Source organism: Angelakisella massiliensis (genome assembly GCF_900104675.1).
GTDB lineage: Bacteria > Bacillota > Clostridia > Oscillospirales > Ruminococcaceae > Angelakisella > Angelakisella massiliensis.
Window position 1 is genome coordinate 5,001 of record NZ_LT629945.1, and the last position, 115,343, is coordinate 120,343.

General features: G+C 54.1%; 95 protein-coding genes, 2 tRNA genes and 1 riboswitch (1 of these 98 only partly in view). Of the genes, 43 read left to right on the plus strand and 54 right to left on the minus strand.

What is annotated here, in order from left to right:
- Nucleotides 1-304: 304 nt before the first annotated feature.
- From BQ5383_RS05230 to BQ5383_RS05245, 4 genes are all read right to left on the minus strand, one after another.
- Complete coding sequence (locus tag BQ5383_RS05230; protein ID WP_071430022.1) at nucleotides 305-1,351, minus strand: P1 family peptidase; 1,047 nt, start codon at nucleotides 1,349-1,351, stop codon at nucleotides 305-307.
- A complete protein-coding gene (locus BQ5383_RS05235; RefSeq protein WP_071434887.1) occupies nucleotides 1,351-1,977 on the minus strand; it encodes a YdcF family protein in 627 nt (208 codons plus the stop codon). Before BQ5383_RS05235 ends, BQ5383_RS05230 begins: the two co-directional genes overlap by 1 nt.
- A gap of 568 nt (nucleotides 1,978-2,545) precedes the next feature.
- Entirely contained in the window at nucleotides 2,546-4,048 is a 1,503-nt protein-coding gene (locus BQ5383_RS21505) for a hypothetical protein (RefSeq protein ID WP_235821948.1), read from the minus strand.
- A 140-nt stretch (nucleotides 4,049-4,188) separates the two neighbouring features.
- Nucleotides 4,189-4,815: a hypothetical protein gene (locus BQ5383_RS05245; protein WP_071430024.1), complete on the minus strand. Its 627-nt coding sequence runs from the start codon at nucleotides 4,813-4,815 to the stop codon at nucleotides 4,189-4,191.
- A 293-nt stretch (nucleotides 4,816-5,108) separates the two neighbouring features.
- On the opposite strand from BQ5383_RS05245, the gene BQ5383_RS05250 reads away from it, so the two are divergent.
- Together BQ5383_RS05250 and BQ5383_RS05255 are read left to right on the plus strand one after the other, a co-directional pair.
- Nucleotides 5,109-5,378, plus strand: coding sequence for an ACT domain-containing protein (locus tag BQ5383_RS05250; protein ID WP_071430027.1), 270 nt, complete (start codon nucleotides 5,109-5,111; stop codon nucleotides 5,376-5,378).
- 19 nt (nucleotides 5,379-5,397) lie between these two features.
- On the plus strand, nucleotides 5,398-6,753 hold the full coding sequence (locus tag BQ5383_RS05255; RefSeq protein WP_071430029.1) for a PFL family protein: 1,356 nt from the start codon (nucleotides 5,398-5,400) through the stop codon (nucleotides 6,751-6,753).
- Nucleotides 6,754-6,922: 169 nt separating this feature from the next.
- Here BQ5383_RS05255 and BQ5383_RS05260 read toward each other — a convergent pair whose 3' ends face one another.
- Nucleotides 6,923-8,224 carry a 2-hydroxycarboxylate transporter family protein gene (locus BQ5383_RS05260; RefSeq protein WP_071430031.1) on the minus strand — a complete coding sequence of 434 codons (1,302 nt, stop codon included), beginning with the start codon at nucleotides 8,222-8,224 and terminating at the stop codon, nucleotides 6,923-6,925.
- A gap of 53 nt (nucleotides 8,225-8,277) precedes the next feature.
- A complete protein-coding gene (locus tag BQ5383_RS05265; RefSeq protein ID WP_071430033.1) occupies nucleotides 8,278-9,465 on the minus strand; it encodes a mandelate racemase/muconate lactonizing enzyme family protein in 1,188 nt (395 codons plus the stop codon).
- Nucleotides 9,466-9,709: 244 nt separating this feature from the next.
- On the opposite strand from BQ5383_RS05265, the gene BQ5383_RS05270 reads away from it, so the two are divergent.
- The 3 genes from BQ5383_RS05270 (at nucleotide 9,710) to BQ5383_RS05280 (ending at nucleotide 11,569) form a co-directional block, all read left to right on the plus strand.
- Nucleotides 9,710-10,480, plus strand: a complete 771-nt coding sequence (locus tag BQ5383_RS05270) for a FadR/GntR family transcriptional regulator (protein ID WP_071430035.1) — start codon at nucleotides 9,710-9,712, stop codon at nucleotides 10,478-10,480.
- Nucleotides 10,481-10,596: 116 nt separating this feature from the next.
- Entirely contained in the window at nucleotides 10,597-10,974 is a 378-nt protein-coding gene (locus tag BQ5383_RS05275) for a PadR family transcriptional regulator (protein WP_071430037.1), read from the plus strand.
- Complete coding sequence (locus BQ5383_RS05280) at nucleotides 10,961-11,569, plus strand: permease prefix domain 1-containing protein (protein ID WP_071430039.1); 609 nt, start codon at nucleotides 10,961-10,963, stop codon at nucleotides 11,567-11,569. Before BQ5383_RS05275 ends, BQ5383_RS05280 begins: the two co-directional genes overlap by 14 nt.
- Nucleotides 11,570-11,610: 41 nt before the next feature.
- On the opposite strand, the gene BQ5383_RS05285 is transcribed toward BQ5383_RS05280, so the two are convergent.
- The 4 genes from BQ5383_RS05285 to BQ5383_RS05305 form a co-directional block, all read right to left on the minus strand.
- Nucleotides 11,611-12,237, minus strand: a complete 627-nt coding sequence (locus tag BQ5383_RS05285) for a helix-turn-helix transcriptional regulator (RefSeq protein ID WP_071430041.1) — start codon at nucleotides 12,235-12,237, stop codon at nucleotides 11,611-11,613.
- A gap of 384 nt (nucleotides 12,238-12,621) precedes the next feature.
- Complete coding sequence (locus tag BQ5383_RS05290; RefSeq protein WP_071430044.1) at nucleotides 12,622-14,256, minus strand: protein-tyrosine phosphatase family protein; 1,635 nt, start codon at nucleotides 14,254-14,256, stop codon at nucleotides 12,622-12,624.
- A complete protein-coding gene (locus BQ5383_RS05295) occupies nucleotides 14,253-14,810 on the minus strand; it encodes an RNA polymerase sigma factor (RefSeq protein ID WP_071430046.1) in 558 nt (185 codons plus the stop codon). The genes BQ5383_RS05290 and BQ5383_RS05295 overlap by 4 nt, the downstream gene beginning before the upstream one ends.
- A gap of 280 nt (nucleotides 14,811-15,090) precedes the next feature.
- On the minus strand, nucleotides 15,091-16,068 hold the full coding sequence (locus BQ5383_RS05305; protein ID WP_071430051.1) for a hypothetical protein: 978 nt from the start codon (nucleotides 16,066-16,068) through the stop codon (nucleotides 15,091-15,093).
- Between the two features lie 355 nt (nucleotides 16,069-16,423).
- Here BQ5383_RS05305 and BQ5383_RS05310 point away from each other — a divergent pair, with 355 nt between their 5' ends.
- Nucleotides 16,424-17,392, plus strand: coding sequence for a hypothetical protein (locus BQ5383_RS05310; protein ID WP_071430053.1), 969 nt, complete (start codon nucleotides 16,424-16,426; stop codon nucleotides 17,390-17,392).
- Between the two features lie 379 nt (nucleotides 17,393-17,771).
- Nucleotides 17,772-18,806 carry a hypothetical protein gene (locus BQ5383_RS05315; protein WP_071430055.1) on the plus strand — a complete coding sequence of 345 codons (1,035 nt, stop codon included), beginning with the start codon at nucleotides 17,772-17,774 and terminating at the stop codon, nucleotides 18,804-18,806.
- Nucleotides 18,807-18,994: 188 nt separating this feature from the next.
- Here BQ5383_RS05315 and BQ5383_RS05320 read toward each other — a convergent pair whose 3' ends face one another.
- The 4 genes from BQ5383_RS05320 to BQ5383_RS05335 all read right to left on the minus strand — a co-directional run bounded on the left by BQ5383_RS05320 (nucleotide 18,995) and on the right by BQ5383_RS05335 (nucleotide 24,219).
- Nucleotides 18,995-21,247, minus strand: a complete 2,253-nt coding sequence (locus BQ5383_RS05320) for a hypothetical protein (protein WP_139193359.1) — start codon at nucleotides 21,245-21,247, stop codon at nucleotides 18,995-18,997.
- Nucleotides 21,222-22,118: an ABC transporter ATP-binding protein gene (locus BQ5383_RS05325; protein ID WP_071430059.1), complete on the minus strand. Its 897-nt coding sequence runs from the start codon at nucleotides 22,116-22,118 to the stop codon at nucleotides 21,222-21,224. The genes BQ5383_RS05320 and BQ5383_RS05325 overlap by 26 nt, the downstream gene beginning before the upstream one ends.
- Nucleotides 22,115-22,501, minus strand: coding sequence for a GntR family transcriptional regulator (locus BQ5383_RS05330; protein WP_071430061.1), 387 nt, complete (start codon nucleotides 22,499-22,501; stop codon nucleotides 22,115-22,117). The genes BQ5383_RS05325 and BQ5383_RS05330 overlap by 4 nt, the downstream gene beginning before the upstream one ends.
- Nucleotides 22,502-22,662: 161 nt before the next feature.
- Nucleotides 22,663-24,219, minus strand: a complete 1,557-nt coding sequence (locus BQ5383_RS05335) for a PTS transporter subunit IIC (RefSeq protein WP_071430063.1) — start codon at nucleotides 24,217-24,219, stop codon at nucleotides 22,663-22,665.
- A gap of 672 nt (nucleotides 24,220-24,891) precedes the next feature.
- Here BQ5383_RS05335 and BQ5383_RS05345 point away from each other — a divergent pair.
- The 8 genes from BQ5383_RS05345 to hemL all read left to right on the plus strand — a co-directional run bounded on the left by BQ5383_RS05345 (nucleotide 24,892) and on the right by hemL (nucleotide 33,794).
- On the plus strand, nucleotides 24,892-25,806 hold the full coding sequence (locus BQ5383_RS05345; RefSeq protein ID WP_071430067.1) for a S66 peptidase family protein: 915 nt from the start codon (nucleotides 24,892-24,894) through the stop codon (nucleotides 25,804-25,806).
- Between the two features lie 15 nt (nucleotides 25,807-25,821).
- Nucleotides 25,822-26,607 carry a serine hydrolase gene (locus BQ5383_RS05350; RefSeq protein ID WP_071430069.1) on the plus strand — a complete coding sequence of 262 codons (786 nt, stop codon included), beginning with the start codon at nucleotides 25,822-25,824 and terminating at the stop codon, nucleotides 26,605-26,607.
- Nucleotides 26,608-26,609: 2 nt separating this feature from the next.
- A complete protein-coding gene (locus tag BQ5383_RS05355) occupies nucleotides 26,610-27,431 on the plus strand; it encodes a C40 family peptidase (protein ID WP_083389844.1) in 822 nt (273 codons plus the stop codon).
- A gap of 77 nt (nucleotides 27,432-27,508) precedes the next feature.
- Nucleotides 27,509-27,654: riboswitch (adenosylcobalamin (AdoCbl) riboswitch) on the plus strand.
- An 80-nt stretch (nucleotides 27,655-27,734) separates the two neighbouring features.
- A complete protein-coding gene (locus BQ5383_RS05360; protein WP_071430070.1) occupies nucleotides 27,735-29,198 on the plus strand; it encodes an NAD(P)-dependent oxidoreductase in 1,464 nt (487 codons plus the stop codon).
- Nucleotides 29,182-30,075 carry a hydroxymethylbilane synthase gene (gene hemC, locus BQ5383_RS05365; RefSeq protein WP_071430072.1) on the plus strand — a complete coding sequence of 298 codons (894 nt, stop codon included), beginning with the start codon at nucleotides 29,182-29,184 and terminating at the stop codon, nucleotides 30,073-30,075. The genes BQ5383_RS05360 and hemC overlap by 17 nt, the downstream gene beginning before the upstream one ends.
- Nucleotides 30,068-31,537: a uroporphyrinogen-III C-methyltransferase gene (cobA, locus tag BQ5383_RS05370; RefSeq protein WP_071430074.1), complete on the plus strand. Its 1,470-nt coding sequence runs from the start codon at nucleotides 30,068-30,070 to the stop codon at nucleotides 31,535-31,537. Before hemC ends, cobA begins: the two co-directional genes overlap by 8 nt.
- The gene (gene hemB / locus BQ5383_RS05375) at nucleotides 31,537-32,520 is read left to right on the plus strand and encodes a porphobilinogen synthase (RefSeq protein WP_071430076.1); all 984 of its coding nucleotides are present in this window, start codon (nucleotides 31,537-31,539) and stop codon (nucleotides 32,518-32,520) included. The genes cobA and hemB overlap by 1 nt, the downstream gene beginning before the upstream one ends.
- A complete protein-coding gene (gene hemL, locus BQ5383_RS05380; RefSeq protein ID WP_071430078.1) occupies nucleotides 32,520-33,794 on the plus strand; it encodes a glutamate-1-semialdehyde 2,1-aminomutase in 1,275 nt (424 codons plus the stop codon). The genes hemB and hemL overlap by 1 nt, the downstream gene beginning before the upstream one ends.
- A 646-nt stretch (nucleotides 33,795-34,440) precedes the next feature.
- Here hemL and BQ5383_RS05385 read toward each other — a convergent pair.
- On the minus strand, nucleotides 34,441-35,700 hold the full coding sequence (locus tag BQ5383_RS05385) for a hypothetical protein (protein ID WP_071430080.1): 1,260 nt from the start codon (nucleotides 35,698-35,700) through the stop codon (nucleotides 34,441-34,443).
- Nucleotides 35,701-35,920: 220 nt separating this feature from the next.
- Between BQ5383_RS05385 and BQ5383_RS05390 the strand changes: the two genes are divergently transcribed.
- Nucleotides 35,921-37,675 (plus strand): peptidoglycan-binding protein, encoded by a 1,755-nt coding sequence (locus BQ5383_RS05390; protein WP_083389846.1) that lies wholly within the window; start codon nucleotides 35,921-35,923, stop codon nucleotides 37,673-37,675.
- A gap of 195 nt (nucleotides 37,676-37,870) precedes the next feature.
- Here the strand turns inward: BQ5383_RS05390 and BQ5383_RS05395 are convergent, their stop codons facing one another.
- Complete coding sequence (locus tag BQ5383_RS05395; protein WP_071430082.1) at nucleotides 37,871-38,791, minus strand: LCP family glycopolymer transferase; 921 nt, start codon at nucleotides 38,789-38,791, stop codon at nucleotides 37,871-37,873.
- A 367-nt stretch (nucleotides 38,792-39,158) separates the two neighbouring features.
- On the opposite strand from BQ5383_RS05395, the gene BQ5383_RS05405 reads away from it, so the two are divergent.
- The 4 genes from BQ5383_RS05405 to der all read left to right on the plus strand — a co-directional run bounded on the left by BQ5383_RS05405 (nucleotide 39,159) and on the right by der (nucleotide 42,839).
- Entirely contained in the window at nucleotides 39,159-39,662 is a 504-nt protein-coding gene (locus tag BQ5383_RS05405; protein ID WP_071430086.1) for a YceD family protein, read from the plus strand.
- Nucleotides 39,663-39,691: 29 nt separating this feature from the next.
- On the plus strand, nucleotides 39,692-39,877 hold the full coding sequence (gene rpmF / locus BQ5383_RS05410; protein ID WP_071430088.1) for a 50S ribosomal protein L32: 186 nt from the start codon (nucleotides 39,692-39,694) through the stop codon (nucleotides 39,875-39,877).
- An 81-nt stretch (nucleotides 39,878-39,958) separates the two neighbouring features.
- Nucleotides 39,959-41,263 carry a DUF512 domain-containing protein gene (locus BQ5383_RS05415; protein ID WP_083389848.1) on the plus strand — a complete coding sequence of 435 codons (1,305 nt, stop codon included), beginning with the start codon at nucleotides 39,959-39,961 and terminating at the stop codon, nucleotides 41,261-41,263.
- A gap of 256 nt (nucleotides 41,264-41,519) precedes the next feature.
- Complete coding sequence (gene der / locus BQ5383_RS05420) at nucleotides 41,520-42,839, plus strand: ribosome biogenesis GTPase Der (protein ID WP_071430092.1); 1,320 nt, start codon at nucleotides 41,520-41,522, stop codon at nucleotides 42,837-42,839.
- Between the two features lie 499 nt (nucleotides 42,840-43,338).
- Here the strand turns inward: der and BQ5383_RS05425 are convergent, their stop codons facing one another.
- Nucleotides 43,339-44,571, minus strand: a complete 1,233-nt coding sequence (locus BQ5383_RS05425) for an alanyl-tRNA editing protein (protein WP_071430094.1) — start codon at nucleotides 44,569-44,571, stop codon at nucleotides 43,339-43,341.
- Nucleotides 44,564-45,142, minus strand: coding sequence for an HD domain-containing protein (locus BQ5383_RS05430; protein WP_071430097.1), 579 nt, complete (start codon nucleotides 45,140-45,142; stop codon nucleotides 44,564-44,566). The genes BQ5383_RS05425 and BQ5383_RS05430 overlap by 8 nt, the downstream gene beginning before the upstream one ends.
- Before the next feature lie 636 nt (nucleotides 45,143-45,778).
- On the opposite strand from BQ5383_RS05430, the gene abc-f reads away from it, so the two are divergent.
- The 3 genes from abc-f (at nucleotide 45,779) to BQ5383_RS05455 (ending at nucleotide 49,236) form a co-directional block, all read left to right on the plus strand.
- Complete coding sequence (gene abc-f / locus BQ5383_RS05445) at nucleotides 45,779-47,296, plus strand: ribosomal protection-like ABC-F family protein (RefSeq protein WP_071430103.1); 1,518 nt, start codon at nucleotides 45,779-45,781, stop codon at nucleotides 47,294-47,296.
- 101 nt (nucleotides 47,297-47,397) lie between these two features.
- Complete coding sequence (locus BQ5383_RS05450; RefSeq protein WP_071430105.1) at nucleotides 47,398-48,711, plus strand: MATE family efflux transporter; 1,314 nt, start codon at nucleotides 47,398-47,400, stop codon at nucleotides 48,709-48,711.
- 144 nt (nucleotides 48,712-48,855) lie between these two features.
- Nucleotides 48,856-49,236 carry a desulfoferrodoxin family protein gene (locus BQ5383_RS05455; protein ID WP_071430107.1) on the plus strand — a complete coding sequence of 127 codons (381 nt, stop codon included), beginning with the start codon at nucleotides 48,856-48,858 and terminating at the stop codon, nucleotides 49,234-49,236.
- 623 nt (nucleotides 49,237-49,859) lie between these two features.
- On the opposite strand, the gene BQ5383_RS05460 is transcribed toward BQ5383_RS05455, so the two are convergent.
- A complete protein-coding gene (locus tag BQ5383_RS05460; RefSeq protein ID WP_071430109.1) occupies nucleotides 49,860-50,801 on the minus strand; it encodes a class B sortase in 942 nt (313 codons plus the stop codon).
- A gap of 28 nt (nucleotides 50,802-50,829) precedes the next feature.
- Nucleotides 50,830-52,575: a pyruvate kinase gene (gene pyk / locus BQ5383_RS05465; RefSeq protein ID WP_071430111.1), complete on the minus strand. Its 1,746-nt coding sequence runs from the start codon at nucleotides 52,573-52,575 to the stop codon at nucleotides 50,830-50,832.
- A 314-nt stretch (nucleotides 52,576-52,889) separates the two neighbouring features.
- Between pyk and BQ5383_RS05470 the strand changes: the two genes are divergently transcribed.
- The 4 genes from BQ5383_RS05470 to BQ5383_RS05485 all read left to right on the plus strand — a co-directional run bounded on the left by BQ5383_RS05470 (nucleotide 52,890) and on the right by BQ5383_RS05485 (nucleotide 56,460).
- Complete coding sequence (locus tag BQ5383_RS05470) at nucleotides 52,890-53,792, plus strand: LppX_LprAFG lipoprotein (protein ID WP_071430113.1); 903 nt, start codon at nucleotides 52,890-52,892, stop codon at nucleotides 53,790-53,792.
- Nucleotides 53,793-53,810: 18 nt separating this feature from the next.
- Nucleotides 53,811-54,833, plus strand: coding sequence for a hypothetical protein (locus BQ5383_RS05475; protein WP_071430115.1), 1,023 nt, complete (start codon nucleotides 53,811-53,813; stop codon nucleotides 54,831-54,833).
- A 168-nt stretch (nucleotides 54,834-55,001) separates the two neighbouring features.
- Nucleotides 55,002-56,000: a hypothetical protein gene (locus BQ5383_RS05480; RefSeq protein WP_071430117.1), complete on the plus strand. Its 999-nt coding sequence runs from the start codon at nucleotides 55,002-55,004 to the stop codon at nucleotides 55,998-56,000.
- Between the two features lie 76 nt (nucleotides 56,001-56,076).
- Complete coding sequence (locus BQ5383_RS05485) at nucleotides 56,077-56,460, plus strand: GNAT family N-acetyltransferase (RefSeq protein WP_071430119.1); 384 nt, start codon at nucleotides 56,077-56,079, stop codon at nucleotides 56,458-56,460.
- Between the two features lie 293 nt (nucleotides 56,461-56,753).
- On the opposite strand, the gene BQ5383_RS05490 is transcribed toward BQ5383_RS05485, so the two are convergent.
- Both BQ5383_RS05490 and BQ5383_RS05495 read right to left on the minus strand, forming a co-directional pair.
- A complete protein-coding gene (locus BQ5383_RS05490; protein ID WP_083390092.1) occupies nucleotides 56,754-58,310 on the minus strand; it encodes a gamma-glutamyltransferase family protein in 1,557 nt (518 codons plus the stop codon).
- 225 nt (nucleotides 58,311-58,535) lie between these two features.
- Nucleotides 58,536-59,723 (minus strand): acetate/propionate family kinase, encoded by a 1,188-nt coding sequence (locus BQ5383_RS05495; protein ID WP_071430123.1) that lies wholly within the window; start codon nucleotides 59,721-59,723, stop codon nucleotides 58,536-58,538.
- 216 nt (nucleotides 59,724-59,939) lie between these two features.
- Between BQ5383_RS05495 and BQ5383_RS05500 the strand changes: the two genes are divergently transcribed.
- From BQ5383_RS05500 to BQ5383_RS05510, 3 genes are all read left to right on the plus strand, one after another.
- Nucleotides 59,940-61,133, plus strand: a complete 1,194-nt coding sequence (locus BQ5383_RS05500) for a tRNA(Met) cytidine acetate ligase (RefSeq protein WP_071430125.1) — start codon at nucleotides 59,940-59,942, stop codon at nucleotides 61,131-61,133.
- 89 nt (nucleotides 61,134-61,222) lie between these two features.
- Complete coding sequence (locus BQ5383_RS05505; RefSeq protein ID WP_071430127.1) at nucleotides 61,223-62,335, plus strand: iron-containing alcohol dehydrogenase; 1,113 nt, start codon at nucleotides 61,223-61,225, stop codon at nucleotides 62,333-62,335.
- Between the two features lie 392 nt (nucleotides 62,336-62,727).
- Entirely contained in the window at nucleotides 62,728-63,261 is a 534-nt protein-coding gene (locus BQ5383_RS05510) for an inorganic diphosphatase (protein ID WP_071430129.1), read from the plus strand.
- Between the two features lie 141 nt (nucleotides 63,262-63,402).
- Here BQ5383_RS05510 and BQ5383_RS05515 read toward each other — a convergent pair whose 3' ends face one another.
- Nucleotides 63,403-63,903, minus strand: coding sequence for an amidase domain-containing protein (locus BQ5383_RS05515; protein WP_071430131.1), 501 nt, complete (start codon nucleotides 63,901-63,903; stop codon nucleotides 63,403-63,405).
- A 351-nt stretch (nucleotides 63,904-64,254) separates the two neighbouring features.
- Here BQ5383_RS05515 and BQ5383_RS05525 point away from each other — a divergent pair, with 351 nt between their 5' ends.
- Complete coding sequence (locus BQ5383_RS05525) at nucleotides 64,255-64,869, plus strand: GNAT family N-acetyltransferase (protein ID WP_139193362.1); 615 nt, start codon at nucleotides 64,255-64,257, stop codon at nucleotides 64,867-64,869.
- A 298-nt stretch (nucleotides 64,870-65,167) separates the two neighbouring features.
- Here BQ5383_RS05525 and BQ5383_RS05530 read toward each other — a convergent pair whose 3' ends face one another.
- Nucleotides 65,168-65,425, minus strand: a complete 258-nt coding sequence (locus tag BQ5383_RS05530) for a helix-turn-helix domain-containing protein (protein WP_071430137.1) — start codon at nucleotides 65,423-65,425, stop codon at nucleotides 65,168-65,170.
- Between the two features lie 154 nt (nucleotides 65,426-65,579).
- Between BQ5383_RS05530 and BQ5383_RS05535 the strand changes: the two genes are divergently transcribed.
- On the plus strand, nucleotides 65,580-66,023 hold the full coding sequence (locus tag BQ5383_RS05535) for a hypothetical protein (protein ID WP_071430139.1): 444 nt from the start codon (nucleotides 65,580-65,582) through the stop codon (nucleotides 66,021-66,023).
- Here BQ5383_RS05535 and BQ5383_RS05540 read toward each other — a convergent pair.
- The 3 genes from BQ5383_RS05540 to BQ5383_RS05550 all read right to left on the minus strand — a co-directional run bounded on the left by BQ5383_RS05540 (nucleotide 66,012) and on the right by BQ5383_RS05550 (nucleotide 66,598).
- A tRNA-Pro gene (locus tag BQ5383_RS05540) sits at nucleotides 66,012-66,088 on the minus strand. The genes BQ5383_RS05535 and BQ5383_RS05540 overlap by 12 nt on opposite strands.
- Before the next feature lie 59 nt (nucleotides 66,089-66,147).
- Nucleotides 66,148-66,221: transfer RNA gene (locus BQ5383_RS05545), tRNA-Gln, on the minus strand.
- A gap of 41 nt (nucleotides 66,222-66,262) precedes the next feature.
- A complete protein-coding gene (locus BQ5383_RS05550) occupies nucleotides 66,263-66,598 on the minus strand; it encodes a hypothetical protein (RefSeq protein WP_139193363.1) in 336 nt (111 codons plus the stop codon).
- A gap of 65 nt (nucleotides 66,599-66,663) precedes the next feature.
- On the opposite strand from BQ5383_RS05550, the gene BQ5383_RS05555 reads away from it, so the two are divergent.
- A complete protein-coding gene (locus tag BQ5383_RS05555; RefSeq protein ID WP_071430143.1) occupies nucleotides 66,664-66,963 on the plus strand; it encodes a hypothetical protein in 300 nt (99 codons plus the stop codon).
- Nucleotides 66,964-67,005: 42 nt separating this feature from the next.
- Here the strand turns inward: BQ5383_RS05555 and BQ5383_RS05560 are convergent, their stop codons facing one another.
- Complete coding sequence (locus BQ5383_RS05560; RefSeq protein WP_071430146.1) at nucleotides 67,006-67,716, minus strand: YesL family protein; 711 nt, start codon at nucleotides 67,714-67,716, stop codon at nucleotides 67,006-67,008.
- Between the two features lie 353 nt (nucleotides 67,717-68,069).
- Between BQ5383_RS05560 and glpK the strand changes: the two genes are divergently transcribed.
- On the plus strand, nucleotides 68,070-69,563 hold the full coding sequence (gene glpK, locus BQ5383_RS05565; protein WP_071430148.1) for a glycerol kinase GlpK: 1,494 nt from the start codon (nucleotides 68,070-68,072) through the stop codon (nucleotides 69,561-69,563).
- A gap of 165 nt (nucleotides 69,564-69,728) precedes the next feature.
- Complete coding sequence (locus tag BQ5383_RS05570; protein ID WP_071430150.1) at nucleotides 69,729-70,775, plus strand: TRM11 family SAM-dependent methyltransferase; 1,047 nt, start codon at nucleotides 69,729-69,731, stop codon at nucleotides 70,773-70,775.
- A gap of 124 nt (nucleotides 70,776-70,899) precedes the next feature.
- On the opposite strand, the gene BQ5383_RS05575 is transcribed toward BQ5383_RS05570, so the two are convergent.
- The 14 genes from BQ5383_RS05575 to BQ5383_RS05630 all read right to left on the minus strand — a co-directional run bounded on the left by BQ5383_RS05575 (nucleotide 70,900) and on the right by BQ5383_RS05630 (nucleotide 83,489).
- Nucleotides 70,900-71,556, minus strand: coding sequence for a class I SAM-dependent methyltransferase (locus BQ5383_RS05575; RefSeq protein ID WP_338061411.1), 657 nt, complete (start codon nucleotides 71,554-71,556; stop codon nucleotides 70,900-70,902).
- Nucleotides 71,557-71,612: 56 nt separating this feature from the next.
- On the minus strand, nucleotides 71,613-71,843 hold the full coding sequence (locus BQ5383_RS05580; protein WP_071430154.1) for a hypothetical protein: 231 nt from the start codon (nucleotides 71,841-71,843) through the stop codon (nucleotides 71,613-71,615).
- A 144-nt stretch (nucleotides 71,844-71,987) separates the two neighbouring features.
- Nucleotides 71,988-72,152 (minus strand): hypothetical protein, encoded by a 165-nt coding sequence (locus tag BQ5383_RS21035; protein ID WP_172724590.1) that lies wholly within the window; start codon nucleotides 72,150-72,152, stop codon nucleotides 71,988-71,990.
- Between the two features lie 90 nt (nucleotides 72,153-72,242).
- Nucleotides 72,243-72,404 (minus strand): hypothetical protein, encoded by a 162-nt coding sequence (locus tag BQ5383_RS21040; protein ID WP_172724591.1) that lies wholly within the window; start codon nucleotides 72,402-72,404, stop codon nucleotides 72,243-72,245.
- 9 nt (nucleotides 72,405-72,413) lie between these two features.
- On the minus strand, nucleotides 72,414-72,893 hold the full coding sequence (gene ybaK, locus BQ5383_RS05585; protein ID WP_071430156.1) for a Cys-tRNA(Pro) deacylase: 480 nt from the start codon (nucleotides 72,891-72,893) through the stop codon (nucleotides 72,414-72,416).
- A gap of 173 nt (nucleotides 72,894-73,066) precedes the next feature.
- Nucleotides 73,067-73,588: a citrate lyase holo-[acyl-carrier protein] synthase gene (locus tag BQ5383_RS05590; protein ID WP_071430158.1), complete on the minus strand. Its 522-nt coding sequence runs from the start codon at nucleotides 73,586-73,588 to the stop codon at nucleotides 73,067-73,069.
- A gap of 12 nt (nucleotides 73,589-73,600) precedes the next feature.
- Nucleotides 73,601-74,461 (minus strand): triphosphoribosyl-dephospho-CoA synthase CitG, encoded by an 861-nt coding sequence (gene citG / locus BQ5383_RS05595; protein WP_207646806.1) that lies wholly within the window; start codon nucleotides 74,459-74,461, stop codon nucleotides 73,601-73,603.
- Nucleotides 74,462-74,590: 129 nt separating this feature from the next.
- Nucleotides 74,591-76,117, minus strand: a complete 1,527-nt coding sequence (locus BQ5383_RS05600; RefSeq protein WP_071430160.1) for a tripartite tricarboxylate transporter permease — start codon at nucleotides 76,115-76,117, stop codon at nucleotides 74,591-74,593.
- 20 nt (nucleotides 76,118-76,137) lie between these two features.
- Nucleotides 76,138-76,665, minus strand: a complete 528-nt coding sequence (locus BQ5383_RS05605; protein WP_071430162.1) for a tripartite tricarboxylate transporter TctB family protein — start codon at nucleotides 76,663-76,665, stop codon at nucleotides 76,138-76,140.
- 188 nt (nucleotides 76,666-76,853) lie between these two features.
- The gene (locus tag BQ5383_RS05610) at nucleotides 76,854-77,876 is read right to left on the minus strand and encodes a tripartite tricarboxylate transporter substrate binding protein (RefSeq protein ID WP_071430164.1); all 1,023 of its coding nucleotides are present in this window, start codon (nucleotides 77,874-77,876) and stop codon (nucleotides 76,854-76,856) included.
- A gap of 83 nt (nucleotides 77,877-77,959) precedes the next feature.
- Nucleotides 77,960-79,507: a citrate lyase subunit alpha gene (gene citF / locus BQ5383_RS05615; RefSeq protein WP_071430166.1), complete on the minus strand. Its 1,548-nt coding sequence runs from the start codon at nucleotides 79,505-79,507 to the stop codon at nucleotides 77,960-77,962.
- 14 nt (nucleotides 79,508-79,521) lie between these two features.
- A complete protein-coding gene (gene citE, locus BQ5383_RS05620; protein ID WP_071430168.1) occupies nucleotides 79,522-80,418 on the minus strand; it encodes a citrate (pro-3S)-lyase subunit beta in 897 nt (298 codons plus the stop codon).
- Nucleotides 80,419-80,421: 3 nt separating this feature from the next.
- Nucleotides 80,422-80,709: a citrate lyase acyl carrier protein gene (gene citD / locus BQ5383_RS05625; protein WP_071430170.1), complete on the minus strand. Its 288-nt coding sequence runs from the start codon at nucleotides 80,707-80,709 to the stop codon at nucleotides 80,422-80,424.
- A 494-nt stretch (nucleotides 80,710-81,203) separates the two neighbouring features.
- Complete coding sequence (locus BQ5383_RS05630) at nucleotides 81,204-83,489, minus strand: hydratase (RefSeq protein WP_071430172.1); 2,286 nt, start codon at nucleotides 83,487-83,489, stop codon at nucleotides 81,204-81,206.
- Nucleotides 83,490-83,650: 161 nt separating this feature from the next.
- On the opposite strand from BQ5383_RS05630, the gene BQ5383_RS05635 reads away from it, so the two are divergent.
- Nucleotides 83,651-84,646 carry a LysR family transcriptional regulator gene (locus tag BQ5383_RS05635; protein WP_071430174.1) on the plus strand — a complete coding sequence of 332 codons (996 nt, stop codon included), beginning with the start codon at nucleotides 83,651-83,653 and terminating at the stop codon, nucleotides 84,644-84,646.
- Between the two features lie 256 nt (nucleotides 84,647-84,902).
- Here the strand turns inward: BQ5383_RS05635 and thrS are convergent, their stop codons facing one another.
- Nucleotides 84,903-86,807 carry a threonine--tRNA ligase gene (thrS, locus tag BQ5383_RS05640; protein WP_071430176.1) on the minus strand — a complete coding sequence of 635 codons (1,905 nt, stop codon included), beginning with the start codon at nucleotides 86,805-86,807 and terminating at the stop codon, nucleotides 84,903-84,905.
- Between the two features lie 798 nt (nucleotides 86,808-87,605).
- On the opposite strand from thrS, the gene rny reads away from it, so the two are divergent.
- The 5 genes from rny (at nucleotide 87,606) to BQ5383_RS05660 (ending at nucleotide 91,817) form a co-directional block, all read left to right on the plus strand.
- On the plus strand, nucleotides 87,606-89,165 hold the full coding sequence (gene rny, locus BQ5383_RS05645; protein WP_071430178.1) for a ribonuclease Y: 1,560 nt from the start codon (nucleotides 87,606-87,608) through the stop codon (nucleotides 89,163-89,165).
- A gap of 39 nt (nucleotides 89,166-89,204) precedes the next feature.
- Nucleotides 89,205-89,336, plus strand: coding sequence for a hypothetical protein (locus BQ5383_RS21760; protein ID WP_268874629.1), 132 nt, complete (start codon nucleotides 89,205-89,207; stop codon nucleotides 89,334-89,336).
- Nucleotides 89,337-90,077: 741 nt separating this feature from the next.
- On the plus strand, nucleotides 90,078-90,419 hold the full coding sequence (locus BQ5383_RS05650; RefSeq protein WP_071430180.1) for a PadR family transcriptional regulator: 342 nt from the start codon (nucleotides 90,078-90,080) through the stop codon (nucleotides 90,417-90,419).
- Nucleotides 90,412-91,065: a DUF1700 domain-containing protein gene (locus BQ5383_RS05655; protein WP_071430182.1), complete on the plus strand. Its 654-nt coding sequence runs from the start codon at nucleotides 90,412-90,414 to the stop codon at nucleotides 91,063-91,065. Before BQ5383_RS05650 ends, BQ5383_RS05655 begins: the two co-directional genes overlap by 8 nt.
- Nucleotides 91,062-91,817, plus strand: coding sequence for a DUF4097 family beta strand repeat-containing protein (locus tag BQ5383_RS05660; protein WP_071430184.1), 756 nt, complete (start codon nucleotides 91,062-91,064; stop codon nucleotides 91,815-91,817). The genes BQ5383_RS05655 and BQ5383_RS05660 overlap by 4 nt, the downstream gene beginning before the upstream one ends.
- Before the next feature lie 117 nt (nucleotides 91,818-91,934).
- Here the strand turns inward: BQ5383_RS05660 and BQ5383_RS20640 are convergent, their stop codons facing one another.
- The 8 genes from BQ5383_RS20640 to rpoB all read right to left on the minus strand — a co-directional run bounded on the left by BQ5383_RS20640 (nucleotide 91,935) and on the right by rpoB (nucleotide 105,702).
- Nucleotides 91,935-92,132 carry a hypothetical protein gene (locus tag BQ5383_RS20640; RefSeq protein WP_139193364.1) on the minus strand — a complete coding sequence of 66 codons (198 nt, stop codon included), beginning with the start codon at nucleotides 92,130-92,132 and terminating at the stop codon, nucleotides 91,935-91,937.
- A gap of 26 nt (nucleotides 92,133-92,158) precedes the next feature.
- Entirely contained in the window at nucleotides 92,159-93,025 is an 867-nt protein-coding gene (locus tag BQ5383_RS05665; RefSeq protein WP_071430186.1) for an NAD(P)-dependent oxidoreductase, read from the minus strand.
- Between the two features lie 459 nt (nucleotides 93,026-93,484).
- A complete protein-coding gene (tuf, locus tag BQ5383_RS05670) occupies nucleotides 93,485-94,687 on the minus strand; it encodes an elongation factor Tu (RefSeq protein ID WP_071430188.1) in 1,203 nt (400 codons plus the stop codon).
- A 106-nt stretch (nucleotides 94,688-94,793) separates the two neighbouring features.
- Entirely contained in the window at nucleotides 94,794-96,917 is a 2,124-nt protein-coding gene (fusA, locus tag BQ5383_RS05675; protein ID WP_076944451.1) for an elongation factor G, read from the minus strand.
- Between the two features lie 88 nt (nucleotides 96,918-97,005).
- Nucleotides 97,006-97,476 (minus strand): 30S ribosomal protein S7, encoded by a 471-nt coding sequence (gene rpsG / locus BQ5383_RS05680; protein ID WP_071430192.1) that lies wholly within the window; start codon nucleotides 97,474-97,476, stop codon nucleotides 97,006-97,008.
- A gap of 130 nt (nucleotides 97,477-97,606) precedes the next feature.
- On the minus strand, nucleotides 97,607-98,035 hold the full coding sequence (rpsL, locus tag BQ5383_RS05685; RefSeq protein WP_071430194.1) for a 30S ribosomal protein S12: 429 nt from the start codon (nucleotides 98,033-98,035) through the stop codon (nucleotides 97,607-97,609).
- 243 nt (nucleotides 98,036-98,278) lie between these two features.
- A complete protein-coding gene (gene rpoC / locus BQ5383_RS05690; protein WP_071430196.1) occupies nucleotides 98,279-101,911 on the minus strand; it encodes a DNA-directed RNA polymerase subunit beta' in 3,633 nt (1,210 codons plus the stop codon).
- 17 nt (nucleotides 101,912-101,928) lie between these two features.
- Nucleotides 101,929-105,702, minus strand: coding sequence for a DNA-directed RNA polymerase subunit beta (rpoB, locus tag BQ5383_RS05695; protein ID WP_071430198.1), 3,774 nt, complete (start codon nucleotides 105,700-105,702; stop codon nucleotides 101,929-101,931).
- Between the two features lie 536 nt (nucleotides 105,703-106,238).
- Here rpoB and BQ5383_RS05700 point away from each other — a divergent pair.
- Entirely contained in the window at nucleotides 106,239-107,207 is a 969-nt protein-coding gene (locus BQ5383_RS05700) for a S1 RNA-binding domain-containing protein (RefSeq protein ID WP_071430200.1), read from the plus strand.
- A 623-nt stretch (nucleotides 107,208-107,830) separates the two neighbouring features.
- Here BQ5383_RS05700 and clpB read toward each other — a convergent pair.
- A complete protein-coding gene (clpB, locus tag BQ5383_RS05705; protein ID WP_071430202.1) occupies nucleotides 107,831-110,446 on the minus strand; it encodes an ATP-dependent chaperone ClpB in 2,616 nt (871 codons plus the stop codon).
- Between the two features lie 578 nt (nucleotides 110,447-111,024).
- On the minus strand, nucleotides 111,025-112,296 hold the full coding sequence (locus tag BQ5383_RS05710) for a nickel-dependent lactate racemase family protein (RefSeq protein WP_071430204.1): 1,272 nt from the start codon (nucleotides 112,294-112,296) through the stop codon (nucleotides 111,025-111,027).
- Nucleotides 112,297-112,553: 257 nt separating this feature from the next.
- Between BQ5383_RS05710 and BQ5383_RS05715 the strand changes: the two genes are divergently transcribed.
- Nucleotides 112,554-113,093, plus strand: a complete 540-nt coding sequence (locus tag BQ5383_RS05715; RefSeq protein WP_235821949.1) for a winged helix-turn-helix domain-containing protein — start codon at nucleotides 112,554-112,556, stop codon at nucleotides 113,091-113,093.
- A gap of 815 nt (nucleotides 113,094-113,908) precedes the next feature.
- Here BQ5383_RS05715 and BQ5383_RS05720 read toward each other — a convergent pair.
- On the minus strand, nucleotides 113,909-115,343 hold the 3' portion of the coding sequence (locus BQ5383_RS05720; protein WP_071430208.1) for a glycogen/starch/alpha-glucan phosphorylase. It continues 902 nt past the right edge of the window; only the last 1,435 of its 2,337 coding nucleotides appear in the window; its start codon lies off the right edge, out of view; the stop codon is at nucleotides 113,909-113,911.

Sequence of the window (115,343 nt, forward strand, 5' to 3'; positions counted from 1 at the left end):
TAAAACTTCAAAAATCATTTACAAGGGTTTCGCTTGTAAGCTAAATGTTGTTCAATTTTCAAGGTGCCAGCGCTGTTTTCGCTCGGTTTTTTTGTTTTTCGCTACCCGCTCGAGACAGCTTAGTTATAATACCATGCCCTAAAGGAAATGTCAACACCTTTTTTCAAGTTTTTTTGATTTTTTCTGAAAAAAGTTTTTCGACCCCATTTTTACCCCTTTTTATACCTATATATAATATAAGCGCAATCACTTGCCCCTTTTGGCCTTCCAAAAGGGGGCCTGCCCTCTCAAAATTCCTTTTTTCTTATAAATTACCCTCCGGGAAAAAATCTCTCAAGGCCGCTTTCTTTTTTCCTTTCCATCCTGTAACGGTACAAGCTGCCGCCAGAGAATTGAGCACTGCTTCCTCTGTAGCTTCCCCAACTGCCCGGAATGCCAGATCAATTTTCCCTTCATTGAGAATCTTCTGACTTACAATTCCCGCTTTTTCCTTTTGAGAGATCCGATTGGCCGTAGTGAAGCCCACCATAATTTCTCCGCTGCCATGTCCAATATAGGAACCCAACCGTGCCAACCCCACACTGCACCGTTTGATGATTCTTTTTAACTGGCGGTCACTCACTGGCAGATCGGTGGCCACAATCATAATGATAGACCCCTTATCTACCGGTTCCGATTCCAGCCGTTCTTTCAGCTGCTGTCCCACCGGCCTGCCTTCCACAACCAAATCCTCCAGCCGTCCATGGTTGGACTGAACCAGCACACCGATGGTATAAGTTTGCCCATCCAGCTCAATTTTCCGGGAGGCGGAACCAATTCCCCCTTTCAGGGAATGGCAGACCGTTCCTCTTCCTGCTCCCACAGCGCCCTCAGCAAAATCCGCCCGGGCATCCTCAATGGCCGCAAAGACTTCCCGCTCCCCTATGACCCGGGTGCGGATATCGTTAAGTCCGGCATCGTTGCATTCGCACACCACCGGATTGATGGAATAGACCGGGGTTTTGTCCTTGGCGCACCGTCCAAGCATATATTCCACCAGCGCGTCGTGAACTTTTCCTACATTCAGGGTATTGGTCAGGGCGATGGGGGTTTCCAGCGTCCCCAGTTCATCGATCTGCACCAGCCCCAGGGTTTTGCCGAAACCGTTGAGAACAAAGGAAGCCGCCACCGGCTTATAGAGGAAAGGATTCTCCGGTCCTGGCAGTACCACTGTCACTCCTGTCTGATGGTCGGCAGTATCTACCGTACAGTGTCCCACCAGTACCCCCGGTACATCGCTGATTTTATTGAGAGGGCCCTTCTTCATGGTCCCCACCTGTACGCCGTAATCTATGATTCGCTTATCACTCATCAGAACTTTTCCTCCATTCCCCAAAGCTCTCTCAGCAATTCCGGCGGCATCAATCCATCGAATTGTCCGCCGCACCGTTCCAGCTCCCCCAGCACCTTGTGGATGCCCCGTGAGGTGCGATACCAATTATCTTTGGTGATTCCCTCACAGCTGACAGGACAAACCAGCAATTCCGTTTTGGGATAAGAGAGCTGATAGTACATCAAACACCGCCGGGCGTGCTGTTCCTTACAAACAATAATTCCCCGGCGGATTTCCAGGCCAAGCCGGTCAGTGACTTTCCGGGATTCCTTGGCGTTTTCCCAAGTATTTTCCGCTTGATCCTCCTGAAGGATCACATCTTCCGCAACGCCGTTTTTCAGCAGTATATCCTTCATAAATTCCCATTCGTTGCCATAAGGTCCAGGATACTGGTCCTCCTTGCCAACGCTGCCGGGAAAATAACCTGTCAGACAGCTGTACCGCCCGGAAGGAAGAATCAGCGGCGCAAAACCCTCTTTCCATAACTGGGCGGCATATTCAGGCGGCTCCGGCCACTTGCCTCCCGGCAGAAAGATGATATCCGCCGGGGCAGGCTGATGGGAAACAAAAATAAATTTAGTAATACCATCAACGATCTCATTCATAATCCAATTTCTTCTTTCTCCCTTATAAAATGAAAAGCGGCCTTTTTCATACATCACCACCAATGCTTTTACGGCCTCTGGCGCCTGTTCTGCCGCATGATCTTGCTTTTTCACAATTCGTGCTGTCATTATAGCACAAGTCCCGCCTTTTCTTAAAGCTATGGCAGATACAGATTCACCCGACTTTTCTCATCGCAAGCGGTTTTTGTAACAAATTACCCATAATTAATTCTCTGTTTTGTGCGATATTTCCGTCAAATTTCACCAGTCTTTCACAAAAGACTGTACAACGCCACTCTTTTGTGCTATGATTAGGACCGCTCTCAACAGGAGAGTGAAGAAGAAAGGAGAACCTTCCATGGTCCCGATATTTCCTGTGGCGATGGGGCTGTTGACCGCGCTTGTTTTAGCGTGTGCCATCTATCGGCTCATCAAAGACTTTAACGTCTGAAGTCACAGCACACAAAAGGTCCCGGCTTTCCTGCCGTTTTTGGCAGTGAAGGCCGGGACTCCTTGTTTTATCAAGTTTTCTCCTTATAGAATCGCAGGAAAAACGCCGCTCCTTTCCTCAGCCATTCCAGACGCTGCCGCCCCATTCCACCACAGTAAAACCTTCTCTGGCAAATGGAGTCAATTGCTGCTCCCGCACTTCCACCGGTGCCTCTAAAGGCTGATAGACCATATGGACCCGAAGAATGCTGTCCGGCGCAGGAGAGATCTCCAAGGGGGCCAGCTGCTCATATTGTTCCCCCACAAAGGTAACGAGATTCCAGGGATTATCCTGCATCCTGGGGACCCAATAGGTGATAAAGTCGTTATATTCTCTGGGAGTTAGGCCCAGATATGCCAGCTTTTCCCGAAGAAACGCCTCTGTCTCCGCTCCCGGAACCACAAAGCCTTCCGACTGATCCCACTTCACCGGCTTGTTTCCTTCCCAGAACAAATAGTAGTGGGTGGAACCATCAGCCAGATTGGTCAGTGTGCCATCCGGTTTGGCCATTACCCGCCAGCCGTCCTCATATGCGGGATAGGTATAGGTGAAACATTCCTGGGGATAGCCCAGCTTCACCGTTATTTCCTGTTCCTGCTCCGGATAAAGATAGATGACAGGCTTGGCAGTTTCAGGATTTTCCTTGGATTCCTCCTGGGAGGCGGCCAGTTCTGCCAACTTCTCATCAATATCCTGCGGTGTATACAGCATTCCTTCCGGCAGCAAATCAGAATCCGTCACCAGGAACCGTTCTTTTGTTCCATCGGTGAAAAGCAAACCACCAAAGGTACTGAAGAAAGGGCTCAGCGCCCCGCTTTGTTCCCGCACATATACCGCTTCGGTGGTATCCGGAGACATTCCCGCTTCCTCCAGCGCCTGGGAAAGCTCGGGAGTCATTTTCAGGCTTTGCCTGCCGTCGGTGCCGCTGGCCTGACCTTCGGTCAAACCGTTGATGGTCTGGATGGCCCAGTCCAGCAGATTTCCTGATTTATCCACTGCCCTTGAAACAAAGCCTTCCGCTCTCAGTGTACCTTCCTGACGGAGAAGCACGCCGAATTCCTCGGTATCCAGCTGGAGCCGCTGCCGTACGGTTTCTCCTTCCTCCAGGCAGAAGAGACTGTTTTGATCATAGTCCTCCGCCTGATAGATGTTAAATACACCGCTGATTTCCTCTCCTCCCTCATAGACGATCTCGTCCTTGGGGCAGAAGGAGGTTCCCTGATAAAAGGCGGCCGCTACCTTGTCCCAACCTTCTACCTGCGCTCTGGCGCCCTCCGGATCACCCTTCTCCCACTGGTCCTCCAAGGCGTTCTGCTGAGGAGAGGAGCTTTCTTCTGTACCGGTGACAGGCTGGGGCTTTTCCTCTGAATCTGACTCTGGATTGGAGGAAGCACTGCTTTCAGGCTCTGTCACCTGGGGCTGCTCTGAAGAAGAGGACTGGGGAACCCGCTGAGAAGTGCTCTGGGAAGAAGGCTGCTGTTCTCCAGACTGTTCCCCACTGCCGCACGCGGAAAAAACCGCCAGTAACACGATGGTCAATACCAATATCATTGGTGGGATCTTTTTTCCTTTTTTTATCAAATCTCCGCACCTCCCGTTTTTATGATCTCTTCCACTTTATTTGGCTGCAAGCAGGTGATTTCTCCCCCTGCTCCATGGATACAGCCTGCCATGTTTACTTAATGCACTTCCAAGGTATGCCCATCCATCATTTCCACCCCTCAGGGATGACAAGGAGCATGATGCTCCTCTTTCAAAGGGCCGCAGTGGACAGGGGCCGGCTCCCCCACTGACTTTTCCTTTTCAGGGAGGACTGGGCCAGCCTTTTCTTTTCCCGGCTCAGCAATCTTTATCTCCCTGGGAGCATCTTTTTCTCCCACCGGCCCTGGCATCATTCCCGGCTCTCCTGCTGTGGGAGGAGCCACTTTCCGTTCCGGCTCAGGGGAGGGGGCAGGATCTTTGGGGGCTGGCTTCTCCGGCGCAACCGGTGCGGCGGGCTGTTCCGCTCCCTCTGCCGGCTGATGGTGATGGAGGCCGGGCCCGACTGCCGGAGCATCAGAAATGTTTACCTGTGCCAACAAGTCTCCTGCATCAGGTGTGATCAATGGCTCCCCTGCTGGTCCCACGCCTGCTGCATTTTCTGCCAGTTGGCTCAAGAATCTTGTCCCCTTCTGCCATAAGCTCTGATCCTCCGGAGACAGCGCTCTTTCATAAAGCTGCACAGGCGCATACGCTGCCACCGCCTGGGGAATCAGCATTCTTCTCAGCGCAGGGGACCTCCAGGCACAAACTCCCAGCACCAGCACTCCGGCCAATCCGGCAGCCAACAATTTCTGTCTCTTTTTCATTCTCCCACTCCTTTTCGTTGCGTCGGTTCTTGTTTTCGTGTATAATGGGCGTTATCAGAGTTTTATTTTAACTGATAAAACATATTTTTCCAAACAGTTTCAACTTCCCTGCTTTATAATACGAATTGGAGAGACCAAATATTGTAAAGCGCACAGATTTCATTACCAGCAAAATCTCACTTTTTCTTCAGACAGAGGGTTCTTTTGCTGATTTCAGTCGCAGTTTTCGATGCCGGGAAAATTTCCGTCATTTATATAACCAATAACAGAAATTCAGAGGAGGAAACATCTCAATGAAAGCTGTCATTACTGTCATCGGCAAGGATATGGTGGGTATCCTGGCCCGGGTTTCCGGTGTCTGCGCTCAGGCAAACGCCAACGTCATTGAAGTGACCCAATCGGTCATGCAGGATCTGTTCGCCATGATCATGCTGGTGGACATTTCCAGCCTGTCGGTGGATTTTGATCAGTTTGCCACCCAGGTGGAGGCTATCGGCACAGAGCTGTCGCTTTCCGCCCACGTCATGCATGAGGATATCTTCAATTCCATGCATCGGATCTGAACCAAAGGAGGAGCGACAAATGCTTGATACCAGAGATATTCTGGAAACTATTACCATGATCCAGGACGAGTGCCTGGATGTGCGCACCATCACCATGGGCATCTCCCTGTTGGACTGCGCCGACAGTGATATCGACCGCTGCTGTGATAAGGTCTATGACAAAATCACCCGGTATGCCAAAGACCTGGTACACACCGGTGAAGAAATTTCCCGTCAATACGGTATTCCCATTATCAACAAACGGATTTCCGTTACCCCCATCGCCATGATCCACGCCTCCTGCGGGGGTGATCCGGTAAAGCTGGCCCTGACGCTCCAGCGGGCGGCAGACGCTGTAGGCGTCAACTTTATCGGCGGCTATTCCGCTTTGGTTCAGAAAGGCTTTGCTCCCGGCGATCTTTCCCTGATCCGCTCCATTCCCGAGGCACTGGCCCGCACCTCCAATGTCTGTTCTTCGGTAAATGTGGGATCCACCAAAGCAGGTATCAATATGGACGCTGTGGCCATGATGGGCAAAGTGGTGCGGGAAACCGCCCAGCTGACCGCTGATAACGACTGCATCGGCGCGGCCAAGCTGGTGGTATTCTGCAACGCCCCGGAGGACAACCCCTTTATGGCCGGCGCCTTCCACGGTGTGGGAGAGGCAGACTGCGTCATCAACGTGGGCGTTTCCGGCCCTGGCGTGGTGCGGGCGGCTCTGGCCAAATGCCCTGACTGTTCCATCAGTGAGATTGCCGATGTCATCAAGCGCACCGCATTCAAGATCACCCGGATGGGTCAGCTGGTGGGCACCGAGGCTTCCCGCCGTCTGGGAGTTCCCTTCGGCATTGTTGACCTGTCCCTGGCCCCCACCCCGGCCATTGGCGACAGTGTGGCCCACATTCTGGAGGAAATGGGGCTGGAGAGCTGCGGAGCCTGCGGCACCACCGCTTGCCTGGCTCTCCTCAACGACGCTGTCAAAAAGGGCGGCGTTATGGCCTCTTCCCGGGTAGGCGGCCTTTCTGGTGCTTTCATTCCGGTTTCCGAGGACGCTGGCATGATCGCGGCAGCGGAATGCGGCGCACTGTCCATTGAGAAGCTGGAAGCGATGACCGCTGTCTGCTCTGTGGGCCTGGATATGATCGTCATTCCCGGCGAAATCCCTGCGGAGGTCATCTCTGCTATCATCGCCGATGAGGCGGCTATCGGCATGGTCAACTCCAAAACCACCGCCGTCCGTGTGATCCCCGCCATCGGCAAAAAGGAAGGGGAAAGCCTCAGCTTCGGCGGCTTGCTGGGGTATGCTCCTGTAATGAAGGTCAGCGGCTACTCCCCCGCCAAGTTTATTTCCCGGGGCGGACAGATTCCCGCTCCCATGCAGAGCCTCAAAAACTAAGTTCTTTCCGTACAAAAGTACAAATAAAAAATCCCGCTGCTTCCTGCAGGAAGCAGCGGGATTTTTTATTTATCCATATGTATTCAGAAGCAAAAAGCTTCTGACTGGATCACACATCTTTAGGGGCAGCAGAAACGGACTTTTGAATGTTTTACGCCATATCCCACCGTTATAAACCTGCTCCCAGCAGGGGGGCCAGAACACTTGCCAAGACGATAATGATGGCTCCTCCAATACGGGAAGAAATCTGGGCAAAGGGCATCAGCTCCATCCGATTTGCCGCGCCCAAGGTAGCAATATCTCCGGAACCGCCCATATTTGCCATGCACAACCCGGCAGTAATGGCGCATTCTACAGGATAGAAGCCAATCAGCCCACCTATAATCCAGGGACCAACAACAGCTCCTACCAAAGTGGTCAGCACCAGCAGCAAATAGGTAAAGGACATATTTTCAATCACTACCGCCAAATCGGTATAAACAAAGCCGATTCCAAACAGCACCGCCGGAATTCCAGCTTTCATCGCAAAGCGATACCATTGGAAAACATCCTCCTGCAAATCATCCGGAAACAGTCCGGTAATTTTGCAGAGAGCACAAGCTACAATTGTCCACGCATAGTAGTGTATGCTGGGAACAACTTTGCTTGCCAGAATTCCTACCGTATAGAAAATACCTGTAATCACAAAGCCCCGCGCCATCGCGCCAAGGTCCAGCGGAGCCTGTTTTTTCGTCTCCTCTTTGAGGAGGGCGCCGCCTCTCATCAGCATACCGTTTCCTGTGGAATGAGGGAATTTTTTACCCACACTGTTCATGATACCAGCAGCCACAATGGCCATGGCGTTTCCGATTACCACCGCGGGCATGATCAGGGAAAGATAGTAGGCGCTGTCATGGGTCATGGCAGCAGCGTAAGTTTGCGAGGTAGGCACCGCACCTGCAGAGGTACCGCCACCCATGATGGGCAGTGAAACAAACAGAATTGCTTCTCTCCAACCATATCCCAGCAACTGTCCCACAACAGCGGTAAGTCCAAAGGCGAGGGCAATTCCGCCCACAATGGGGATAAAATACAGCACACCCGCTTTAATCAAAAGTTTCCGATCCATTGTCAGAATACTGCCGCAGATCAAAGCACCCACAATCCATCCGATGTAATCCATGTTTTTAATGAAATCGGAGATCAGGGTTGCGGTATCTTCGGGAAAAACATTGAGGTACATCAATATGGCAGCTCCAAAAATAGCTACAAAAGAACCGCCGCCCAGATAAGTGCGTACAATAGGTGTTACTTCACCGATTTTGTCCAGCAGCAATCCCAGAACCGTGCACACTACAAAGCCGCCCAGGAATCCGGAAGGAGTTGCACTGAAAATCACACCTAAAATAGTAATGACCAAAAAGACGATAAAATACTTTGCGGGAATAAAACCAAAATAAAGATTTTGTTTCAGATCAAGCTTTTTTTCCATAGCAAAAATCCTTTCCCAGCAATTACTGCATATATGCCCAATAAAATATTGGATTATTGATCCACAATGGAACCGTCGATATGCAGTCTGGTATTGATGCTTCTCCGTTTGAAGGGGAATTTGGTTTCAACATCGTCCACCAGTTCCACACCGATTCCGGGGGTTTGAGGCAGAAGGGCAAATCCATTTTCCACCTTCGGCACCCAAGTAACCATGTCGCTCTGGCGGAATGACTTCTGATCCATTTTATCCGTACTGGTGTAGCGCTCTGTAGCGGAGATCCCTTCATGATCCGGCAGTTCCTGGATAGCGAAATTCTCCACAGACGCTGCAACCTGCAAGCAAGCTGCTGTGCTCACCGGGCTGAGAGGATTGTGCGGAACGATCAGCGCCCCATGGGCCTCAGCAATATGAGCAATTTTTCTGGCGCCGGTAATACCGCCGCAGATGCAGACACTTACTCTGGCATAGGCCATGGAGTGCCGCTGTAAAAGCATCTGATACTCCTGAATGGTATGAATCCGCTCGCCTGTGGCAATGGGAACGGGACTATGATCCGCAATCCATGCCATGTCGTCAAAGTTATCCGGAATAATGGGATCTTCCAAAAACATTGGCGTGTACTGGGCCACTTTTCCGGCAAAATCAATGGCCTCAGAGGGCTTCATGCGGCGATGCAGTTCCAGACATAAATCCACATCCATTCCGGCAGCTTCACGGAACTGGCGAACTCTGTCCACTGCGCCGTCGATCATGCGGGTATAGCTTTCATAATATGGCTTACTTCTGGGCTCATCCAAAAATGGCGACAGATGGCCCACCGCTGTATACCCTGCTGCTTTTGCCTTTTTGATTTGCTCTACCAGCTCTTCTGTGGTAGAGCCGCTGACATGGTAATAGGTCCGCACTTTATCTCTGCATTTTCCTCCTGCCAGCTGATATACCGGTACACCGTAATACTTTCCTGCAATATCCCATAAGGCAATATCAATGGCGCTGATGGCTCCCATTACAGCAGCGCCTCTGAAATGGAAGCAGCGGTACATATACTGCCAGTGGTGTTCAATCTGGAGCGGATCTTTTCCAATCAGGTAAGTTTTGAAGGTTTCAACCGCCTCGGCTGAAGCGGTTAAAAATCCCCAGGTGCCGGATTCACCCACACCTTCAATTCCCTCATCGGTATATACCTTTACATAAAGGAAACTGTTGGCAGGCACAACGCGTACATCGATAATTTTCATCCGTATTCCCCCCTCAAAAATTGGTCTGACTACAATCAAATTGGTATGATCAATTTGACAGCATTAGTATGCACCTTTCCCGCTTCCATGTCAATATGCTCTGTTAAACTCTGTATGATAATACAAATTGGTCGTACCAAAATTAGATAAAACAGAAAAATTGGTCATACCATTTTTATTGCTTTTTTTGTTGCCGAAGTATATAATACAGATATTCTCCACTTGCAATAAAGAAGAAGGTGAAATGTTGAAAGAACAAAAAAGGGAAAAAGTAATTCTTCACGAAATGACCGCACAGAAAATCCTGAAACTGATCAAAGAGCAGAATCTCCAGCAGGGAGACAAGCTGCCAACGGAACGAGCATTGGCACAAATGCTGGGAATCAGCCGAACCAGTTTACGGGAAGCGCTGCAAAACCTGGAGGCCAATGGAATTATAAAAATACGTCATGGAAGCGGCATTTACGTTGATGTCTATGATGATTCCATGCTGAATTTATACGGGGAAATACATCAAAATAATTATAAAGATGTTCTGATTACTGTACATCAAATGATGGAAGCCCGGATGATGACAGAAATTTACTGCATCCGGCGGCTGGCTGAAACCATTACTCCACAGCAGCTTGATCAGCTGCGCAGCCACGAACAGGAGGAATATGAGCGGTTATATTTCAGAAATGGTGTTGTAGCCGCACCAGGTTTGGATTTTGAACAGCTGCTTGTCAGTTTTCTGGGTAATCCTGTCCTGACCAACATCCATAAACGTCTTAACTCCTCTTGGAAAAGCTATTTATCCATTCTCAACGCGGTGGTTCTTTCACCGGATCGCCGGCATAAAGATCACAATCTCATTATTCGTGCTCTTGAAGATCACAATGCCGCAAAAGCGGAAAAAGCTATTACAAGCCATTTGGTAAAAAGTGAAAAAACCATTCATCTTCTTCTCAAACAGTATGAAGCCATTGAAGACAACGATGAAGAAGAAGCATCGGAAGAGTCTATTTATGATTAAGGCCGTTCCCGATGGCATCCGGCACCAACAAAAGATCGCCGCAGAAAAAATTTCTGCGGCGATCTTTTTTCGGGATTGACTTTTTATGGTCGGCCTGATATATTAAAACTACTACAATGAATGAAGTAATCTTGGTGGTAGAGAAGGTGGTGGTTCCCTTGAAATATCTGGGCAGCAATGATCTTCTGCTGCTGACGCTGCTGGCCGCCGGTGACAGCTATGGCTATAAGCTGTCCAGGCGCATCCGGGAGCTTTCCCAGGATAAATATTTTCTCAAGGAAACCACTCTCTATGCCGCTCTCAACCGATTGGAACGGGAAGGCAGCGTCACCAGCTATGCTGGCACAGAAACCAATGGTAAAGAACGCACCTATTTTTCCATCACTCCCCAGGGACGGCAGCAGCTTTCCCAGCTATTGGAGGACTGGCGGGAGACGGTGGAAATCGCGGAACGTTTTATCGAAGAAGGGAGAGTCTGCCATGACCAGGATTGACCGTCATCTTGACAAAATGTTTTACGCTTTTCCCTCTTCCCCGGAGGCGCGGGCCATGAAGGAAAATCTCCGCCGGGATGCTCTGGAAAAGCTGGAAGAATTGCAGAATGAAGGTCTGAGCCCACAACAAGCCCAGCAGCGTGTTTTGGAGGAGCTGGGCGACGGCGCGGAGCTTGAAGAGCTGCTGCCCAGAACCAACACCGCCCAAAGACGGGCTTTTGTCATCAGCTGCTTTCTGGCGCTGATCCTGTTGGGTACAGCTGCTGTCTATGATTTGTTTTTCCGCAGACAGATGCTGCTGAATTTCGATTTGCGCTTTCAGGGGATTTCTTCTTTTCTACTTCTGCCCTTTGGGCTGATGGCGCTTGGGTATGCCCTCGGTTATCCCATCAAGAAACATTGGCTGAGGACTATTCCCTACGGAGCATCAAAAGGACTGTTGATTCTGGGGGCGGCATTTCCATGTGCTTATCTTCTTTTGCTCGTCCTTTTCCTGTGCTCCATCCAACCGGCGGGCTATATCCTGCTTTACCTGGTGAGGGGAAACATCCTTTTCTTTGGGGCGGGAGCGTTTCTCAGTCTGGGGATCAACTGACTGTTTTGTATGGAAAAGATGTCCTTTGCTGCCGATCTGTTTCATCCCTGGATCATGGCACCACCCCAGTGGTAGGTATCGGTCCACATCCTTTTGCCGATAAAGGTAAGGGGCACTTCTGTTTCCGCTCCCGTTTGTGCGTCCACACTCCGCACCCGAAACCGCAGATAAAGGGTCCGTCCCTCCCAATGGGCTGTTTGTGAGCCGTCCACCGCCTGGGCGGAAACCACTGAACCTTCGGAGCCTTCCACATACCGGCGGGTCAGAGCCTGGCCGTATTTTTGGAAGATGTAGGATTGATATCCCCCAGCGCATCCTCCGGCGTCCCAGTCCACAGGCGCCATGTGTATACATAAGCAACCCACCGCTGCCGCCAATACAGCTGCGATCAGTGCTCTCAGTCTCCTTTTGGGAGGCCGGGAGCCTTTTTTTGTTTCTGTCTTTTCTCCTTCTCCGCTGAGGTTCAGTGGAGCAGGGGTTTCGGTCAATTCTTCCAAAGAGACCTGATAAAGAGCACTGAGCCGAAGGAGCTTTTCCATGGAAGGAATGCTTTTATCCCCTTCCCATTTTGCCACCGCCTGTCTGCTGACGCCCAGCTGCTCCGCTTCCTGCTCCTGGGAAAGGCCATTCTTATGCCTCAACTCCCGCAGCCTCTCTCCAAGGGTCACATTTACCCCTCCTTTTGGCCGTTTGATTGTCAACAAGTTTTGTTTTTTCCCCGCAGAACCACATGAGAAAAAACATTTCGCCTTTCCGCTGGGGTTATTGTATCACAATTCCTTTTTGTCGGTCTATCAACTATCGGTTGCGCAGCCGGTTTACCTGCTTCTTTTGACCAAAACATCACAGAAAAGCGCCCCTTCCGCCGCAAGAACCGCCTTTTGAGGACAAGCTGCTTTGGAAAGGACACTTTTCATTTTCAAGTTATGGTTTGTGCTGTGGACAGAAAACAATTACTGCTTTTGGGGAGGCTATTCTTTTTCCTCTTCTGGGAAAACGATTTCCGGGATTTATTTTCCACAGGCTTTCATAAGCGCTGTTGAAAATAAATCTCATCGTTTCTCTTTTCTCCGCACTTCCAGGTAATAATGCTCCTCCTGGGGATTCAGTTTTACCGTATAAATGCCTTGTTCCAGATCAAAGCCAAAATTCTGCCGCACAATTTCAATCTGTCCCCGGTCCTCCAAAACCGCCTGCTGATCCTTCCAGAGGAATCCCGAGCCCAGTGTGGTCATCAGATCATAACCACATACACCCCGGTTTTCCGTTTTGGCGCAGGCAAAGTCATAGCTGGCGTTTTTGGTCATCTCCGCCGTCACCTGAAGGGTCTGCCCAGGGGCAATGGTCACCTTTGTTTCCAGATAAAAGACACGGCTGATGATTCTCGTCTCGGATATCAGATCCTCAAGCCAGCCGCTGGCATACCGCTGTGCCGACTGGGAAGAAAGAGGCCCGCTGGAGGTGAGCAGCTCCACAAACTGCCGATACCACATCTCCTGATCCATATCCGGGGACGGAGTGTTCTCAGTCAAATACTCCTGAAAGATCCGGCGGAGAATGCCGTCCAGATCCCCCTCATACCTTTCCACCGTTACGCCGGCCTCCACCTGCTCCACAGTGTCCCAACCGCCAGTGGCATAGCCGGTGACCTCCATCTCCTGGATATCCTCTCCAATGACAATCATATAGAAGTTCTTTCCATAGCGGGATTCCTGAGGCTCCGGAATGGAAAAGCTCTGGCCCATTTCTCCCGTCTCTTCATCCCGGCTCATGCCGTGGAAGCCATAGGACAACACGGTAGTATCCTCCGGCTGCCGGTAGGTGACCCGAATGGTGGGATTGGGAATCTCCTCTCCGGCTTCCGGTCCCCAAGGATCGCTGAACTGATAGATGGTTACAGGGATTCCTTCCAAACTCTCTCCCGTCCCCAACGCCTGGATCTGATAGCTGCCATCAGACAAAAGGGCCTGATATTGGGTCCAGCTGTTCAGCTGCCGAAGATTGACACTTCCTTCCTCTGCCTCAGCGCTCAGGTTTTCCCCCAGGGCCCCCTGGAATCCACCGGAATATCCTCCCCAGCGGAGGGTCGTTTCCATCTTCTCCCCTGCCACTGTCAGTTGGGGCCGCAGCTGTTCCAGCTGATTGAGGGCAGAGGCGAAGGGATACAACAGGGTAAGACTCTGTTCCGTTTCTCCGGTGTTGGTAAGGAGATAATCATCCTTCACCAAAATATCCGTGGATGTCTTCTCGTATCCCCCCTCGGGGAACCATTCCTCCAGCTGCTGCCGGTAGTCCTCCAGTTCCTCAGGGGCAGCTCCCTGCTCCTTGTATTTTTCCACCTGCTGTTTATTGGAAATCCAAACCGGAGCCCAGGGAGAAAAATCCAGTGTGATCTCCCGGCTGGCAGTGATACTCTCTGTTTGTTCCACCGCTGTCAGGGGAAGTATGGGTCCCGCGTAGGACATAAACACCGAGCTGCCGCTGCTGCCTGTGCCGCCGCTGGAGCTGCCGCCCATCCTGGGAAGAAAGCGCCATAGTCCAACAGCCAGTACCAGCACCGCTGCCAAAGCCGCCCATGGCTTCCATTTTGACCTCCGGGCAGGCTGCCGGTGATCCAGGATGGGGTTGAGCATCTCTTCTCTAATCTCCCCCAAAGCATCCAATAAGCGCTCGCTTTCCCGGCTCACAGCCGCACCCCCTCTCTCTCCAGCAGTTGACGCAGGCTGTTCCTCAGCCGGTATAACCGCTGGGACATCTGTCCCGGCGTGCATCCCTGGCGGCGTGCCAGGACATCCACCCGGCTGCCATACCAGTACCGCCTCAGAAAGGCGTCCCGGTCCCCCGGGGACAGCTGTTCCAGCCAGCCTTCCAGCAGCTCCAGAAGCTCCCGGCTCTCCAGTTCTCTTTCCACGTCCTGCCGTGTGGGAACGCAATCCTCCAGCTCTCCCAGGAGCATTTCCAGTTCTTCTCCACGCTTTTTGGCTCGATCTGCCCGCCACCGGTCAATGGACAGGTTCCGGACGATCCGGCAAAAATAAGCCCGTAAGGAACCGGGCCGCTGAGGCGGCATGGTGTTCCATGCCCGAACCCAAGTATCGTTCACACATTCCTCAGCGTCCTCCCGGCTGCCCAGCAGATTCCGGGACAGCCCCCGGCACAATTCTCCGTATTTCCGGTCCGATTCAGAAACGGCCCGTTGATCCCGATCCCAATACAGCCCCACAATGGCACTGTCCTCCACGGTTCTCCCTCCTTTTTCATCATCTTTTCCCATTCACCTGTAAAGACGGAAAAAAGGGAAAAATCTTGGAAGCTTTTTAACCTCCATTGGAAAAAAGAACTGTTTTCCTGGTTATCTTTCATCATTCAAAGAAAATGGACAAAGTAAGAGGGGGATTTTTATGGCAAAAGGAGCTGATTGATATCTGTTTTCTGAATCGCTTTTTCCTGCCTGCGGAAGCAAAATTTTCCCCTCGCTGCTGGAAGGCGCGCCTCAAAACAAAAGACTAAAAATTCTTTCATCAATCAGCCCGGTACAGGAGGGTACATTCCTCCTCCAGCCCCAGAGGCACCAGCATACCGTTCACCTGTTCGACTTCCCAAGCCTTTTCTCCCTGTTCTCCTCCCAGACAGAAGGTGATGGTATTTCCCCCTTCCTGAGAGTTGGAAACGGTCAGCTTCCAGGCTGGAATATCCTCCACCATCACGATTTCCTGCTGCTGAACCACCACTGTTTCCTGTTGCTCCGCCTTTGGCAGGAAGATACCGTAAACGCCCCTGGTCACATCAGAATTTTGCAGCCGCCCGTATAATTCCATTCCCCGCTCCTGTGCCTGCTGGGAAGAAAGGGCCGGCTCCCCCGACACCTCTTTTTCATACTGCGGGGATGGCTGAGGGGCCTTTGGAATGGTGAAAATGGTTTCTGTGCCTCTGATCAGATAAAAGTCCGGCGCCTGCCAGATTTCCATCCCTTGTTCCCGCCGGGGCTGCTGCCCGGGAATGGGAAGATATACTGTCATCGTGACCATATCTCCGTCATACTCCAAGGTATAAATTTCCGGCGATACGCTTCCCATCAGCTTCCCCACAAAGGCGTCCTTTTCTCCCGCCGCCACGGCTGCCATCCACTGATCCACCCGTTCCAGATGCTCTGTGCCTCTTTGGCTGGAAAAGGGCAGTTCCGGAGCGATTTCCATTGCACTTTCCCCCTGCTCTATCAGGGCCAGGAGCTCTTTGGCCTGGGCAGCCAGTTCATCGGCCTGTTCCCCTGTCTCAGACGCCTCTGAGGACTGCTGAGAGGGTGCTTCCGTAGGTTCTTCACGGGATTGTCCCTGATTTTCCGGTATTTCCTCCGCCTGAGATGACAGAGCCTGTTCCACAGAAGAACTGCCGCTCTGAGATGATTCTTCCACAAATTTTTCCGTATTAGCGCATCCTGTTGACAAAATCAGCATCACCGCTGCCAGCAGCGCCAGCCGTCTTTTCTGTTCTTCTTTCACCTGTATCATCCTTCTCTGCTCAAAATAGTTTTACTGTATCGGGCAATCTTTCCCCCATGTCAGTATCCTTTGAACATATAACGAATTTTGTGGAAAAAATATTGAGAGTGAAAAGGCTTTTCCGTTTCCCTTTGAAGGTATTTCCAGCTTTTTCATTACTAAAACAAGCCATGGCAGACTTTTTTGTATTTTTTACCTTTTGAGTTTTTTATTTCCTCCCCTGGAAAAAACTCAAAGGGCTCTGGAAATAGTTACACCTGAGTTCCCGGCACTTTTCTCATATACTATCACACGAGGAAAGGCGAAAAAGAGGGTTCGCCCCAACCTTGAATCACTTGTAATTTGGAGGTAAAGCATGAAAAGAATATTTGCCGCAGCTTTGGCCGGCGCCATGCTGCTGACTTCTGCCTACGCAGCCGACTTCAGACCCGGCCAGGATATCGAAATTGACAGCACCGACCCTGTTTGGGGCGAAACCCAACCGGATCAGGAATTGACCACTGAATATTACGCCATTTCCGGCCAGAGCTGGGATCAGGGTAAGGAAATGGTGGAATCGGTCAAAATCAACAGCGACGATGAGCGGGTAGTCATCTCCCTCAAGCCCGACTACACCAGCACCAAAGACCGGACCCTCCGGGGTACCATCAAGGTGAGAGATAAGGACAAAGGCAAGATTCTCACCATGGATATCAACGCTCAGATCGGCTACGAACAGGGAGAGATCGTCATTGATTCTGACGGCGATATCCAGCCCCTGACTGTGGACAATGAAACTGTCTACACCGTCACCGCCGACAGCAGCAGCATGACCTACGGTACGCTGGAATTCTCCACCGACCTTGCGGATGTCAGCGTTCGGGTGTATGAGGATGAGGTTTACTTCCTGGGCTACAATCGGGATCCCCACAAGGCTACTCTTCAGGAGAATGCCGACAGTGACGCGGAGATCGACTTCCTCAACTTTGAGGGCAAGCCCAAGTTCAGCGGCAACGCCACTCTCACCTTCTATGGCGTGGAGCGGGGCTATCACATTTATGAACTGAAGGGTGACAAGCTGGTGGACAGCGGCGCCAAGTGGGACAGCGAACAGGACAGCTACGTTCTGAAAACCACCACTCTGGGCAGCTATGTCATTTCTGACAAAGCCCTGAAGTCCGCCGGTACCACTGTGGATGACGAGGAGGATAACTCCGCCTCCGGCTCTGTTGGCGATGGTACCAGCAACCCTGAAACCGGCGCCAATGATGTTGTAGGCGTGGCAGCCGCTCTGGCTGTAGTGTCTCTGGCCTCCGCTACCGCGCTGGCTGCCAGCAAAAAGTAATCCGTCCTTTTAAGGGCATATGGGGGAGGGCCGGCTTTTGCCGGTCCTCCCCCTTATTACCTAAGTTCAGCATTCTTTTCCCATATCTCATGCTCCTGTGGGATGCAGACGATAACCAAAACGTCCGACACCGGTCTCTGTCCGTTAAATTGATTTCAGCTGGAAATACACGGGCGCCTGCTGGAATTTTCCCGCTGCCTTCCATCATCATTTTTTCAATATTTCCAGATAGATTGCCCCTTCTTCTGCCTTTGGCTGGAAGAACAGTCAAAATTTGCCCCTTACGGTAAAAAATACAACTGGTAAGCCATAGCCCCAAGGACATACTACAGATGAAGGGAGGAGCTTTCTCCTCCCAAGCAAGAAAGGATGACCAGAAATGAAACGACTTGTTTGTTTGATCTGTGCTCTGGCACTCCCCCTTATGTTGATGGGCGGGCTGGCCACCTGGGCCGGAGCGGAGATCAACGGTGTTTTTTTAGGCGCTGATGACAGCGGTATCCATCCGGGAGAAGATCTGCTGCGGCCGGGGGAGCACTATGATTTTCCCATACTGCTGGCCAAGGATGGAAACGCTCAGTATCAGTTAAAAGACAGTGATCTGGATGGACGCAGGCTGACCGTACAAACCATCCAGGGAAAAGAAGCCATTGAAAATGTTCGTCTGTGGCAGCGGGACGGCGGATATTACCTGTCGGTGGACACTGCCGCGGAAAGCTCCACTGAGGAAATCCCTGTAGAAATGCGCATCCGTTACGCCGGCGAAGGCGACAGCTTTACCGGATCTGTTTCCATGACGGTAGGCTACGCCACCGCCGATGATCCCCAGCTTTACAGCCTGGGGGAAGGCGAGTTTGTTTCCATGGACAATGACGCGCCTGTTCTTACAGGGGACCAGCTGAAGCGGCTGACAGAGGTTAACGGCCATGAGGGCGTCACCTTTACAGGCACCGGCTGGCGGTATGAAGCCTCGGTAGCCGGGATGAACAGCCTCAATCTTACCTGGGACAACCGTCCCATTGAGGAGATCTCCAACCTCTTTCCGGAGCACCAGCTGGCTTTTCTTTCCTTCCCTGCGCTTCCCGACTTTGGAAGCAACGGCACCCTTACTCTGGACGCGGCGGAACTGATGGATGGTTGGCCGGAAGAAATTTACCTCTATCGTTACGCTTACGGAGAGCTGTTCCCCCTGACCTTCGAGGAAGACGCTCAGGCGGGGACCATCACTTTCCATCCTTCCCAGCTGAGCCGCTATGTACTCTCCGCTGAGCCTTTGGAGATAACGGCGGAGGAAAATGCCTATAACCCTCAGACAGGAGATATCAGCCGTCCCGGAGCAGCGCTGATTCTGGGACTGACCGCATTGAGCGGCGCATGGATCGGTCTGAAACGGAAAGATCATCATTCCTTGTAACAAACAATAAGCGGCGGCCCTCACTCTGAAAACAAGTGAGAGCCGCCGTTATCTTTCAGAAATGATTCTGCTCCTTATAAAGCAAGGAGATTTCAGTCCAAACTGCCAAGGGATACCGCGGAAATTTGTCTCCCGCTTTTCACTGAGGAAATCTCTCTGCCTCGGCAATATCCTGACCCATTCAATATTCAGAAACGGAAGGTGAGATACTGGTCTGTGGTCAGGGACAGATCCAATCCATAGGGTTCCAGCTTAGGCTCCAGAATGGAAGCCAGCTCAGGAGAAATCCGCTGAAGATCCAGCATCAGCGTTACCCCTGCCTGGCCATCCAGGAAGGGGGTGATATAAACCACATTGTTGCTGGAGCCATTGTGGAGACGATAAGCAACCGCGGAATCCATCAGCAGAGTCATCATTTCCTCATCCAGGAACATCTCCTCCATATCCCCGGTCTGGGAGGAATAATGGGGGTCAATCTCCGCGAACTGATAAACCTTGGTTTCCGACTGAGCGGAAAAGGGGCTCCACATGGACATTCCCACACCGCTGAGCTGGGAAACCTCCACCGTTTCCAGGTTCTCAGACAGACCGGCACGTTCCAGCACTGCCAGCACTTGGGTATAGCTGTCCAGAATGGGATAGGAGAAACTGGCCAGATGATCGGCAGTAAGGGGAACCCGATCATCATAGCTGGTGTCAAAATACAAAAAGCCCACCACTTCTGCTTCTCCCCGGTCAAGCCTTGTGGTATCCTCCGACAGCACATCCTGATGGAGGGCCTCCACCACATCTTCGATCAGCTGCCGGTTGGTTAGGCTGCCGCTGACATGGAAGCCCCAGCTGCCGCTGACCTGGAAATTCTGCACCTGATCCGCTGTCAGTAAAAGAGCGGGATCTGTCTGCTCCCGGAATTCCGGCAGCGCCTCCAGCTGATGGAGCAGCGGAAGCTCCGCCGTGCTGGCACAGCGGTAAGACCGGTACATATTCCCCCGATCCAGCTGATAATGGAAGCTGCTGGGACCATCGAAATAATAGTACCCTTCTTCACTGGGGCGGATATTGGCCTTAAGCCGGGCCTGATGGATCTGCTGTACCAAATCAATCCCTTCCGGAGTGGTGAGGGTAACATCAGACAAATAGTCATAATTGTAATAAACACTGCCGTCATGGGACTGGGAAGTACGGATACTGGAAGCATCCCTCAGAATGACTTCTCCACGCCGTCCGCGATAGTTGATGGTTACGGACTGAACCTGATCAACGGCAGGCATTCTGGTTTCATAACCCAATCCGCCGGTAACCACGATCAAAGCCAGCACCATAGTCAGGGCAGTGAGGGCAGCGCCCCGGGGCATTTTGCTCCAAAGCCCCTTAAATCCCCGGTTGAGGACAGCTTCCACCAGCAAAAAGGTGAGAATGCTGCCAATGACCACACCAATCACAAATGCCTGCTCACTGTATTCGCTGACCACCAGATACAGCAATCCTCCGAATCCCGCGCCTCCCACAAAGACAGCCACTGCGGAGAATACCACTCCCAGGGGACCATGACAGCCGGAGGTTTCGGCGGTTTCACTGCGGCGGCGGCGATACAGCCGGTCAGCCGCCGCCAGCAGCACTGCCGCCGCCAGCATCCATCCCACCAGCATCCAGTTATAGGCTGCCAGCTGATAAACTGTTTTGCCGTTGACAACAGAGCTTTGGGGTGCGGCAATACGTCCGATCATCATCCCTATGGGATTGATGGCGGCATAGACCTTGGCGGGAATCCGATCCGAAAAGCCCACTAGGAAGGTGTTCATGGTAATGATAGAAATTCCCAGTACCGCTACAGGGGCCATCACCAGTTCACAGGTAAAGACAAAATTTTCAAAGACACTGCCCACCTGGGTAGCCACCAGCATGACCAGGGCGATGATCACCAGCTCCACTGTCAGCCAGCCCAGGATATCCAGAAGGATCTGGCCGGGAGAGAGGACAAATTCTCCTCCTCCCAAAACCATGCGCACGATTCCGGCTATCACCACCAGAAGGTAATTGAGGAGATAAGGAATGGCGATGGTAAGAAAAACCGCCAGCGTATTGGCCCCCAGCAGCTGGGTCCGGGTCAGGGGCAGACTGTGATACAGGTCCACCGAGCGGTGGTTATGAAGATAGCTGACCTGGGCCAGCGTCAGCACCAGGGGAGCCGTCGTGAGGATAAAAACCATAGCGATCAAAGAAATGCTGGTATAAACCTGGGACGGACCATACAGCCAGTTGGAAGCGGAACCATATCTGCTCAGATCTTCCAGCTGCCGCTGGATCTCCAGTATATACTGCAGTGGGAAAAAGAAAAAGATGGCTACAAACAGATAGATGGCCGACGCGCGATTGCGCCGGAGCATCCCCTTCAGCAGGCTGCGGAAACGGGATTTAGAGGACAAAGTTGTTGTAGTCATAGCCCACAGCCTCCATTTCTCCAATAAATACTTCTTCCAGCGTCAGGGGGACCGCCTCGGAAAACAGGGGGTGATACTGTTCCAGTATCGCCAGTGTTTCCTCTGCTCCTCCCCGTACCAGCAGGCTGACCACACTGCCCCGCTGCTGCTTCTGCAGGATGTTCAGACCGCTTTTCTCCCAGTTGACAGGATCTTTATATGCCGCCTGAACCTTGCAGAAACCAAATTTCAGTTCGTCCAGATCTTTCTGGAACAGCAGCCGTCCTTTGTGGATCAAACCCACCTGATCGCACAGGTCCTCCAGCTCCCGCAGATTGTGGCTGGAGATGATAACGGTCAGTCCCCGGGAGGCAATCTCTCCCGCCACCAGCTTTTTGACCATCAGACGGATCACCGGGTCCAGTCCGTCAAACGCCTCATCCATCAAAAGATATGGAGCGCAGCTGGCAAAGGCCGTCATCAATGCGGACTGGCGTCTCATTCCTTTGCTGAAAGTGCTGATGCGCTTGGTGGTATCAATGGGAAAAATCTCCTTCATCTTTTCATAAAGAGGGCGGGAGAAGGTGGAATACAGCCCCTCATAAAAATCGGCCATATCGTCAGTGGTTGCTTTGGAGAGATAAAAGGGATCATCCGAGAGATAAAAAATCCGGTCCTTTGCCTGAACGTTCTCAAATACCGGCTGCCCATCTACTGTTACCGAACCTTCATCCGGCTGATACACACCGGAAATCAAACGCATCAGAGTAGATTTACCGGAACCATTTGGACCTACCAGACCGTAAATGCGCCCACTGTCGATCTGCGCGTCAAGTCCGTCCAAAGCCGTAAAGGCGCCAAAACGCTTCACCAGCTTTTCTGTCACGATCATTGTTCCGTCCCCCCTTTTGCCGCCTGTTGATACTCCTGCTCCACCAGATGTTCGATCTCCTCACGGGGTACTCCTGCCAACCGGGCATCCCGCACCGCGGCAGTAAGCGCTTCCAATGCCTTGCGCCGCAGCTGCAGCTGCGCTTCATCCAGCCCCTGAACAAAACTGCCTTTACCGGTGACTGAACAGATGATCCCCTGGCTTTCCAGCTCCTGGTAAGCTTTTTGGATGGTATTGGGATTGATGCCTAACTCCACTGCCAGGCTCCGTACCGAAGGCAGCTGCGTTCCCTTTTGATAAACTCCCAGCAGAATCATCTCAATGATACTGTCTTCCAGCTGGCGATAAATAGGGGTGCGGCTGCGGTAATCCAGCTTGATCATCCTTCTTCCCCCTTTCCAATCTGTATTATATGATGTAGTACACTTGGAGCATAGCATGAATTCCAGCGATTGTCAAGGCTGCATCCCCTGTGGGGGCAAAAAACAGCCCCGGAAGAGGCCTCAAGGGTTGCCCTCCGGGACTGTATCCGCAAGGTGAATTTTCACTTTCCGCTTTCTTCACTGTCGCTGCGAACCGAAGCCTCAGCGCCGCCATCCTCCTGGTTGCGCTTTTCCAAATCGGCGGCCACAGCTGCCCGCAAGGCAGCTCTTTTCTGGCTTACAGCCTGCTTGCGCTGGCTTCTGCGCTGTTCTGCTTCCTTCTTCATCTCATCAATGGAGGAAGCAAGGAGGGGCTTGGGCTTTTTGACGTACAGCTTGACATTGCCTGTCATCCGGTTATAGTTCCACATGGCCGCAGCCAGGGCCAGAATCAGAATCATTCCCCAGCCGGCCACTCCAAAGCGGCTCAGGCTTACCAAAACCCAGGTGATGGGATTTCCGCTGCCGAAAAGGTTGGAAACACTCTGGGTAAGCGCGCCATAGGTTTCAGGGTCCGCGGCGGCCGCAGCCTGAGTGGTCAGGCCAGCCAAGCCGGTACTGGCGTAAAGGCTGAGAACAAGGGCTCCTATACCGCCGATCAAAGAGCGGATGAGATCTCCTCTGGCCAGCAGCACGGCAAAAATAATCAGATAGGGGATCATCACCAGATCACTGTCCGGCAGCACCAGATTGCCCGGCAGACGTGCTGCCAAAGGAATAGCCAACGGGGTCAGCAGCAAGGAAATGAACAGCACTGTACTGTTGCCCAGCCCCACAGTGGATGTGAGGCCCAGGGTAAGAGAGGTGTGCAGGCCCAGTTTCTCCCGGGAAAAGCGCTCCAGCCCCTCCGCAATGGGGGTGATGCACTGGCCCAGATACTCCATGATGCGGGGCACCAAAAACACCACTGCGCCCACCTGGAAAGATACCGGCAGGATCTCACCCAGAGGACGGGCAGCCAGCAGGCCCAATATGGTGGCGGCTATTACCGACCAGAGAGCCGGATCTGCCAAAAAGCCTATTTTCTTGTGTAGTGAGGGGAAGGTGACACGGAAGCGGCGAAGCCCGGGGATCTTGTCCAGCACCCAGTTGAAAAGCCCCAGCACCGGAGCCGGACCTGCGGCAAATCCATGAGCCAGAGAAACGCCGGGGACATCGCAGTATTTTTGCAGCTTTCCGGCAGTGTTGTCCGCCACCACCAAAAACAGTATCACAGCCGCGCAGGCGGTGATCATTCCTCCGGTGAAGCTGCCGGTAAGGGACTCCGCCATGGCGCCCACAAAGGCACACTGCCAATAGCTCCAGATATCCAGGTTGATGGTGCGGGTCGCTTTTGCCAGCAAAAGCACCAGATTGATCAAAATACACATGGGCACGATATACAGCCCGATCCGGGAGGCGGAGGCAATCAGCGAGGAGGCCCGCCAGCCTACATCCGTTACCGCCATTGTCACACCGCTGGCCTGGGTCATCTGCCGTCCCAAATCCAATAAACTGGAGGTGAAGCGGCTGATCAGAACAGCAGCTCCCACCAGACAAAAGGTAGCGGTAAGCCCCGCCTGAAGGGCTTTTACCACTTTCAGCCTCACCACCAGGCCGATGACCAGCAGCAGCAGGGGCAGGATCACGGAATATCCCAAAGCAATGGGCGTATCAAAAAGATGGCCGATAAAATTCAAAAAAAAACCTCCCTGAAAGAACCCGTAAGGCGGGTCTTGATCGGTGTCGTTCAAATGGCAAAAAAGGCGGCCTTTTTGCCGGCACCGTTCTGGAAACAATCTTTATTATATCGGATTTTGGCGATAGAAACAAGCCGGGGTTTGTAAACAATTTTACAGCGTGTAGGAGAGCGGAAAAATCCCGCTTTCCGGCATCCATTCACGGTCAAAGCTTTTGGCGCCGTCAGCACCCGGAAAGTAAAATACCAAAGGTATTCCAAGCGCTTTTTCCGCGGTCTTTATCCCCACCGCTTCTGACGCCGTCCTGGACACAGAATAATTGTGTGGCACCCCTTACTGCACGGAAAAACATCTCCGGAGAGGGGGATGTATCAAACTGCAGAAAAACCGATTTGAAGGGATCAATAAAATCCGGTGGTCTCCTCCGCAACCCACCGCATATTCAGGGTCACCCGATTTCCCGAAAGCGTGCCGAACTTTTTCGACGCGCTCCATTCCCCTTTGCAGTCTCTTTTTTCTGGAAACCTTTTCTTTTTGATCGCTGCTTCGGGAAGCGCTTCACACACCTTTTCCATTGACCCATCCCTTTGTGTGTGATAGGATAAAAAAGAAAAATTTCCCTTTCGCCCCTGTGACAGACGGAAGGGCCTTTGACAGAAAGGGGCTGTTTTTATGTTTGTTCCCAAACGGCTTTTCCCCGGAGCCCGTGTGGCTTTGGTAGCTCCCTCCGGGCCGGTACCTGCCGAGCGGCTGGAACCTGCGGTTGCGGCGGTGCGGTCGCTGGGTCTGGAGCCGGTGATCTACAGCAGCTGTACCCAGGCTCACGGGTATCTGGCCGGCGAGGACCAGCTGAGGGCTACCGACCTTAACGCTGCTTTCTCCAATAAAGCCATTGACGGCATCCTGTGCATCCGGGGCGGTTACGGCGCCCAGCAGGTGATCCCCCTGCTGGATCTGGAGATGATCGCTGCCCACCCCAAGTTTTTCTGCGGCTACAGCGATATCACAGCCTTACATATTCTTTTCAATCAAACCTGCGGCTTTGCCACCTGGCATACCCCCATGCCCTCCACCGAATGGTATAAGGGGCTGGATGATTATACCATGGAAAACCTGCGCCATGCCCTCTTTGGGCCGGCCTCCGCGGCCTTGAAAAATCCGCCGAAATGTCCTGTGCGCACCCTGGTCCCCGGCAAGGGGGAAGGCGTGCTGACAGGAGGCAATCTCTCCCTGGTGGTCTCCTCCCTGGGCACTCCCTATGAGATCGACACCACCGGAAAGATTCTGTTTCTGGAAGATGTGGATGAAAAGCCCTATCGTCTGGACGGAATGCTCACCCATCTGCGCAACAGCGGCAAACTGGCCCGGTGCGCAGGCATCCTGCTGGGGGCGTTTACCAACTGCACAGCTCCCGATCCTGCCCGCAGCCTGACGGTGCAGCAGGTGCTGGATGAGGTGGTGGCACCGGTGGGCGTACCCACCCTTCAGGATTTGGTTTGCGGCCATTGCCTTCCCACCATGTCCCTGCCCATGGGCGCCCGGGTCTCCCTGGATGCTGACGCCGGGACTGTGACGGTGCTGGAATAAGGAAAGGAGTTTCTTATGACAAAGGATGAACTGGAAAGACAGGCGGCGGCACTGGTGGAAGCCAATCCCGCCCATATCTGCGCCCTCTGCATCCCCCTGGGGGAAGAACCTCTTTTTGATCTGGGCGGAAAAACCCGGGTGGTTTCCGCCAGCACCATCAAAACGCCCATCCTCTGCACCGCCCTGGAGCAGGTGCGGGAGGGAAAACTTTCCCTGGACCAGCCGGTAAAGGTGGACCGGGAAGTAATTCTGGAGGACAGTGAGTTTTTTGATCTGGGACCCGGTACTTTTCCCTTGTGGGAGCTGTTATACTGGATGATCGTCACCAGCGACAACACCTGCACCAATGTTCTCATCGACCTGCTGGGGATGGATACCATCAATGCCTGGTGTGCCGCCCACGGCCTGGAAAACAGCCGGGTGGAACGGAAGATGCTGGACTGGAAGGCCATCGAGGAGGGAAGAAACAACTACACCTCTCCCTGGGACCAGTACAAACTGTTTGCAGCCCTGTACCGCCGGGAGATCCTGACCCCAGAACTTTGCGGCACAGCCTGGGAAATTCTTCTGCGGCAGCGCTCCACCGATCAGTTTTTGCGGTATATCAGCGATGATGTGCAGGTGGCCCACAAGACCGGTGGGCTTGATTATCTCAATCATGACTGCGGCATTTTCTGCCTGCCGGAACATCCCTATTACTTAGGTGTATTTGTTTCCAATGCCCCCAAAATTGAGGGGGATAACCGGGTGGTGGGGCAGCTGAGCCGCCTTGCCTATGACTATATGAAAGGACGGTGCTGAAGATGGCCCGCTTTGCTGTTGTGATTCCTCCTGTCGCTCCCCTGATGGTCCATCCCGATACCCTGGAGCTGGCCGATGAGGTCCTCTGCGGCATGGTGGTGGAGGTGCTGGAGGATTCCCTCACCGGCTGGTACAAGGTCCGCACCCATTACCGCTATGAGGGCTTTGCCCGGGCGGGCGACCTCTGTATGGACCCGGAAGCTGTAACCCGGTGGGAAGGACAGAAAAAGCTTCTGGTCCGCCGGGGCTATATTGATGTGCTGGACGCTCCCAAGGTCCAGGGCGGCTGGGTGGCTTCCCTGCCCCGGGGCGGCATCCTCTCTCCCCTGTCGGAGCCGGATGAAAAAGGCTGGCTGCGGGTGATGACCGGAGATGGCCGGGAGGGCTACACCAAGGAAGGCTTTCTTGGCCCATATATTACTGACTGGGACCCTGCCGATGAGCAGCGGCTGCGGAAAAAGCTGGTGGACGATGCGCTGGAGTACATGGGCACCCAATACCGCTGGGGCGGCAAAACACCTCTGGGCATCGACTGCTCCGGGCTTTGCTCCCAGGTATATCTCAATAACGGCATCATCATCTACCGGGACGCCGCCATCAAGGAAGGGTTTCCCCTGCATCCCATCTCCAGGGAAGAGCTGAAACCTGCCGACCTGATCTTCTTCCCCGGCCATGTTGCCATGTACATTGGAGAAGGCCGCTTCGTCCATTCCACCGCCAAGAACGGCAGCGATGGGGTGGTGCTTAACAGCCTGGAGCCTTCGGACCCTCTGTTCCGTCAGGATCTGCTGGAAACCATCACCGACTGCGGCAGCATCTTTTGAAAAAGACTTTTGCTGGAAGCCCTTCCCCCTTGCGGGCAGCCCCCTGATGGATTATAATAGTTGCTGTATGACCGGCTGTTTTCAGCCGGAGGACGGCGGCTCCGGGGAAGCGGGTGAAAGTCCCGCGCGGTCCCGCCACTGTGAAGAAGGTGTTCCCTTCCAGCCAGATTACCGGCGCCGTCCTGCCACTGAGACGATTCACGAGGTATGGATCGGCGCATCCCGGCAGTCCGCCGGGCCCAACGCCCCTTCCGCCGGAGGGGGTGTTTTTGTTTGCCGCCAAAGCCTGTAAGGAGGACCATTTTGCTTCATATCGCCATGTCCGGGGTGGACCACACCACTGCCGGCATTCAACAGCGGGAGTGCTTCTCCCTCACTGTCCCTCAACAAAAAGCCCTGTATGACCAGATGCGTCAGATTCCGGGGCTGCTGGGGGCGGTGGTCATTTCCACCTGCAACCGCACCGAAATCTATCTGTCCCTGGCCGACGGGACAGATCTTCATCCCTTCCATCTGCTGTGCCGGCTGCTGGAACTGCCGCAGCGGGATGCCCCTGTCCTCACCGGGGAGGATGCTGCCCGTTCCCTTTGCCTGCTGTGCTGCGGAGCCCGTTCCCGGATCTTCGGTGAAGATCAGATTCTCACTCAGGTGAAAAACGCCGTGGCCCTTTCCCGTGCCAGAGGGATGGCTGACGGGGTGCTGGAGGTGCTGTTCCGCTCCGCTATCACCTGCGGCAAACGGGTGCGTACCGAAGCGCCGGTGGTTCGGGGAGAAGCTTCCCTGGCCCGGCAGGTGGTGGAACAAGTGAAGGAACACCATGCCCAAAAGGTGCTGGTCATCGGCAACGGTCAGATGGGCCGTTTGGCTGCTTCCGCTCTGGTGGATGCCGGATGCCAGGTGTTTATGACCCTGCGGCAGTACAAATACCGCCAGGCAGAGATCCCTTTCGGCGTCACCGCCTTCGATTACCAGCAGCGGTATGAGCGGCTGGGAGAGTTTGACGGAGTGGTCAGCGCCACCCTCAGCCCCCATTACACCCTGGAAACAGAGCGGCTGGCTTCCCTGGAACGGATACCGCCGCTGTTATTGGACCTGGCGGTGCCCCGGGACATCCAGCCGGAAGCGGGACAGCTGCCGGGGGTGACACTGCTGGATGTGGACACCCTCAGCGGGCCGCTGCTGGAGGAAAAGCGGAGGCAGGCTCTGGCAGCCTTGGAGCCTTATCTGGAGCGGTATGTGGGAGAGTTTATGGACTGGTACCGCCGCCGTCCCGCTCCTCCTCAGGAACTGCGGGAGGCCCCGCCCTTCTCCCATTTTCCCTTTTTCGTGGATGTCAGCGGCTGGAAAGCCCTGGTGGTGGGAGGCGGAAAAATCGCTTCCCGGCGGGTGATGACCCTTTTGCGGTTTGCCCTGTCGGTGACGGTGGTGGCCCCCCGGGTGGAGCCGGAGCTGTACCGGCTGGCGGAGGAAGGGCGCATCCAGTGGGAACAGCGTCCCTTTGAGCCTGAGGACCTGGAGGAGGCTTCCATGGCGGTGGCTGCCACCAATGACCGGGAAGTGAACCGTCAGGTGGGGCTGCTGGCCCGGCACAGGAGGATTCCCGTTTCGGTGGCGGACAACCGGGAGGAATGCACCTTCTTCTTCCCCGCCGTTGTCCCCAACGGTACCACAGTGGTAGCCATGGCTGGGGACGGGGTCAACCACACCCATGTGGCCCATACGGCCCATAAGATCAGGGAGGCGCTGCGTGATGAAACAGAAAATTAGATTGGGCAGCCGGGACAGCCGTCTGGCTGTCATTCAAACTCAATTGGTAATGGATCAGCTCCATCAGCTGTACCCGGAAATGGAGCTGAAGCTGGTGACTATGAAAACCACCGGAGACCTGATTCTGGACCGTACTTTGGATAAAATCGGCGGCAAGGGGCTGTTTGTCCGGGAACTGGACGCTGCCCTGCTGGATGGCCGGGTGGACCTGACTGTCCACAGCTTTAAAGACCTTCCTATGGAGCTGCCGGAGGAGCTGCCCATTGTGGCCATCACTTGCCGGGATGATCCCCGGGATGCTTTGGTACTGCCTCAGGGGCAGCAGTCTTTGGACCTGACCCGTCCCATCGGCTGCGCCAGCAAACGCCGCGCCCTGCAATTAAAGGAGCTTTTCCCCGGCTGCCGGGTGGAGCCGGTGCGGGGTAATGTGCAGACCCGGCTGAAAAAGCTGGACGATGGTCAATACGGCTCTTTGGTGCTGGCCGCCGCGGGGCTCCGCCGCCTGGGGCTGGAAGAACGGATTCACCGGCTCTTTGAACCGGAAGAACTGCTTCCCGCCGCCTGCCAGGGGGTACTGGCGGTGCAGGCCCGGCGGGATTTTGATGTTTCCTTCCTCCGTCCCCTCCACGACCCGCAGGCGGAACTGCTGACCCGGGCGGAGCGGAGCTTTGTCCGTACTCTGGATGGCGGATGCAGCGCCCCGGTGGCCGCTCATGGCCGCCTCAATGGAGAAACCCTCACCCTCACCGGTTTTTATGCCGGACCGGAGGATGAGCGGGGAATCAAGCAGACCCTTTCCGGCCCCGCGTTGGAGGGAGAAGAACTGGGCCGCCGCCTGGCGGAGCTGATACGAAAGGAGGCGGAGGCCTGTGTCTGAAAAAGGCTGTGTCATCCTGGTGGGAGCAGGGCCCGGAGATCCGGGGCTTCTCACCAGAAAGGGACTGGAGGCATTGTCTCAGGCGGAGGTGGTGGTCTATGACCACCTGGTGAGCCGGGAGATTTTGGAGCTGATTCCGGCGGAAGCCCGGCGGATCGACGTGGGCAAAACTGCTGGACGCCACCCTATTCCCCAACCGGAGATCAACCGGATTCTCCTGGAGGAAGCTCAGGCGGGTCATCGGGTAGTCCGTCTCAAAGGAGGCGACTGCTTCCTCTTTGGCCGTGGTGGGGAAGAGCTGGAGCTGCTGGTGCAGAATGGGATTCCCTTCCAGGTGGTGCCGGGGGTCACTTCCGCCCTGGCGGTGCCTGCCTATGGAGGTATTCCGGTGACCCATCGGGATTTTTGCTCCTCGGTCCACATCATCACCGGCCACAAGCGGGCGGATGGGGCCCTGTCCTTAGATTATGAAGCCCTGGTGCGCCTCCACGGAACCCTGGTGTTTCTCATGTCCGTCTCCTCTATGGGGGAGATCTGCCGGGGGCTGATTGCCGCCGGGATGGATGAAAACACCCCCGCCGCTGTGATCGAACGGGGTACTACCCCCGCCCAGCGGAAGGTGCTTGCTCCCCTCAGCGGAATAGAAAAGGAAGCTGCCGCCGCTGCTGTTTCTCCACCGGCCATTCTGGTGGTGGGGCCGGTGTGCAGCCTGTCGGAGGAGCTGGACTGGTTTGACCGACTGCCTCTCAAGGGTCTGCGGGTGCTGCTGACCCGGGACGAGGGAGCTCAGAAGCGTCTGGTTCCGGTACTGGAACAGCTGGGGGCCCAGGTGTTTTCCGCTCCCATGATCCGCACCGTTTTTCGGGACTTCGACCCAGAGGTTCTCAAAGAACCGGGGCCCGTCATCTTCACCAGCGCTGCCGGAGTGGAAGCATTCCAGCGGGTGCTGTGGTCTCAGGGACTGGATGCCCGGAGCCTGGCGGGGAAAACCTTTGCCGCTGTGGGCAAGGGTACCGCCGCCGCCCTGGAAGCCATGGGAATCCGGGCGGATTTTATCCCCCGGGTCTATAATGGTCTGGAAATGGCCAGGCAGATGGTGGAGGAAGGCTTCCTGAGGCCCGGGGACTCCCCGCTCCTTCTCCGTGGGAATCTGGCCTCCCGGGAACTTCCCAAGGTACTGGAAGAGGGGGGCATCCCCTGCCGGGAAGTGGTGGTATATGATACCCTGCCCCTGACACCTGAGGAGCTGCCGCCGGAGTTTGACGCGGCGGTCTTTACCTGCGCCAGCTGTGTCCGCTCCCTGGAAAAGGCGCTGCCGGAAGGGGCTCTTACAGGAAAAACCGCTTTGTGCATCGGTCCCCGCACCGCTGAGGCGGCCCGGGAAGCCGGTATGAATATTCAGATGGCGGAGGAAGCTTCCGCTGATTCTCTTATAACACTTGTGAAAGGAATGACCCTGTGATGCTCAAAAGACCACGCCGCCTGCGGGGCGGAACGCTGCTGCGGGAGATGGTACGGGAGACCCGCATCAGCCCTTCCTCTTTGATCCTTCCCCTGTTTCTCAAAGAGGGTAAGGATATTCACGACCCGATCCCTTCCCTGGAGGGACATTTTCACCTGAGCCCTGACGATCAGGTCTGCCGCGAGGTGGAGCAGGCTTTAAAGGCAGGGGTGAGCCGCTTCCTGCTTTTCGGTCTGCCTGCCCACAAGGACCCAGAGGGCAGCGGCGCTTATGACGACCAGGGCATTGTCCAGCAGGGGCTGCGGGTGCTGAAGGACCATTTCGGCAAGGATATTTACCTGGTTACCGATATTTGCATGTGCGAATACACTTCCCACGGCCACTGCGGCATCCTCTACGGCCAGGAGGTGGACAACGATCCCACCCTGGAGCGTCTGGCCCGGATTGCCGTCTCCCACGCTCAGGCAGGGGCGGATATGGTGGCTCCCTCGGACATGATGGACGGTCGGGTGCTGGCCATCCGCAACGCTCTGGATGAGGCGGGCCGGACCGATCTGCCCATCCTCTCCTATGCGGTCAAATACGCTTCTTCCTTCTATGGTCCCTTCCGGGATGCTGCCGGTTCGGCTCCCGCTTTTGGGGACCGAAAAAGCTATCAGATGGACTGCCACAACGTCCGGGAAGCACTCAAAGAGGCCCTCTCCGATGTGGAGGAAGGCGCCGATCTGCTGATGGTCAAGCCTGCCCTCTCCTACCTGGATGTCATCCGGGCGGTGAAGGAAGCCACCAACCTGCCTCTGGCGGCCTACAGCGTCAGCGGCGAGTACGCCATGATCAAGGCGGCGGGAGCTGCGGGACTGGTGGATGAGCACGCCGTCATGTGTGAAAGCGCTGTTTCTATCTTCCGGGCCGGGGCGGACATCCTCATTACCTATTTTGCCAAGGAACTGGCGGAAGCCATCCGGAAGGGAGAGATCGGCTGATGGTGCAGCAGACAGAAAAATCGCAGTCCCTCTTTGAACGGGCCTGTAAGGTCCTTCCCGGCGGTGTCAACAGCCCGGTGCGGGCCTTCAACGCTGTGGGAGGCTGTCCCCGCTTTATGGCCCGTGCCTCCGGTGCCCGGCTGTGGGATGTGGACGGCAATGAGTACATCGACTGCATCGGTTCCTGGGGCCCCATGATTCTGGGCCATGGGGACCCGGAAGTGGTGGAAGCGGTACAGAAAGCGGTGGTGGACGGCATGAGCTTCGGCGCCGCCACCGGCCGGGAGGCGGAGATGGGGGAGCTGATCTCACAGCTGGTGCCCCAGGTGGAAATGATCCGTATGGTCAACAGCGGCACCGAAGCGGTGATGAGCGCCCTCCGTGCGGCCAGAGGCTTCACCCACCGTCACAAGATTGTCAAGTTTGCCGGCTGCTACCACGGCCACGCCGACAGTATGCTGGTCAAGGCCGGCTCCGGTGTTCTCACCGGAGGGGACCCGGACAGCGCCGGCGTTACTCCCGGGGCGGCCCAGGATACCCTCCTGGCCCGGTATAACGACCTGGCCAGCGTGGAGACCCTCTTTGCCGAGAATCCCGGCCAGATCGCCGCTGTGATCGTGGAACCGGTAGGGGCCAATATGGGTGTGGTTCCCCCTGCTGCCGGTTTTCTCCAGGGGCTGCGGAAGCTGTGCGACCAAAACGGAACGCTCCTGATCTTTGACGAAGTAATCACCGGCTTCCGCCTGGCTTTGGGCGGCGCTCAGGAATATTTTGGCGTTTCCGCCGATCTGGTCACTTACGGCAAGATCATCGGCGGCGGTATGCCGGTAGGAGCCTACGGCGGACGGCGGGAAATCATGTCCTGTGTTTCTCCCTTGGGCAAGGTGTACCAGGCAGGGACCCTTTCCGGCAATCCCGTGGCTATGGCGGCAGGACTGACCACCCTGAGAAAGCTTCAGCGGGACCCCGGCATTTATGACCGTTTGGCTCAGAAGGGACAAAAACTGGCGGAGGGTCTGCGGGCCACCGGACTGGGTACAGTCAACCAGGTGGGCTCCCTGCTGTGTCTCTTCTTCCAGCAGGGGCCAGTCACCGATTATGAGTCCGCCAAGAACAGCGATACCGCCGCCTATGCCCGGTATTTCCAGCATATGCTCTCCAGGGGCATCTATCTGGCTCCCGCTCAGTTCGAGGCCATGTTCCTCTCTGACGTCCATACCCAGGAGGACCTGGAGACCATTCTGGCCGCTGCCCGGGAGTTTGCAAACCAGTAAGAAATCTCTCTGGAAAGCTTCGACACCTGTAAAGCTCTTTCCCTTTTCTGGCAAAACTGCTGTATACAAAGCCCTCTGGTATTCCCGTTTCGGGAAAAACAGAGGGCTTTTGACATAAATACGCGTTGAAATCAGATGGTACCTCCATCAATATATGCTCTGACAAGCCCTGTGACCCGGCTGCGTTTTTTTTGCGGTTCCGTCGGCACGTTTGTTCCATTTATTGGTGTTTTTATCAACAGTCACAGCAAAGCAGTGTTGGAATTTTTGTCAAAACCCAAAAGAAAGACTCTTTTTCAAACCGATCACAAAAGCTGAACGGCCCCCTGTACTCAAAGGGCACAGGGGGCCTCAGACTGTAGAAATACCTATTTTAAAGAGCAAACAAAATTCAAAATCATAAAAATCAGGACATGTGCCTGATTTTTATACCACGACCTGCGCCCACCAGGGCGCGAAACCGGGGGTATCGCCGCTGGTTTCGTCAGGAACCAAGCGGCGTATCCAGGGGTATAGGATACCCCCTGGAAGCGTGTCGAACTTTTTCGACACGCTCAAGCCCCCTGTACTCAAAGAGCACAGGGGGCTTTTTCTCACAGATTATGGATTTTGACGGGAGCCATCGCTTCCCATTTTTTCACCGGGATCAGTCATCCCAGGAATCGTATTTCTTCTTTCCGCCCTTGCCTTTGAGTACCACAAACAGGACGACCAGAATCACCACAACAGCAGCGCCGATGAGGATGGGCACTACAGGCAGTCCGCCCTCATTGTCCGTTTCATCGCTTTCAGCGGGAGCGCTTTCCTCGCTGGACTCCTCCGGCTCACTGGACTCCGGTTCGCTGCTTTCCTCAGGAAGGCTGCTTTCTTCAGAAGAGGATTCCTCGCTGGAGGAGGATTCAGCCTCGCTGGAAGAAGGCGCGGGAGCTGTGCTGCTGGAAGAAGGAGCAGGGGCTGTACTGCTGGAGGAAGGCGCGGGAGCTGTGCTGCTGGAAGAAGGCGCAGGGGCTGTACTGCTGGAAGCAGGTTTGCTGCTGGCGGCAGAAGAGGAAGAAGACGCAGTGGAACCGGATGCATTGAGCTTCTGGTCACTGATAACATATTGACCCAGTGTATTGGTCTTAAAGTCAAATGTTCCACGGTCCTCATTATAGGTGCCGCTGACCGCTACCAAAGAACCGTCAGCCTTTCTCTGATAGAGGTATTCATCCTCCTCCATGACAATGCCCAGCGTTCCAGTCACCTCAAAGGTGGGATTGCTGTCCCAATTGAGGAAACGGATATTGGCATTGGGATACTTCTTCATAAACTCAACATCGTCATTCTGGTTGTGTCCCAGATACAGGCTCTCCTGCTCCACCACCTTGACCTTGAAATAAGCCAAGGTCTCATAATTGTCATTGACAAAATTGGCATAGAGAGTACCGATATCCTCACCATCCTCGGTGCGGAACTTGACCTTGTTGGTCTGATAGTCATACGGCAGCTCAAACTCGCCGGCATTGGTCTCATATATGGGAGAAGCCTCGGAAGCATTGAGATACAGATCATTGATTTCAGCGGTATAGGTATCTTTGGACTCCTTGTCTCTCATCCGCACTGTACCGCGGATTTCCTTATCGGAAGCGGTCTCGATGCCTGTGACGATACGCAGATAAACACATCCGTCCTCCACGTATACATCCTTTACATATTGTTTGCCTTTGGTAAAGCTGTAGCTGAGGCCGTAATAATCCAGATCCCAGCTGCCCTCATCAGGGGCTTCATTGCCATCCTTATCATAGAAGCCATAAACTTCCACATCACCGCCAGGATAAACACTGTCGGAAGATGTATCTGCCAGGGCCGGTACCGCCATCAACGCGGACATCGCCACAGCCAGCGCCAGCGCGAACAATTTTTTCATTGAAGGTTACCTCCTATATTGCAAAAATTGCACAGCCAGAAATCTTTTGCTTTTGGATGAGAAACAAAAAAGAATGCTGTTTATATAGTACCTGTAAAAATGGCAAAAGTCAATATTCTCAAAGTTCCTGCCGGAGGGAAACATTTGCCTTTCCCACGGCATAGGATAAGGCGGGATGCCGTATTCCGACATCCAAAACCATTTTGAAAGGAGCCTTGTTATGAGACCCAACTCCACACTGATCTTCCAGCTGTATACCGGTCGTGAGGGGCTGCCTGTTCCCGGCGCGCGGGTGATCGTCACCAATCCCGCCACCGGCACCAGCCGTACCCTCACTTCCGACAATTCCGGCAAAACCCCTCCCCTGGGGGTCACCGCTCCGGATCTTTCCCTGAGCCTGGCGCCCGATCCCAGCGCATTGCCTTACAGCCGATACAATGCCCGGATCGAAGCCGCCGGATACATTCCTGTCACCGTCACCGGCATTCAGGTCTTCGCAGGGGTGGAAGCCATTGAGGCCCTGGAACTGGCCCCACGTCCCAGAGGACCGGAGGGTGACGAGGATGTGGTGGTCATTGAAGGAAACGCCCTGGAACAGTCGGTTCCCCGGGACCCGGACAGTATCCCTCCTGATGATCGCCGCGCCATACAACCCCGTATCCAGCGGGAAGTATTTATTCCCGAGTACATCACTGTCCATCTGGGCAGGCCGGACAACGCATCGGCGCAAAATGTCACCGTCCCCTTCCCGGACTACATCAAAAACGTGGCCAGCAGCGAGATCTATCCCACCTGGCCGGAAAATGCTCTCCGCGCCAATATCCTGGCGCAGATCTCCTTTGCTCTCAACCGGGTGTTTACCGAGTGGTACCGCAGCCGGGGATATACTTTCGATATCACCAACAACACTGCCTTTGACCAATACTACGTACATGGCCGGAACATTTTTGAGAACATCAGCCGTTTGGTGGATGAGATCTTCAATGAATACATCCGCCGGAAGGGCGCCCTCAATCCCCTTTTCGCTCAATACTGCAACGGCACCACTGTCACCTGCAACGGCCTTTCCCAATGGGGCACCGTTACGCTGGCAGAAAACGGCTATTCACCGCTGAATATTTTAAAATATTACTATGGCAACGATATTGAGGTTGTTTCCACCAACAATATCCAAGCCATTACCAGCTCCTATCCCGGCACTCCTCTGCGTCAGGGAAGCGTAAGCCCCTCTGTGCGGATCCTTGAGCGAGAACTGAACCGCATCCGCCGCAACTATCCCGCTATTCCCTTTATTTCCTCGGTGGATGACCGGTTCACCCAGGAAACCACCGACGCTGTCATCGCTTTCCAGAAGATTTTCAATCTCTCTCCTGATGGGGTTGTGGGATCTGACACATGGAACCGCATTTCTTACATTTATACCGCCGTCACCGGTCTGGCGGAACTGGATGGGGAGCAGGAGCCTCTGCCCTCCGATCCGCCCAGCGGCATCCTCCGTCAGGGCAGCCGGGGAGAGCTGGTCAAACTGGCGCAGTACTTCCTGCGGGTCATCTCCAAGTATTACGAGGCGGTACGTCCCATCTCCATCGACGGTATTTTCGGCCCCAATACCACTGCCGCGGTGCGGGATTTCCAAAGCCGCTTCGGCCTGACTGTGGACGGCGTCATCGGTCCCGTCACCTGGAACGCCCTGTACGACGTCTTTATGGGGATTGCCAACACTTCCGGTCTGGTGGTGCCTTATCCCGGAACTCCCTTGAAGGAAGGCAGCAGGGGCGAAAATGTGTGGCTGATGCAGGACTATCTGCGAACCCTGAGCGAAGTTTATCCCATTCCTGTTATCCGGGCCGACGGTATTTTCGGTCCGGCCACCAGAGAAGCGGTCATCGCTTTTCAGAAGATCGCCGGCATCACTCCGGACGGCATCATCGGTCCCGAAACCTGGCGGCGTATCGTGGCGGCCCGTCTGCTGTAATAACGGGATTACTACGGCAGCTGTAGGGTGTTTCTTCCCCAAAGCCCATCTCCTGCCCCGGAGAGAACACACTGGCTCGGGGGCGCTTTGGCAGGGAAACAATGATCTCGCAACGGGTTTTACACGGTTTTGACCTTAAAACGGCCTATATCCGCACCCGGTCAGCATACGATTTTTCTCTGCCCAAAAGATCTGTCAGCCGCCTGATTCCAGAAAACTGGCTCCCAACGGCAGTTCTCCTCCGCCGAACATCTGACAAAGCCGGAGTGCACATCCCTCGGTAAGATAGAATTGCTGATAATCCTTGCTCAAGCGCCCCTCCACATACACCGCGGTTACCGGGGTGGGGTCCTGCCGGGCCAGAAATTTGGCTGCTTGCTTGCTGTACTCATAGTCGGGAAAGGACAGATCGGTGCGGGCGTTGTTGAGAAAAGCGGTCACCAGCCGGTCCCCCCGCTCCTCCAGCACCGACGGCAGCAAACGGCTTATCAGCTGGCACAAAAGCATCACCCCCCGGTCGCTCCGCTCCTGCTCTCCACCTTCATAGGCAGGGTAAAAAAGAATGTCCGCAATTTTTCGTCCATCCAACTGCTGGTTGCCTTTGCTCATGACCACCTGCCGGTCCCCCATGGGATAATCCAGGGAGACCGGCAGATCGTAGTCCATCAGTCCCACCTCATCCATGATTCCTTCCAGTCCCTTGGCATCCAGCTGAGCGATATGGTCTATGGTGATGCCCAATCCTCCCGCCGCCACTTTGGCGCAATAGGCTGTTCCTCCCCGCTCCCATGCTTCCTCCAGCGTCAGGGTGGTACCCCAATAATGAAGCACTGTCTTGGGCGGCAGCAGGGACAGTGCCAGTTGTCCCCGATCCGGCAGAAAGCCATAAAGGACAAACACCTGGGGAACGCTTCCCTCTGTTTCGCTGATGGTCGCCAGCAGATTCATCCTGTCCTGCTCCTCCGGAATATAAACAGTCATATTCTGGTTCACCTGCTGCTGAGCCGGCTGTCCTCTGGAAAGCAGCAGTGTCGCTGACAATACCACTCCCATCAGCGCCAGTGTCACGCAAAAGGCCCGGAAAAAAGGCCCCGCGCCCCGTCTCAATTCTTCCATGCTCCAAAACCCCTTTCCCCTGTCCAAACCTGATGGACCGCAATTTTCGGCAGACGCAATCATCTTTTTCATCAGTGCCATCCGCCAAAAGAATCTCCTCCTTCAGGCGGCTATTTTTCCCTTTGGCGGCGGATGTTCTTCCCTATTATGGCCGTTTTCTCTTTTTCTCATGCCGCAGCCGGGGAAAAGACGGGAAAAACCCTGGAATCATGGGGTTTTTTGTGGCTTTTTTCCTTGACAAAAGGAGGAGGGATGGATATAATATTCACCGTGACAGTGGTGAAAAGGGGGCGTTCTGCCCTTTTTTACTGCTCGACAACAGCGGCGGCGGGGCTGCCTCCTGCTGGAAAATAAGGAGGTGGCGCTCTTGAAACTGGATTTGAACAGGATTTTGGACCGCGGGGATGGGGCCGAAGTGGTAAAGGCTGATGTGGATCTCCGTTTTGTTCACTATCGTGGGGTTTCCCCCTTTCAGGAACCCGTTTTGCTGACGGCTGAAGCCCGGAACCGGGTGGGCGTGGTTACACTCGACTGCACCTACCAGTACACCCTTCACCTCAGCTGTGACCGTTGTTTGACACCCTTTTCCAAACAGGTGACTCTGCACGCCGCCCATACTGTCGTCCGCAGCCTCAGCAGTGAAAGCAGCGATGATGACGATTATCTGGTGGCGCCCGACGGCATCGTGGACCTCGATGAGGTCGCTACCAACGATGTGCTCCCGGAGCTGCCCGGCAAGTTTCTCTGCCGGGAGGACTGCAAGGGTCTCTGTCCTGTCTGCGGGTGCAACCTGAATGAAGGGTCCTGCGGGTGCGAGCGGCGCGAGGCCGACCCCCGGCTGGCGATCCTGGATCAATTCTTTGAAAACTAACGAACAGAAGAAAATAGGAGGCGCGCAAAATGGCAGTTCCGAAGAGAAAACTTTCCCAGGCCCGTAAAAACAAGAGACGTTCCAACGTCTGGAAGCTCCCCAAGATGGGCTTCTCCAGATGCACCCAGTGCGGTGAGCTGAAGCTCCCCCATCGCGTATGCGGCAACTGCGGCTACTACAAGGGCAAAGAGGTTATCAAGGTTGACGCTGAATAAGCACCAACTGTTTTGGGGAGGATGGGAACGTCCTCCCCTGTTTTTTGTCCCCGGCCCATGGGGAAGAAAGGAGGGGCTGCCTTGGCAGTTCTCATCACAGGAGTAGAACCGGGGTCTCCGGCCCATCGGGCGGGAGTTCGTCGGGGAGAACTGCTCCAAAGCATCAACGGCAACCTCATCCGGGACGTGCTGGACTACCGGTTTTATATGCTGGAAGAGCGGCTGGAGCTGCGCCTGGAGGGAAAAGACGGCATTGTCCGGACAGTTCGGGTCCGAAAAGAGGAATATGACGACCTGGGGCTGGAGTTTGAGACCTATCTCATGGACCGGCAGCATCACTGCAAAAACAAGTGCATTTTCTGCTTTGTGGACCAGATGCCGGGAGGACTGCGGGAAAGCCTGTATTTCAAGGATGACGACAGCCGGATGTCCTTCCTTTTCGGCAGCTATGTCACCCTGACCAACGTAACTGAGGAGGAGATCCAGCGCATCATCAAGATGCATATCTCCCCCATCAATGTATCGGTTCACACCACCGACCCGGAGCTGCGGGTGAAGATGCTGAAAAATCCCCGGGCGGCAGATTCCCTCCGTTATCTGCCCATGCTCACCGAAGCAGGCATTCAGGTCAACGCCCAGCTGGTGCTTTGTCCCGGCATCAATGACGGAGCGCAGATGCTTCGCAGCCTTCGGGATCTGGAACAGCTGCATCCGGGGCTTCACAGCATCGCTCTGGTGCCGGTGGGTCTGACCAAACACCGGGAAGGGCTGTACCCCCTGCGGATTATGACCCATGAGGAGGCAGTGGAAAATCTTCGCATTGCCCTGGATTTCGGGGCGGAGATGATCCAGAAGCACGGCACCCGGATCGCTTATCCGGCGGACGAGCTGTTCCTGCTGGCGGGGGAGCCTATTCCGGAGGACGACTTCTACGGGGAGTTTGAACAGCTGGAGGATGGCGTGGGGCTGTACGCTCTGCTGCGCCGGGAGTTCCGGGAGGAGCTGGAATGGTCCGACGGCGGTACCCGGGAAGAGACCGTGAGCCTGGCCTGCGGCGTGCTGGCCCAGCCTCTGCTGGAAAAGTTGCTGTCAGAAATGAAGGAGAAATGGCCCGGCATCAAGGTCCATATCCATGGAGTGGTCAACCGTCTGTTTGGGGATACTGTTACTGTCACCGGCCTGCTGTGCGGCAAGGATCTGGCCGATGGCCTTCGGGGTCTGCCTCTGGGTAGCCGCCTGCTGCTGCCGTCGGTGATGCTCCGCCATGAGGAAGCCTTTCTGGACGACACCACCGTTCCCTGGCTGGAAGAGCAGCTGGGGGTGCCTGTTCAGGTGGTGGATATGGACGGCGGCGCTCTTCTCCGGGCCCTTACCGGGGAAGAATAAAAAGCCTTACTGCCTCCGGCACCTGGTTAAAAACAGAGAAGACGGAGGCTGAGCCTGTTCCCCCTTGGTCAAACAGGAATCATGGCCTTGCAGCGGAGGCAATTTCCGTCAAAACAATAAAGGACATCCACTCTCTGCTTGTTTGTCCGGACTGCTGAAAGCATTTTTCTGTTTCCTGTTTATTTTTATTTCCATCAATCACAGATAGCCACTGTTCCCCAAAGGGGACAGAATGAATTGTAAAGGAGGTCTCCCTATGGCCAAACCCCTCATTGCGGTGGTGGGACGTCCCAATGTGGGCAAGTCCACCCTGTTCAACAAGCTCATCGGGCAGCGGCTCTCCATTGTGGAGGACACCCCCGGGGTCACCCGAGACCGGATCTACGCCCCCTGCGAGTGGCGGGGACGGGAATTTATGCTGGTGGACACCGGCGGCATCGAGCCCAACACTGCCGACCTGCTTCTTTCCCAGATGCGCACCCAGGCGCAGATTGCCATCGACACCGCAGACGTCATCATTATGGTCACCGACCTGCGCAGCGGCGTCACCGCCAATGACAGCGACATTGCCGCCATGCTCCAGAAAAGCGGAAAGCCCATTGTTCTGTGCGTCAATAAGTGTGACCAGATCGGTGATGTCCCCCCGGATTTCTATGAATTTTACAACTTGGGGCTGGGAGATCCCCTGCCAGTCTCCTCCGTCCATGGTCACGGCACCGGCGACCTGCTGGACGCCTGCTTTGAGCACATTGACTTTGACAAGGTGGAGGACTACCCGGAAAACGCCATCAAGGTAGCGGTCATCGGCAAGCCTAACGTGGGCAAGAGCAGCCTGGTCAACCGCATTTCCGGCCAGCAGCGGGTCATCGTTTCGGATATGGCCGGCACCACCCGTGACAGCACCGATACCGAGATCACCAACGAATACGGAGATTTCGTTTTTATTGATACGGCGGGCATCCGGCGCAAGGCCAAGGTGGAGGATGCCATTGAGCGGTACAGCGTACTGCGGGCCTACATGGCGGTGGACCGGTGCGATGTGGCGGTCATCGTCATTGACGCTCTCCAGGGCTTTACCGAGCAGGACAGCAAGATTGCCGGTTATGCCCATGAGCAGGGAAAAGCCTGCGTTGTAGCGGTAAACAAATGGGACGCCGTGGAAAAGACAGACAAAACCATGCAGGAGTATGTCAAAAAGCTGGAAAACGACTTTTCCTTCATGTCCTATGTCCCCTTTGTCTTTATTTCCGCCCTCACCGGGCAGCGGCTGGACAAGCTGTTCCAGACCATCCTTCATGTCAACGAGCAGAACGCGGTGCGCATCTCCACCGGCCGCCTCAACGATCTGCTGGCTTACGCTACCGCCCGGGTACAGCCCCCGTCTGACAAGGGCAAACGGCTGCGGATCTATTACATGACCCAGGCCTCCACCCGGCCTCCCACGTTCGTCTTTTTCTGCAACGACCGGGAGCTGTTCCACTTCTCCTACCAGCGGTATCTGGAAAACCAGATCCGGGAGATGTTCCAGTTGGACGGTACCCCCATCCGCATCATCATCCGGGAGCGGGGAGAGTAAAAGGACCGGAAAATCCAAAGGATTTACAAAAGCACAGAAAACAAAAAGCGGCCCGCTGCAAGAGAAAATCTCGCAGCGGGTCTTTTTCATTTTGGATCAAATAAAGCTGTCCGGTTTGCCAAAGGAACAACACTCCCCGTGGCCAGTGGGGCAAGTGACAGGGAGTTCCCCGAAGATGGTGAGATTTTCCGGCAAGTCTGATGACACCGTCTTTCTTTCAAAAGGCAAAGAGAAAAAACGGAAGCAGGGGCGGCTTTGGAAAAGCGTTTTGTACCTTGTCCACTGGGAATCCCCTTTCATCTGAGTTAAAAAGCCACATCAGCGCCGCTTTCAAAACAAAGGCTTTATCGCAAAATCATAATTGGTCCGTTCACAGATACAGGCTGGCAAGGGCGATTGAAGGCTTTCAGCAAGCCTGCGCTATTGGGACCTGCCTCAATTCACTTTTTTCCGTTAATTTCAGAGCCTCGCTTCCGCCTGATGCAGGAAAATCCTTTTCTCACCCTTCCTGCTGGCGGCAGTAGTTGACCACCGCTGTCCGCAGGCTTTCAGCCCGCTCCTGCCAATCCTTGCAGAAGGGGCCGCTGCCCTGGGCGAACAGATCGGAGCCGCCGCCCTTTCCGCTGAGGAGCCCTCCTGCCAGCTGGGCGATAAACTTGCAGCTGCCGGGGGCATCCTTGCTCTTTCCGATGAGGTAGTTGATCCGTTCTCCGTTGGGATAAAGCACCACCGCGGTGGTCCGCTTTCCGGCAGTCAGCTGCTGAAGAAGGCTTTTGGCCTCCTGGGGAGAACAATCCTCCTCGGCGGCGCAAACCACCCTTCCGCCCTTCTCCTCTGCCGCTCCGGCGGCTTCCAGCAGTTCCCGGCAGCGATAAGCGCTCAGCCGGGCGGCCTGGGCCTTCAGACGGGCGGAAAGCTGGGTTTGATTCTCTTTCATCCGCCGCACCGCCTCCGGTACTTCCCCTGGTTTTACAGACAAAAGAGCGCCCGCTGCATAGATGGCCCGGGTCTTTTCCTCCAGGTCCTCCAAAGCCCAGCGCCCGCAGAGAAATTCAATGCGGCTGCCGCCCCGGTTCCGCTCCTGGCGCAGCACCTTGATGATACCCACCATACCGGTATGGGGGACATGAGTACCGCAGCAGGTGCAGATATCTCCCCCTTCCACCTCCACGATACGGAGCATCCCCTTGAGCTTTTCATTGCTCTTGCGGGAATGGAGGGAGGAAAGCTGGGTATGGGGGATTTCATAGACCCGTACCGGACGATCCTCCCAGATGCACTGGTTGGCCAGCTGCTCCGCCTGAGCGATCTCTTCATCGGTCAGCTCCCGGTCCATGTCGATGGTCACGATCCTATCCCCCATATGGAAGCCCACATTGTTTGCTCCCCAAAGGCTCCACAGGGCGTGAGACAAAATATGTTCGCCGGTGTGCTGCTGCATATGATCCAAACGAACCTGCCAATCAAGGGCGGCTTCCACCGTTGTCCCCGGTTCCAGCGGTTGGTCGCAAAGATGCCAGACCTCCCCTTCCTGTTCCCGGACATGGGAAACCACAGCTGTCCCGATGGTACCGGTATCGCTCAGCTGTCCTCCTCCCTCGGGGAAAAATACGGTGCGGTCCAGGGACACCTCCCACTGTTCTCCCGCAGGGCGGCAGGCGGTGACCACCGCCACACAGCTTTTTTGCAATACATCCTCCTGATAAACCCGAATTGTTTGTTTTTTACACATGGCCGCAGCCTTCCTTTCTGATTTTATCCTCGGTCTGCTCCAGAATCGCCTGGCGCAGCTCTGCCATGGCGGGAGACGCCGCAGCCGCCTCCCTGATGCCATGTGTCCTTTGCAGCTGATACTCATGATCCTCCCAGGTGGAGATGGGCGCCTCGTTATGGGACAGCACCGCTTCCGCCTTATCAATGGCTGTCATCAGGCGGGCTTCCGGTGTGGTCCCCTCCTCCAGCTCCTCAAACAGCTCCGTCAGCCGCTTCCGCTGCGCCGGCTCCAGCAGCTCCAGCAGCTGCTCTACAGCCCTTTCCTCCCGCTGTTCATCCTCCTCTGTCTTGCGGAAGGTGGGTATATCCCCTGTGATCGCCTCCCCCAGGTCATGAACCAAACACAGCTCCATCACCCGGCGGCAATCGATCTCCGGATGCTCCGGTTCCAGCAGCAGCGCCATCAGCGCCGCCCGCCAGCAGTGCTCCGCCACACTTTCCCGCCGTCCGTCCTCCCCAATATTGTGGCGGGTACGATGCTTCAGCTGTTCCGCCTGGCTCAGGAAGTCCAGCAGCCTCTGTGTATCCATTTTTATCCTTCTCTCTTTTCTCCATCCGGCCTTTTTTCATCAGCGGACAAGGAGCTTAAATGCTTTTCCGCAGTCCCGGATGGGACGCTCATAAACTGAAAAAACTTCCACCCAAGATATCCGGCTCCCAGGACAAAAGCTTTGCTTCGCCTGCCGTTTCCTGTCAACCGGAGATAACGTGTATCATTATACACCCTCGCCTGTGGATTTCGCAATTGCCGCTGTATTTTTTCTTTCTCAGCCCACCCATAGACAGCATTTGATTTTCCCCTTGGCGTAAAGTCCACTCCCCTGCCTTGACAGCAAACCGTCTTTCTGTTAGTATGGTGCCATCAAATCAAAGACAGGGGTGAAATGGATTGCGTCATCTTTCCTGGTAAAAAATCGTACCGGCGCATAAGGAGCAGACGGTTTTTCCGTCTTGTTTCGGTGCGCCTCCAGGAAAGCGGCTCACTCCATCTCCACCCACGGAAGGCGGCGGCAAGGTCCCGGCAGCAGCTGGGGCCTAACCGACGTCAGCCTCCGGGAGTCACGGAAAGCAGAGGGCTTTCCTGTGGCTTTTTTCTTTTCTCCCTTTGAGGAGAAGGCGGGTGCCGAAAAGCTTTGGGCCCGGCTGAAAAACGGAGGTGTTTTTTCTTGTCTTTGATTGAACTGGAAAATCTTACTTTTTCATATGATGGCAGCTGCCGGCGAGTGTTTGAAAATCTTTCCCTCCAGCTGGACAGCACATGGAGGCTGGGACTGATCGGCCGTAACGGCCGGGGCAAAACCACCCTGCTGCGGCTGCTGGCAGGGGAAATCATGCCGGATCAGGGCAGCCTGTCCGTTCCCACCGGGGGACTGATGTTCCCCTTCTCCATCCCAGACCTGTCCATGACGGCGGAGGATTTGGGCTGGACGCTGACAGAGGATTTTCAGCCCTGGCGCCTTGGGCGGGAACTGCGTTTGCTGGGACTGCCGGAGGAACTATCCCAGCGCCCATTGGCAGCCATGAGCGGCGGAGAGCAAACCAAGGTTCAGCTGGCGCTGCTGTTTGGGATGGAAGACCGGCTGCTGCTCATTGATGAGCCCACCAACCATCTGGACGCCCAGGGGCGGGCCCGTGTGGGGGAGTATTTGGCCAGTAAAAATGGCTTTATTCTGGTTTCCCATGACCGGGATTTTCTGGACCGGTCAGTGGACCATATCCTTTGTCTGGGCCGGGGAGGAGTGGAACTGCTTCGGGGCAATTACAGCCTTTGGCAGACGGAGAATCAGCGGCGCAACGACCGTGAACTGCAGCGGAACCAGGAGCTGAAAAGGGAAATTTCCCGTCTGACCCAGGCGGCCCGGCAGGGAGCCCAGTGGTCGGAGCTGGTGGAAAAAAGCAAAAAGGGTGCAAACGTCAAGGGAGCTTCCGGCCTGCGCCCAGACCGGGGATATATAGGACACCAGGCAGCCAAGATGATGCGCCGGGCAAAAAATATCCAGCGCCGCCGTGGAGAAGCTATAGAAGAAAAGCAGGGACTGCTGAAAAATGTGGAAACAGCTCCTCCCCTGGACATTCATCCCCTCCCCTGTCCCTGGCCCCGGGTGGTTTCTTGCAGGCAGGTATCTATGTCCAGAGGTGACCGGGAGATTCTCTCCGGACTTTCTTTGGAGATTCTTCCGGGGGAAAGGGTAGCCCTCACCGGTTCCAACGGCTGCGGCAAAACTACGCTGCTTCGCCTGCTGGCCGGAGAAGAATCCCCCTGCAACGGAGCTTTGCTTCTGCCCCAGGGACTGAAGATATCTGTAGTGCCTCAGGACTGTGCCCTTCCCACAGATGATCTGGAAAGCTTTATCCAACTTCGTCAGCTGGACGGCAGCCTGTTTCGCACCATTCTGAGAAAGCTGGGCTTTGAGCGGGAACAATTTGAGATGAAGCTTTCTTCCTGGAGCGCCGGACAAAAGAAAAAAGCGCTGCTGGCCGCCAGTCTCTGCACCCCGGCCCACCTGTATCTGTGGGACGAACCGCTCAACTATGTGGATCTGGATTCCCGGCTCCAGCTGGAGGAGCTGATTTTACGCTGCCGTCCCACCATGGTGCTGGTGGAGCATGACAGCGCTTTTCGGCGGAAGGTGTCCACCAGGACCATTTCCCTGGAGGCAAACCAACAAACCGCGGCCAAATAGATCCATCATCTTTCCGCGGGTGTGGAGAAACCGGGGCAAAAACTTTTGTGAAAAATTGCTTTTCAGGGAAGCTAGTATCAACAGATTGGAGGCAGATAAGCATGGGCCAGCAGCGGGAATTTCTTCGGTATGTCATTCCCTCGGTGACGGGGATGCTGGTATCTTCTTTGTATGTGGTGGTGGACGGCATCTTTGTAGGCCGGGGAATCGGCTCCGACGGAATCGCGGCCATTAACCTTATCTGGCCCTATGTTGCCATCTATATCGCTGTGATCATGATGATTTCCGTGGGCGGCGCGGCTCTCTCCTCCCATGCCCTTGGCGCCGGAGACCCTGCCCGTGCCAACCGGGCTTTTTCCGCTTCCATGGCGCTGCTGATGGGGGCCGCGCTTGTTTTTACCACCCTGGGCGTGACCCTGACCGAACCCATCTGCCGTCTGCTGGGAGCGGATGAAACCATTCTTACCTATTGCGTCCAATACCTGCGGTGGTATATGGCTTTCGGCATCCCCTACGGTTTTTCCATGGGGCTGGGGGTTTTTGTCCGCAATGACGGCGACCCCAACCTTGCCTTCTGTGCCATGATCTCCGGAGCTCTCATCAATCTGGTGATGGACTATGTGGCGATTTTCCCCCTTCAGGGAGGGATGCCCGGCGCAGCCATCGCTTCTGGACTGGGACAGGTGGCCAGCACCTTTTTATTGCTGACCCATTTCTTCCGTGGGCGGGGCACTCTGCGTTTTTCCCGACGTCCCCCTGAACCACGGATGCTGCGGGAGGTGCTGCACACCGGTCTGCCGGAACTGACGGTGGATCTGTGCACACCGGTGAATATGTTTACCTACAATTTGATGCTCATGTCCTTTCTGGGAGCCACCGGCGTGGCGGTATACGGCATTATCGCCTATATTCTCACCATCCTCACCTCCCTGTTTACCGGTGTTTCACAGGGGATACAGCCGCTGCTCAGCCGCAGCTGCGGCGCCGGAGATCAGCAGGGGCTCAGGCATTTTTTCCGCATGGGGTTGGGCGTTAACTTTTTCCTGGCCGCGGCGGTGTATTTGGCGATATTCTGGTGGGGACGCCCCATCATCTCCATCTTCACCCCTGACGGGGAACTGGTGGAAATGGCGGCGCAGGCCATTCGCATTTACGGTCTGTCCTTTCTCTTTGGCTCGGTGAATATCGTGTGCATCACCTTTTTCCTCTCCATCCGTCAGACCCGTCTGGCCACCTTTCTCTCCTTTTCCCGGGGTGTGGTGCTGAACCTTTTATACATTTTCACCCTCCCCTTCCTGCTGGGTGTCAACGGCATCTGGGGAACCATTACTGCCGCTGAAGGCACCGCTTTTGTGCTGGTGGGGGCAGGCTTTATCCTCTACCGCCGCCAGCAGCGTCTTGAAACACCCAAATAAGCTTGCTTTCCTGGGGTATACTAAAAAATGATCATGGGCGCATCCCGCTCCTGCCATTGACAGACACGCAAACAAGCCCTATGATAGAGACAGACAGCAGCCATCATTCTCGGCTGCCGGACGTGATAAAAGGAGGTTGCCAATATGAAACAAAGATTTTTCCAATGTACCCACTGCGGCAATATCATTGCCTTTGTCAAGGACAAGGGAGTACCGGTGATCTGCTGCGGTGAAAAGATGAAGGAGCTGCTTCCCGGCACCACTGACGCCGCTGTGGAAAAGCATGTTCCGGTTATCAGCCGGGAGGGCGATCTGGTTACCGTTACAGTGGGTTCCACCCTGCATCCCATGCTGCCGGAGCATTACATTGAGTGGATCTCCCTGGAAACCAAGGAGGGCAATCAGCGCAAGGAGCTGAAGCCGGGACAGGATCCTGTGGCTCATTTCATGCTCTGCCCCGGGGACGAGCCTGTAGCCGCTTATGCTTACTGCAATCTTCACGGTCTGTGGAAATCCGCTGAGTAAGAGCGGCGTTGCAGTCACAAAAAATGAGCCGGAATTTTACAGCAATTGACGCATACTTTTCTTTCTCTCAGTCCAAAACCTGCTTTCTCCGGAAAGGGCTTTTGGACTGAGCAGAGGAAGCGCACGCATCAAGCCATTTTTCGCAGCCAAAACAGCTGAGGCTGGGAAAGCACTTAGGGGAAAAGATTGAGCGGCAAACAGCCGCCCGGCATCCCTACCCCAAGATCATCCATTCCGCTGGCTGTTCGGCGTCTTTGATATGGCTGTATCGTGTTTGAATTTTTCTGCGTTCAATTTTCAGCTGCAGTTTGATTTGCTGAAAGATCCCCTTGGCTGATTAAAATTGGCCAAGGGGATTTGAGCGTGTCGAGAAAGTTCGACACGCTTCCAGGGGGACCCAATCCCCCTGGATACGCCGCATGGTTCCTGACGAAACCAGCGGCGATACCCCCGGTTTCGCGCCCCCGTGGGCGCGGGTCGTGGTATAAAAATCAGGCACATGTCCTGATTTTTATGATTTTTAATTTTGTTTGCTCTTTAAAATAGGTTTTTCTACAGTCTGAAAATGTTTGGATGAAAAACTCCCGGCTGCCAGGCAGCCGGGAGCACATTTTTGCCTTTTTTTATTTTGTGGAAGGAGCTTTGGGAGAAGGATTCTTCTCCACAGTAACCGCTGTCTGCTCCGCGTTCTTGTCCACCAGCTTGGCCATAACTACATAACGGTAATCATTGGGATAACCGGCATCATAGACATATGTACAGGTGGACAGGGTGAGGATCTTGTCATTGGCGCCCACAGTGGTGCCAAAATTGAACTGAGAACGCTGACGGGCATCGTTGACGATGTTGATGAAATCAGCAGAAGAGGGATTGGGATCATTGTAATTGAAATACTTCTCGGTATAGAATACGGCAAACACCTGCCATACCATATCAGACTCAGGGGTGGAGAAGTAAATGTAGGGATGCTCCTTGGCAAAATTCAGATCCAGATATTTCTTCAGCTGAGAGAAGCGTCCGCCATTGGGATCGTCGTTCATGCTGTGGCCATAGATAACAGTATTCTTGGACAAAGCATCTCTGGAGCCCAAAGTGCAGCGGAAGTCAGCATAATAGCAGCCGTCATAGTTCTGCTTGCCCAGGTTGGTACGGCGCAGGTAATACTCATTATCCACAGTCTGTACCACAGATTCGTTAATGGTAGTGCCGGGAACATACAGCCAGCCCACAGTATCCTCGTTGAGCTTATGGTACTCTACGATCTGGGCCAGAATATCCTTCTGGATCTCAGCAGGGGTACGGGTATCCTCAGAGACGGATGCGCTGGAGCTGCCGGAGCTGGAGGAATCAGAACCGGAGCTGGAAGAGTCCGAACTGGAAGTGGAGCTGGAGCTGCTGGAACTGGAAGAACTGGAGGAACTGACAGAACCGCTGCTCTCCACCATGGATTCACTGGACTCCTGAGAGGGCTCATCACCACCGCAGGAAGTCAAAGTCAGTACCATTACAGCGGCCATAACAGCAGCCAGAAGGCGTGAGCTCTTCTTCTTGACGCTAAAATTCATCAGGTACACCTCTTACTTTTGATTTTTATCACTTTTGCATGGGAGTAACCACACCACGCCGGGCGTCGATTACCACCGTCATACCATTTTTCAGCACGGCGCAGCAGTCGGCGGCACCGCAGATGATGGGGATACTCAGCTGATCTGTTACTGAAGCAATATGGGAGTTGGCCCCAGCGGCAGTAATCACTCCAGCGGCGTGACGCATCATCTTCATCCACGCGTCGCAGGTATCATTGCATACCAGTATATCACCAAAATTGAAGTTTGCAAGCAATTCCTCATTGGTTCTGGCCACGCAGATGTTGCCCACAGCGGACAGCGCGTTGAGGCCGGTACCGCTGATGAGGCTGGTTCCGGCAGTCTGTACCTTCAGCAGATTGGTGGTACCGGACATACCCACGGGAACGCCGGCAGTAATCACCACCAGATCCCCATCCTTGACATAGCCTCCCTCCAGGGCGGCGTTGACCGCACATTCAAAGAGGCTGTCTGTATCCTTCTGCTCATCCACCAGCACCGGGATCACACCCCAGGAAAGGCTCAGCTGATGATAAGTGGTCTCATCGGAGGTACAGGCGATAATCTGGATACCGGGACGGTATTTGCTCACCATTCGGGCGGTGCGTCCCGACTTGGAAACGGAAATAATGGCGGCCGCTCCCAGATCATGGGCGGTGGTGCAGGTGGCATGGGAGATGGCATCGGTAACGCTGGCGCTCACCTCATCGCCCCGGTCCCTGAACTGCTGGCGGTAATCGATATCGCTTTCGGTCCGCTCGGCAATGGATGCCATGGTCCGCACTGCTTCCACAGGATATTTGCCCGCGGCGGTCTCACCGGAAAGCATGATGGCGCTGGTTCCGTCATAAATGGCGTTGGCCACATCGTTGACCTCCGCCCGGGTGGGACGGGGATTCTGGATCATGCTCTCCAGCATCTGTGTGGCGGTGATGACCATCTTGCCGCTTTGATAGCACTTGCGGATCATCATCTTCTGCAGGTGGGGGATCTCCTCCATGTTGATCTCCACACCCAGATCGCCCCGGGCCACCATGATACCGTCGGCGGTCTTGATGATCTGGTCCAAATTGGACACGCCCTCGGCATTTTCGATCTTGGCAATGATCTTCATGGTACGGCAGCCGTTGCGGATCAGGATATTGCGGACATCCAGAACGTCCTGCGCGGTACGCACAAAGGATGCGGCGATAAAATCAAACTTCTGCTCAATGCCAAACTCAATGTCACGAATGTCGTTATCGCTCAGATAAGGCATCGAAATCTTGGTGCCGGGCAGATTGACGCCCTTATGATTGGATATCTTGCCGCCGTTGATGACAGTGCAGACGATGTCCGTATTGTCCCGGACCTCCTGAACTCTCAGCTCGATCAGACCGTCATCCAGCAGGATTCTGGTTCCCGGGCCCACATCCCCCGGCAGTTCATGATAGGTCACCGCCACCTGATGCTGGTCGCCCATCACATCACGGGTGGTAAGGGTGAAGGTCTGACCAGCCTCCAGCATGACCTTTCCCTCCTGAAAATCTTTCAGGCGGATTTCCGGGCCCTTGGTGTCCAGCAAGGTGGCCACCGGCAGCTTCAGCTCGCTGCGGATTGCCCGAAGGGTATTCAGCTTTTCCATGTGCTCCTCATGGGTGCCGTGAGAAAAATTAAAACGGGCCAGGTTCATCCCGGCCAACATCATTTCCCGCATCACCTGAGCATCGGTGGAGGCGGGTCCAAGAGTACAAACAATTTTTGTCTTTCTCATCAAGACTTCTCCTTTTTTTCCTGACTGCGGCACAAACTTCTTTCCCATATTACCTTTGCCGCAATGCTCCGCTCTTCCTTCCTGAGCGATTTTTTATCCTCTTAAAATAACAGGTTCATTTTACTATAGCTCCCGGATGATGTCAAATCCCGACGGGAGGAATTTACAATTTGGAAATGACTTTTTCTTCCTTTTGTCACCTGGAAAAAAATTTCATTCACTCTTTTAATATTTTCTCCCTCTCAAGCGTTTCTATAATAGAAGTGCCGCAAACGGCGCTTTTTATTCCAGAGAAAAGGGAAAGGATGATAAAATTGAAACGTTTTTTAGCTCTGATGATGGCCCTTATGTTGGTAATGGCCCTGTCTGCCTGCAGCGGCAGCGGAGAATCCTCCACTGCTTCTTCTGCTCCGGAACAGCCCTCCTCCGTTTCTGAGGAACCGGCGCCCCCTACGGCGGAAGAACTGCTGGTAATGGGGCAAAAGGCTCTGATGGAAGCGGAAAGCCTTCGTTACACCGCCAACATGGAAATGACCATGACGTTGATGGACCAGACCATTGAAGCTGTCAGCACCTCCGTCAGCGACACCTTCCAAAATCCTCAGATCAAGTCCAAGTCCGTCACCACCACCGATATGGGAGAGATGGGCACACAGGAAACTACCAGCTACACTGTTTACGAGGATGGAGTTGTCACCGTTTACACCTATGACGGCACCAACTGGTACAGCCAGCAGATGGAAATGGATCTGGAGCAGATCCAGCAGGCTATGAACTCCACCCAGGTTTATCTGGAGCTGATCACCGACCTGAAGGAAGAAGGCAATGAAACTGTCAACGGCGTGGAGACCATGAAGGTCACCGGCACCTACAGCGGCGACGCCATGCAGAAGGTGATGGATTCCTCCGGTGCTGCTTCCTCTCTGGGTTCCCTCACCGGCGGGCTGGACCTGAGCAATCTCTACAGTGAAATGGGCGATCTGACCGCTACCATGTGGCTGGATCTGGAAACCGGCATTCCCGTCCAGTATGAGATGGATATGACCGAGCCTATGGCCAACATCATGAACTATATCATGGAGCAGCTTGGAGAGCAGGCGGAAGGCATTACCATGACTGTGGACAAAATGACCATGAATATGAGTCTTTCCCAGCTCAACTCCCTGGAGGACTTTGAGATTCCCGAGGAAGCTCTGGCGGCAACTCCCCTGACCTAAGAGAAAGGAGAAAAATCAATGAAAGGCTCTGCTCGTCTGACTGCTCTTGTTTTGGCAGCTATACTGATTTTATCCAGCTGCGGCGGAGATGCCACTCCCGCTTCGGGAGCGTCCTCCTCCAGTTCTGTCAGTGAGGCGGCAGAGCCTTCTTCCTCTCTGGCGGAGCAGTCGGAGAAGTCCTCTGCTTCTTCCGCCCCTGACGATGTAAAGGAAAATCCCGAAACACCCTCCTCCCCGGAAGCATCCATGGCGGAAAGCAGTGTTTCTCAAACCGGGACGATCCCGGCGGAAGCCCGGTCGGAGCTGCTGGAGGAAATGAAGGCGGTGCTGGCAGATTATGCGGAAAACGGCGGCGTCTACAGCGGAGATCATTTCTTTGAACCCCGCTTTTCCCCCTTTCCTCAGGACCTGACCCCTCCTGAACCCAAAGAGGAGGATCTGTCAGGACCATTGGAGCTGCTGCCGCAGGAACAGCTTTTGGCGCTTGCCTATGATTGCAGCTCCTATGAGGTCCGCTTCATCTTCTCCCCTGCCTGGGGAACCGCCTGGGATGTGTGGGCCGTGGAGGTAAAGGATCTTGCCACCGGTGAAATCCTGCGCAGACAGCCACCTTATACCCAGGAGCAGTCCGATGCCTTTGAGGCCTATGTAAAAGAAAACCTCAGCTCTGATCTATACGCCGGATATCAGGTTCAAAACGGCGCTCATATTCTGTATCTGCCGCCGCTGTCTGATGAGCAGCAGAAACAGGTACAGCAGGTCCTGGACAGCTGGAGCGGCCCATCTATCCCCGTCACTCAGGTGGAACGGCCTTGTTCCCTCACCCAGCTGGAACAGATGAAAGAAGAAATTCTGGCACTGGAACCTGTACAGGAGGACTACGCCCGGGAGCAGCGGCAGTACATTTCCTCCATCTTTTTGTATGAAGGAATGGTTCAGATCACCTTGATGCAGGACTTTCCGGAGCTGACCCAGGCCTTGGCGGACTTCCCGGCTGGAAGCGTTCAGGTCCAGGTTTCCGCCAGCAATCCTGACACCTGATTTTTCACCGCCGTTCAAACAGAAAGGCGGTTCCCCCTCTTGCCAAACCACCCATCCGCAAGGGGGCGCACCATTCCACACAGTGTTCCAAAGAAGAAGCGGTGGGAAAACAGGAGACAGCTTCTCCGGCTTTCCCACCGACTTTGATTTTTACAGGAGGATTATTCAATGACACAACCGTCCAAATTCATTTCCGCCTTATTGGCGCTGGCTGTTCCTTTGGCGATGCTCGCCGCCTGCGGAAGCCCTGCCCCGGAGTCTCCGGCCTCCTCTTCCCTCGCTTCCCAGACAGAATCATCCTCCTCCAGCCCAGAGGAAACCTCCTCCTGGCAGCCGCCTGCTCCCTGGGGCGATGAAGGTGATTCCCTGATCCGGTGGGAGATGGATGACCAGGGTTTCTACCCCGGCTGCACCATGACCATGGCGATGAACAACCCTGACCATACATCAGCGGAACTGACCCTGGATCCTATGGACCTTGGCTCCTACGCGCTGGAAGGGCTGCTGAAAACCACGGTCCTTTCCACCCCGACCCCTCCGCCTGAGGAAAGCTTTCTTTCCCTGACTGTCACCGATGGGGAGAAAAACACCGCGGAATATTACATTTATCCCTCCGGCAGCGTTTACACCCTCCAGGGGGACCGGTTCTATCAGCTGGGGGACTGTGATGATGTAAGCTACTGGGTGTTTGAAGGGACATGGCTGTACGCCGCTTTCTCTCAGCTGGCAGATCAGCTGCCGCAGATCGACCCACCTCTGCCTGAGCTGGCCGAACCGGAGGAACTGATCGCCGGTGACCCTGCACAGCTTCCCGCCTATGATCCGGAAGTGGTGCGGATAGTCCTTCAGCTGGACAGCTATGGGGATCTGTCTCCCGCTGTGGAGATCCTTTCCAAGGAAAACCGGAAAGCCATTGTGAACGTCATGGCTCAGTATGACCAGCCCGCTCCGCTGCCGCTGGAGCCGATGATAGGCAGCGGAGGCACCCTTATCTGGGTGGCGCAGGAGGGCCAGTGGCAATGCTGGCGGTGGCGGGGAGGCGAGCTGGTGAATCTGTCCAGCGGGCAGGTTTTCAGTCCCTCCGCAGCCGACTTTGCCGTACTCCATGACCAGGATATCATTGCCCGGGAGCTGGCGGCCCAGCTGTCTGCAGCCGCCAACCAATAAGCGTTTATCAGCAGCTTGTCCAATCAATGGATATTGATATGAAAAGTATTTTCCCATCAGCAGCAAGGAGGCAAAAATGACTTATCTGGTGGATGACAAAAACCTGACCTCCCAAAAATTTATTTCCTTTGTCAATCAGATCTGGCTTGGGCAGTACGATGAAGCAAAAACAAAATCCGCTTTATCCAGAACGCTGAACATCACAGCCTATGACGGACCAAAGCTGGCAGGCTGCCTGCGGATTCTCACCGATGGCTATTATTTCGGCACCATCACCGAGCTGCTGGTACTGCCGGAATATCAGAAGCAGGGGGTGGGCAGCAGATTGCTCCAGCTGGCCAGGGAAAACACGCCTACCATGCTTTATTTCGGGGCACAGCCGGGAGTGGAAGGATTTTATGAAAAAAACGGCTGTCAAAAAAGCCTTCAGGCTTATGAGATTCCAAAAGAGCGAACCTGACAGGAAATTTTTCAACAAACAAACCCGTATCCCGTTGAAACAAGACAGGGGCGCCGGCAGTATAACTGCCGGCGCCCCTCAGCCTTTAACAACTTTTTACCAATGGAAGCGTGCTGTGCACACCGGAACAACGAACGACGGGGGAAATGCTTCATTCTCAATTGAGCGTTCCGAGAATAGCGCAGTCTGCTGTGACGCGGATTTCCGAAGGGTTGTGACCCTTTGGATGTAGCGCTGCCCCCAAATCATTCCCCGTCACCAAGCCTGGTCAGTCAGCCAAAGCCCCTCATTGCTCAGAAGCAGGCGATATTGCTGTCGGTACGGGATTCGGTTCCCCCTACCAGCACACCGTTTTCCAGTCGGACGATCATCTGTCCCCGGCCAAAGGAAGCGGTATCCAGCTGAACAGACACCTTGTGCCCCCGCTCCAGAAGCTGCCGGGCAATTTCCATGTGGAAACCGGTCTCCACCTCAAACTCATTTCCCCGCAGCCAGCGCCAACGGGGAGCATCCAGCGCCTGCTGGGGGTCCAGACCAAAGTCGATCAGGTTCATGGCCACCTGGAGATGGCCCTGTGGCTGCATATAGGCTCCCATCACGCCGAAGGGGCCCACCGCCTGATCACCCTTGGTGATAAAACCGGGAATGATTGTGTGATAGCTCCTCTTTCCGCCCTTGAGGCAGTTGGCGGCGGCAGGATCCAGGGAAAAATCGCTGCCCCGGTTCTGCATGGCTATGCCGGTGCCGGGGATCACCACGCCGGAGCCGAAACCGCTGTAGTTGCTTTGGATATAGGAGATCATGTTCCCTTCCCCATCGGCGGCACAGAGATAAACGGTGCCACCGGCAGGAGGCTCCTGGGCCTTGCGGTCCATGGCACAGCCGGTGATCTGCTCCGCCCGGATGCGGCCATATTCCGGCAGCAGGAACCGGTGGTAGTCGATGGCCATCTCTCCCGGGTCGGTGATGTAGTGCAGTCCATCGGCGAAAGCCATCTTCATCGCTTCCCACTGCTTGTGATAAGTATCGGCACAATCCTTTTCGTGGAACTGGAACTCCTTGAGGATATTCAGCCCAATAAGGGCCACCAGTCCCTGACCATTGGACGGGATCTCCCACACCCGATAGCCCCGGTAGTCCACCGAAATGGGGTCCACCCACCGTGCTTCGTAGGCTTCCAGATCCTCCTTGCGGAGATAACCGCCTCCGGCCCGGCTGGCAGCGTCTATTTTGTCCGCCAGATGACCATGGTAATAGGCATCCGCACCGGTTTCTCCAATGGCCTCAATGGTATCCCCATGATCAGGCAGGCGGATGATCTCTCCCGCTTCATAAGCCCGTCCCAGGGGGCAGAAGGTGCGAAACCATTCCTCAAAAAGCGTATCCGGCAGCTTGGCGCGGTACTTTTCCAGCCCCCGTTTCCAAAACTTGGCCAGATTGGGGGCGCAGGGATATCCTTCCCGGGCATACCGGATGGCAGGAGCCACCACCTGGCTGAGAGGGAGCCGTCCAAAGCGTCTGGAAAGCTCCGCCCATGCCTTGGGGATACCTGGTACCGTTACAGGGGTCCACCCGAGAGAGGGCATTTTTCCATGATCGTCCTGACCGTTTTCCAGCACTTTCTGGATGGAAATACCTTTGGGGGCGGGGCCGCTGGAATTAAGGCCATGGAGCTTTCCTTCCCCATTCATCCATACCAGAGCGAAAGCGTCGCCTCCCAAACCGTTGGCGGTGGGCTCCACCACCGTCAGAGCGGCGGCCGTGGCAATGGCAGCGTCAACAGCGTTTCCACCCTTACGGAGCATTTCCAGTCCCGCGGCGGAAGCCTGAGGCGAAGAAGCGTTTACCATTCCTCCCCGGGCATAGATGGGATAGCGGCGAGAAGGATATTTTTGGAACGTTGGATCAAAATGCAACCGTATCACTCTTTTTTTGTTTCAGCAGACTGTTTCCGGCATCTTGCCCACTCAAGCGCTGACATGCCGGAACGCTTTGAAAAGAGCCAAAGAAAGTGAAAACCCCCGCTCTCTCCCTTGGGGAAAGGGCGGGGGCCATCAAAAACAAGATAGGAAATGTTATTTGTTCAGCGCCAGCGCAACGGTATCCCGGGCAATGAGGATCTCCTCGTTGGTGGGGATGACCCAAACGTCCACCTTGGAATCGTCGGCGGAGATGCGGGCTTCGCTGCGGGTGTTGTTCTTCTCAGGATCCACCTTCACGCCCATATACTCCATATCGGCGCAGACAGCGGCCCGGATGTAAGGATCGTTCTCACCGATACCGCCGGTGAATACGATCGCGTCCACACCGCCCATGGCAGCAGCGTAACCGCCCACGATCTTCTTGATCTGATATACCAGCATCTCCAGGGTCAGCTTGGCCCGCTCATTGCCGGCCTCAGCAGCAGCCTGAATGTCGCGGCAGTCGCTGGAGATACCGGACACGCCCAGGAAGCCGGACTTCTTGTTCATCAGATCGGACATCTGATCGGGAGTGAGGTTCTCCTTCTTGGCGATGTAGGTAACAACGGAGGGATCGATGCCGCCGCAGCGGGTGCCCATGATAAAGCCGTCCAGAGGGGTCAGACCCATGGAGGTATCCTGAACCTTGCCATCGACAATGGCGGAAATGGAGCTGCCGTTGCCCAGATGGCAGGTGATCAGGCGGGGAGCCTTGCCGGTCAGTTCAGTGTAGCGGCCGCTGATATAGCGATGGCTGGTGCCGTGGAAGCCATAGCGGCGGATGCTGTATTTCTCATAATACTCATAGGGAATGGCAAACATATAAGCCTTGGGGGGCATGGTCTGATGGAAGGAGGTGTCAAACACCGCCACCATGGGCACATCAGCGCCAAAGACCTCGCGGCAAGCCCGCATCGCCACAGCCTGAGGAGGATTGTGCAGGGGGCCCAGGTCGGAGAAGGCTTCGATATCAGAGATGACCTCATCAGTGATGACGGTGGAAACCTTATATTTCTCGCTGCCGTGGAGAACACGATGGCCGATGGCTACGATCTCCTTGATATCGTCCAGAACCTTGCCCTCGCCGCTGGTGAGGACCTTGACCAGCTCCATAAAAGCTTCCTTATGGGTGGGGAAGGAAACATTATACTCCACTTTGCGGCCGTCAGCGGTCTTGTGGCCGATCTTGCCGTCCACACCGATACGTTCGCAGTTGCCTTTGGCAATAACTTCCTCGTTGCTCATATCGATGAGCTGATACTTCAGAGAGGAGCTGCCAGCGTTGATAACCAATACTTTCATCGTTCCGTACTCCTTTTACATTATTGGGCGGGAAAACCCGACCCTGGGCACCGCAGCCAGACTGTGGTTGACAGATGCGGATACAATTCTATATTATTACATTATCGGCGGAAATTCAAGACCCGCCCGGCCTGTGAGAGCAGGGAGGCGGGTGGTTTTTCCGTAAAAATTTGTAGTTGCTGCCAAAGACGGGGCAGGTGGAAGGAAGGTGGAAAGATGGTCACAGCAGGAGTTGTCGCCGAATACAATCCCTTTCATCTGGGACATCAGTGGCATCTGCAGGAAACCCGCCGGCGGGGCGTCACTCACATCGTGGCCGTGATGAGCGGCTGCTATGTCCAGCGGGGGGAGCCCGCTTTATGGGATAAATGGGTGCGGACCCGGGCTGCTCTGCTGGGGGGAGCTGATCTGATCATAGAGCTTCCCCTTCCCTACGCCTGCGCCACGGCGGAACGGTTTGCCTGGGGGGCGGCATCGCTGCTTCATGCCTTGGGGGTGGTGGATGTCATCTCCTTTGGCTGTGAGGCGGGGAATGAGGAACAATTACGGATATGTGCCAAAGCCATCGGCGACCGGCGGGTACTGGATGCCATTCCCCAGGAGCTGGCGGGAGGCATCACCTATGCTGTGGCCCGACAGCGGGCTGCGGCTCGTTTTTATGGAGACCAGACAGCAGCGCTGCTGCGGCAGCCCAACAATATTCTGGGGGCAGAATATCTCCTCGCCCTGGAACGTCTCGGCTCAGCCATTGACCCTCTGGCCATTCCCCGACGGGGAGCCGCCCACGATGGCCAGGGGGCGGAGGATGGCTTCGCTTCCGCTTCCTTTCTCCGGCAGCTATACCTCCAGGGACGGCAGCAGGAAGCCGCTCCCTTTCTTCCCCCGGCTGGAAAGGCGCTGCTGGATCAGGCATATGGGGATGGGCTCTGCTGGCAGCCGGAACTGCTGGAGCGTCCCTTGCTGACCCGGCTGCGCAGTATGTCCCGGGAGGAAATGGCGGCTCTCCCTGACCTGTCCGAGGGGTTGGAAAACCGGCTGTATGGAGCTGTCCGCCGGAGCTGTACTGTAAATGAACTGCTGGAGGAGCTGAAAACCAAGCGGTATTCCCACGCCCGCCTGCGGCGTCTGCTGATGAGCGCCTTTCTGGGGATACCCAAGGACTTTTGCCGCATTTCTCCCCCCTATTTGCGGGTACTGGGTTTTAATGAGCGGGGTCTGGAGATCCTGCGGGAAGCCAAAAAGAAAGCTTCTCTGCCTCTGAGCCATTCTCTGGCGGAGCTGGAGCGCGCCGGAGAAACCGCCGCCGCCTTTGCCGCTTTGGAGGCCCGCTCAACTGATCTGTACCATCTGCTCACCCCGTCGCCCCGGCCCTGCGGATTGGATTATACTCATCCTGTTATTCGGGTATAGCAAGAGTTTCCCTTGTTCCACAGCTCATGAGGATTTATAATAAAGGATAAAAGCAGCCCTGATAAAAACAGGGCGGAAAGGAGCGTTCAATGGAATTTTTATTTGATATGCCGGTTCGGCTGTTTGCCCAGCAGAACGCGGTGGAAAAGCATCAGGAGGAGTTTGGAAAGTACGGCAAACGCTGCCTTATTGTTACCGGACACAACAGCGCCAAAGCCTGCGGTGCTCTGGACAATGTCACCAAAGCTTTGGACAATCAGGGGATTGCATGGAAAGTTTTCGATCAGGTGGGACAAAACCCCTTGGTCTCTGTCTGCTACCAGGGCGGCCGGGAGGCAATCGCTTTTGGCGCGGATTTTATCGTGGGTATTGGCGGGGGTTCCCCTTTGGATGCTGCCAAGGCGGTGGCAGCCTTTGGCGCTGACCCGGAGCTGACCCCGGAGGGGCTGTATCAGCCTCATCGCCTTTCCGCTCTGCCGCTGCTGCTGGTGGGTACCACTGCCGGCACCGGCAGTGAAGTGACCCGCTTTTCGGTGCTGACAGATGACAAGGGACACAAGCGCTCCTGGGGCAACGCTTCCAGCTATGCCCGGGCTTCTTTCGGCGATCCCCGATATACCCTTTCTCTGAACCGGAAGTTCACTCTCAGCACCGGTCTGGACGCGGTAGCCCACGCATTGGAATCCTATTTTTCTGTAGAGGGGGACCAGGTTTCTCAAAGCTTCGCCATGATGGCCCTCAAACTGCTGCTGCCCGCCCTCAAGGAGGTGTGGCTGGCGGAAGGTGAGCCCACCCTGGAGTGTCGGGAGAGGCTGTATCTGGGGTCCCTGTACGGCGGCATGGCCATCAACCGCACCGGCACCGCCTTCTGCCATACCATGGGATATTGGCTGTCGGAAGAGCGGGAGATCCCTCACGGCTTTGCCTGCGCCGTATTCCTGCCGGACTTCATCCAGTACACAGTGCCCCTGGCTCCGGAAAAAGCCATGAAGCTGTTCAGCGCCCTGGGAATGTACGCTCAGGAACTTTGTGATACCATCATCATGCTCACTGACGCTGAATATGAACCTGCCACAGACGAGGAACTGGAAGGACTGCTGGATCGTTGGGAAAATTCCCCCAATATGAAGCGGACCCCTGGCAGTTTTGACCGCCAGCAGCAGCGCCGGATCGCTGAGAAAGTGCTGCAAAAGAAGGGCTGACGCAGCAAAGCCTGCGAAACTCCCATATGCGGGAAGGGACGCAAGAAGCTGTGGCAAAGGAAATCTTTTCTTCGAAGCAGCATTAGTTGTGGGCCAAAATCTGATGTACCCTCAAACGTACCTGCTGTAGTTTCAAGTGATATTTCCGGGGTTCAGGGAAAACCTGCCGCAGAGCTTTTTAACCGCCTGGAAATTGGCTGAAATCTGCCGCTATTGGTCCGGGATATCGGGTCAAAGCCGCTGTTTTTCCCAAAAGAGGCTTTCCTTCACCAGACGGATTTATTACCAGGCTGATAATTTTTCCCTTTCTCCAAAAGATCTCCCCCTTGACCAGGGGCAGGCGAATACGTTATCATAAGAAAGAAATAAAGACAGAAAGTGAGAATGATTCCATGAACGTATGGCATGACGTCAATCCCAAACGTATTTCCCCGGAAGATTTTCTTGCCGTCGTGGAAATCCCCAAGGGCAGCAAGAAGAAATATGAACTGGACAAGGAGACCGGCCTGATCATTCTGGACCGCATCCTGTATACCTCTACCCACTACCCCGCCAACTACGGCTTTATTCCCCGTACCTACGGCGATGACCGGGACCCCCTGGATGTATTGGTACTCTGCTCTGAGCCTCTGGAGCCCCTGACGCTGGTACGCTGCTATCCCATCGGCATGATTTCCATGATCGACAGCGGACGCAACGATGAAAAGATTATCGCCATCCCCTTTGGCGATCCCACCTACAGCGACTATACCGATATTGATCAGCTGCCTCAGCATATCTTTAATGAGATGTCCCACTTCTTCCGGGTCTACAAAGCTCTGGAAAACAAGGAGACTGCCGTCAACGAGGTAAGCGGACGGGAAAACGCGGTACAAACTGTCCGGGCTGCCATTGACAGTTATGTGGAGAAATTTTGTAAAGCCTGAGGCTGTTTCAAATCAGACAGCCATCGTAGAATAAGCAGGCGACTTTATAAAACACCAGAGAGCTTGGAAGCAAAGATGGTTTCCAAGCTCTCTGTTTTTTTAGGGAAAGATATGTTCAAAAAAGGGGAATTTTTCCGCCTCTCATTCCTCAGCGGAACAATGCCGAACACCCTGAATCTGGAGGCAGCACACCTTGGGCGCAACATAAGCGCTCAGGGGCATCTGGCATACATCCCGGCTGTGGCCGGAAACCAGCAGTCCCCGTTTGTCCCGGCCGGTTACCACCAAAGTATGATAGCTTATCCCTTCCTCATTTTGCAGCTGGATCAGATCTCCTGGCTGCGCCTCTGACAGAGGCACCACTGAGGCAAAAGGCCCGGAGCCATTGTTGCTGGTAAGAAACCGATGTAAAAAGCGGGCTCCCGTCCAGGAAGCGGTCCTCTCCCAACTGGTGATATAGTACCAGCCAAAGACTGCGGTTATATTCATCACGCCCCCTCCCGCCAGCAAACACTGGGAAGCAAAATTGGTGCAGTCTCCTCCCAGTTCTTCAAAATCCAGATACGCGGGGTTACGGCTCATAGCCCATTCCAGGGCATATGCCACTGCTTTTCCCCGGTTATAGGGACAAATTTTGGTCATAAATTCAGTCCTCCTTTCTTATCATAGCCATTCTATGGGGAAGGAGGCTTTTTGGTGCCGCTGCATATGAATCCATGGATGAAAGAGAAAAACGAAGACCGGCCAGGAGCCAATGGAAAATATTCAGGTTTCAGGCGGTTTCCGGTGGGTTTTCGCTCATTGGCGCCGGTTGTTTCGGCCCCCTGAAGGATGGTATACTGGAATTGTCAGAAAACAGTCCGCTCCCAACTTATAACAGAACAGGAGTGGAATTATGACCTAGCCATTCTCGCCTTGACCCCTATTCAAAGAACATCTGATGAAACGAGCTAAAAGGTGAGTGAAAACGTGCTGAATACCGGATTATATCGATTGAGCCAGAAAGAACGCCGGGCGGCGGCGGAGTTGTTTGGGGAATCCTTCCAGCAGGACCCCCTGTACCTTCAGCTGATCCCCCAGGCAGAACTGAGAGCAAAAATCCTGCCGGAGCTGTTTGACTGTTATCTGACCATGTATCGCAGCTGTTTTGAGCTGTATGCCGACAGCCAGGATCTCAACGGCGTCATTGCCATTATTGATGGCACCCAGCCCCATTGTCACTGGGCAAGTCTGTTTCAAAGCGCCGCGGGAGGTTTGCGGACCTTGTGGATGCTGGTAAAAATGGACCCCAGTCTGGCCACACTGAGGAATTTTATTCGTGGCCGTGCTTTCCTCTCATCCAGCTGGGAGGGAGAAACAAAGGAACTGGAAAACCCTCAGGAAATCGTTCGGATCGACCTGCTGGCAGTGCGGGCGGAAAAGCGGGGTTCCGGCATCGCCGGACAACTGATGCGTCAGGTATTGGCCTATGCCGATGACCACGACTGCTACGCCACACTGGAGACCCACAACCGGAAAAATGTGGATCTGTATCGTCGCTTTGGATTCCACACTATACGGGTGTTGGATGGCAACAGTACCCTGCGGCAATACTGCATGGTCCGCTAAAAGGTATGGACCGGGACGCAGCCGTGGTAGCTTTTGTACACCTGCTCCTGGTAAAAGCTGAAAATCGGATATCAGGGAAAAACTTGTTCCCATCTGTTTTCTACAGGCTCCTTGTGGGGCCTGTATTTTTGTATTGTGATCCCATCATATCCGGCTTGCTATGTTCTGAGCCGAAGCCATCGGCACGGATGCGCCATATTCTTAAAACAGTGTGTTTGAAAACGTGTTTTTACTGTACGTTTTATAGGACAAGTGTATTTCCGGGCGTATGAGTACCGACCAATTTATTTAAGACTGATCACTCAGCAGTGGAATGTGCCTTGGTTCCAGTTTGTATATATCTCTCCAGCTCCGTCAGCGTTTCCTGGTCTGTCAGAATATCCTCCAGCCTGCATCCCAAAGCGTTGCATAATTTCAGCAAAGTGCTCAGCTTCGCCCCGTTGATGTCTCTGACCCCTTGTTCGTAAAATTGCAGAATCCGCACATTGATACCGGAATGCTCCGCACATTCACGCTGAGAAAGATTTCTTTGCTTCCTAACCTCCTGCAAGCTCATACATCATCACCCTCCCTGCGGCGCAGATAAAGGGCATACATGATCTTTCCCAATCCCAATGCGATCAAGGCGATTCCCGCACTGAATACGAACAATCTCATGATGATTCCTCCTTGAAATTTTACTGATTTTATAAATCAAGCAAGGAGATAAAATGGAAAACCTGTCCCTGCTTTTCCACAGTTTCTTTCTTATCATCTTGAATCTTTTCTCTGCTGCTTATAGCATACCTTGTTTGATATTCAATAGCAACATTTGCCTTGAATCAAGGCAATTTTATAAGAAAGGACATTTTCTTCAAAAACAGTACAACGTCTATGCAGATCGTTATTCTCACCTGGATAGGGAAAGACTTCCCAGCTCTCCCTATCCAGCGGCAAAAAATCGCCCCACCAACCTGCGGCTGGTCGACTTATCGGCAACCTCGTTCTTTCTGCAAATCCAGACTGTGACGGGATTCTACCCGCGGCCTAAACAACAGTCCACCGGACTGTTGTCCCCCCTCTGCGGAGGGGACGGCCTGTTCGATTCTCCCATCCAGCGACAAAAAACACCCCACCAACCTACGGCTGGTGGGGTGTTTTTTTGGTCGGGATGACGGGATTCGAACCCACGGCCTCTGCGTCCCGAACGCAGCGCTCTACCAAACTGAGCCACATCCCGAAAGATAATGAAATGGCTGCTGGTAATCCATATCAAATTACCAGCAGCCACTTCTTCTTTGGTTGCCCGAAAAGGATTCGAACCCTTACAAACAGAGTCAGAGTCTGTCGTGCTACCTTTACACAATCGGGCAGTAAAGACGCTGCTTCTCTCAAACAGCTTTATCATTATATTCTATATTGTCTTGTTTGTCAATAGGTTTTTTATTTTTATTTTCTCTTTTTTCTCTTTATCTGATACCCGTATTTTTTCCTTTTCCATACAAAAGATAACAACAGTGTTTGCCCCACCATTTCCATCACACAGATGGATCACAGAAAGGATGGCCAGCCTTGTTTCATCTTTTGATCCCATGCGACAGTAACCATGTCTTAACCAGGAGATTGCTCCCGCTTTTTTCCCATTATGGTCCGGTCGCCGCATTGCAGGGCTCCTCTCTTCTCGCACCTCAAAGAGATTGTTTTCTCTTTTTATGGAGCTGCCCCACCCATGCCCGAATCCACGTTCCACAGCCGGTCATCCTTTTTGGGGAAGACCCTCTGCCCTGCTCTCTCTCGGTACCTGAGGACGCTGTAATGGTACTGGGCAAAGACCATCCCCACGCCCGAACCTTCGCGGCAGAACACAAGCTGCGCCTGGTGGATTGCAGCACCTCTCCCCAGGCCAGCCTTACCTTATCCAGCTTGGAACGGGACCGGGCTGTCCTTGCTCTCCAGCGGTCTTTGACCGATCTCAGCGGAAATATATTGGAGCCCCAGGAGTTTTCCGTTGAAGGGTTTGGGGACCTGAATGCCCAGGACCTGCTGTGCGGCTGCGGCGTACTGCTGTTATGCGGAAAACTCCCTCTCACCTTTCGGGATGAAGGAAAAATATAATGCCTTCAACTCAAGCCCCACTGTGTTCCACAGCGAAAAACCTTATGTGTCGCTCTCCTGAGGCTGCTCCGGCTGTGCTTGCGCTTCCTGGATCACATACTTTTGGATTACCGGCCAAACCATAAAACTGCTGAACAAGGTGGGGAAAGCAAAGCCCAGCAATAGTGATGCCGGAAAAGACAGGGGCCAATACAGCAGCATTGCCATATTCACTGCATAAATCACCAGCGCTGCGGCAAGGGTACGGATCTTTCCCAGTACCATTAGGAAAACCGCGTCTTTTAAAAGAGGCCATGCAGGCAGCGCCACATTGGAAATCAGGGCAAACACATAACAGAACACACTCAAGCCTATCATGGTCCAGACCGCCGCTACCAGCAGCAAGCTCCCCACCCCTTGAATGAGCCCCATCAGGTTCATCCAAACCGCCGCCAGCAAAAACAGCACAAAGGGGATTCCAAATATCAGCCCTTGCTTCCAGTTGCTTTTGAACGCTTCCCAAAAATCCTTCCAGGCATAGACGTTTTTATCCCGCACCATCGTCACCGTTACACGATACAGTGCGGCGGTAGCCGGACCGATGGTGATGATGGGCAGGCAGAACAGAACATAAATGACATTCACCAGCAGCAGCGCCCAAAATTCCCGTCCAAGGATATCCAGAAAAAGAGCTACTCCTTTTTTGGGAGGGGCGTTTTTATCGATCCCCGGCCCCGGACGGCTGTAAGAGCTGGGATAATTGAACAGTCCCATCAATCGTCATCTCCACTTCCCTGCGGGTTGATGGCCCACAATATTTTTTTGATTATAGCATGTTTGTCCTTCCTATACAAGCGCCGCATTTTGTTCTGGAGTTTAAAGCCCAATTAATCTCTCAGGGGGCCGATGCCAAAGACCTTCTTCCGGCACTCCACACTTTAAACAACTTGCCGCAAGAATTTTTAAGCAAAAAATATATTTTTCTTCCACTATTCCGTTTATTCTTGACCCTTTAATCAAGAACCGCTATACTAAAACCCAGAGACGTATTTGAGAGAGTAACAATTCGGGACAACGCCGCAGGCGCCCGTTTTGTTACGCTCTTTTTTATGGAAAGGGGTAGTTTTGTGAAGAACTATATCATTTCATTGGACCAAGGCACCACCAGCTCCCGGGCCATTATTTTCGACCGGCAGCAAAATATCGTGGAGATCGCGCAAAAAGAATTTACCCAGCTTTATCCCAAGCCAGGATATGTGGAGCATGATCCTATGGAGATTTATGCCTCCCAGTACGGCGTCATGATTGAGGTCTTGGCCAAAAGCGGCATTTCTCCTGCGGAAGTGGCGGCTATTGGCATCACCAATCAGCGTGAAACCACTATTCTTTGGGAAAAATCCACTGGCCGCCCCATCTATAACGCCATTGTCTGGCAGTGCCGCCGTACAGCCAAGCTGTGTGAAGAGCTGAAAGAAAATCAGGAGCTGACCCAATATATCAAGGATCATACCGGCTTATTGGTAGACGCTTATTTCTCCGGCACCAAAATCAAATGGATGCTGGATAACGTCCCTGGGGCCCGGGAAAAGGCGGAGGCCGGAGAACTGCTTTTCGGTACAGTGGACAGCTGGCTGATCTGGAAGCTGACCGGCGGGGCGGCCCATGTAACCGACTATACCAACGCCAGCCGCACGATGCTTTACAACATTAAGGATCTGTGCTGGGATGAGAAGATTTGCAAGGCTCTGGATATTCCCATGTCCATCCTGCCCAAGGTGTGCAGCTGCAGTGAGGTATATGGTACAGTCAATGTCCAGGGAGTGGAAATCCCCATCGCCGGATGTGCCGGTGATCAGCAGGCTGCCCTTTTTGGCCAGACCTGCTTTGAAAAGGGAGACGCCAAAAACACTTATGGCACCGGCTGCTTCTTACTGATGAATACCGGTGAGGAAATGATCCAGAGCCGCCATGGTTTGGTCACCACCATCGCCATGGGACGGGAAGGAAAAGTGCAGTACGCTTTGGAAGGAAGCGTTTTTGTCGGCGGCGCTGTCATTCAGTGGATTCGGGATGAAATGCGCTTTGTTACCGATGCCAAAGACACGGAATACTTTGCCAACAAAGTGGATGACAATGGCGGAGTGTACATCGTGCCCGCCTTCACCGGTCTGGGCGCTCCTCACTGGGATATGTATGCCAGAGGAACTATTGTGGGTCTGACCCGGGGCAGCAACCGCAACCATATCATCCGTGCCGCGCTGGAGTCCATCGCCTATCAAACCCACGATGTGCTGGAGGCCATGATTCAGGATACCGGCCTGCAGCTGCGTGAGCTGCGGGTGGACGGCGGCGCTTCCGCCAACAATTTCCTCATGCAGTTCCAGTCGGACATCAATCACCAGACCATCCGCCGTCCCATGATTCGTGAGACCACCGCTCTGGGCGCCGCTTACCTGGCGGGGCTGGCTGTGGGGCTGTGGAAGGACCTGGACGATATTCGCAGCCAATGGACTCTGGATAAGCTTTACGAACCTAAAATGCCGGAGGATCTCCGTCAAAAATACCTGCGCGGCTGGAAAAAAGCTGTCTCCCGTGCCAAGGATTGGGAAGAGGAAGAATAAAGTTCCTGTTCCAAAGCCAAAGTCGATCTGTAAATGTAATACCTTTACCGGGAAGCCTGCTTGTATGACAGGTTTCCCGGTTTTCTTCTGCCTGCCGCTTTCTTTTTTTCCTCAGCATGTTATAATAGCTGGTGACTGTTATCAACCAAAAGGAGTTTCCTTACCATGATCACCTATGCCATTCTTCTCCACCCCGGCCATAACCGGGTCTACTTTTCCGCCTCCAAAACCCTTTCTCTCCACGAGCTTACCATCGCTTTGCGGAGCTTTCAGGGCTCTTTCGGGCCTGCGGAGCTGCGGGAGCTGGCGGGGGTGCCCTATATCACCTTTACCTCCCAGACCCCTCTTTCTCCCCAGCAGCTGACCGATCTGGGACGGCTTTCTCCTGTCTACGCCTTGTTCCGCTTGAAAGAAAACGCTGACGGTCCCATCCTTTCCCCCTTGGCGCTGCCGGAAAGCCGCTATATGGATTCCTCTGTCAGCAGTATCCTTAAATACACCGGCAAAACCAACGAACTGTTTACCAGAATGATGTTGAGCGTGGCCTATCATTCCCTCCCCACTCCTCCCCGGGAACCGGTGCGGGTATTGGACCCCATTGCCGGAAAGGGTACTACTTTGGCGGAATGCCTCATCCGGGGCTGGGATGCTTATGGCGTTGAAATTGGGGACAAAGCTGCGGGTGAGGCCTTCACCTATATGAAAAAATATCTGGAAACTGAAAAATACAAGCATGAGGCACAGAACCAACGCATCAGCGGTCCCAACCGCTCTTTCACCGCCCGCCGGTATCAAATCACCCTGGCACACAATAAGGATGAATTCAAGCACAGTCCCCGGCAGTGGGAAATGGTCGCCGGGGATTCCCAATACTGCGACCATTACTTCCGTCACGGCTTTTTCCATTTGATCGTGGGGGATCTGCCTTATGGGGTGCAGCACGGAAATGTTACAGGCCAGAGTCAAGGATCTCTCACCAGAAATCCCTGTCAGCTGGTGGAAAAGTGCTGCCCGGCCTGGCATAAGGTGCTGATGAAAAATGGGATCCTGGCCCTCTCCTGGAACAGTTTTGTTCTTTCCTGGGAAGACCTGGCCGCTGTACTGGAGCGTCATGGTTTTCAGGTGTTTCGGGAGGAGCCCTATCATTCCTTTGAGCACCGGGTAGATCAGGCGATCCGGCGGGATCTGATCGTAGCTGAGAAAGCAGAGTAATCATTCTTTGCTTTTCCACAGATAGTCTTTTTCCTCTTACCAGACATCACTGTGAACCTCGCATCCCAAAACCTTTCCAGTGGGTTTTGGGATGTCGCTTTTATGCTCTGTCTGCAATCAGCCCTTACTGCGCTGTCTCCTTTTTTGCCATCATGCACAGCCAGTGCCTCCTCTGATCGCAGGCAACCATTATTTCCTTAAAACCAGCTTTTTGGAGGAAATCTTTCAGCTGATCCTTATGATAAATTTGCAGACCGTCAATCATGCTCATCCATTTCCTGTCCTCTTTTCCGGTGCCGTCTGCTTCGTTTACGATCAAAAACATACCTCCCGGTTTCAGCACCCGCCACACTTCCCGGAAGCTTTCAACCGGGCCCGGCCAAAAATATACGGTTTCAAAAGCTGTAATCAGGTCAAAAACCTCTGCCTGAAAGGGAAGATGGGATACATTCCCCCAAATGACCTGAAGTCTGCCTGCTTGAATTGCCTGTCGGCCAATATGTTTTGTTTTTTCAACTGCTGTCTGGGAATAATCCAAAGCTGTCACCTTCGCCTTGGGAAATTTCTTTAACAGCTGTACCGTGTTTCTTCCTCCGCCGCATCCCAATTCTGCAATCCGGTCAGGAGAAATACCCCAGAGATGCCCCATACCCCAGTCGGAAACTGATGCATGAGCCCTGTTCATTGCCTCCATCATCAATTTTCCCCATATGCCCTCCGGCTTTCGCACATGTTTGAAGTATCCTTTGATCATTCCCATTTTTATATCCTCAACTGACATACCCGCCTGTATGATTGATGCCCGGCGGGTATTTTCTTTTAACTCAAAGCCTAAACTCAGTTCTCCTTTTTAAAATATTCCTTTGCTAAAATAATGAAACCTCCCACAAGCAAAAGCAAAGAAATCAATAGCGGAAAAGCGGTTCCATTCTGGAGCACCGTGCAAACAAACCTTCCTGGAGGAGTTACCCATCCATCTGCCGGAACAATTCCCGCGACAGCAACAAGAATCGCAGTGCCGATCATTCCGCCTATAAATAAAATGCCGCCTATAAATACTTTTCTCATCTGTTACCTCCCTGCAAGTCCATTTGATGGTTTTGGTTAGTTTATGCTAACTAAAGCATACCACAGTCTTTGTCCAGAAAAAGAAATAAATTGTAAACTTGGAGAAGAAAGCGCATTCAACGCAGAAGATGTTACAAAATGCTCTTATAAAATGAAGAAACCGCACTCTGCTGATGTATTCCATTGCTGCCAAATATAACGCTGCATCCGTTTGTGGGCTTGAAATTGTTCCTGTTCATAGCTGTTTGCGGTATGTCCGCTCTGCTTCAAATGATATCCTTGAGGCTGCTTTTCAGTTTTCTCCTTCATCCGGGCTCTCTGTGGAGCTATCTCTAAAAGGTCAAATAAAAATGAACCGAGCCCACCGGTGAAATTACACCTTTGCGCTCGGTTCATTTCTTAATCGCTATTGCGAAATGTTCTTTCAGGGGGAAAGCTTTCTGCCTTTACATTTCCTTTGGTATGCTGTACGGTACCGTTTCCCTTTTCTTCTTCGCCAAAATCATCCGTCCAAGGCAGAAATGCAGGCAGCACTCCAGTTTTCCTCTGTTTGTTGCCCAATTCTCCTCCTTATTCCACTGTCAAGTCTGCTGTTTTACCCCGTACCAGCTTCAAAAGAGCGTCAGGAGCCACCTCTACCTGAAAGCCGATTTTTCCTCCGCTGACTATAACGGTTGGTATATCCAGCACCCGCTGGTCAAAAACAGTGGGAAACAGTTTTTTCATTCCCACTGGTGAACATCCACCCCGGATATAGCCGGTGAGCTTGTTGATTTCATCCACATGGATCATCGCAATGGATTTTTCCCCTACCGCTTTGGCGGCCTTTTTCAAATCCAGCTCCGCAGCCACGGGGATGACAAAAACATAGGGCTGTCCTGAGCCGGATTTTGTAACCAGTGTCTTATACACCTGGTCCGGGTTCTGTCCAAGCTTGGTCGCTACACTGACGCCGTCGATCTTTCCATCCTCATGGTCATAAGTATAACTGTGATAGGCAATACCGGCTTTATCCAGCATTCTCATCACATTGGTTTTTGTTTCTGCCATATATGCTCATCCTTTCCTGTTCCTCAGGATTATACTACCGGCAGCTTTGGAAATCAACTGTTTTTGCTGTCTGAGAAAAGGGATCTGGCAAGCACAACCAGATCCCTTTTCTCAGGTAGATTTTTCCCTTTATTGAAAAACGCCCCTCCTCATCCGTAAAAGGATGGCGTATCTCAACCAAAGTATTTTTTGGCTTCCGACAGAAGAAACTCCGCCTTGCGGGAGACATCTTCGGGCTTGTGGATTTTGCGGGAAACGCATACCGCAGCCGGCTGATCACAGACAAAACATCCTCTGGGTGGAAGCCCCAACGCTTCCCGTCCCACCGGAACGCCTTCACTGTCCATCAAATCAATGTCCAGCATTCTCCCGCCGGGAATTTGCTGCTCCGCCTCTACAGAAAACATCTTTACCTTTCTGGGATCCTCCTGCACCGCAATAAAACAGGCCGGACCATCCTCACCAGTTATAAAGCCCTCATGCCTCCAGGCCCATCCCTGATGGTCAAGCATTTTGGTATATTCCTCACACATAGAGCGAAACAGCGGCTCATAGACCGGATCTGCCCGATAAGCTACCGGCAGACAAACAGTGATGGTCACCAAAGAGGCAAAACCGCCTTTTGCCGCCAGCTCCTGCCTTTTGTTCCACCTTTTTTCCCGATCCTCCAATACCCGAAGCAGACGCTCGTCCATTTTTTCCTCCTGTCAACTCAGTCTCATGCGGGATAACCGATACAGGACGATGGCAACGGACAGCAGGTCCGCGCATCCTCCCGGACTGAGATTCTTTTCAATATAGATCCGGTCCATTTCCGACAAAGCCGTCATACCGGATGGAGTCAGCGCTCCTCCCTGTTCCAACAGCTCCCGGGCTGAAGCACGGAGAAAAGCAAGTCCCTCCATGCCGCAGCGGGCCAGAACATTGGTATCCTCCACCTGCGCCATTAAATGGAGCAGGGTTTGGAGGTAAATTTCATTTTCATGATATTGGCCGGAAGAAAACAATTCCTCCAGCACAGGCAAAGCATAACGGCGAACCGATTCAAAACCGGAGGCTGCCTCACCCCGGATTCCCCGGATGCCATATCGGTCATACAACTTGCGCCCCTGAGTCAATTTGTCCTCCTGGCGCAGGAAGTCCCTTTGGGCAGGCTGGGCAATCACACTGGCTGCGGTACAAACCCGACGGACCCCCAGATCCTTCAGCTGTATGCCGCAATAACCTGCTGCCGCGGCAATAATTCCAAGGGAGAAAATCGCTCCCTTATGAGTATTGACACCCTTTGTAGCCGCGAACATCTTTTTTTCACACTCCACCCCCAGTGGGCGAAGCTGATCCAGACTGCATCCGTCCAATTGCTCCAGTTCAGCTCCCACCCGGGCGCATTGTTCAAAATAGGGAGCAATCGCAGTAATGCTGGTCAAAAAAGTATAAAAATCCATATCCCGATGGGCACCGCTGCTATAGCGATCCACCAAACCGGGTTTTGGAGAGGCCGAGACCTCCGCCAACAGCGCACCGGCACAGCAGCAGCGGATTTGATAATACAGTTCTGCCGGTTCCAAGGGCCTCTCCTCCTTAAGATAGCCCCATCATCCGCTGTTTCCAGTGAATGATGGGGCTGTTTTCGACGCGTAAAACCATTGGCTTTACCAGCCGATGCGTAAAACGTTATGAAAAGAGAACTGAATCAATCAAGCTGCGGTCTTGTTCTTCTTCTTGCTGAACAGAGGCTTGATCACAGGCAGCAGCAGCATGATAACGCAAACCAGCATGATGATACCGGTGATGGGTCTCTTCAGCAGGTAAATGAACTCAGCCATCAGAGTATCGCCGTTGGCAATGGTAACAGCACGGCGCAGGTTGGACTCGCACAGAGTACCAAGCACCAGGCCCAGGATCAGAGCAGCGGAGTTGAACTTGCAGATGGCGAAGACAAAGCCGATGATACCGGCAATAGCCATCAACTGAACGTCCACGATGGCGCTCTTGGTGGCATAGGAACCGATAGTGGCCAGCATGATGATGGTGGGTCCGAGGATGCTGTAGGGGATGGACAGAATCTTGGCAAACACCTTGGCAACAGCGATGGAAACGAATACCATCAGGATGTTGGCGATAGCCATGGAAGCGAAGGTGGCAGCCAGATAGTCAGGCTGGTTGACCAGCAGCAGGGGGCCCATCTGGACGCCCTTCAGGGTCAGAGCAGACATCATGATAGCGGCAGCGTTACCGCCGGGGATACCCAGGGAGAGCAGAGGAACCATGGCGCCGCCGGTAGCAGCGTTGTTGGCAGTCTCGGAAGCAGCGATACCGCCGATGTAGCCGGTACCAAAGCGCTCAGGATGCTTAGCCATCTTAACTTCCATGGAGTAGCACAGGAAGGAAGCGATGGTGGCGCCGGCGCCGGGAAGAATACCAACGATGGTACCAACGATGGCGCAGCGGAGGATGATCCACTTGATCTCCCACCACTCTTTGAAGGTGGGCAGGCTGGTGTTGACGGAACCATTGCCGGCGCCGTCGGTAGCTTTCAGGGTCTTGGGCTTCTGGGTCTGCTTGAGAACCTCAGTAACAGCGAAGATACCGATCATGACAGGGATCATCTCGATACCGGAGGTGAGCAGGGAGGAACCGAAGGTCAGACGGGGCACGCCCAGCAGGGGGTCGATACCGAAGCAAGCCAGGAAGATACCCAGCAGGCCGGAGATGATGGTCCGGCAGATGTTGTCGCTGTCCAGGCAGGTGAGGATGGACAGACCCATGAAGGTGATGGCGAACAGCTCGGAAGGACCGAAGCTCAGAGCAGCCTGGGTCAGCTGGGGGCTGAGCAGGAACATGCACAGAGCAGCAAACATACCGCCGATGGCGGAGCAAACCAGAGAAACACCCAGGGCTTTACCCGCCTGGCCCTGCTGAGCCATGGGATAGCCGTCGAAGGTGGTGGGCGCCGAAGACGGAACGCCGGGGATCTTAAAGAGGATAGCGGTGATACCACCACCGGTGATGGAGGCGCAGTAGATGGCCACCAGGAACGCGATGCCCTCAACAGCGGGCATGCTGTAGGTAAAGGGAACACCCAGAGCAACAGCCATGGTAGCGGAAACGCCGGGGAGGGCGCCGAAGATAACACCCAGAATAATGGCAGCCAGCATCATGACCAGCATCTTGGGAGTGCAGACGATGGAGAAGCCGGAAACTAACAGTTGACCCAAATCCATAATTTTCTACTCCTCCTATCTTAGAATGTAGGGATAATGCCTTCCACAGCCAGAGCGATGGTACGGAAGATGCCATAGCCTCTGGGAAGCATAACGCCCAGGAAGACAGAGAATCCGATGTACAGAATCAGGGTGATGACCAGAGCGGACAGCACCAGTACAGGAATACGGCGCTCACCCAGCAGCAGACCATAAGCAACCATGAACAGGAAGCAGGTGAACAGGAAGCCAAGATACTCCAGCACCAGAGCCATCACCATAACGATGACCATAGCCACAAAGAGCTTGGACTTAAAGAAGGCCGCAGTCTCCTTGGCAATGCCGCCAAAGCCGAAGGAAATACCATTGGCACGATTAGTCTTGATAATACGGAAGATGTTGTAGGCCAAAGCCAGGAACATCAGGAACAGGACCGCCTGGGGCCACTGCTCAGCACCCAGCTCCAACGGATCGGAAGCGGGCATTGTTGCGCCGACGTAGAAGAAGCAGAAGATACCGAACGCCAGCAGCAATACATTAACTATCAGTTCCAGTGTCAAGTGACTCATCTCACTTTCTCATTGATCTCATACAATCTCATACACACTCATACAAACAATGGGAAGCCATATGCTTCCCCCTTGGTCCGCACCGGCCTAAAACCGGTGCGGACCAAGGCAAGAATTCTTAGAGAAAATATCGCCTTTGCAGTTTTCTCAACCTTCAAAAACTGCAGAAAAGACCATTAAGGGTTCAATTAGGCAGCGGTGTAGTCTCTAACCAGCAGGCCCTGATCTCTCAGGTACTCGGTAAAGGTGGCATACTCTTCATCCATCAGAGCCTGAGTGTCGGCAGCGTTGGCATAGCCTTCACGCTCGTCATAAGCACCCTGCTCCAAGAAGGACTGCCAGGTGGGATCCTGGACGCACTCGGCAATGGCAGCTTCCATCGCGTCGATAGCGGCTTGAGGAGTACCCTTGCGGCACATAACAGCTCTCCAGGTACCGATGTAAGAATCGATGCCCAGCTCGCCGGTGCACTCCATGTCGGGATATCTCTTCATTCTGTTCTCGCTCAGAGCAACGATAGGAATGATATCGCCGGAAGCGATCAGACCCTGGATCTCATCAGTACCAGTGATCATCAGGTGGAGGTGACCGCCAGCGATAGCAGCGTTCATCTCAGAACCGGAACCATAAGCAACTTCCTTGACAGGGAGACCTTCCAGAGTCTGACGGAGAGAGGCAGCGTCAGCACCGGTAGCAGACAGCATACCAACGGAAATCTCGTTGGGATGAGCGTTGATGTAGTCAAGCAGCTCAGAGAAGTTGGTGTACTTGCCCTCAGCAGCCTTCTTGGAAGCAGCGATGATGCTGATGGAGTGTACCAGCTTGGCAACAGGAACGAACTCATCCTTGAAGTTCATGGTGGGGATACCCTGGAGGTCCGCCATGATCAGGGACTGAGTACCCAGCATATAGGTGTAGCCGTCAGCGGGCTGCTTGTAAACATACTCCACACCGTTGACACCGCCGGCGCCTTCGATGTTGTTGACCTGAACCTGGACGCCCAGCTTCTTGGTCAGCAGGTCAGCCATGGGACGGATGGTAGCGTCAGCGCCGCCGCCAACACCCCAGGGGCAGACGATTTCAACTTTTCTCTCCCAGACCCAGTTGCCGTCAGCATCAACGGTTCCCTCGGAAGAACCGGCGCCGCTGCAGCCGGCAACCATCATCAGAGCGAGTACCGCGCTGACCAGCGCAAACAATCTCTTCTTCATGATTCAATCTCCTCATACTTTTTTATCTTCCCGCCGGGGGCCGAATGTCCCCGGCGACAAAACCGAAACCATGTTTTGCAAAATCAGTTGTTTTTCACCTTGCGGATGACATCGATGACTTTGCTGTCACGATAGTAAACCAGACCCACGATCTTATCCTCATACTCGATGGGATCGGGCTTGCCCACGATCGCCTCAGCCATAGCCTGAAGCTCCTTGATGGTCTTGAGTTCAATGCCGGCAGCAGTCAGACGCTCAATGAGGTCGGTGCGTGCAGGATTGACAGCCACACCATACTCAGTAACCAGCACATCCACGGTGCTGCCGGGAGTAACAATGGTGTTGACCCGGTCCAGAATGGTGGGGATACGGCCTCTGATCAGGGGAGCCACGATGATGGTCATCTTCGCGCCGCTGGCAGTATCAGGATGTCCGCCAATAGCGCCGCGGATCACACCGTCAGAACCGGTGAGAACGTTGACGTTGAAGTCGGTATCGATTTCCAGAGCGGAAAGAACGACCATATCCAGCTGGTCCACAGCGGAACCCTCAGTGCCGGGGCCGGCATAATGATGACCGCTGACAACACAGTGGAAGGGATTCTCACGGACAGAGCGGACAGCATCCAGATCGAAATCCTGAACATCCAGCAGCTTCTTGATCAGTCCTTTTTCATGGAGCTTGACCATAGCGCCGGTGATACCGCCCAAAGCAAAGTTGGCCTTGATCCCCTTTGCAACCATCTTTTCCTCCAGGAAGCGGGTAACAGCCAGGGAAGCGCCGCCGGTACCGGTCTGGAAGGAGAAGCCATCCTCAAAGTAACCGGAATTCTCCATGACCTTGGCAGCGGTCTGAGCGATCTTCAGCTCACGGGGATTGGTGGTAAAGCGGGTAGCGCCGCTGGCAATGCCCTTGGGATTGCCGATCTCGTCGATGGTGACGATGTAATCCACATGAACCTCGGGGATAGCCGCCGGAGTATTGGGATAAGGAACAATATGGTTGGTCAGAATGATGGTCTTGTCAGCAAACTGGGCATCGGGCATAGCATAACCCAGGGAGCCGCAGTCATAGGAGGTATCGCCGTCACGGTTAAAGCCGTTGGCGTTACCGGCGCAGTCACAGGAAGGAGCGCCCAGGAAGGCCACATCGATGTGCAGCTCGCCAGTGGCAACGGCACGGGCCCGTCCGCCGTGGGAACGGAAGATCACCGGGATATCCATCAGGCCATTGGAAACCTCGTTGGCCAGCTCACCGCGGAGGCCGGAGGTCTCGATGCGCTTGATGACGCCATTCTTGATGTGCTCGATAAGGGGAGCATGGCAATCGGTCAGAGAGCTGGCGGCCAGCACCAGATCCTTGTAGCCCATCTTGGCCAGGGTATCCACCACCAGGTTGACGATGTAATCGCCGTTACGGAAGTGATGATGGAAGGAAATGGTCATGCCATCCTTCAGACCGGACAGTTCGATGGCCTTCTCCAGAGACTCCACCATCTTGTTGGTGCGGCCCTGGGGAGCCTTGAGGCCCTCCTCAAAGGGGGTACCGGTATGACGCTTGCCGTCAAAAGCTTTCAAATCGCCGATCCCGTCAATATGATCCGGGAACTCAACGCCTAAAATATTCTTCATCTTGTCTCTCCCCCTTACGCTCTTTTGTAGACGCCGGCGGCCTCAGCCAGCTCCAACATACGCTGGGCGCGGAGCACCACGGGCTTGTCGATCATCTTACCGTTGAGGCTCACGACGCCCAGACCTTTCGTCTCAGCTTCCTTGAGGGCCTCAATGATCCGCTCAGACTTCTCAATATCCTTGGCGGAGGGGGTGAAGATTTCCACGACAGGAGCGATCTGACGAGGATTGATGACAGACTTGCCGTCAAAGCCCATATCCTTGATGAGCTGAACTTCCTTGCGGAAGCCTTCCTCGTTATTGACGTCGGAATAAACAGTATCCAAAGCGGCAATGCCGGCGGAACGGGCAGCAATGAGCAGCTGAGCCCGGGCGGCAAACAACTCCACACCGCTGGTGGTGCGGGTGGTCTTCAGATCGGTAACATAGTCCTCAGCACCGATGGCAATACCAATCAGGCGGTCGCTGGCATGAGCGATCTCCTTGGCATTGAGAATGCCCAGTGCACTCTCGATAGCAGCCATCATACCGGTGGAACCCACGGGGATGCCGTGCTTTTTCTCACATTCGGTGATGTAGTTATCCACATCAATGATGTCCTGTGCGGTCTCGCTCTTGGGCAGACGGATGATATTGACGCCGGCGCAGACCATCGCCTCGATATCAGCCTTACCGTGATCGGTATCCAGGGGATTGACCCGAACTACCAACTCAGTATTGCCGTAGTTGATGGTTTTGAGCGCGTTGTACACCAGGAAGCGGGCGGTGTCCTTCTCGGCCAGCTTGACCGAATCCTCCAGGTCGAACATCAGGGAGTCCGCTCCATAGAGGTGGGCATCCCGCATCATGCCGGGATTGTTGCCCGGAATAAACATCATGGTTCTTCTCAGTCTAACCTTCTGATAAGCCATTTTTTATTCCCCCCACTTGTAATCGGTAGACTCGGCGGCACGATAGAAAGCAGCGCACACCCGGGCCTTGATGGTGCAGTCCAGTGCACCTCTGTCGTTGGCTACGACCTTAACGCCGTCAGCCCCCAAACTCTCCAGGGTCTCGGTGATGACCTTTCTGATCTGTTTGCCGTACTGCTTTTCCACTGTACTGGTCAAATCGATCTCGATCCCCTTCGCGCCCTTTTCCAGTGTAACCATAATGTCACTGGACTCCAGCGTTCCGGCAGAGGCGGTCTTTTTGATTTCCATGTCCCAACACTACCTTTCTTTGCTGAACCCTGATTTGTAATGTTCCATTTTCTGTTCAGAATTTGGAAACACCTTATTTACAGATACACTATAAAACATTTGCCTTTAAAATTCAAATACGAAAAAGGTATACGCAATATGCAAAATGAACTATATCAAACCATCTTAAAAAAAGCTGGGGGAAGATGAATTGTTTTTGTGTGTACAATTAGCATAAAAAAATCGCTTCATCTTCGTCTTATATGACGAAATATTTTTTTGTCTTTCCGATGAATTTTGCTCTTGAGCACTTGTACAATTCTGTTTTGGCTCTTGTATTATCGCATATTATTTATTAAAAATCAACATTTTGTTGATACTTTTTGTTTTTAGTGCTGTGTTTTACTGTTGCTTTTACCCTGTAAACGGATAAAGGAGACCGCATTCCATAAATGAATACGGTCTCCCAAAAAACAAAATATTTGTAATACTTGGAGGCGATTTTTCTTTATTGATCAGCCACGATAGTAGTTGATCAGGCAGCCGTCCAGGATGATCTGACGTTCATCATCGGTCAGAGTACCCAGAGAAACGGTGATCTCCCGAACCTCATTACCAATGACATAGCCCTTGATCGCATCGCTCTTTTCCACAATGGCCTTGCGGATACCGGGGAAGAAAATGTAATCATCCAGCTGGAAGGCTTCAGGATCCTCCACCAGGAAGGGGATCATGCCCCAGTTGATCAGGTTGGAGCGATACCGCTTGGTGGCATACTCCTTGGCCAGGTTGGCCCAGGCGCCCAACACTCTCTGGCAGGAGGCAGCCTGCTCACGGGCGGAACCGTCACCGGGCTTGTTGGCAAAGATGGTGCTGCCAATGCCGATCTGACGGGGATGAACATCAGCAAAACCGGGGATGGTCTTGATCTTGTCGTATACCGCAGTCAGCTCGGTTTCCTTAGCGGGGCAGGAACCGGATTCCCGGATCAGCTCCAGCTCATGGACAGCTTTGGCCTTGCCCACATAAGCAGGATCTTTCCGGCTCAGGGCAAACTCCGCCAGACGGAGAGGATTGGAGCGGTAAGAAGAGGTCTCACCGGAGGGGATCAGCTCGTCAGTAGTGGTAACAGGGTCGGTGATGTAGCTGACCACCTTCACCAGCAGATCCTCGGTGAGAGCGGGAATCTCCGGCCAGTCTTTGATGTTGGGGCCAAACTTCAGCTCTGCGTCGGGCTGCGCCTTGCCAAAGCCGTCATACACTCTCTTGTCATAGACGCTCTTGTCAAAGTAGTACTTGGGATTGGTGTAATTCACATCCAGATCGGTGGCTGCGGTCAGGCGGCCTCCGTTGATGGCGGTGGCGGCGATGGAACGGGCATCCATCAGCGCTACGCCGGACATCTGGCCCTCGCCGGGCTTGGAGCCTTCCCGGTTGGGGAAGTTGCGGGTGGTATGGCGGATGGAGAACTCACCGTTGGCAGGAGTGTCGCCTGCACCGAAGCAGGGACCGCAGAAGCACTCGCGGATGATGGCGCCGGCGCCGGCGATCTTGGCAATGGAGCCATTCTTGATCAGCTCCAGATAGGCGGGCATGGAGCCGGGATAAACGCTCATCTTAAAGGTGCCGTTGCCGCAGGACTTGCCGTCCAGGATATCGGCTACCGCGCAGACATTGTCAAAGGTACCGCCGGAGCAGCCGGCCACAATGCCCTGGTCCACATAGATTTCACCGTCAGCATGGAGCTTGCTCATCAGGTCCATATGAGCGGTTTTGGCGATCTGGCTGTTGGCCCGATCCTCCACCATCTTCAGGATGTCCTTGGCATTCTCTTTCAGCTCACGGATGGTGTAGGTGTAGCTGGGATGCATGGGCATAGCGATGGTGCACTCCACCTTGGAAAGATCCACATACACGCAGCCGTCATAGTAAGCCACATCAGAGGGATTGAGCTCTTTATAAGCCTCGGGACGGCCATGGATGGTGAAGTAATCCTTCACTTTCTCATCGGTGACCCAGATGGAGGACCAGCAGGTGGTCTCGGTGGTCATAACATCGATGCCGTTGCGGAACTCTACAGGCAGGTTCTTGACGCCGGGGCCCACAAACTCCATCACCTTGTTCTTGACATAACCATTGGCGTAAACCTTGCCAATGATGGACAGCGCCACGTCCTGAGGACCTACGCCTGCAGCGGGAGCGCCTTCCAGGTAGATGGCGATCACACCGGGACGGGGCATATCATAGGTGCGCTTGAGCAGCTGCTTGGCCAGCTCACCGCCGCCTTCGCCCACAGCCATGGTGCCCAGAGCGCCGTAGCGGGTGTGGCTGTCGGAGCCCAGGATCATGCGGCCGCAGCCGGACATCATCTCACGGTTGTAGGAGTGGATGACCGCCATATTGGTGGGAACATAGATGCCGCCGTATTTCTTGGCAGCGGACAGGGCAAACATGTGGTCGTCCTCATTGATGGTGCCGCCTACAGCGCACAGACTGTTGTGGCAGTTGGTCAGGACATAGGGAATGGGGAACTCTGTCATACCACTGGCGCGGGCAGTCTGAATAATACCTACATAAGTAATATCATGGGAGGTCAGGGAGTCAAACTTGATCCGCAGGTTCTCCTCTGTACCGCTGTTATGAGCAGCGATGATGCCGGCGGCCATTGTACCGCGGCGAGCCTCCTCCTTGCTGGGGACTGTACCCTTGGCCTGCTTGAGGGCCGCCTGGGCATTGTTGTCGTCAGGGATAATCTGACATCCATCCACCAGATAAACACCGGTGTCATACAACTTAACCATTCTGCATCTTCCTTTCGCTGTTCTGTCAGGCTGTTTGTTTTTCACAGCATCTCAGCCGTGCTTGTCTTTTTTCTGATTACATTATATAATATCGGTAGTTCATAGGCAAATATTTAATTTCAAATACCCCCTATAAATTTTATCAATAGGAGCAAGGATGAATGACTGACAAAGAACTGCTGTATATCCGCGCTGTGGCAGAGGAACGGAGCATTTCCAAAGCCGCCCAAAAGCTGTTCATCACCCAGCCCTCTCTGAGCCAGTGCATCCAGCGGATCGAAAACACCTTGGGCACCCGTCTGTTCACCCGCACCAGCAGCGGTTTGACTCTCACTTACGCCGGAGAACGATACTGCCAGATCGCCGGGCAGATCCTGCGTATCTACAACGACTTTGAGCTGGAAGTCAGTGACATCAACAACCTGAAAAAGGGCAGGGTCACCATCGGCATCACCACCTATATGTCTACCTACTTTCTTCCTTCCATCCTCCCCGCTTTCCATCGCCTTTATCCCAACATCGAAGTTTATGTGCTGGAGGAGACCTCCACACAGCTGGAACGGGATCTAGGCTCCGGACGGCTGGATTTTGCCCTGTCCCACCTCTCCCCACCTCCGGAAAATGTACCGGCGGACAATGTGGAGTTTCGCCCGCTGCATCAGGATCCTTTTGTTCTCACCGTTCCGCCGGGCCATCCCCTTTGCCGGGATGCCGTTCAGTATCCGGGGGAGGAATTTCCCAGGATCGACCTGCTCCGCTTCGCCCAGGAGCCTTTTGTTATGGTCACCCGGGGACAGCGCATCCGAAAAATTTCCGATATGATTCTGGGCAGAGCACAGATAAACCCGCCCATCGTCCTCTCCACCAAAAGCTTTGAAACAGCCAGACGTCTAGCCGCCCAGGGAATGGGGGTCACCTTTACTCCCCGGCAGTATCTGGATATTTTTCCAGGGCATTATCCTGGCGAATATTATTGCATCGATCCCCTTTATCATCCCTACTGGACCCTGGGTATCGGAGTACTGAAAAGCGGTTACCTGTCACGGGCCGCTCAAAGTCTCATTGAAATGATCTGCGGGATGTTTGCCGACAAATCCCAGCAGAATCATGATCATGAGGAAATGGAAGAAAACCTTTTTCCCCAATCAAGTTCTTAACGGAAATCAAACCAAGAGCGTAAAAACCCTTTGTCATCCATTCCTCTCAAATCTGAAAAGCATGAACTTGAATCACACCGTATCTTTGGTTGTATAAGCCACATCCCCATAGCGGAAGTGAGTAACGCCCAAAGCGAGGCGTTCCCGTTACAGCCTTTCAGCAGCATCTCCCTGCTTATACAAACTTTTAAGCAAAGAGAGGCCCCGCCGTAAATCACAGCGGGGCCTCTCTTTTATTTGAATGGTTTGCTTTCTTTTACAGAGCTCTGGTAAGGACTTCCTGCTCCGCAGCTGCAATAAAATCGCTGAGAGCCACAGCGCCCTTGTCTCCATCCTTCCGGGAGCGGACAGAAACAGTTCCCTCTGCTTCCTCCTTCTCACCCACAATGAGCATATAGGGGATCTTTTGCAGCTGTGCCTGACGAATCTTGTAGCCGATCTTCTCAGGACGGAAATCCTTCTCCACCCGCAGACCAGCCTCATCCAGTGCGGCAGCCACTTTAGCGGCATAATCATTGTATTTCTCAGAAACAGGAATCACTTCCACCTGCACGGGGGCCAGCCACATGGGGAAAGCACCAGCAAAGTGCTCGGTGATAACGCCGATGAACCGCTCAATGGATCCCAGCACCACGCGATGGATCATCACAGGACGGTGCTTCTCATTGTCCGCGCCGGTATACTCCAGCTCAAAGCGCTCAGGCAGCTGCATATCCAGCTGGATGGTGCCGCACTGCCAGGTACGTCCCAGAGAGTCCGCCAGATGGAAGTCCAGCTTGGGACCATAGAAAGCGCCGTCTCCCTCATTGATGATATAATCCTTACCCATCTCTGTTACAGCAGCCTTCAGGGTCTCAGTAGCAAAGTCCCAATCCTTCACATCGCCCATATGATCCTCGGGCATGGTGGAAACCTCGATCTGATAGGTCAGACCAAACACAGAGTAAACCTCGTCAAACAGGCGGACCACATTCTTGATCTCATCCTTCATCTGCTCCCAGGTCATGAAGATATGGGCATCATCCTGAGTAAAGCAGCGGACACGGAACAGACCGTGGAGGGCGCCGGACAGCTCATGACGATGAACCAGACCCAGCTCGCCCACACGGAGCGGCAGATCACGGTAGGAATGGGGCTCACTCTTGTACACCAGCATACCGCCGGGACAGTTCATGGGTTTGATGGCAAAGTCCACATCGTCAATGACGGTGGTGTACATATTTTCCTTATAATGATCCCAGTGTCCGGAACGCTCCCACAAAGAGCGGTTGAGCATCATGGGAGTGGAAATCTCCACATATCCATAGCGCTTGTGTACCTGGCGCCAATAGTCGATCAGGGTATTGCGCAGCACCATGCCCTTGGGCAGGAAGAAGGGGAAACCAGGGCCCTCATCCATCAGTGTGAACAGACCCAGTTCCTTGCCCAGTTTCCGGTGATCCCGGCGTTTGGCTTCCTCCAGCCGCTCCAGGTATTCCTCCAGCTGGCTCTTCTTGGGGAATGCTGTACCATAAATACGGCAGAGCATCTTGTTCTTCTCGCTGCCTCTCCAGTAAGCGCCGGTGGAAGAGGTGAGCTTGACCGCCTTGACCGGGGCGGTGGTCATCAGGTGAGGACCAGCGCACAGATCGGTAAAGTCCCCCTGCTTGTAAAAGCTGATTTTCTCGCCCTTACCGGCGTGCTCCTCAATCAGTTCCACCTTGTAGGGCTGATCCTTCATCAGCTCCAAAGCCTCCTGGGGATCCAGCTCAAAGCGCTCAATGGGCAGAGCCTGTTTGACAATGGCCGCCATTTCCTTCTCGATCTTCTCCAGATCCTCAGGGGTAAAGGCAGGCTCCACATCGAAGTCATAATAAAAGCCGTTGTCAATGGCAGGGCCAATGGCAAACTTGGCATTGGGGAACAGATGCATCACCGCTTGGGCCAGAATATGGGAAGCGGAGTGATTGAAGGCCCACTGACCGTCCTTGTCATCAAAAGTAAGAATTTCCAGCTGGCAATCATGATCCAGCACTGTCCGCAGATCCTTGAGCTCACCGTCAATCCGGGCGGCGCAGGCGGCCTTATACAGACCCATTCCCAGTTCCTTGGCCACATCGGCGGCAGTGACCGGATGATCAAAGGATTTAACCACGCCGTCCTTCAGTGTTACATTGACCATTGTTTTGATACCTCCAAGTTCTATTTTGAATCCAGCTGCAGGGAGGGAGAAACAAAAAAAGCCGCCCTGCACAGCACAGGGCGGGTATCTTGACCCACGGTTCCACCTGAATGACAGAGCTCCTTTGGCTCCGCCTCTCATTAGGGATGATAACGCTGTCCCAGCGGCGGTGTTCAGCCTTCTGCCTGCACCGCTCTCAGGAGTGGTACCCTGTCCTGCAACATCCACCCACGATCTCAGCAGTTTCATGGATTCTCTGTCAGGATGCTTGACGCAGTAGGGGCGTCTCCGTCAACGAATTTTCTTTGTTTCAACTGCTTCTAATTTAGCACCCCATGAGACAAAAGTCAAGGGCTAAAGAAAGGATTGGCGCTGTTTTTTGCCAGGTTTGCTCTTTAAAAGCAGCCAGCGCGCACGCCCTGTGTTTTTTGTGGCGATACCATAGCCAAAAGCAGGTGCAGGAGTTCATTTTACATCTGTGGCAGCCTTCAAAAACCGTACTCCAAATAAGTTTTGAGGCAGGCGGAAAACCTGCCTCCACCCCCTTGTGTCCGGTTTTCAGAGAGCTGTTTTTTTGGATATGAAACAGGTGTTTACCGCAGTAAAAACTTGTCGTTTTTGTGACGAAGTTGTTGCATCATGTGTTACAAATTCCTTGACATTCATAAGAAGAAGTTATACAATAATAGGGGTATTTGTATAACTTTTTTACAGATACTCCCTGCTATTTTTGTTACACTTTCCATAATCCCCAGCAAGTCAAAAAATCAAAAGAAAAGGAGGAAAAGGCACAGAATTATGACAACCCAAACATTGAGCATGATCGTGTGCGGACTGATTTCATTTGTCGTCGGCGCGGTATTGGCCTTCTTTGCCGGCGTTAAGTATAGAATGAAAGTAGCCGAAGCCGAGCTGGGCTCAGCAGAAGAAGAAGCCAAACGTCTGGTAAGCGACGCCATCAGAGCAGCTGAAACCAAGAAAAAGGAAGCTCTGCTGGAAGCCAAGGATGAGATCTACAAGATCAAAAACGACTCCGAAAAGGAGATCAAGGAACGGCGCAGCGAGGTGCAGCGTCAGGAGCGGCGCCTTCAGCAGCGGGAGGAAAATCTGGACCGCAAGACGGAAAACATGGAGAAGAAGGAAGAAGCTCTTCAGCAGAAACTGAAGGATGCCGACCAGAGGCTCCAGGAAGCGGAGCAGGTAAAGGCCAGCCAACTGGAAATGCTGGAACGGATCTCGGGGTATTCCGAGGAACAGGCAAAAGCCTATCTGCTGTCCACCCTCAGCGATGAGCTGACCCATGAAAAAGCGCTGAAGATCCAACAGTTTGAACAGCGCTACAAGGAGGAAGCGGACCAGAAGGCACGGGAGATCATTTCCCAGGCTATTCAGCGCTGTGCCGCTGACCATGTGGCTGAGGTTACTGTTTCGGCAGTTCCCCTGCCCAGCGATGAGATGAAAGGCCGGATCATTGGCCGTGAAGGACGCAATATCCGTACCCTGGAAACCCTGACAGGTGTAGACCTGATCATCGACGACACCCCTGAGGCCATCACCCTCTCCAGCCATGACCCGGTCAAGAGAGAGGTGGCGCGGATCGCCCTGGAGAAGCTGATCCAGGATGGCCGTATCCATCCCGCCCGTATTGAGGAAGCGGTGGAAAAAGCAGCCCGAGAAGTGGAACAGAAAATCAAGCAGGACGGCGAGCGCGCCGTCATTGAAACCGGAGTTCATGGTGTCCATCCTGAACTGATGCGGCTGCTGGGACGTATGCGCTATCGTACCAGCTATGGACAGAACGTACTGGATCACTCCATTGAAGTGGCTCAGATCGCGGGTATTATGGCTTCTGAGCTGGGATTGGAGCCCACACAGGCCAAGCGTGCCGGCCTTCTCCATGATATCGGCAAGGCTCTCACCCATGAGATCGAAGGCTCCCATGTGGCTATTGGTGTGGATCTGGCCCGGAAGTACCGTGAGAATCCAGACATTATCCACGCCATTGAGGCACATCACAATGATGTGGAGCCCAAGACCATTGTGGCATGTCTGGTTCAGGCTGCCGATGCTATCTCCGCCGCCCGTCCCGGCGCCCGGAGAGAAAATCTGGAAAATTACATCAAGCGTTTGGAAAAGCTGGAAAGCATCGCTAACTCCTTTGAGGGAGTGGACAAGTGTTTTGCTATCCAGGCTGGCCGTGAGATTCGCATTATGCTCAAACCCGACATCATCAGTGATGATCAGATGATTATCACCGCTCGGGAAATTGCCAAGCGGATCGAGGATGAAATGGAATATCCGGGCCAGATCAAGGTCAATGTCATTCGGGAAACCCGTGCGATTGAATACGCAAAATAAACTGAACCTGCAACCAAAGGGGACCGCTTCGGCGGTCCCTTGAGCGTGTCGAAAAAGTTCGACACGCTCAAGGGGGTATGGGATACCCCCTGGATACGCCGCTTGGTTCCTGACGAAACCAGCGGCGATACCCCCGGTTTCGCGCCCCGGTGGGCGCGGGTCGTGGTATAAAAATCAGGCGCATGTCCTGATTTTTATGGGGATTTTGAATTTTATTTGCTCTTTCAAACAGGCTTTTTCTACAGTCTGAAGGGACCGCTTCGGCGGTCCCTTTTTTTATATGTGCAATCAAAGACAAAAGCTCAAAACAGAAGGTACTGCATCTGATGAAACTGGTTCTTTTGAATTCATTGATTTTGTTGATACCAGTGAAAAATTTTTGTTTTGGAGACGAAGATTGCTGGGTATTATGGGATTCCATTTAAGCTGCAAAAAGTACTATCATGTCGAAAATATACAAATAGTAATCTGCTAATACCTGCTTTGGACAATTCAGCAGCTGTGCACCCAACCTTGTATCCTTTCCATTGGACCGTACTGTTTCAAAATGATGCTTCTTTTCATCAGCTTTGCCTGTGAAGTATCTTTTCTCCTCCTTACTGCTGGGATTGATAACACAAGTGATGATTTAGGGCTGTCGCAATTGAATTTTATAAAAGCTGAAATTTGTAGTATTTTGCATCAAATATACTATAAGTATTACATATTTTAGAAGATGACCTCCGCTTGTATCAAAAATCTTTATATAAGGCTATTGACAAAATAATATTATATATCATATAATATCGCTGTAAAAACAATATTGTTTCCAGCATATCTATTGTCATCTTTTATCCTGGGTTATCAAAGTACCTTCACTTTTGTACAGAAGATGATATAAAGCTTTGCTGTCCCACCAGAAAGGAGGCGCCTATGGCTCTACCCATCAGCTCCGGATTAATGGATGCCATCGTTTTGGCGGTAGTTGCCCGGGAAGGAACCTATGGCTACAAAATCACCCAAGATATCCGACAGGTGGTGGAAATCTCAGAATCCACTCTATATCCGGTTCTGAGAAGACTTCAGAAAGACCACTGTTTGGAAACCTATGATTTGGAATTTCAAGGGCGTAACCGACGGTATTACCGCATCACCCCCATTGGGCAGGCCCGTTTATCTTCGTACCTGAAAGAGTGGCAGGAACATAAGGAACGGATCGACCAAATTCTTTTCGATGATGGCAGCGCACAAAAGGAGGAGCCTATCCATGAATAAAAAAGAGTTTTTGTCCCGCCTCAGGATTGCTCTTTGCAGTCTGCCGGAGGAAGAACGGGAAAACGCAGTAAAATATTATCAGGAATATTTTGATGAAGCCGGGCCGGAACGGGAACGGGAAATCATTGAGGAACTGGGTTCTCCCGAAGCAGTCGCTCAAGGTATTTTGCAGGATTATGCCGACAACAATCCTCAATGGGCCTCTATTCACTACCACACTCCTTCCCCTGCTGTTGAGGAAGCGAAAAAGCGGAAAATGCCTGTATGGGCCATTGTGCTGGTGTGCCTTTTGCTTTCTCCCCTGCTGCTGCCTTTGGGATTGATTGTGTTGACCATTATTTTAGGGGCATTTGGTGTTGTCTTCGGTCTGTTCATCGGCTGCATTGGCCTGATGGCCGCTTTTGCCGTAACTGCTCTTGTGGTTTTGGCTGCCGGACTGCTGTTGGCCTTTGCCGGCCTTGGCTCACTTCTGGCTTCTCCTGCTGCGGCACTGCTGTGTATGGGAGTGGGACTGCTGCTGATAGGGTTTAGTATCCTGGGGATCGTCGCTGCAGTCTGGCTGATCGTCACCTGCATCCCCACCGTTGTTCGCTGGATCGGCAATCTTTGCCGTCTGCCTTTCCGGAAAGGGGGCGCACAGTCATGAAGAAATTTTACCGTACTGCTTTAGCTCTGGCCGGAGGGTTGGTAATCCTGGGAATTCTGCTGACAGTATTGGGGTTGGTATTGGGCGCCCCCCTCAGCAGCCTTTCCATCAAAATGCCGCTGAATATACGCATCTTTCCCCATCTTTCTTACTCCTCTTCGTTCCAGGAAAAAAATCCAGACTTTTTCGCCCTTTATGAAGGGGTACGTTCACTGGAAATCGAAGGAACGGAAGCGGCCATCACCATTAAAAATGGAGATGATTTTTCCATTGAAGCAAAGCATCCTGCATCCAACTTTTCCTCTGAACTCCATGGCAGCCGGTGGGTAATCCATTCCGGCGAGTTAAGATCCCATCAATGGCCGGTGGATCAGGCGCCGGAAATCACCATTACTCTTCCCAGAGATTTCGTGGCAGAGGAATTGAATGTGGAACTGGGGGTTGGTTCTCTTACCTCTGCTCCATTGGCTGCCCAAAAAGCAGAACTGGAGGTTGGTATTGGAGAGATGACAATAGAAACCCTGGATTGTCCCAATCTGTCTTTGGAGGTGGAAATGGGGTCTGTAAACATGACGTTGGCAGGCCGCGAGGAAGATGTGGCGTTTTCTCTGGAAAACAACATGGGCAGTGTATCCATTGGTTCCCGAACTTGGGCGGGATTCGACCAGGAAGAGCGTTGGAACCCAGACGCTCCAAGAAAAGCTGAAATTTCCTGCTCTATGGGCGAAGTCTTTATTGACTGGGCAAAGTAAAGCTGCATTATAAAAGATCTTTGAACAGGTGGAACACAATGTTCCTCAATCCATAACGCTTCATTTTACCGTTTTTAAAAAGTTTGGTCCCCGGCATAGTTCTAAATTGTACAGCGTTTAGCGCTCTATCCCCACTTTTGCCGCCCAACAGCGGCCTCCATGCAATACTGATATTTTTACAGCAAAAAAGAGACGGCCAAAAACTCTGCCGTCTCTTTTTTGTATGAACAAAATCATTCTCAGCTTGGCCGCTATAGCCGCTCTGTATGTAATAGAAAGCTCTTCCCAGAAGATTCTCCTCTGTACTTTTCCCAAAGAAAAACTTCCTGAAAGGGCTCAGATCATTCCTGATAATATTTAATCAGGGCCTGACTGCCATCATTCTCATAGCCTTTTTGGGCCATGCCTTCGTAAAGACGGAGCACAGCCTCCAGCATTTCCAGCTGGACACCACGGCTTCTGCTTTCTTCATCTACAATTTTCATATCTTTGATGAAGTGCTTGATAAAGAATCCCGGTGCCAAATCTCCTTTTAACACCCGGGGCGCCATGTTGTTGATCTGCCAGCTGCCAGCCGCTCCCCCACTGATGGCTGCCAGCATTTTTTCAGGGTCCAGCCCCACTTTTTCCGCATAAACCAACGCTTCCGTATAAGCCGCAGTGGCTCCTGCCACACAAATCTGATTGCAGGCCTTGGTATGCTGGCCACATCCCGCAGGCCCCATCAGGTTGATGCTCTTACCCATGCACTGGAAGAGCGGCATTACGTCCTCAAGATCCTTTTCGTCTCCACCTACCATAATGGACAAAGAGGCTGCTTTGGCACCGCTGTCTCCACCAGAAACTGGCGCATCCATTACCCGAATACCTTTTTTCTTTCCCTCTTCATATAAGCGCTGCGCCAGTGCCGGAGAGGAAGTCGTCATATCAACTGCCAGAGCGCCCGTTTTTGCACAAGCAAAAATACCTTCTTCACCCAAAAAGACCTCTTCCACGTCTTTGGGATAACCTACCATAGAAAAAATATAGTCCGCATCCTGTACCGCTTCCCGGACACTTCCTACGCAATGAAAGCCATATTCCTCTTCCAGTTGTTTTCTCTTCTCCTCACGGCGGACATAAGCAGTAACGGCATATCCCTTTTTCACCAGATGACCCGCCATAGGCGCTCCCATTACGCCGGCACCTATCCAAGCTACCTTTTTCATATTGGCCAACTCCTCTTTTGATAGTGAAATGTTCCGCAATCACCGTTGCGGCGGAATCCTTTTTGAGTATAGCCTATCTGCTGCTGAAAAGTCAACCATGACAGGAGATTCACCTATGGTCACTCCAAAAGACGCCTCGTTGTTGCCTCAATAGGTATCATCGGTTGAACTAACAATTTTTAAAAATCTTCAAAATGGTCTGAAAAAGATCTGTTATCGCTATGTGCCCTCTGTGTACTGAATTTTGCTTTGCTTGCACCACTTATCCCTCCGCCCGCAAACATATTGCTCTCCAGAAAGCTTTTTATTACCGGCGATTGGCTGGTCACTGTTTACTTTCCTCAATATCTGAAGATGCAGTTTTACAGGACGCTTCACCAGCAAAACCAAAGACTTTCATTTAACAACAAAAGGGCGCGGTCAAATGACCGCGCCCTCTCATTAAGGCGAAACTAAAATTTAGGAGTTGATCTTGGTAACAACACCGGAACCGACGGTACGGCCGCCCTCACGGATAGCGAAGCGGAGGCCTTCCTCGATAGCGATGGGGGTGATCAGCTCAACATCCATCTCGACGTTATCGCCGGGCATGCACATCTCGGTGCCCTCAGGCAGGGAGATAACACCGGTAACGTCGGTGGTTCTGAAATAGAACTGAGGTCTGTAGTTGTTGAAGAAGGGGGTATGACGGCCGCCCTCAGACTGCTTCAGAACATACACCTGGCCACGGAACTTGGTGTGGGGGTGAATGCTGCCGGGCTTGCACAGAACCTGACCACGCTCGATCTCGGTTCTCTGAATACCACGGAGCAGAGCGCCGATGTTGTCGCCGGCCTCAGCATAATCCAGGGTCTTGCGGAACATCTCAACGCCGGTAACGACGGTCTTCTTTCTCTCCTCGGTCAGACCGATGATCTCGACCTCGTCGCTGGTCTTGACCTGTCCACGCTCAACTCTACCGGTGGCAACAGTACCACGGCCGGTGATGGTGAACACGTCCTCAACAGGCATCAGGAAGGGCAGGTCAGCCTTACGCTCAGGAGTGGGGATATAATCATCAACAGCATCCATCAGAGCCAGGATGGGAGCATACTCAGGAGCGGAAGGATCCTTGCTGTCGCTCTCCAGAGCCTTCAGAGCGGAACCCTTGATGATCGGGATGTCGTCGCCGGGGAACTCGTAGCTGGACAGCAGCTCACGGATCTCCATCTCAACCAGCTCCAGCAGCTCCTCGTCGTCCACTTGGTCAACCTTGTTCATGAACACAACGATATAGGGCACGCCAACCTGACGAGCCAGCAGGATGTGCTCACGGGTCTGAGGCATGGGGCCATCAGCGGAAGAAACAACCAGGATAGCGCCGTCCATCTGAGCAGCACCGGTGATCATGTTCTTAACATAGTCAGCATGTCCGGGGCAGTCAACGTGAGCATAGTGACGCTTGTCGGTCTCATACTCAACGTGAGCGGTGTTGATGGTGATACCACGCTCTCTCTCTTCGGGAGCCTTATCGATCATATCATAGGCCTCGAACTGAGCCTGGCCCTTCAGAGCCAGAACCTTGGTGATAGCAGCGGTCAGGGTGGTCTTGCCGTGGTCGACGTGACCAATGGTACCAATGTTTACATGGGGTTTGGTTCTTTCGAACTTCTGCTTTGCCATTGTAATTTCCTCCCTTTAACTAGGATTCTAAAAATTTTCCGCCTATACGGTTACAACTTGTATTGTATCAAGTTATGCGCCCAATTTCAAGGGCTTATACAGGCTTTTATTCCCCTTTGGTGCGAACGCTGATAATTTTATCGGCAATGCTCTTGGGAACCTCCACATAGTGGCTGGGCTCCATGGTATACTGGCCACGGCCCTGGGTCTTGGAACGCAGGTCGGTAGCGTAACCGAACATTTCGGAAAGGGGCACAAAAGCGTTGATCTGGTTGGCGCCATGACGGGACTCCATGCCCTGGATCTGACCACGGCGGGAGTTGAGGTCGCCGATGACGTCGCCCATATAATCCTCGGGGGTGATGACGGAAACCTTCATGATAGGCTCCAGGATGACGGGATCAGCCTTCCGCATACCTTCCTTGAAGGCCATGGAGGCGCAGATCTTAAACGCCATTTCAGAGGAGTCTACTTCATGGTAAGAACCATCATACAGAGTGACCTTGACATCCACAACGGGATAGCCGGCCAAAACACCGGACTGCATCGCGCCCTGGATACCCTGGTCGATAGGTCCGATATACTCCTTGGGGATCGCGCCGCCCACGATGGCGTTGATAAACTCATAGCCCTTGCCGGATTCGTTAGGCTCAATCTTGATCTTGACATGACCATACTGACCCTTACCACCGGACTGCTTGGCATACTTGTTGTCCACGTCGGCAGGCTTGCGGATGGTTTCCTTGTAAGCAACCTGGGGCTTGCCCACGTTTGCTTCCACCTTGAACTCACGGAGCAGACGGTCCACGATGATCTCCAGATGGAGCTCACCCATACCGGCGATGATGGTCTGGCCGGTCTCCTGATCGGTGTAGGTCTTGAAGGTGGGATCTTCCTCAGCCAGCTTGGCAAGGCCGATGCCCATCTTTTCCTGACCAGCCTTGGTCTTGGGTTCGATGGCGACCCGGATAACGGGATCGGGGAACTCCATAGACTCCAGGATGATGGGATGCTTCTCGTCGCAGAGAGTGTCACCGGTGGTGGTGTTCTTCAGACCAACAGCGGCAGCGATATCGCCGGCATAAACCTGCTCGATATCGGTCCGGTTATTGGCGTGCATCATCAGGATGCGGCCCAGACGTTCATTGCTGTCCTTGTTGGCATTGTACACAGTGGAGCCTGCGGTGCAGGTACCGGAGTATACGCGGAAGAAGGCCAGCTTACCCACATAGGGGTCGGTCATGATCTTGAAGGCCAGAGCGGCGAAAGGCTCGTCATCAGAGGAAGGTCTCTCTTCCTCTTCCTCGGTCTCGGGATTGATACCCTTGATGTGAGGAACGTCCACAGGAGAGGGCATATAGTCCACAATGGCATCCAGCAGCTTCTGAACGCCCTTGTTCTTATAGCTGGTACCGCAGACCACAGGAACCATATGGTTGTCCAGGGTCGCCTGACGGATGACGCGCTTGATGTCCGCTACGGCGAGTTCCTCACCGTCCAGATATTTCATCATCAGCTCTTCATCCAGCTCAGCCACAGACTCCAGGAGCTTGGCACGATACTCTTCGGCCTGCTCCTTCATGTCCTCGGGAATTTCCTCCACCCGGATGTCCTTGCCCAGATCGTCATAGTAGACGTCAGCCTTCATCTCCACCAGATCGATGATACCCTTAAAGGTATCCTCACTGCCGATGGGCAGCTGGAGGGGAACCGCGTTGCACTTCAGACGGTCGCGGACCATGTCCAGAACGTTGTAGAAATCGGCGCCCATAATGTCCATCTTGTTGACATAGATCATTCTGGGTACCTTGTACTTGTCGGCCTGACGCCACACAGTCTCGGACTGAGGCTCAACGCCGCCCTTGGCGCACAGAACGGTAACGGAGCCGTCCAGCACACGCAGGGAACGCTCGACCTCAACGGTGAAGTCCACGTGACCGGGGGTATCAATGATGTTGATGCGATGGCGGTTTTTCTTCGCCAGCGCGGGATCATTCTGATATTCGGTGTGGCTCCAATAGCAGGTAGTAGCAGCGGAGGTAATGGTGATACCTCTCTCCTGCTCCTGTGCCATCCAGTCCATCTGTGCGGTACCATCGTGAGTTTCACCGATCTTGTGGGTCTTGCCGGTGTAGTAGAGGATACGTTCTGTAGTTGTGGTTTTACCCGCATCGATGTGAGCCATAATGCCGATATTACGAGTCATCTCGAGAGATACTTCTCTTGGCATATTGCCCTCCTAACCTGATTTGACCGTCCCTCTGCCACAGCACAGGGATTGCATCCAAATGTTTGAAAAAAAGATTTTACAGACAGGATTACCATCTGTAGTGAGCAAAAGCCTTGTTGGCCTCTGCCATCTTGTGGGTGTCGTCCCGCTTCTTGCAGGCGCCGCCCTGGTTGTTGAGAGCATCGAGGATCTCAGCAGCCAGACGCTCCTTCATGGTCTTCTCGGAACGAGCTCTGGAGTAGCTGGTCAGCCAGCGCAGGCCCAGGGTCTGCCGTCTCTCGGGACGGACTTCCATGGGGACCTGATAGGTGGCGCCGCCCACGCGGCGAGCCTTTACTTCCAGAACGGGCATGATGTTCTCCATGGCCTGCTCAAAGCACTCCAGGGCATCCTTGCCAGTCTTTTCCTTGACAATGTCGAACGCGCCGTACACGATCTTCTGAGCCACACCCTTCTTGCCGTCCAGCATCACGCTGTTGACCAGACGAGTGACCAGCTTGGAATTGTAAAGCGGATCCGGCAAAACATCACGTTTTGCGATATTACCTCTTCTTGGCACTTCGCTTCCCTCCTTCATAATAGGATGAATTCATCGGTACTCGAAAGTCAGAACTCCCGTTGGGCCAATCGGAGACTTGTCTATAAACAAAGCCGCCAAATTGGCAGATTTTTTCAAATCAAGGGGTTTCTTACTTTGCGGCACCAGCCTTCTTAGGCCGTTTTGCACCGTACTTGGATCTGGCCTGCATTCTCTTGGCAACACCCTGGGCATCCAGAGTACCACGAATGATGTGATAACGCACACCGGGCAGGTCCTTGACACGGCCGCCGCGAATAAGCACAACGCTGTGCTCCTGCAGATTGTGTCCGATACCGGGAATGTAAGAAGTTACTTCCAGGCCATTGGACAGCCGGACTCTGGCAACTTTACGAAGCGCGGAGTTAGGCTTCTTAGGGGTGGATGTTCTGATTGCAGTACAAACACCTCTCTTTTGGGGAGAATTCTGCTCGATAGCGGTACGCTTCTTGGAGTTCCATCCACGAAGCAGCGCAGGAGCGGTAGATTTCTTCTCCAGGGACTCTCTGCCTTTGCGGACAAGCTGGTTAAAGGTTGGCATTTATTGCACCTCCTCCTGAAAAATTTCGGCTCCGCCGTTGTGACGGCGCCTTGATGATCTATGAAAAACGGGGGTCTCTTGTTGGAAAGGACCCCCGTTTTCACCACAAGCTTTTGAGGTCTCACCAAGATACAATTGTATCAAATGCCTCTCCAACTTGTCAAGAACGAAATTTGGATATTACCGCGATTTTTCTGGTTTTTTTCTGTCCACTCTGCACAGATTCACCGGGTCGAATGAGCATTACTCCTCAGGGAGCTCCTCTTCATCCTCTTCCAGCTCATCCAGCAGCTCCGGCTCCTCCAGATCGTCCTCCTGAGATTCCTCTGCGGCGGCGGGATGCTCCTCACCACAGCAGCAGCTGTCGGCAGCCTCCTCGGTGCGATAGCTGACCAGACCGGTACCGGCGGGAATCAGCTTACCGATGATGACGTTCTCCTTCAGACCCTGGAGCGGATCGGTCTTGCCCTTGATAGCCGCGTCGGTAAGAACACGGGTGGTCTCCTGGAAGGAAGCGGCGGACATGAAGGAATCGGTGGCCAGAGACGCCTTGGTGATACCCAGCAGCACAGGATGGTACTCCGCTTTTCTGCGGCAGCCGCCGTCCTCAGCGTTGAGGCGGTCGATCTCAGCGTTGACCCGCTTGACTTCCGCCCGGTCGGCCAGAGCGCCGGGAATCAGGCTGGTATCGCCTGCATCCTCTACCTTCACCTTCTTCATCATCTGACGGACAATGACCTCGATGTGCTTGTCGTTGATATCAACACCCTGGGTACGGAAGACCATCTGAACTTCCTTGATCAGATAATCCTGTACAGCCAGTTCGCCGTTGACCGCCAGCACCTCGGCAGGCTCAGCGGAGCCTTCGGTGATGAAGGTACCCTTTTCAATATAGTCGCCCGCAGCCACTCTCAGCTTGGAACCGTAAACGATCTGATGCTCAAACCGCTCGCCGGTCTCAGGATTATCCACCCGGATCAGATCCACGCCCTTGTTGTCCTTGTCAAAGGAAACCTTACCGGCGCAGTGAGCGATAACCGCCGCGTTCTTGGGCTTTCTGGCCTCGAACAGCTCCTCAACACGGGGAAGACCCTGTGTGATATCGCTGGCGGAAACCGCGCCGCCGAAGTGGAAGGTTCTCATGGTCAGCTGAGTACCAGGCTCACCGATGGACTGAGCAGCGATGATACCTACTGCTTCACCGATGGCAACAGGCTGATCGGTGGCCATGTTGGCGCCATAGCACTTGGCGCAGACGCCGTCCTTGGCCTGGCAGTTGATGATGGAGCGGATCTTCACCTTCTTGATACCGGCGGCGATGATCTTCTCCGCGTCAGCATCGTTCATCATCTTATCCCGGCTTACCAGCACCTCGCCGGTAGCGGGATCAATGACGTCGTCGGCCACATAACGGCCGCAGAGACGCTCGGCGAAATCCTCGATGACACGGCCGCCATCGCTGATCTCATAGACCTCGATACCCTCGTGAGTACCGCAGTCGTCCTCACGGATGATCACTTCCTGGGAAACGTCCACCAGACGGCGGGTCAGGTAACCGGAGTCCGCGGTACGCAGAGCGGTATCGGCCAGACCCTTTCTGGCGCCTCGGGAGGAGTTGAAGTACTCCAAGATGTTCAGACCTTCACGGTAGTTGGAACGAATGGGGATTTCGATGGCGCGTCCGGAGGTGTTTGCAATCAGACCTCTCATACCGGCCAGCTGACGGATCTGGTCCATAGAACCACGGGCGCCGGAGTGAGCCATCATAAAGATGGGGTTGTGGGTATCGAAGTTCTCCTCCAGAGCCTTCTTCACCTGATTGGTGGTATCGGTCCACACCTTGATGACCTGATCGTAACGAACATCATCAGAGATATAACCACGCTCATACTGGCGGCGGATCTTCTCGATCTTATCCTCAGCCTGAGCGATCAGCTCTGCCTTCTGGGGCGGGATGGTGGCGTCGGATACGGCGACGGTGAGAGCGCCCAGGGTGGAATACTTGAAGCCCTGAGATTTCACCTGGTCCAGCACCTCACTGGTGCGGGTGGTGCCGTGGCGCTTGATGCACTTGTCAATGATCTTGGACAGCTGCTTCTTGGTCACCAGGAACTCGATCTCATAGCGGAACAGGTTCTCCTCCTTGGAGCGGTCCACAAAGCCCAGATCCTGGGGAATGGGGTTGTTGAAGATGATGCGGCCCACGGTGGTATCCACCAGCTGGCTGCGCATCTGGTCGCCGATCATCTTTTCCCGGCGCACCTTGATGGGGGCATGGAGGCCCACCACATGGGACTGATAAGCCATCAGGGCCTCATCGGTATCACGGAACACCTTGCCGTGACCCATCTCGTCCTCGATGACCATGGTCAGGTAATAGGAACCCAGCACCATGTCCTGAGAAGGTACCGCCACAGGGCGGCCGTCAGAGGGCTTGAGCAGGTTGTTGGCAGCCAGCATCAGGAACCGGGCCTCGGTCTGAGCCTCGGCGGACAGGGGGACGTGAACAGCCATCTGGTCGCCGTCGAAGTCGGCGTTGAAGGCGGTGCACACCAGGGGATGCAGCTTGATGGCGCGGCCTTCCACCAGGATGGGCTCAAATGCCTGGATACCCAGTCTGTGGAGGGTAGGCGCACGGTTAAGCATCACAGGATGGTCCTTGATGACGATTTCCAGAGCGTCCCAGACTTCCTTCTGGGCAGCCTTTTCCACCATCTTCCGGGCCTTCTTGATGTTGTCGGCCACCTTCAGGTCCACCAGGCGCTTCATAACGAAGGGCTTGAACAGCTCCAGGGCCATCTCCTTGGGCAGACCGCACTGATACATCTTCAGTTCGGGACCCACGACGATAACGGAACGTCCGGAGTAGTCAACACGTTTACCCAGCAGGTTCTGACGGAAGCGGCCCTGCTTACCTTTGAGCATATCGGACAGGCTCTTGAGGGGCCGGTTGTTGGGGCCGGTGACGGGACGGCCGCGGCGGCCGTTGTCGATGAGGGCGTCCACCGCCTCCTGGAGCATCCGCTTCTCGTTGCGGACGATGATATCGGGAGCGCCCAGCTCCAGCAGCTTCTTCAGGCGGTTGTTGCGGTTGATGACCCGGCGATACAGGTCGTTGAGGTCGCTGGTGGCGAAACGTCCGCCGTCCAGCTGGACCATGGGGCGGATCTCCGGAGGGATGACCGGGAGCACATCCAGGATCATCCATTCCGGCTTGTTGCCGGAGAGACGGAATGCCTCCACCACTTCCAGACGCTTGAGCAGCTTGGCCCGCTTCTGGCCGGTGGCCTTTTCCAGCTCCTTCTTGATCTCCTGGGACAGCTCCTCCACATCCATCTCCTGGAGCAGCTTCTTGATGGCCTCGGCGCCCATGCCCGCCTCAAACTCGTCCTCATAGGCCTCACGCAGCTCATAGTACTCCTTCTCAGAGAGGAGCTGGAGCTTTTTCAGGCTGGTGATGCCGGGATCGATGACGATATAGGAAGCGAAGTACAGCACCTTTTCCAACACCCGGGGGGAGAGGTTGAGAAGCAGTCCCATCCGGGAAGAGGTACCCTTGAAGTACCAGATGTGAGAAACGGGGGCCGCCAGCTCGATGTGGCCCATCCGCTCACGGCGCACCTTGGAGCGGGTGACCTCGACGCCGCAGCGCTCGCAGATCTTGCCCTTGTAACGGATGCGCTTATATTTACCGCAGTAGCACTCCCAGTCCTTGGTGGGTCCAAAGATCCGTTCGCAGAACAGACCGTCCCGCTCCGGCTTGAGGGTGCGGTAGTTGATGGTTTCAGGTTTTTTGACCTCGCCATAGGACCAGGCTCGGATACTCTCGGGAGAGGCCAGGCCTATTTTGATGGATTCAAATACGTTAAATTCCAATGTGCTACCCCTCTTCCTTATTCATCCATGGAAAAATCGTCGTCAACGTCCAGCAGGGAGTCGTCGGAGAGCACCGCGTCCTCGTCGTCCTCATCGGGATTCTCGATGGCGAAGCTGTCCTCCAGCTCGGAGCCTACCTCCACGTTGTCTTCCTCAAACACAGGAGCGTCGGCAGGAGCCAGACCCATGTTGTCGTCCTCGTCGAAGTTCTGCTTGAGGTCGATTTCGTTGTTATCCTTATCCAATACCCGCACATCCAGCGCCAGGCTCTGCAGTTCCTTAATGAGCACCTTGAAGGACTCGGGGATACCGGGCGTGGGCACGTTGAGGCCCTTGACGATGGACTCGAAGGTCTTGACACGGCCCACCACGTCGTCGGACTTGACGGTGAGGATCTCCTGCAGGGTGTAGGCGGCGCCGTAAGCCTCCAGAGCCCACACCTCCATCTCACCGAAACGCTGGCCGCCGAACTGGGCTTTACCACCCAGAGGCTGCTGAGTCACCAGGCTGTAAGGACCGGTGGAACGGGCGTGGATCTTATCATCAACCAGATGATGGAGCTTGAGGTAATACATATAACCGACGGTGACCCGGTTGTCGAAGGGCTCGCCGGTACGTCCGTCGTACAGAACGGTCTTGCCGTCCTCAGGCAGACCGGCTTCCCGCAGGCAGGCACGGATGTCTTCCTCACGGGCGCCATCGAAGACGGGGGTCATCACCTTCCAGCCCAGCTCCATGGCGGCCCGGCCCAGATGAACCTCCAGCACCTGTCCGATGTTCATACGGGAAGGCACGCCCAGAGGATTGAGCACGATGTCCAGAGGACGTCCGTCAGGCAGATAAGGCATATCCTCCTGAGGCAGCACACGGGAAACAACACCCTTGTTGCCGTGGCGTCCGGCCATCTTGTCGCCCACGCTGATCTTACGCTTCTGGGCGATGTAGCAGCGGACCACCATATTGACACCGGGAGACAGCTCGTCGCAGTTGTCGGGGGTGAACACCTTCACATCCACGATGGTGCCGTACTCGCCGTGGGGCACCTTCAGGGAGGTGTCACGGACCTCACGGGCCTTCTCACCGAAGATGGCCCGGAGCAGCCGCTCCTCGGCGTTCAGCTCAGTTTCGCCCTTGGGGGTGACCTTACCCACCAGGATATCGCCGGCATGGACCTCAGCGCCCACCCGGATGATACCCCGCTCATCCAGCTCCTTGAGCATATCGTCGCCCACGTTGGGGATATCCCGGGTGATCTCTTCCGGTCCCAGCTTGGTGTCACGGGCTTCGATCTCATACTCCTCGATGTGGATGGAGGTGTAAACGTCGTTGCGGACCATCTTCTCGTTGAGGAGAACGGCGTCCTCGTAGTTATAACCTTCCCAGGTCATAAAGCCGATGAGGGCGTTCTTGCCCAGAGCGATCTCACCGTTGCAGGTGGCGGGACCGTCAGCGATTACCTGGCCCACAGTGACCCGCTCGCCCTTGTCCACGATGGGACGCTGGTTGATGCAGGTACCCTGGTTGGAACGGAGGAACTTGATGATGGGATAGGAGACCAGCTCGCCCTCGTCGGTGCGCAGCAGCACCTCATCGGCGCAGACCCGCTCCACGATACCGTTGTGCTTGGAGAGCACCACTGTACCGGAGTCCACAGCGGCCTTATATTCCATACCGGTGCCCACGACGGGGGACTCGGTCTTAATGAGCGGAACAGCCTGACGCTGCATATTGGCGCCCATCAGCGCACGGTTGGCGTCATCGTTTTCCAGGAAGGGGATCATAGCGGTAGCCACGGACACCACCATCTTGGGGGAGACGTCCATGTAGTCCACCTTTTCCCGCTCCACTTCCTGTACGGTATCGCGGTAACGGACGCTGACACGCTTGTTGACAAAGCGGTTTTCCTCATCCAGAGGGGCGTTTGCCTGGGCGACGATGTACTCGTCCTCCACGTCGGCGGTCATGTAGTCCACTTCATCCAGTACCCGGCCGGTTTCCTTATCCACCCGGCGATAGGGGGCCTCCACGAAGCCGTACTCATTGATCCGGGCGAAGGTTGCCAGATAGGAGATCAGACCGATGTTGGGACCTTCAGGGGTCTCAATGGGGCACATGCGGCCATAATGGCTGTAGTGAACGTCGCGGACCTCGAATCCGGCGCGGTCACGGGACAGACCGCCGGGGCCCAGGGCGGACAGACGGCGCTTGTGGGTCAGCTCCGCCAGAGGGTTGGTCTGGTCCATGAACTGGCTCAGGGGAGAGGAGCCGAAGAACTCCTTGATTGCCGCCACCACAGGACGAATGTTAATCAGGGCCTGGGGGGTGATGGATTCCTGATCCTGAGCCTGAGTGGTCATACGCTCCCGGATAACACGCTCCATACGGCTGAAACCGATGCGGAACTGGTTCTGGAGCAGCTCACCCACGCTGCGGATACGGCGGTTGCCCAGATGGTCGATGTCGTCGGTGGTGCCGATGTCATGACCCAGGCAGCACATATAGTTGATGGTAGCGAAGATATCGTACTTGCGGATATACTTGGGGATCAGCTCATCAATCCGGGCACGGATGGCGTCCTTCTTCTCCTCCTCGGTCTCGCAGCTCTCCAGGATCTCCTTGAGCACGGAGAAGCGGACCTTCTCATTGACGCCCAGCTCGATGCAATCGAAGTCCACAAACTTCTTGATGTCCACCATGCCGTTGGAGAGGATCTTCAGCTCTCCGCCGTCCACCTTGACCCAAGCGGTATCCACGCCCAGATCCTCAATGAAATGAGCCTTCTCGCGGGAGATGACTTCGTCCACATCCGCCACGATCTCACCGGTCATGGGATCGGCGATGGGACGGGAAAGGGTGCGGCCATTGAGGCGGTTAGCGATCCCCAGCTTCTTGTTGTATTTGTAGCGGCCTACACGGGACAGATCATACCGGCGGGCATCAAAGAGCAGCTGCACCAGATGCTTGACGGCGCTGTCCAACGTGGGGGGCTCGCCGGGACGCAGCTTGCGGTACACTTCCAGCAGGGCCTCATCGCCGGTCATCTCACTGTCCTTGGCGGCGATGGTCTTGGCAAGGTAGCTGTCCTCACCGAACACCTCAAAGATCTCGTCGTTGCTGCCCACATTGACAGTGAGGGCGTTTGCCAGATCGGCGTTGATCTCCTCGATGGTCACATCGTCCCGCACCCGCAGCAGAGCCCGGATGAAGGTGGTGATGGGCAGCTTGCGGTTTTTATCGATACGGACGCTGAAGACATCGGAGGAATCGGTGTCATACTCCAGCCATGCGCCGCGGTTGGGGATGACGGTGGATTCAAACAATTTTTTACCGGCGGCGTCATACTTGCTGTCATAGTAGACACCGGGGCTTCTGACCAACTGGGAAACGATGACGCGCTCGGCGCCGTTGATGATGAAGGTGCCGGCCTCGGTCATCAGGGGGAAGTCCCCCATGAAGATGTCCTGTTCCTTGACTTCTCCGGTCTCTTTGTTCAGCAGACTTACCCGTACACGCATGGGAGCGGCATAGGTGGTGTCCCGCTCCTTGCACTCGGCGATGGTGTACTTGGGTTTATCGTCCAGCCTGTAGTCGATGAAGTCCAGCACCAGGTTTCCCTGATAGTCGGTGATTGATGACATATCCTTGAAGACCGCTTTCAGGCCTTCGTCCAGGAACCACTTGTATGAGTTCTTCTGTACTTCAATGAGGTTGGGCATTTCCAACACTTCATTGATCCGGGCGAAGCTCATCCGGGTGTTTTTGCCCAGCTGAACCGGCTTGACGTTTACCATTCGCTCACTCACGCTCCATTTCATCTTTTCACCTATAAAGACGGGCTTCCATCATACCGCGAACTTTGTCTGAATCTGACAAAAATACGAGAGTATTATCGTAAATTTTTCATCCTTGACAAGGACTTCTAGGTATAACTAGCCATTATGATACAGTATTATATTATACGGTCAACCCTCCCCCGTGTCAAGAACAATTTTCTAATAGGCGAAATTTTTTCTTTTTACCCTGCTTTTATAGTCTTTGCTCCTGTTTTCTCCGCCGGACGTATGCGGCTGTCATTTGACCCGCAAATGGATTCATGATATAGTTATTAACCGCGCTGACACGCTGGAAATGATTATTTGCGGATAAACAGACTGCCGGAACTTCCTTTTAGACCAGGAATTCCAGCGGTCTTTTTTTATTTCACAAGGGCCGTTTTCCTCTTTTCTTTGGGCATACCCTGTACTGTACTCGAATATATATCAGACAGGCTGCTCTCCATGACAGCCGGGAGCGCCGCTATTGTCAAAACATCGAGGAGGGGAAGTAAATGACGTCTTTTCTGCCGGAAGGAAGTCTGCTGGGTACAGAGGAAAATGACCGCTTTTTTCGCGGGCCCGCCGCTCTGGAGGAAGCCAGAGCAAGCCAAAGGATCCTGGAGGCCCGGGCTGTGGTGTGCGATCCCGATCATAATCTGATCGTGGATTTGGGCTTTACCCGGGGGCTGATCCCCCGCTGCGAGGGGGCGGCGGGCATCAGTGATGGTTCCACCCGGGATATCGCCATTATCTCCAGAGTAGGCAAGCCGGTCTGCTTTGTTGTCACCGGCCTGAGCCGCAGCTGCTCCGGACGGATGCTGCCGCTCCTCTCCCGCCGGCAGGCACAGCAGCGGTGCCGGGAGGAGTACTTATCACGGCTTGTGCCTGGAGATGTTATTCCCGGGAGGGTCACCCACCTGGAAAATTTCGGAGCCTTTGTGGATATGGGCTGCGGTCTGCCTTCACTGATTCCAATCGACCATATTTCCGTTTCCCGCATCGCCCATCCCCGGGACCGGTTCCGGCCGGGGGATTCCATCCTGGCGGTGGTCAAAAGTCTGGAGCCGGATGGACGGATCTGTCTGAGCCACAAGGAACTGCTGGGCACCTGGGAGGAGAATGCCGCTCTGTTCCAGCCGGGAGAAACGGTGGCGGGGGTGGTGCGTTCTGTGGAAAATTATGGTGTTTTTGTGGAGCTTACCCCCAATCTGGCGGGATTGGCGGAACCCTTTGGGGAGGTCCGTCCGGGGCAGCACGCAAGCGTCTACATTAAAAGCATCCTACCGGACAAAATGAAAATCAAACTGATCCTGGTGGATGCCTTTGACGCCGCCTACATCAGACCGGAGCTGCGGTATTTTGTCACCGGGGGCCATATGGACCGATGGGTCTATTCCACCTCCAGCTCTCCCCGAAAGATGGAGACCATCTTTTCCCCTGCCGCTGCTGAAAGCGAAAAAAATGAAGAAGCTTCCCTGTAGGCAATCAGCCAAAAGATGTACATTGCATATGCAAAAAGGGCGGTACCGCAAACAAATACCCGGTGCCGCCCTCAGGCTGTAAAAAAGCCTGTTTGAAAGAGCAAACAAAATTCAAAATCATAAAAATCAGGACATGCGCCTGATTTTTATACCACGCCCCGCGCCCACCAGGGCGCGAAACCGGGGGTATCGCCGCTGGTTTCGTCAGGAACCAAGCGGCGTATCCAGAGGGACTGGGTCCCCCTGGAAGTGTGCCGAACCCCTTCGGCACACTCAGAGCGGTATCGCAGACAAATACGCGATGCCGCCCTTTTGAGCGTATCTTAAGTCTGCACAGAAAGTTATGTCCGCCCTGGGAAAGGGGCTTGAGGCTGACAGAGACAATCAATGATATTCTGGGATTACAGACAGCTTTTATTCTCCCAAAAGTTCTGACGTGAAAACAATTCCGGACGTCCCTGCTGCATTGGCCTGCACCGGGATATAAAGAGAGCGGAAACCGTACGGAAGATGATCTGTTTGTCGGCCCCCACCGGCCAGCAGATTCTGTTTATATATAAAAAAAGAGGCCCTCCGAAATGCTCAGAATGACCTCTTTTGATCTGAGAATCAGATTTTTTGTTTTATTGCTTCTGCACCGATATGGTCAGACCATCTCCCTGCCGGTCCACCACCAGCGTGTCTCCTTCGTCCAGATCACCTTTAATGATAATCCGGGCCAGGAGGGTTTCCACCTTGCTCTGGATGAATCTCTTGAGGGGACGGGCGCCATAGACGGGATCATAGCCCTGGTCCACAATGTACTCCCGGGCGGAATCGGTGAGGGACAGCTTCAGCTGTTTGTCTGCCAGACGCTTGCTCAGGTCGGCCATCAGCAGATCCACAATGCCGGAAATCTCGTTCTTGGTCAGGGGTTTATAGAATACGATCTCATCCAGACGGTTGAGGAACTCGGGACGGAACTGGCTCTTGAGCAGCTGGCTCACCTGCTGGCGGGCCTCCGGACGAATCTCACAGTTTTCATCGATACCATCCAAAATGATGTCGGAACCCAGATTGGAGGTAAGGATGATGATGGTGTTCTTGAAGTCCACCGTCCGGCCCTGGCTGTCGGTGATCCGGCCGTCATCCAGCACCTGGAGCAGCACATTGAAGACATCGGGATGGGCTTTTTCCACCTCATCGAACAGCACCACCGAGTAGGGATGGCGGCGCACCGCCTCGGTCAGCTGACCGCCTTCCTCATAGCCCACATATCCGGGAGGCGCTCCGATGAGGCGGCTGACGGAGTATTTCTCCATATATTCGGTCATATCGATCCGCACCATGTTCTTCTCATCGTCAAACAGAGCGGCTGCCAGAGCTTTGGCCAGCTCGGTCTTGCCCACACCGGTGGGGCCCAGGAACAGGAAGGAACCGATGGGACGGTTGGGGTCCTGGATGCCGGCACGGGAACGGAGAATGGCCTCGGTGACCTTTTCCACCGCCTCATTCTGGCCGATGACCCGCTGATGGAGGATCTCATCCAGACGGAGCAGCTTCTCCCGCTCCCCTTCCATCAGCTTGGACACAGGGATGGAGGTCCACCGGGAAATGATCTTGGCGATCTCCTCCTCGGTCACCTTATCCCGCAGCAGCCGGTCGGACCGGGAGCCCTGGGTCTGTTCCGCCTTCCGCTCCTCTTCCTCCAGCTGTTTCTGCAGCTGAGGCAGCCGGCCATATTTCAACTCGGCGGCTTTGTTCAGATCATAGTTCCGTTCCGCCTTCTCGATTTCAGCTCCCACCTGCTCCAGCTCTTCCCGAAGCTTCTGAACGGTGGAAATGGCGTTTTTCTCGTTCTCCCAGCGGGCTTTCATTTCTTTAAAGGTGGTGCGCATCTCCGCCAGCTCCTTCTGGATCTCCTCCAGATGCTCCTTGGAGAGCTTATCGGTCTCCTTCTTCAGGGCCGCCTCCTCGATCTCGTGCTGCATGATCTTCCGGGAAATCTCATCCAGCTCAGTAGGCATGGAATCCATCTCGGTGCGGACCATGGCGCAGGCCTCATCCACCAGGTCGATGGCCTTATCCGGCAGGAACCGGTCGCTGATATAACGGTTGGAAAGTGTGGCGGCGGCGATGAGAGCCTGGTCCTGAATCTTGACGCCGTGGTAAACCTCATACCGCTCCTTGAGGCCACGGAGGATGGAAATGGTGTCCTCCACTGTGGGCTCCTCCACCATTACAGGCTGGAACCGACGCTCCAGAGCAGCATCCTTTTCAATATACTGCCGGTACTCGTTGAGGGTAGTGGCGCCGATGCAGTGCAGCTCACCACGGGCCAGCATAGGCTTCAGCAGGTTGCCGGCATCCATGGAGCCTTCGGTTTTACCAGCGCCCACAATGGTATGGAGCTCATCAATAAAGAGGATGATCTTGCCTTCGCTGCGGCGGACCTCCTCCAGCACCGCTTTCAGCCGCTCCTCAAACTCGCCCCGGTACTTGGCGCCGGCAATGAGGGCGCCCATATCCAGGGAGAAAATCTTCCGCTCTTTCAGATTGGAAGGAACATCCCCCCGGACGATCCGCTGGGCCAGACCTTCCGCAATGGCGGTTTTACCTACACCAGGCTCACCGATGAGGACAGGGTTGTTCTTGGTTTTACGGGAAAGAATGCGGATAACGTTACGGATCTCACTGTCACGGCCGATGACCGGGTCCAGCTTGTGGTTCCGGGCCCGCTCCACCAGGTCCTGACCGTATTTTGCCAGAACGTCATAGGTATCCTCGGGGTTCTCGTTGGTCACCCGGGCGCTGCCCCGAACGGTGGAAAGGGCGGTGAGGAATCGGTTCTGATCGATACTGTACAAGCTCAGCAGCTTCTTGACGCCGCTGTTGGGGTTTGCCATCAGAGCCAGGAAAATATGCTCCACCGAAACATAGTCGTCCTTCATCCGGGCAGCCTGGTTTTCCGCATCGTTAAGGACCCGGTCCACATCCTGGGCCACATAGATCTTGCCGCTTTCACGGCCGGGGCCGGACACCGATGGAATACGGCCAATGGCCTGGTCCAGCTCCTGGTCAAAAGCCTGAGGGTCCACCCCCATTTTTACAAACAACTGCGGGATCAAGCCGTTTTCCTGCCGCAGCAGCGCCGCCAGCAGATGCTCCTGCTCGATCTGCATACTACCTTTGGAAAGAGCCAGATCCTGCGCCTGCTGGATGGATTCCAGGGATTTTTGGGTAAATTTCTGAGGATTCATGCTTCATTCCTCCTTCTTCATGTCAGAAACCGCCGGACCTTACGTCCAGCGGTGAAGCGTCGTGTTCCACGGGAAATCATTGTTTCCAGCGGGGGATTTTTCATCCACGATGCTATCTTATCACGAATATTAGCACTCGTCAATATAGAGTGCTAATTATTCAAAAAAGGTTCACATTTCTCCTTGCCGCCTGAAAAATTCTCTTTGAAATAAGGCAGAAACCGCTTCCCTTGCCCTGAATAAAATGTGCCGTTTCCTTCTCCTGTATCAAAAACCCCCAGCCTGAACACAGACTGCGGGGCTTTGCGTGTGCCGAAGGGGTTCGGCACACTTCCAGGGGGACCCAGTCCCCCTGGATACGCCGCTGGTTCCTGACGAAACCACCGGCGATACCCCTGGTTTCGCGCCCCAGTGGGCGCGGGTCGTGGTATAAAAATCAGGCGCATGTCCTGATTTTTATGATTTGAAATTTTCTTTATTTTTTGAAATGGTTTTTTGCAGTCTGAAAACCCCGCAGCCTGAACACAGACTGCGGGGCTTTCATTATAATTATGTACCGGTATTTTTCCGGCATTTGGTTACTCGCTGACTCTGGGGATAACGGTAGAACCGTTTTCGATGACATAGGTCAGTTTACCGGTCAAATCCACCTGAGCCATCAGCTGGCCAATGTCTGAAAATGCCTCAATACCCATGGCAGCCAGCTGATTGGGGTCCGCAGAGGTGAGCATCAGAATACGATATCTTTCCGCCTGTTCGCAATTGAGATAGAAAATATATCCGGGGATGGTGAAGTTTTCCCGCAAATCCTTGTCCAGAGTTCCCCTCTGGAGCGGGCCGATCCAGTCAAAATACTCCGCCGGACCTCCGCCGTCCCGGCACTCTGCCAGCAGCACCAGCGTACCGCCTGGTTTGAGGCCGGATTCAACGTTATCAATGGTTTTGGTACCCTGATACAGGGACATATCCTTGGGATATCCGCCGCAGCCCGCAATGATCACATCCGCCTTCCGGGGGATGGGGGTACGGTAGATGGCGTCCGCAGCTTCGCAGCCCTCCAGCCAGGAATCCAGCCAGTGCCCTGCGATGATCCGGGACAGCTTCATCTCAGCGTTCATGATCAGATTGATGACATACAGCTGCGGTACCATGGCGGCGGCTTCGCACATATCCTCATGGAGAGGATTTCCTTCCAGCACACCATTGCCGATGGCGGGATTGGAACGGGGAGCATTGGGGTCCAGGGACAGGGCATGATTGCGGCGGACCGTTTCCAGAGAACTGATGCCGGGAAGGATGCTCTTGCGTCCCCCGCCGAAACCGGCCATCACATGATGGGCCACCGCTCCCAGAGCGATCACTTTCCGCCCCATCGCCAGGGGGTTGATTTCCACCGGCGTACCCCTGCTGGTGGTTCCCAGCCGCACCAGATCCGGCGCTTTGCAATCATGGTTGACCACCTGGATCTTCTCAAAGACATCCTTGGTCACCAGGGTCTCCAGGTCCTCCCTGCTGCCGCCCTCATGGGTGCCGTTGGCCACCAGGATCACCAGATCTTCCGGCCGGATGCCGCAGCGCTGCTCCATATAATCCACCAGAGGAGGGATCACCAGATCCTGCCGCATCCAGAAGCGGCTCATATCGCTGATAATCAGCGTCACCAGATCACCGGGCTGCAGCCACTGGTTCAGGGGCAGCTGATGCACCGGATGCTCCAGCGCCTGAGCCAGCGTTTTGGGAATGTCCTCCACCGAAGGCTCCCAATGGCCCTTCAATTCCACAATCTGTTCCGAATCCGGCAGCTCCAGCTCCACCTGGGTACTGCCGTAGGCAAAGTGATACCCTTTCATCCTCTTCACTCCTCAAACCGTTTTTCCGCTTTATTGTGGAAAAAATTTTCTTTTTATTATAGCAGAAACCGAAGGAGCGGAAAAGAGAAAACACATCAGTCTTTCATCTTTTTGCCGCAATCAGAAAGCAGCGGAAATGAGGTGGAATTTTTTCAATTGGAAACAAGCTTTTCTGGTCTTTTTGCCGCCTCTGTGCTATAATAAAATAATAGGATAAGGCTGGAGTGTTTCCAAGAATCGCAATGACAGGGGGAGTTATGATGGGTGGAAAAAAGGGAAAAAGCAGTAAATGTGAAAATCAGAATGATATTTTGGCCAGCTATCATGACGGACCGATCTCTGTGCTGGAGGGAGAAACACCTATGCAGGTGCAACTTCGGATCTGTCTGTGCGATGAAGAGGGGGACCGCTTTTTCGGCGAGGGGCCTTATCGGCTGCTGAAAGGAATCCAGGACAAAGGGAGCCTGCGGGCGGCAGCTATGGAGATGGGAATGGCCTATTCCAAAGCCTTCGGTATTCTTCATTCTGCGGAAGAGCGGCTCGGCCTTCCGCTGACACAGCGAAAAATTGGCGGCACAGGCGGCGGCGGCAGTGTGCTGACCCCTGGCGCGGAGGATTTGATGACCCGTTACGAAGCATATAAGGTGGCCTGCCGGGAAGCGGCTGAAAGCTTATACTACCGTTACTTCGCCACCTTTCATCCGGAGGAATATGCGGCAAAAAGAGATACCGAATCCGCCCTTTCCCCAGAACATGCAGATACTTCCCCCAAAAACGATTCCGCCTCTTCCAACTGACGCTCCACGTTTTTGATAGTTTTCAAAACCTGATTGCCATCATTTCTGCGCTCCCCTCTGGCCTCAGCCAGAGGGGAGCGCAGACTATAGAAAAACCTGGTTTAAGGGACAAATGAAATTCAAAATCATAAAAATCAGGACATGCGCCTGATTTTTATACCACGACCCGCGCCCACCGGGGCGCGAAACCGGGGGTATCGCCGCTGGTTTCATCAGGAACCAAGCGGCGTATCCAGGGGGTATTGGATACCCCCTGGAAGCGTGTCGAACTTTTTCGACACGCTCCGATCCCCTCTGGCCTCAGCCAGAGGGGATCGATCTATGATAAAGGCGCGGTATTGCGGAAAAAGGCTGTTCACGGGTCCTCAGACCACCCTTTCCCTCCCCCGCCGGATTATGACCTTCTCCAGAACCGGTCATCGACAGCCGCCTTCTGACCATGAGCATAAGCCACTGGAACATCCTATGCGCGGACGAAAAAAGGGGCTCCCGCCATCATTGAAACCAAAAAGGCAAACCGCCTGTGAGGGAAAACGGAGAGAAACTTTTGACCCCAAAAACAAGCCCGAACAGAGATGAAAAAAAGATTGTGCCACTGCTGGAATGTTCACCTGCAACGAGGAATGTCTCAAAACCCCATCAGCATTTAAACCAGTTATTGGAAGAAAGCTGCGCAGTCTGCGCCCCAGCACAGGTGCAGTTTCTGGTATTTTTTCTCCCTCAAACTTTTGATATAAACCAAACAGAGCACCCGGCCCCTTTTCAGGGGCCGGGTGCTCTGTCTCATAACATCAGTTTTTTCAGGCAATCAGTGATCAAAGTCCCCAAATTTCCTTGGCATACTGAAGGATGGTGCGGTCACTGGAAAAAGGTCCGGCATGAGCCACGTTTACCAAGCACTTATGGGCAAACTCTCCCCTGTCCTGGTAATCACGGTTGGCCCGCAGCCGGGCGTCACAGTAGGACTGAAAATCCAGCAGCAGATCGTACTGGTCCGGCTTATGCCAGCTTGCTCCCTTCATCAGGGAATCATACAGCTCCCGGAACATTCCCGTGCCGCCGTCATCAAAGGTTCCATCCACCAAAGATTCCACCACACGCCGCAGCCGGGGCTGGGCCTCGCAGAGATGCTCCGGCGTATCGGTGCGGCCAGGGTCCTGAATCTGTTCCACCGTGGCGCCGAAAATATAATTGTTTTCCGCTCCCGCCTGCTCCACAATCTCGATATTGGCCCCGTCCAGGGTTCCCAGGGTGACGGCGCCGTTGAGCATGAATTTCATGTTGCTGGTGCCGCTGGCTTCGGTGCCGGCGGTGGAGATCTGCTCCGATACATCGGCGGAGGGAATCAGTTTTTCGGCGTAGGAAACATCGTAGTTCTGGACAAAAAGCACCTGCATCAGGTCCTTCATCTCCGGGTCACTGTTGATGAGCCGGGCCACCTCACCAATATATTTGATGATCCCCTTGGCCCGGTAATAGCCGGGGGCCGCCTTGGCGCCAAAGAGATAGGCAGTGGGCTGGAAACCGGTGATCCGTCCCTCTTTCAGGCCCCAGTAGGTGTCCAGGATGGCGAAAGCATTGAGAAGCTGCCGTTTGTACTCATGAAGGCGCTTGATCTGCACGTCAAAGAGGAAATCTTCCCGCAGCTCAAAGCCCTCCCGCTTTGCTACATAATCCCGCAGCTGCCGTTTCTTTTCCTCCTTCACCTGCTGGAACCGGGCCACCACCGCTCCATCCTCCAGCACGGGAACCAGCTGCTCCAGCTGATCAAGATCAGTGAGCCAGCCGTCTCCGATCTCATCGGTGATAAGGGCCGACAACTCCGGGTTGCAGAGGGCCAGCCACCGCCGCTGGGTGATACCGTTGGTTTTGTTGCTGAACCGCTCCGGCCACAGGGCATACCACTCCTTCAGGGCACGCTCCTTGAGGATATCCGTATGGATACGGGCCACACCATTGGTGGAATGGGTGGCATAGATGGCCATCCGGGCCATATGGACCCGGGTCCCATCCAGAATGAAATAGGGCTCTGCTTCTTTGCCGGTGATGCCCCGGTCCCGCAGCTCCCGCCGCAGCCGGTTGTGAAGAAGCACAATATAGGGGTAGACCTGAGGGATCACCGACAGCAGCAGTTCCACATCCCATTTCTCCAGGGCCTCGGCCATGATGGTGTGATTGGTGTAGGCGAACACTCCCTGAACCAGAGGAAAGGCCTCCTCAAAGGAAAGAAGGTGTTCCTCCATCAGCAGC

Bases quoted from the DNA above. Each gene is read 5' to 3' on its own strand.
- BQ5383_RS05230 (WP_071430022.1), bottom strand. From the start codon at position 1,351: ATGAGTGATAAGCGAATCATAGATTACGGCGTACAGGTGGGGACCATG.
- BQ5383_RS05235 (WP_071434887.1), bottom strand. From the start codon at position 1,977: ATGAATGAGATCGTTGATGGTATTACTAAATTTATTTTTGTTTCCCAT.
- BQ5383_RS05245 (WP_071430024.1), bottom strand. From the start codon at position 4,815: ATGAAAAAGAGACAGAAATTGTTGGCTGCCGGATTGGCCGGAGTGCTG.
- BQ5383_RS05250 (WP_071430027.1), top strand. From the start codon at position 5,109: ATGAAAGCTGTCATTACTGTCATCGGCAAGGATATGGTGGGTATCCTG.
- BQ5383_RS05255 (WP_071430029.1), top strand. From the start codon at position 5,398: ATGCTTGATACCAGAGATATTCTGGAAACTATTACCATGATCCAGGAC.
- BQ5383_RS05260 (WP_071430031.1), bottom strand. From the start codon at position 8,224: ATGGAAAAAAAGCTTGATCTGAAACAAAATCTTTATTTTGGTTTTATT.
- BQ5383_RS05265 (WP_071430033.1), bottom strand. From the start codon at position 9,465: ATGAAAATTATCGATGTACGCGTTGTGCCTGCCAACAGTTTCCTTTAT.
- BQ5383_RS05270 (WP_071430035.1), top strand. From the start codon at position 9,710: ATGTTGAAAGAACAAAAAAGGGAAAAAGTAATTCTTCACGAAATGACC.
- BQ5383_RS05275 (WP_071430037.1), top strand. From the start codon at position 10,597: ATGAATGAAGTAATCTTGGTGGTAGAGAAGGTGGTGGTTCCCTTGAAA.
- BQ5383_RS05280 (WP_071430039.1), top strand. From the start codon at position 10,961: ATGACCAGGATTGACCGTCATCTTGACAAAATGTTTTACGCTTTTCCC.
- BQ5383_RS05310 (WP_071430053.1), top strand. From the start codon at position 16,424: ATGAAAAGAATATTTGCCGCAGCTTTGGCCGGCGCCATGCTGCTGACT.
- BQ5383_RS05315 (WP_071430055.1), top strand. From the start codon at position 17,772: ATGAAACGACTTGTTTGTTTGATCTGTGCTCTGGCACTCCCCCTTATG.
- BQ5383_RS05320 (WP_139193359.1), bottom strand. From the start codon at position 21,247: ATGACTACAACAACTTTGTCCTCTAAATCCCGTTTCCGCAGCCTGCTG.
- BQ5383_RS05325 (WP_071430059.1), bottom strand. From the start codon at position 22,118: ATGATCGTGACAGAAAAGCTGGTGAAGCGTTTTGGCGCCTTTACGGCT.
- BQ5383_RS05330 (WP_071430061.1), bottom strand. From the start codon at position 22,501: ATGATCAAGCTGGATTACCGCAGCCGCACCCCTATTTATCGCCAGCTG.
- BQ5383_RS05345 (WP_071430067.1), top strand. From the start codon at position 24,892: ATGTTTGTTCCCAAACGGCTTTTCCCCGGAGCCCGTGTGGCTTTGGTA.
- BQ5383_RS05350 (WP_071430069.1), top strand. From the start codon at position 25,822: ATGACAAAGGATGAACTGGAAAGACAGGCGGCGGCACTGGTGGAAGCC.
- BQ5383_RS05355 (WP_083389844.1), top strand. From the start codon at position 26,610: ATGGCCCGCTTTGCTGTTGTGATTCCTCCTGTCGCTCCCCTGATGGTC.
- hemC (WP_071430072.1), top strand. From the start codon at position 29,182: ATGAAACAGAAAATTAGATTGGGCAGCCGGGACAGCCGTCTGGCTGTC.
- hemB (WP_071430076.1), top strand. From the start codon at position 31,537: ATGCTCAAAAGACCACGCCGCCTGCGGGGCGGAACGCTGCTGCGGGAG.
- hemL (WP_071430078.1), top strand. From the start codon at position 32,520: ATGGTGCAGCAGACAGAAAAATCGCAGTCCCTCTTTGAACGGGCCTGT.
- BQ5383_RS05385 (WP_071430080.1), bottom strand. From the start codon at position 35,700: ATGAAAAAATTGTTCGCGCTGGCGCTGGCTGTGGCGATGTCCGCGTTG.
- BQ5383_RS05390 (WP_083389846.1), top strand. From the start codon at position 35,921: ATGAGACCCAACTCCACACTGATCTTCCAGCTGTATACCGGTCGTGAG.
- BQ5383_RS05395 (WP_071430082.1), bottom strand. From the start codon at position 38,791: ATGGAAGAATTGAGACGGGGCGCGGGGCCTTTTTTCCGGGCCTTTTGC.
- rpmF (WP_071430088.1), top strand. From the start codon at position 39,692: ATGGCAGTTCCGAAGAGAAAACTTTCCCAGGCCCGTAAAAACAAGAGA.
- der (WP_071430092.1), top strand. From the start codon at position 41,520: ATGGCCAAACCCCTCATTGCGGTGGTGGGACGTCCCAATGTGGGCAAG.
- BQ5383_RS05425 (WP_071430094.1), bottom strand. From the start codon at position 44,571: ATGTGTAAAAAACAAACAATTCGGGTTTATCAGGAGGATGTATTGCAA.
- BQ5383_RS05430 (WP_071430097.1), bottom strand. From the start codon at position 45,142: ATGGATACACAGAGGCTGCTGGACTTCCTGAGCCAGGCGGAACAGCTG.
- BQ5383_RS05450 (WP_071430105.1), top strand. From the start codon at position 47,398: ATGGGCCAGCAGCGGGAATTTCTTCGGTATGTCATTCCCTCGGTGACG.
- BQ5383_RS05455 (WP_071430107.1), top strand. From the start codon at position 48,856: ATGAAACAAAGATTTTTCCAATGTACCCACTGCGGCAATATCATTGCC.
- BQ5383_RS05460 (WP_071430109.1), bottom strand. From the start codon at position 50,801: ATGAATTTTAGCGTCAAGAAGAAGAGCTCACGCCTTCTGGCTGCTGTT.
- pyk (WP_071430111.1), bottom strand. From the start codon at position 52,575: ATGAGAAAGACAAAAATTGTTTGTACTCTTGGACCCGCCTCCACCGAT.
- BQ5383_RS05475 (WP_071430115.1), top strand. From the start codon at position 53,811: ATGAAAGGCTCTGCTCGTCTGACTGCTCTTGTTTTGGCAGCTATACTG.
- BQ5383_RS05480 (WP_071430117.1), top strand. From the start codon at position 55,002: ATGACACAACCGTCCAAATTCATTTCCGCCTTATTGGCGCTGGCTGTT.
- BQ5383_RS05485 (WP_071430119.1), top strand. From the start codon at position 56,077: ATGACTTATCTGGTGGATGACAAAAACCTGACCTCCCAAAAATTTATT.
- BQ5383_RS05490 (WP_083390092.1), bottom strand. From the start codon at position 58,310: ATGGTAAACGCTTCTTCGCCTCAGGCTTCCGCCGCGGGACTGGAAATG.
- BQ5383_RS05495 (WP_071430123.1), bottom strand. From the start codon at position 59,723: ATGAAAGTATTGGTTATCAACGCTGGCAGCTCCTCTCTGAAGTATCAG.
- BQ5383_RS05500 (WP_071430125.1), top strand. From the start codon at position 59,940: ATGGTCACAGCAGGAGTTGTCGCCGAATACAATCCCTTTCATCTGGGA.
- BQ5383_RS05505 (WP_071430127.1), top strand. From the start codon at position 61,223: ATGGAATTTTTATTTGATATGCCGGTTCGGCTGTTTGCCCAGCAGAAC.
- BQ5383_RS05510 (WP_071430129.1), top strand. From the start codon at position 62,728: ATGAACGTATGGCATGACGTCAATCCCAAACGTATTTCCCCGGAAGAT.
- BQ5383_RS05515 (WP_071430131.1), bottom strand. From the start codon at position 63,903: ATGACCAAAATTTGTCCCTATAACCGGGGAAAAGCAGTGGCATATGCC.
- BQ5383_RS05530 (WP_071430137.1), bottom strand. From the start codon at position 65,425: ATGAGCTTGCAGGAGGTTAGGAAGCAAAGAAATCTTTCTCAGCGTGAA.
- BQ5383_RS05535 (WP_071430139.1), top strand. From the start codon at position 65,580: ATGGAAAACCTGTCCCTGCTTTTCCACAGTTTCTTTCTTATCATCTTG.
- BQ5383_RS05555 (WP_071430143.1), top strand. From the start codon at position 66,664: ATGGTACTGGGCAAAGACCATCCCCACGCCCGAACCTTCGCGGCAGAA.
- BQ5383_RS05560 (WP_071430146.1), bottom strand. From the start codon at position 67,716: ATGGGACTGTTCAATTATCCCAGCTCTTACAGCCGTCCGGGGCCGGGG.
- BQ5383_RS05570 (WP_071430150.1), top strand. From the start codon at position 69,729: ATGATCACCTATGCCATTCTTCTCCACCCCGGCCATAACCGGGTCTAC.
- BQ5383_RS05575 (WP_338061411.1), bottom strand. From the start codon at position 71,556: ATGTCAGTTGAGGATATAAAAATGGGAATGATCAAAGGATACTTCAAA.
- BQ5383_RS05580 (WP_071430154.1), bottom strand. From the start codon at position 71,843: ATGAGAAAAGTATTTATAGGCGGCATTTTATTTATAGGCGGAATGATC.
- BQ5383_RS21035 (WP_172724590.1), bottom strand. From the start codon at position 72,152: ATGAAGGAGAAAACTGAAAAGCAGCCTCAAGGATATCATTTGAAGCAG.
- ybaK (WP_071430156.1), bottom strand. From the start codon at position 72,893: ATGGCAGAAACAAAAACCAATGTGATGAGAATGCTGGATAAAGCCGGT.
- BQ5383_RS05590 (WP_071430158.1), bottom strand. From the start codon at position 73,588: ATGGACGAGCGTCTGCTTCGGGTATTGGAGGATCGGGAAAAAAGGTGG.
- BQ5383_RS05600 (WP_071430160.1), bottom strand. From the start codon at position 76,117: ATGGATTTGGGTCAACTGTTAGTTTCCGGCTTCTCCATCGTCTGCACT.
- BQ5383_RS05605 (WP_071430162.1), bottom strand. From the start codon at position 76,665: ATGAGTCACTTGACACTGGAACTGATAGTTAATGTATTGCTGCTGGCG.
- BQ5383_RS05610 (WP_071430164.1), bottom strand. From the start codon at position 77,876: ATGAAGAAGAGATTGTTTGCGCTGGTCAGCGCGGTACTCGCTCTGATG.
- citF (WP_071430166.1), bottom strand. From the start codon at position 79,507: ATGAAGAATATTTTAGGCGTTGAGTTCCCGGATCATATTGACGGGATC.
- citE (WP_071430168.1), bottom strand. From the start codon at position 80,418: ATGGCTTATCAGAAGGTTAGACTGAGAAGAACCATGATGTTTATTCCG.
- citD (WP_071430170.1), bottom strand. From the start codon at position 80,709: ATGGAAATCAAAAAGACCGCCTCTGCCGGAACGCTGGAGTCCAGTGAC.
- BQ5383_RS05630 (WP_071430172.1), bottom strand. From the start codon at position 83,489: ATGGTTAAGTTGTATGACACCGGTGTTTATCTGGTGGATGGATGTCAG.
- BQ5383_RS05635 (WP_071430174.1), top strand. From the start codon at position 83,651: ATGACTGACAAAGAACTGCTGTATATCCGCGCTGTGGCAGAGGAACGG.
- thrS (WP_071430176.1), bottom strand. From the start codon at position 86,807: ATGGTCAATGTAACACTGAAGGACGGCGTGGTTAAATCCTTTGATCAT.
- rny (WP_071430178.1), top strand. From the start codon at position 87,606: ATGACAACCCAAACATTGAGCATGATCGTGTGCGGACTGATTTCATTT.
- BQ5383_RS05650 (WP_071430180.1), top strand. From the start codon at position 90,078: ATGGCTCTACCCATCAGCTCCGGATTAATGGATGCCATCGTTTTGGCG.
- BQ5383_RS05655 (WP_071430182.1), top strand. From the start codon at position 90,412: ATGAATAAAAAAGAGTTTTTGTCCCGCCTCAGGATTGCTCTTTGCAGT.
- BQ5383_RS05660 (WP_071430184.1), top strand. From the start codon at position 91,062: ATGAAGAAATTTTACCGTACTGCTTTAGCTCTGGCCGGAGGGTTGGTA.
- BQ5383_RS05665 (WP_071430186.1), bottom strand. From the start codon at position 93,025: ATGAAAAAGGTAGCTTGGATAGGTGCCGGCGTAATGGGAGCGCCTATG.
- tuf (WP_071430188.1), bottom strand. From the start codon at position 94,687: ATGGCAAAGCAGAAGTTCGAAAGAACCAAACCCCATGTAAACATTGGT.
- fusA (WP_076944451.1), bottom strand. From the start codon at position 96,917: ATGCCAAGAGAAGTATCTCTCGAGATGACTCGTAATATCGGCATTATG.
- rpsL (WP_071430194.1), bottom strand. From the start codon at position 98,035: ATGCCAACCTTTAACCAGCTTGTCCGCAAAGGCAGAGAGTCCCTGGAG.
- rpoB (WP_071430198.1), bottom strand. From the start codon at position 105,702: ATGGTAAACGTCAAGCCGGTTCAGCTGGGCAAAAACACCCGGATGAGC.
- BQ5383_RS05700 (WP_071430200.1), top strand. From the start codon at position 106,239: ATGACGTCTTTTCTGCCGGAAGGAAGTCTGCTGGGTACAGAGGAAAAT.
- clpB (WP_071430202.1), bottom strand. From the start codon at position 110,446: ATGAATCCTCAGAAATTTACCCAAAAATCCCTGGAATCCATCCAGCAG.
- BQ5383_RS05710 (WP_071430204.1), bottom strand. From the start codon at position 112,296: ATGAAAGGGTATCACTTTGCCTACGGCAGTACCCAGGTGGAGCTGGAG.
- BQ5383_RS05715 (WP_235821949.1), top strand. From the start codon at position 112,554: ATGATGGGTGGAAAAAAGGGAAAAAGCAGTAAATGTGAAAATCAGAAT.